Raw genomic sequence first — 114,644 nt, 5'->3', positions numbered from 1 at the left:
GGCGGCGGCACAGCGGGCGGGTGTGAAGCACCTGGTGAAGCTGTCGGTGGCGGCAGGCGGCGAAGAGGGGCACGAGCTGGTCGCGGCCTGGCACCGCCGGGACGAGGCGGCAGTCACGGACAGCGGCATCGACCACACGCTGCTGCGGCCGGGACGGTTCATGTCGAACACGTTGGGGTGGAAGCACATGCTCGGCCGGGGCGACACCGTGCACGTGGCGTTCGCCCACCGAGCGTCCACACCGATCGCGCCGGAGGACATCGCGGCGGTGGCCGTGGAGGCGTTCACCAACCCGGCGCTGCGCAACCGGAAGCTGGAACTGTCGGGACCGGAAGTACTTACGCCGGAACAGGAACTCGCCATCGTCGGGGAGGTCCTCGGTCGCCGGCTGACCCTCGTGGAACCGACGACGGCGCAGGCGATCGACGGCATGGTGCGCGGCGGCATGGCCCGCGACCTGGCCGAGAAGATGATCGAGCACGTCCTCGCCGGCGACTACGGCGCGGACGTCTCCCCCGTCGTCGAGCAGGTTCTGGGCCGGCCGGCGACGACCTTCCGCCGCTGGGCGGCCACACACTTCAAGGAGGAATCGTGAACACGGTCGAGGAACTCGAGAACCGCTGGGCCAAGGCCGAGGTCGACGCCGATGTGGCCACTTTGGACGAACTGTCCACCGCCGACTTCACCCTGGTCGGGCCGTTCGGCTTCGTGCTGGACAAGCAGCAGTGGCTGGACCGCTACCGCACCGGCGACCTCGTGACGTCCGAACTGGACTGGCGCGACCGGCTGGTCCGCGAGCTCGGCGACACCGCACTGGTGATCGGCGTGCACGCGCAGCAGGCCGCGTACAAGGGAACGCCCGCGGACGGCCAGTTCCGCGCCACGCACATCTCGGTCCGCACGGACCACGGCTGGCGGTTCGCGGGCATGCACCTCAGCCCGATCGGCCTGCCCGCCTAAGCTCACCGCCATGGGCCGTCCACACCAGCCACCCGTCGGGCTCGCGGTCGCCCGCGCGGCGCGCACCCTCACCCGGGCGTTCGAGGACGCGCTCGCGGCGGCCGGCGGCTCCCAGTCGTCCTGGCTCGTGCTGCTCCAGCTGAAGATCAACCCGGGCGCCACGCAGAAGGACCTGGCCGAGGCGCTGGAGCTGCGCGAGGCGACGATGACCCACCACCTGTCCGGCATGGAGCGGGACGGTCTGATCACCCGCCGGCGCGACCCGGCCAACCGGCGCGTCCACCAGATCGAGCTGACCGAGGCAGGCGAGGCCGCCTTCCACCGGCTGCGCACGGCGGCGACCGAGTTCGACGAGCGGCTACGGGCCGGCGTCGACCCGCAACGCATCGCCGAACTGGGTGACACGCTGGCGACGCTGGTGGCGAACGTGCAGCACGCGGAAAACCACTAGACAACTAACCTTCACCGACGGGTCTGGCGAACCCCCCAGCTCGGGGCCGTACCCTCGGCACATGACGACCCTGGCCGAAGCCTCGGACACCCGTCGGATGACCACATTGATGGACGGACAGCGCGGCATGCCCGCGCAGGTCGCCGTGTACATCTTCGCGATCGTGCCGGCCATCGCGCTGGTCGCCGCGATCCCCGTGCTGTGGGGCTGGGGAGTCGGCTGGGCCGACCTGATCTCGGCGGCGTTCTTCTACACGGTCAGCTGCCTCGGCGTGACCGTCGGTTTCCACCGCTACTTCACCCACGGCTCGTTCAAGGCGGGCCGGGCAATGCGGGTCGCGCTGGCGGTCGCCGGCAGCCTCTCCGTGCAGGGACCCGTGCTGCACTGGGTCGCCGACCACCGCCGCCACCACGCGTTCTCCGACCGTGAGGGCGACCCGCACTCGCCGTGGAACTTCGGCACGTCGCCGGCCGCGCTGGTGCGCGGCTTCTGGCACGCCCACATGGGGTGGATCTTCGACCGGGACCTGACCAACCGCAAGCGGTTCGCGCCGGACATGGAGGCCGACAGGGACATGCGGCTGGTGCACCGCCTGTTCGGCCCGCTGACCGCCGTCACGCTGCTCGCGCCGGCGCTGATCGGCGGCCTGGTCACCTGGTCCTGGTGGGGCGCGGTGACCGGCTTCTTCTGGGCGGGCGTGGTCCGGGTCGCCGTGCTGCACCACGTGACCTGGTCGGTGAACTCGATCTGCCACATGATCGGCGACCGGCCGTTCACCGCGCGGGACCGGTCGGCGAACTTCTGGCCGCTGGCCATCCTGAGCATGGGCGAGGCGTGGCACAACCTGCACCACGCCGACCCGACCTCGGCGCGCCACGGCGTGCTGCGGGGTCAGGTCGACGTGTCGGCGCGGCTGATCTGGATCTTCGAGAAGCTGGGCTGGGTGCACGACGTGCGCTGGCCCAGCACGCGCCGGCTGGCCCGGCTCAGGGCTTGACCAGTCTCAGGGCTTGATCAGCACCTTCAGCGCCTGCCGGTCGTTCATCGCCCGGTAGGCGTCGGGGATCTCGGCCAGCGGCAACGTCCGGTCGAAGACCCGGCCCGGCTGCACGGCGCCGGAGAGCACGTCCGGCAGCAGCTCCTCGATGTAGGCGCGGGCCGGGGCGACGCCGCCGGTGAGGGTGACGTTCCGGCCGAACAGGACGCGGCCGACCGGCCCGTCGGTGTACTGCGGCACGCCGACGCGGCTGATCGCGCCGCCGGGGCGGACCAGGCCCAGCGCCGTCTCGTACGCCCCGAGCGTGCCGACGCACTCCAGCACGTGGAACGCGCCGTCGCCGTTGGTCAGCTCCTTGGCCCTGGCGACGGCTTCCTCGCCGCGCTCCGGCACCACGTCGGTGGCGCCGAACTCGCGGCCCAGGTCCGTGCGGACCTGGTGGCGGCCCAGCAGCACGATCTGCTCGGCGCCCAGCCGCTTCGCCGCCAGCACCGCCGACAGGCCCACCGCGCCGTCACCGATCACGATGACCGTGGAGCCCTTCTCCACCCGTGCGGTGCGGGCCGCGTGGTGGCCGGTGCTGAAGACGTCCGACAGCGTCAGCAGCGACGGCATCAGCTCGTCGTCCTCGCCGACCGGCAGCTTCACCAGCGTGCCGTCGGCCTGCGGCACCCGGACGTACTCGCCCTGGCCGCCGTCGACGCCGTTGAAGCCCCAGCCGCCGCCGTTGCGGCAGGAGCTGTTCAGGCCGGCCTGGCAGTAGTCGCACGTGTTGTCGCACCAGAGGAACGGCGCCACCACGACGTCGCCCTTGGCCAGCGTCGAGACGTCCCCGCCGGCCTCCTCGACCACGCCGATGAACTCGTGCCCGATCCGCCGGCCGCCGTCGATCTCCGGCGCGCTCTGGTACGGCCACAGGTCGCTGCCGCAGACGCAGGATCGGGTCACCCGCACCAGGACGTCGGTCGGCTGCTGGATCGTCGGGTCGGGCACCTCCTCGACCCGGATGTCGCCCTTTCCGTAGAGCAAGGTCGCTCGCATCGGTCACCCCTGTCGTGGAATCCGGATACCCGCCGAATCTACCCGCCGACAACCGCCGATGCCGAATCGCCCGCGACCCTGGAGTTGGTCCAACACCAGGGGTTTCGAGCATTCATCCACAGTGGACACCCCCGCGAGTCGCGCTCTGGGACACACCGAATGTCGGTTTCGTGCAGAAACAAGACCGGGGGCTCAGTTCTGCCGCACAGCGGGTTTCGGTGTGACGCTCGGCGGGACTCGCGGGGTTCTGCCTGAGGCTTACATTCAGTGTGTCTGAGAGCGCGACTCGCGGGGGTTCAGGCCAGCAGGGACTGGTAGGTGAGGGTGCGGAGTTGGGGGCGGAGGGGGTAGGTGCTGGAGGGGAGGAGTTGGGTGAAGAACATCGCCGTCACCTCGTTGACCGGGTCCACCCAGAAGGCGGTGCTGGCGGCGCCGCCCCAGGCGTACTCCCCCGCCGGCCCCAACGTCTTGGCCGCCACCGGATCCACCGTCACGGAGAAGCCCAGCCCGAAACCGACGCCCACATAGGACGTCTCGGCGAACAGGGGCCGGCCGAACGACTCCAGGTCGCCGGGAAGGTGGTTGCGGGTCATCAGATCCACGGCCCGCGGCGACAGCAGCCGCACACCGTCGAGTTCACCGCGCCGCAACAACATCTGCGTGAACCGGTGGTAGTCGTACGCCGTCGACACCAGCCCACCGCCGCCGGACAGGCAGACCGGCCTCGACGTGAACGCCGCGCCCATGGCGTCGTTGCGCAGCAGCCGCCCGGTGCCGGGCGCCGGCGAGTACAGCGCCGCCAACTGGTCGCTGTCGGTCCAGAATCCGGTGTCGGCCATGCCCAACGGCCGGAAGACGTGCTCGGCGAGGAAGGCGTCCAGCGTCTGCCCGGAGACGACCTCGACCAGCCGACCGAGCACATCGGTGGCCACCGAGTAGTTCCACTCCGCCCCGGGCTGGTGCACCAGGGGCATCGACGCGTACGCCTCGCAGGCGCCGGCGAGGTCGACACCGGGAGGCACGCCCCACTCGTACCCGTTGCGGCGGTAGATCCCGTCGACGGCATGCGCGTGGTGGAAGCCGTACGTGAGACCGGCGGTGTGTGTCAACAGGTGCCAGATCCGGATCGGTTCCGTGGCCGGCACGGTGCCGGGCGCGGCCGAGGATCCCTTGGCGTACACCCGCGCCGCCGCGAACTCGGGCAGCCACCGGGAGATCGGGTCGGTCAGCTCGAACTCGCCGCGCTCGAACAACATCATCGCCGCCACGGAGGTGACGGGCTTGGTCATGGAGTAGATGCGCCACCGCGTGTCCGCCCCGACCGGCAGCGCGGCCTCCACGTCCCGCAGCCCGCCCTGGGCCAGGTGCACGACCTCGCCGTGCCGGGTGACCACGGCGAGGTAGCCGGGCAGCCGGCCGTCCTCGACGTAGCGGGCGAAGTGGCGGTCGATGCGCGCGAGCCGCTCGGCGTCGAAGCCGTGCTCGGCGGCATCGGCGGTGATCTTGATGGACACGTCCTGACCTCCCGGATGCTGAGATCATCGAGCCTAGCTCGCGGTACCGCCGACCAGGCGAAACAGGCCCATCCGCGCAACAATTGAGATGCAAGTTGCTGTGGTGTGCAACACGGGTAGTGCGGATAACCCCGTGTTCACATTATCGTCACAAGACCCCGGCCTACCCCCCGGGGACCGCTTCGACCTGCCTCAAGAGGGCAATCGGTCAGCGCACAGCGTCGTGCGTACCAATTTACCCGCCCGTTCCCGGGCCATTTCGAGCACCCCCGCGTCAGACGCACGCCCCCGCGACAGGGCGTCCCACCACGGGAGGGCCGTACAGCCGTGATCCACCACCACCCCCGAATCGGGGGCTTGTACGACGAGCAGTTCGAGCACGACGCGTGCGGCGTGGCCTTCGTGGCCGATCTCGCCGGCAACCGCAGCCACGACATCGTGCGCAAGGCCCTGACCGCGCTGCGCAACCTGGAACACCGGGGCGCCCGCGGCGCCGAGCCGGAGACCGGCGACGGCGCCGGCGTCCTGATCCAGGTGCCGGACGCGTTCTTCCGCGAAGTGACCGGCCTGCCGCTGCCGGCGGAAGGCGGTTACCTGGTCGGCACGGCGTTCCTGCCGGCCGACACCGCCGAACGCGCCGCCGCGGTGGCGACCGTCGAGCGGATCGCCGCCGAGGAGGGCACGAGAGTGCTGGGGTGGCGGGACGTGCCCGTCGACACCGAGCACGTCGGCCCGACGGCGGCGACCACCATGCCGCACTTCGCCCAACTGTTCCTCGCCCCGGTGGACGACGCGGTCCGCGGCCTGCCGCTGGAGCGGATCGCCCTGCGCGTCCGCAAGCGCGCCGAGCACGACGCCGACGTGTACTTCCCGAGCCTGTCCGGGCGCACCCTCGTCTACAAGGGCATGCTCACCGAGCCGCAGCTGGCCCGGTTCTTCCCCGACCTGGTGGACGAGCGGGTCGCCAGCGCCATCGGCCTGGTGCACAGCCGGTTCTCCACGAACACCTTCCCGTCCTGGCCGCTGGCCCACCCGTACCGCTACATCGCGCACAACGGTGAGATCAACACCTTGCGCGGCAACCGGAACTGGATGGACGCGCGGGAGGCGCTGCTCGAGTCCGAGCTGATCCCGGGCGAGCTGGCCGACCTGTTCCCGGTGATCACCCGGGGCGCCAGCGACTCGGCCTCCTTCGACGAGGTGCTGGAGCTGCTTCACCTCGGCGGGCGGTCGCTGCCGCACGCGGTGCTGATGATGATCCCGGAGGCGTGGGAGAACCACACCGAGATGGATCCGGCGCGGCGCGCGTTCTACGAGTTCCACTCGGCCCTGATGGAGCCGTGGGACGGCCCGGCGCTGGTGTCGTTCACCGACGGCAGCCTGATCGGCGCGGTGCTGGACCGCAACGGCCTGCGCCCGGCCCGCTACTGGGTCACCGACGACGGCCTGGTGGTGCTCGGCAGCGAGGCCGGCGTGTTGGAGATCGACCCGGCCAGGGTCGTCCGCAAGGGACGCCTGGAGCCGGGCCGGATGTTCCTGGTCGACACCGCGGCCGGCCGGATCGTGGACGACGAGGAGATCAAGTCCGCGCTGGCCGCCGAGCACCCGTACCAGGACTGGGTGGACGCCGGCATGGTGCGGCTGGCCGAGCTGCCGGCCCGCGAGCGCGAGATCCCCAAGCATGCCGCGCTGGTCACCCGCCAGCAGGTCTTCGGCTACTCCGAGGAGGAGCTCCAGATCCTGCTGCGGCCGATGGCGATCACCGGCGCCGAGCCGATCGGCTCGATGGGCAACGACGCCCCGTTCGCCGTGCTGTCGGACCGCTCGCGCAGCCTGTTCGACTACTTCACTCAGCTGTTCGCGCAGGTGACGAACCCGCCGCTGGACGCGATCCGGGAGGAGCTGGTCACCTCCCTGACCTCCGCGCTGGGCCCGGAGACCAACCTGCTGGCCGCCACGCCCGCGTCCTGCCGCCGGATCTCGCTCGAGTTCCCGGTGCTGGACAACGACGAGCTGGCCAAGCTGGTGCACATCAACGACGACGGCGACATGCCGGGCTATCAGGCGGTCACCGTGCTCGGCCGGTACCGGGTGGACGGCGGCGGCGAGGCGCTGCGGGCCCGGCTGGACGAGATCCGCACCGAGGTGTCGGAGGCGATCGACGACGGCGCGCGCCTGATCGTGCTGTCCGACCGCGGCGCCGACGCCCGCTACGCGCCGATCCCGTCGCTGCTGCTGACCGGCGCGGTGCACCACCACCTCGTACGGGAGAAGACCCGCACCAAGGTCGGCCTCATCGTGGAGGCCGGCGACGCCCGCGAGGTGCACCACATCGCGCTGCTCATCGGCTACGGCGCGGCCGCGGTCAACCCGTACCTGGCGATGGCCACGGTCGAGGAGCTGCCGGACGTCGACGCGCACAAGGCCACCAGCAACCTGATCAAGGCGCTGGGCAAGGGCGTCCGCAAGACGATGTCGAAGATGGGCGTCTCCACGGTGGCCTCCTACACCGGCGCGCAGATCTTCGAGGCGATCGGCGTGGGCGCCGAGGTGATCGACGAGTGCTTCACCGGCACCACCTCGCGGCTGGGCGGCGTCGGCTTCGACGAGATCGCCGAGGAGGTCGCCAAGCGGCACCGCAAGGCGTTCCCGGCCGACGGCGTGCACGCCAGCCACCGCGAGCTGGAGGTCGGCGGCGAGTACCAGTGGCGCCGCGAGGGCGAGGCGCACCTGTTCAACCCGACCACGGTGTTCAAGCTCCAGCACTCCACCCGCAGCCGTCGCTACGACGTCTTCAAGGAGTACACGCGGGCGGTCGACGACCAGGCCGAGCGGCTGATGACGCTGCGCGGGCTGTTCAAGTTCCGTGACGGGGTGCGGTCGCCGGTGCCGATCGAGGAGGTCGAACCGGTCTCCGAGATCGTCAAGCGGTTCGCCACCGGCGCGATCTCCTACGGTTCGATCTCCAAGGAGATGCACGAGGTCCTCGCGATCGCCATGAACCGGCTGGGCGCCAAGTCCAACACCGGCGAGGGCGGCGAGGACGCGGACCGGCTGGACGACCCGGAGCGCTGCTCGGCGATCAAGCAGGTGGCCAGCGGCCGCTTCGGCGTCACGAGCGAGTACCTGGTCTCCGCGCAGGACATCCAGATCAAGATGGCGCAGGGCGCGAAGCCCGGCGAGGGCGGGCAGCTGCCCGGCAACAAGGTGTACCCGTGGATCGCCAAGACCCGGCACTCCACGCCCGGCGTCGGGCTCATCTCCCCGCCGCCGCACCACGACATCTACTCGATCGAGGACCTCGCCCAGCTCATCCACGACCTGAAGAACGCCAACCCGCCGGCGCGGATCGCCGTCAAGCTGGTGTCCGAGGTCGGCGTCGGCACGGTCGCGGCGGGCGTGTCCAAGGCGCACGCGGACGTGGTGCTGATCTCCGGCCACGACGGCGGCACCGGCGCGTCGCCGCTGTCGTCGATCAAGCACGCCGGCGCGCCGTGGGAGCTGGGCCTGGCCGAGACCCAGCAGACGCTGCTGGCCAACCGGTTGCGGGACCGGATCGTCGTGCAGACCGACGGCCAGCTCAAGACCGGCCGGGACGTGATCGTCGCCGCGCTGCTGGGCGCCGAGGAGTTCGGCTTCGCCACCGCGCCGCTGGTGGTGTCCGGCTGCGTGATGATGCGGGTGTGCCACCTGGACACCTGCCCGGTCGGCGTGGCCACGCAGAACCCGGTGCTGCGCGAGAAGTTCAGCGGCAAGGCCGAGTACGTGGTGAACTTCTTCGAGTTCGTCGCCCAGGAGGTCCGGGAGCTGTTGGCGCAGCTGGGTTTCCGGTCGCTGGAGGAAGCGGTCGGGCACGCCGAGCTGCTGGACACCGCCGACGCGGTCGAGCACTGGAAGGCGGCCGGTCTCGACCTGACGCCGATCTTCCACGTGCCCGAGCTGCCGCCGCGCGCCGCCCGGCACCGCACCACCTCGCAGGACCACGGCCTGGACAAGGCGTTGGACAACACGCTGATCCAGCTGGCCGAGGGCGCGCTGGGCTCGGGCGACCGGGTGCGGCTGGAACTGCCCGTGCGCAACGTGAACCGGACCGTGGGCACCATGCTCGGCTCGGAGCTGACGAAGCGCTGGGGCGGCGAGGGCCTGCCGGACGACACGATCGACGTGACGTTCACCGGCACCGCCGGCCAGTCGTTCGGCGCGTTCCTGCCCAGCGGCATCACGCTGCGGCTGGTCGGCGACGCCAACGACTACCTCGGCAAGGGCCTGTCCGGCGGCCGGGTGACCGTGCGGCCGGATCCGTCCGCGCCGTTCACCGCGGAGCAGAACATCATCGCCGGCAACGTGATCGCCTACGGCGCGACCGGCGGCGAGCTGTTCCTGCGCGGCAAGGTCGGCGAGCGGTTCTGCGTGCGCAACTCCGGCGCGCTGGCCGTCGTCGAGGGCGTCGGCGACCACGGCTGCGAGTACATGACCGGCGGCCGTGCCGTGGTGCTCGGCCCGACCGGCCGCAACTTCGCGGCCGGCATGTCGGGCGGCGTCGCCTACGTGCTGGACCTGTCTCCGGTGCGGGTCAACCAGGAGATGGTGGACCTGGACGAGCTGACCGACGAGGACCAGGCCTACCTGCACGAGGTGATCGACCGGCACCGGCGGGAGACGGAGTCGGCGGTGGCGGACCTGCTGCTGGCCGACTGGGAGCTGGCCGTCGGCCGGTTCACCAAGGTGATGCCCAAGGACTACAAGCGGGTGCTGGCCGCGCGGGCCAGCGCGGAGGCCGACGGCAGGGACGTGGACACCGCGATCATGGAGGCCGCTCATGGCTGACCCCAAGGGCTTTCTGACCACGCCGCGGGAGAACGCCAGCCACCGTCCGGTGGACATCCGGATCACCGACTGGCGCGAGGTGTACGAGGAGTTCGGCCACCAGCGGCTGGAGAAGCAGGCCGGCCGGTGCATGGACTGCGGGATCCCGTTCTGCCACCAGGGCTGTCCGCTGGGCAACCTCATCCCGGAGTGGAACACGCTGGTGTGGCGCCAGGACTGGCGTGACGCCATCGAGCGGCTGCACGCCACCAACAACTTCCCGGAGTTCACCGGGACGTTGTGCCCGGCGCCGTGCGAGGCGGCGTGCGTGCTCGGCATCAACTCCGACCCGGTCTCGATCAAGCGGGTCGAGGTGGAGATCATCGACCGGGCCTGGGACGAGGGCTGGGTGACGCCGCAGCCGCCGACGTCGTTGACGGGCAAGAAGGTCGCGGTGATCGGCTCCGGGCCGGCCGGGCTGGCGGCGGCGCAGCAGCTGACCCGGGTCGGGCACTCGGTGGTCGTGTACGAGCGGGCCGACGCGATCGGCGGCCTGCTGCGGTACGGGATTCCCGAGTTCAAGATGGAGAAGCGGCGGCTGGACCGCCGGCTCGACCAGATGCGGGCCGAGGGCACCGAGTTCCGCACCGGCGTGAACGTCGGCGAGGACGTCACGGTGGAGGAACTGCGCGGTTCTTATGACGCGGTGGTTCTCGCCGGCGGCGCCACCGCGTGGCGGGACCTGCCCGTGCCCGGGCGCGAGTTCACCGGCGTGTACCAGGCGATGGAGTACCTGCCGCCGGCGAACCGGGCGTACGCGCAGTCGCCGATCAACGCCGCCGGCAAGCACGTCGTCGTGATCGGCGGCGGCGACACCGGCGCCGACTGCCTCGGCACCGCGCACCGTCAGGGCGCGGCTTCCGTCACGCAGCTGGAGATCATGCCGCAGCCGCCGGAGACGCGGGCCGCGCAGCACCCGTGGCCGACCTATCCCATGCTGTACCGGGTGACGTCGGCGCACGAGGAGGGCGGCGAGCGGCTGTACTCCGTGTCCACGGTGGAGTTCCTCGGCGACGACGACGGTCAGCTGCGGGGCCTCAAGCTCGTCGAGGTCCGGATGGAGGACGGGAAGTTCGTGTCCGTCGAGGGGACGGAGCGGGAGCTGCCGGCCCAGCTGGTGTTGCTGGCCATGGGTTTCGTCGGCCCGCAGCGTGAGGGCTTGGTGACGGAGCTCGGCGTCGACCTGGACCCCCGCGGCAACGTCGCCCGGGACCGGTCCTTCGCCACCAGCGTCGACGGCGTCTTCGTCGCCGGCGACATGGGCCGCGGCCAGTCCCTCATCGTCTGGGCCATCGCCGAGGGCCGTTCCGCCGCAGCCGCGGTGGACACGTACCTCACCGGCCGCGACGTCCTCCCCGCCCCCATCCGCCCCACCGACCGCGCCATCGCCTGACCCCCGCGAGTCGCGCTCTCAAGCACACCGAATGTAGGTCTCGGGCACATGCCCGAAACCTACATTCGGTGTGTCCCACAGCGCGACTCGCGGAAGTTGGGCCGTTTGGCTCGTTCCGGCTCGTCGGTCGCGGGGTATTCCAGGGGTCCTGGGGCCGACAAGGAGGAGCGCTGCCATGGTTGCCGTGATCGCGGCGGTACTGTTCGCCATTGCGTTGATCATCGACCTCGCCGGTATCTCGCTCGGAGCCGTGTTGACGCCGACCAACCTGCTCACCGCCGGTCTGCTGTGCATCGCCCTGCACCTGGCCGGCATCGGCACGAACCGCCCCGCGTGGCGGCGTCCGGCCTGGCGGGCTCGCCGCCGTTGACACCGTGACCGGTTGATACGTTGACCGGGTGCCAGACCTGAACACCAGGGGTGCCGCTTTCGCCGAGTTCTGGCGGGAGCGGCACCTCTGCACTCTCACCACCGTCCGCCCGGACGGCACCCCGCACGTCGTGCCCGTCGGCGTCACTCTCGACCTCGACGCCGGCATCGCCCGCGTGATCACCGACGGCAACTCGGCCAAGGCCCGCCAGGTCCGCGCGGCCGGCACGGTGAACGCCGCGGTGTGCCAGGTGGACGGTCGCCACTGGTCCACTTTGGAGGGTGTCGCCACCCTCAACGACGACCCGCAGGCGATTGCCGACGCCGTGAGGCGTTACGCGGAGCGGTATCGGACCCCGCGCGTCAACCCGAACCGTGTGGTGCTGGAGATCGCCGTCACGAACGTCCTGGGCAACGTCAGCTGAAGTCGCGGGCGTTGGCCAGCACCGGCACCTTGCCGCGCGCCTCCGCCACCTCGGCCGTGTCGACGTCCACGACCAGCAGCTCCGGCCGGTCCTGGGCCTGCGCGCGGATCTCCCCCATCGGCGACACGACCGCGCTGTAGCCGATGCCGGTCGGCACACCGGGCTTGGTCGTCACGCCGACGCTCGACGGGTCGGCCTGCCCGCAGGCGGCGATCCACGTCGTCGAGTCCAACGCCCGCGCCCGCACCAACAGCTCCCACTGGTCCCGCTTGCCCGGTCCCGAACCCCACGACGCCGGCACGAGGATCACCGACGCCCCGGACCGCGCCAGCTTCTGGAACAGCTGCGGGAAGCGGAGGTCGTAGCACGTGGCCACGCCGATGCCGACGCCGTCGACCTCGAGCGTCACGCTGCGGTCGCCGGGCGCGACGGTCTCCGACTCGGCGAAGCCGAAGGCGTCGAACAGGTGGATCTTGTCGTAGTGCTCGTCCACACCGAGACCCGTGACGAGCAGCGTGTTGCGCACGCGGCCGTCGTCGGACGGCGTGAACATGCCGGCGACGACGAGCACGTCGTGCCGCTTGGCGATGTCCCGGACGCCGCTCGCCCACGGACCGTCCAGCGGCTGCGCGAGCCCGCCGAGCGGGATGCCGAAACGCGCCATGGTGGCCTCGGGGAACACCACGATCCGCGCGCCGCGGCGGGCGGCCTCGGCGGTCTGCTCGCCTACGGTCGCCAGGTTGGCCTCGGGGTCGGTGTCGGACACGAACTGGCTCAGCGCGATACGCACGCGGTTCAGTGTATACCGCCCGTATACTGATCGGCATGTCTGTCTCCGGCCGGGACCGCGCCTACGACTACCTGCGCAACACCGTGCTCGCCGATCCGGCCGCACAGGGCACGTTCCTGAGCGAGCAGGACATCGCCGACCGCATCGGCGTCTCCCGCACGCCCATCCGCGAGGCGCTGCTGATGCTGTCCGCGGAGGAGCTGGTGCGCCTGGTGCCCAAGCGCGGCGCGTACATCCCCGAGTTGACGGCGGGCGAGCTGCGCGAGCTGATCGAGCTGCGGGGCGTGCTGGAGCGGTTCGCCGCCGACCGCGTGCTGGCGGCCGGCACGGCGCCGATCGACGAGCTGCGGGCCGCGCTGGCCGACCAGACAGGCAAGGATGACAAGACTTTCATCGAAGCGGACACCCGCTTCCACACGATTCTGGTGCGGGCGGCCGGAAACGAGATGCTCGCCCGCACCTACGAGTCGCTGCGCGCGCGGCACGTCGTCTCGGGACTGGTGGCGCTCCAGGGCGGTCCGGGCCGCCGCGAGGCCGTGCTCGCCGAGCACGAGGCGATCGTGACGGCCCTGGCGGCCGGCGACCCGGGCCCCGCCCGCGAGGCCATCACCGCGCACCTGGACGCGACCTTGCGGGCCCAGTTGGCGATCCGCTGAGCAACGCGAGGATCCGTCGGCGACAGTCGCAAGTGAACCTCGCGCGGCCGTCCGGCGTGGACGGCGACCGGATCGGACCAAGGGCCCGGATGCTGATCGGCGCAGCAACCTGACAGCTCGGCGCATTGATCGTCACATTCGACCGACGTGATCGAGCCGCCCGCTGCGCCAAAAGCCCTGGATACCTAGGTTGCGCCCGCCGACGGACGGGCGTTTTGCCCGTTGTGACCGGTGCCGCGCCCTCGTAACCCCTCGGCGTAGCCTCGCCGTCGGCGCGTGGGCCGTCCGCGCCACCTGTAAACTGTGGTGAATACCTAGGTACGACGGCTTCATCCGTGCTGAGGGAGGTGGACGGTGCCGGCGCCCGAGCCCGAGCCGACGTCACTCGCCGCGAAGATCGACAAGCTGTTCCAGGTGGTCCGCAAGCCCAGCCGCGAGCAGTACAGCCACGACGAGGTGGCCAAGGCCTGCCGCGAGGCCACCGGGGAGAGCTTCTCGACCACCTACCTGTGGCAGCTGCGCACCGGCCGCCGGGACAACCCGACCAAGCGGCACCTGGAGGCGCTGGCCCAGTTCTTCCAGGTCTCCCCCGCCTACTTCTTCGACGACGAGCAGAGCGCCAAGATCGCCGAGGAGTTGGAGCTGCTCGGGGCCCTTCGGGACGCCGGAGTACGAAACGTTGCGCTGAGAGCAGTAACGCTTTCACCCGCCGGACTCGACACCATCAGTGACATGATCGATGCGATCGCCCGCAGGGAGGCGATCCGCGACGGGGACTCCCGCTGATCAGGAGTGATGGTGCGGCAGGACAAGCAGCTGTGGCGACGCTGCCGGGAGCTGGCCGACTCGGTGCCGGTGCCCACCCCGTTCCACACGGACACGTTCGTGGCCGCCGTCGCCGAGCACCGCGGTAGGCCGATCGAGCTCATGCCCGTGCCGGCGACCGTCGGAGCGCCGTGCGGCCTGCTGATGACCACCGACCGTGCGGACTACATCCTGTATCCGGTCAACACCACCGAGCTGCACCAGCAGCACATCCTCATGCACGAGGTGGCGCACCTGCTGTGCGGCCACACCGGCACCGCGGAGATCGACGCCGCCGCGACCCGGGCGCTGATGCCGAACCTGTCGCCGGACCTGGTGCGCCGCGTCCTCGGCCGCACCGTCTACGCGGAGCACGAGGAGCGCGAGGCCGAGCTGCTGGCGTCGCTGATCGCCCAGCGGGTGGCCCGGCTGCCGCAGCAGCCGCCCGCCGGCGCCCCGGACGAGGTGGTCCGGCTGGACCGGCTCTTCGGCTCGCGGCCGCGCCGATGATCGCGGTCGCCGCGTATCTCGGCTGCCTGGTCGCGCTGCTGGCGGTCACCTACAAGGTGCGGGTGGCGAGCACCGCCCCGGGCGGGCGGCACCTCGCCGGCTTCGCGGTGTGCATCGCCGGCGCGATCGGCCTGGACGCGGGGACGACGCTGGACCTCGTCGGTCCGCTGCCGGCGGTCGTCGAGTTGCTCAGCGACGAGCTGAAGGTCGCCGCGCTGTGCTTCCTGGTGCTGTTCGCCAACGCCGTCCGCCCGGAGGCGGTCCGCGGCCGCAAGTACGTGCTGGTCACGGCGCTGACGATGATCGTGGCGGCGATCCTGTTCCTCGCGGCCGGCGCCGCCCAGGACGCCGACGTCATCACGTTCGCGCCCGGCGAGGTCGGCGTCTTCGTCGCCTACGACGTGGTGCTGATGTGCTACGAGGTGTGGGGCCTGCTGACGTTCGCCGTGCTCATCGGCCGCTACGCGCGGCTCGTCGAGCCGGGGCTGCTGCGCACCGGCCTGCGGCTCATCATCGCCGGCGCGCTGATCGCCGTGCTGTGGTCGGCGTGGCAGCTCGACGACATCCGGCTCGCGCTGACGACGTACCGGAACAACACCAGCGAGGACGACGTCTCCGCGGTGCTGGGCGCCGCCTGCGTGGTGGTGTCGGCGGCCGGGTCGACGCTGACCGCCTGGGGGCCGTACCTGAGCCGACCGGTGCGCTGGCTGGCCGCGCAGCGTCGGTACGCCCAGCTGCGCCCGCTCTGGGCGGCGATGCACGCCGCGATGCCGGCCATCGCGCTGAGTTCCGTTGCCCGCCAACAGGGTGGCGTCGAGTTCGCGCTCTACCGGCACGTGATCGAGATCCGGGACGCGCAGTTGGCGCTGCGCGGCCACATCCACCCGTCGGTGCCGGAGTGGGCGGCCGACGCGGTGCGCCGCGTCGGCACCCCTGCGTCCCAGCGCGCGGCGACCATCGAGGCGGCGACCATCGCCGCCGCGGTGCTCGCCCACGACGCCGGCGTCGGCTACCGCGCCGGCGACCTGGTGCCGCACCGCGTGGATCCCAGTCTGGCGGCGGAAACCGCGTGGCTCGCGCACGTGTCACGGGCCTTCGCGCGCTCCTCGGCGGTGGCCCAGGTGCGCACGCGGATGGCCGCCGAGCTCAGCGGGATTCCGTCCACGCGCTCGCGATGACCGCCCGACTGTCCACACCGGACGGCAGGGTGCCCAGCGCGATGCCCCAGTCCTCGCCGAGGCGGGACGCGCAGAACGCGTCGGCCACCGCCGGGTCGCCGTGTCGGACCAGCAGGGATCCCTGGAGCACCAACGCCATCGACTCGACGACGCGGCGCGCCCGGAACTCGATGTCGTTGAGGTCGGCGAGTTCCTTGCGCAGCAGCTCGATCGACCGGTCCAGCCGGACGTCCGCGCCGGCGGCCAGCTCCAGCTCGGCGAAGAACGCCGCCACCGACTCGGGCTGGCGGGACATCGCGCGCAGCGCGTCCAGCGCCGCGACGTTGCCGGAGCCCTCCCAGATCGACGGCAGCGGCGCGTCCCGGTACAGCAGCGGCAGGCCCGAGTCCTCGACGTAACCGTTGCCGCCCAGGCATTCCAGCGCCTCGGCGGCGTGCATCGGGGCCCGCTTGCACACCCAGTACTTGGTCACGGCCAGCGCGAGCCGGCGGAACGCGTCCTCGCCGCGATCGCTCGCGCCGGCCAGCCGCAGCGCCACCACCAGCGCGGCCTCCGCCTCCACCACCAGGTCGGCGAGCACGTTGGACATCAGCGGCTGGTCGATCAGCAGCTTGCCGAACGCGCTGCGGTGACTCGCGTGGTGCACGGCCTGTGCCACGCCGAGGCGCATGCCGCTGGCGCTGCCGACCACGCAGTCCAGCCGGGTGTTGTTGACCATCTCGATGATGGTCGGCACGCCCCGGCCCTCCTCGCCGACCAGCCAGCCCAGCGCGTCGTCGTACTCCAGCTCGGCCGAGGCGTTGGACTTGTTGCCCAGCTTGTCCTTCAGCCGCTGGAGGTGCATGCGGTTGCGGGCGCCGTCGGGGAGGATCCGCGGCAGCAGGAAGCAGGACAGGCCGCCGGGCGCCTGCGCGAGCGTGAGGAACACGTCCGACATCGGCGCGGACGTGAACCACTTGTGGCCGCGGATGGTGTACGAGCCGTCGGCGTTCGGCGTGGCGGTGGTCGTGTTGGCGCGGACGTCCGAGCCGCCCTGCTTCTCCGTCATGGACATGCCGGCGATCAGGCCGCGCTTGGTGCTCGGCTCGCGCAGGCCGAAGTCGTAGATCTTGGACGCCAGCAGCGACTCGTAGCGGTCGGCGAGCTCCTTGTTGTGCCTGAGGGCCGGGATCGCGGCGTAGGTCATCGCGAGCGGGCAGGTGTGCCCGGCTTCGACCTGGCTCCACACGAACAACTTGGCGGCGCGGGCCACATGCGCGCCCGACCGCTCGTCCCGCCACGGCGCGGCCTGGAGGCCGTGCTCGACGCCGACCGTCATCAGCTCGTGCCAGTACGGGTGGAACTCCACCTCGTCGATGCGGTTGCCGTAGCGGTCGTGGGTGCGCAGTACCGGCGGGTTGGTGTTGGCGACGCGGCCCCACTCCTGCGCCGTGGCGCTGCCCGCGAACCGGCCGAGCTCGTGCAGCTCCGGCTCGGCCCAGGCCGCGCCCTCTCGTCGCAGGCCCGCGAGCAGCGAGGGATGCGCGGCGACGTCGTGGCCGAGCAGCGGCGGGACCTGGTTGGTGACCTCATGGGTGGGCGGCATCGTCAGCTCCCAGAGCGCGAAGGGTGAAACGGACGAGATTCGGCACCGTGTCGGCGCTGGCCACGCCGGCGGACAGCGGCCCCACCAGCACCTCCGCGACCGCGCCGACCAGGGCCGCGGCCGTGATCTGCGCGTCCTGCGGCGGCAGCACGCCCGCCTTGACGGCCTCGGTGACGTGCGCGGCGAAGGCCCGCTGGAACACGCGGCGGAACTCCAGGCGCTCCGCCTCCACCGGCGCGTCCACCGGCTCCGCCAGCAGCGCGTACGCCTGCCGCGGCGACTTCAGCGCGCGGTTCGCGAACGTCTCGACGATCGCGACGACCCGGTCGATCAGGTCACCCGGGCCGGCCGCCGCGCGTTCCACCGCGTCGACCTCGCGGCTGACCAGGCCGCGGAAGACCTCCACGATCAGGTCCGCCTTGGCCGGGAAGTAGCGGTACACGCTGCCCGTCGAGACGCCGGCCCGGGCCGCGACCGCCGCGACCGAGCAGTCCGCGTACCCCCGCTCGGCCAGCAGCGCGGCCGCGGCCGCGATCAGGGCCTCGCGCTGGGCGTCGAGCCGGGCCTGCACCTGTTCGGTACGTCGGTAGGGCACGCCAAGCAGTGAACCACGATTCAGTGCTTTCTGCCACGCGTGCCGTGTTTGTGGCGCCGCCTTCGGCGTCGCGGCTCGGCCCCTTCGGGGGCCGACGCCTCGCCCTTGCTGGATTTCGACCGGCCGCATCGGCAGCCTGGTGGGTTCGTCGGGTGGCGGCCGATCGAAATCCAGCAACCGGGTGAAGCGTCGGCGGGGCCTCGCACTCTCCTGCGCCGGCGACGCCTCAGGCCAGCGGGAGGGCGTCCGAGTCGAGGATGCCTGTTCTGTAGGCGATGGAAACCGCTTCCGCGCGGCCGTTCGCCTCCAGCTTGCGGATGATGTTCTTGCAGTGCGAGCGGACCGTTTCCACGGAGACCACTAGTCGTTCCGCGATCGACTTGCTGCTCATGCCGTCCGCGATGAGCGCGAGGATTTCCGTTTCGCGCTGCGAGAGCGCGTGGGACCGTTTCTGCTCCGGCGATGTTTCACGCTTCGACTGTGTCGGAACACCGAGGTAAACGCCGGCGAGCACCTGGTGCAGATAGGTCGCCGAGGCCGTCGCCAGCGCCACGGCGTGCGCCCCCTGCCCGAACGCGAACCGCGCGTCCTCGTCCGCGTGACCGGACGGGGTCAGCAGCACGACCACCGGACACGGGGCATAACCGCTGCTCAGAGCCCTGACGAGGGTGAAGCCGGGGTCTTCCGCCTGATCCACGACGGCCAGCCCGGTCGGATTGCGCGCCGCGAACCTGACCGCCGCCGCCGGCGAGGCCGCCGCGCTGATCGGACCGACCTCGGGGAGCCGCGCGACGACCCGTGCCAATCCGATTCGGGTCAGCGGGGAAAACCCCACGATCAACACTGGGCGGCGGTGGTGCATGCGCCGGATACTCTCACGCGCTGCGCCAATTGCGATACCTGGCGTGACCCAATAGGCAGTGGCGGTCACGGACCGTGAACCGGAAATTCGCGCTCATCACCGGATCAGATCATCGGGTGGTTTCTTTTCTACTCTATGTGTGCATTCCCTGCCCGAGCGGCGACGAAGTTGCCGGTCCGTCCCCCTGCCCTTTGGGGTGGTATCGGCCGTACGCAGCAGTGACTCCTGTCCCGGTAAGTGACCATGACGGCGTAGAACGGCTCGGCTTCTGGGGGTACACCATGTCCGACACCGGGCGCTTGACCTTGCTCGACGGCTTCGCGCTGACCGTCGGCGGGCGGGAGCTGGTGGTCCCGAAGGCCCAGCAACGGCTGCTGGCGCTGGTGGCGCTGCGCCGGGACACGAACCGGAACACGGCGGTGGGGCTGCTGTGGCCGGAGGGCGCGGAGGCGCGGGCGATGGCGAGCCTGCGGACGGCGTTGTGGCGGTTGCAGCAGCTGCACGTCCCGACGGTGCGGGTGGCCGGGGACGCGATGAGCCTGGACCCGGGGCTGCGCCTGGACGTCAGCGAGCTCACGGGGATGGCGGCGCTGGCCCGGCAGGGCAGCGCGGAGCTGCCGCCGAGTCTGCTGCTCGGCCCGCACGAGTTGCTGCCGGGCTGGTACGACGACTGGGTGCTGGTGGAACGGGAACGCCTGCGCCAGCTGTATCTGCACACGGTCGAGGGGTTCGCGGCGTCGTGCCTGCGGGCGGGTCGGCACGGCGACGCGTTGGAGGCGGCGCACGCGGCGGTGCGGGCGGATCCGTTGCGGGAGAGCCCGTATCGGCTGGTGATCGAGGTGCACCTGGCGGAGGGCAACGTCGCCGAGGCGCTGTCGACGTACCAGAACTACCGGGCGCTGCTGGCCCGGGAGCTCGGCGTCGCGCCCTCCCCCATGATCCGCGGCCTGATCCACGACACCGTCCGCGCCGCCGCCGTGTGACCGCTATTCGAACGCCGACATGACGTGCTTGATCCGGGTGTAGTCCTCCAGGCCGTACATCGACAGGTCCTTGCCGTGCCCGGAGTGCTTGAACCCGCCGTGCGGCATCTCGGCCACGATCGGGATGTGCGTGTTGATCCACACGCAGCCGAAGTCGAGGCGCCTGGCCATCCGCATGGCCCGCCCGTGGTCGCGGGTCCAGACGCTGGACGCCAGCCCGTACTTGACGCCGTTGGCCATCGCCACCGCGGACGCCTCGTCGGCGAAGGTCTGCACGGTGATCACCGGCCCGAACACCTCGTTCTGGATGATCTCGTCGTCCTGCCGGAGCCCGGAAACCACGGTGGGCGCGTAGAAGTAGCCGCGGTCGCCGACCGCCGAGCCGCCGGCCAGCACCGAGGCGTGCGACGGCAGCCCGGTGATGAAGCCGGAGACCCGCTCCAGCTGGTTGGCGTTGTTCAACGGCCCGTACGTCACGTCCTCGGTCGGCGCGCCGGTCGACGCCGATGACGCCTCGCCCGCCAGCAACGCCGCGAACTCCTCGTACACGGACGCCGCCACGAGCACGCGGGTCGCCGCGGTGCAGTCCTGCCCCGCGTTGAAGTACCCGGCGCCGGCGATGCCGGCAGCGGCGGCCTGGAGGTCGGCGTCCTCGAACACCACGACCGGCGCCTTGCCGCCGAGTTCCAGGTGCGTGCGCTTGAGGTCCAGCGCCGCCGCGGACGCCACCTCCATGCCCGCCCGCACCGAGCCGGTGATCGACACCATGTCCGGACGGGGATGCGACACCAGCGAGCGGCCGCTCTCCCGGTCGCCGCAGATCACGTTGAGCACGCCCGGCGGGAGGAACTCCTGGCACACCTCGGCGAGCAGCGTGGTGGACGCCGGCGTGGTGTCGGACGGCTTGAGCACCACCGTGTTGCCGGCCGCCAGCGCGGGCGCGATCTTCCAGACGGCCATCATCAGCGGGTAGTTCCACGGCGTCACCTGCGCGCACACGCCGACCGGCTCGCGCCGCACGTACGAGGTGTGGCCGGCCAGGTACTCGCCGGCCGACCGCCCCTCCAGCACCCGCGCCGCGCCGGCGAAGAACCGCAACTGGTCGACGCAGGGCGGGATCTCCTCGGCCGCCGTGACGGCGAGCGGCTTGCCGGTGTCGGCCGACTCGACGGCGACGAAATCCGCGGCCCGCGCCTCGATGGCGTCGGCGATCTTGAGCAGGGCCAGCTGGCGTTGCGCGGGCGTGGTGTCGCGCCACGCCTCGAAGGCGGTGCTGGCGGCGGCGACGGCGGCGTCCACGTCGGCCGGCCCGGACAGCGGTGAGGTGGCGTACACCTCGCCGGTCACCGGGTCGACGACGTCCAGCGTGCGGCCGTCGGCCGCGCCGACCCGCTCGCCGTTGACGAGGTTGGTGAAGACGGTCTTGTCGGCCACCGGACCAGTCCTTCCAGACACGGATTTAGTTGCGGACCATGCTCTCGCGCGACGGTATCGATTGCAACCAGTCGATTAAGTTGCTGTATCAGTCGCCCAAAGCATTGACTTCGAACGCGCGAACGCCTTCACTGTGCCGCACGGGTGTGGCCCCCGTCACCCGCCGACTCGTGTGGAGGCCCCGATGTCAGAGGAGCGTGCGTTACGAGCCAACGTGCTCGGCGCGGCCGACACCGCCATGATGGCCGTCGCGGGCAGCGCGCCCGCGTACTCCATCGGCGCCAGCACCGCCGCGCTGGTCGCGGTCGCCGGGCTGGGTAGTCCCGCGGCGCTGCTCTGGTGCGGCATCCCGATGCTGGGCATCGCCTGGGCGTTCAGCCACCTCGGCAGGACCGAGGTCAACGCCGGCGCCAGCTATGCGTGGGTAGGTCGCGCCCTGCACCCCGCGCTCGGCTACCTGTCCGGCTGGGCGCTGATCGTCTCCGCCACCCTGTTCATGGTGGCCGGCGCGATCCCGGCCGGCTCGCTGACGCTTTCCCTGTTCGACCCCGGCCTGGCGTCCAACACCGCCCTGGTGACGGTCGTCGGCGCGGTCTGGTTCGGGATCATGGCGCTGGTCGTCTACCTCGGGGTGACCGTCACGGCCCGGGCGCAGTGGATCATGTCCGGCATCGAGGTGGCCATCCTGGTGATCTTCCTGGTGGTCGGCCTGGTCCGCGCGCCGGGCATCGCCGTCGAGCACTTCTCCTGGTCCTGGCTGGGTTTCTCGCACTTCGACGGCATGGGCGGGTTCGCCGGCGCCGCGCTGGTCGCCGCGTTCTACTACTGGGGCTGGGACGTGTCCGCGAACCTCAACGAGGAGACCAGGTCGGCCCGCCGGGCCGCCGGCCTGGGCGGCATCGTCGGCGTGGTCATCGTGTTCGGGCTGTTCCTGTGCTTCACCGTGCTGGTGAACCTGCTGCTGTCCGCGGACACCATCGGCAACTCCAGCGGCAACCTGCTCGACCTGCTCGGCCAGGCGATCTGGCCCGGCCCCGGCGGCAAGATCCTGTCCATCGCGGTGGTGCTGTCCACCATCGCCACGCTGGAGACGACGCTGATCCAGGTCACCCGCACCATGTTCGCGATGGGCCGCGACGGCACGCTGCCGCGCGCCTTCGGCCGCACCCACCTGCGCCGACGCACCCCAGCGCTGGCCACCATCGTCGTCGCCATCGTGTCGGTGATCCTGTTCGTGGCGGCCAACTTCCTCGGCTCCGTCGGCCAGATCCTGGCCGACGCCATCAGCGCCATCGGCCTCCAGATCGCCTTCTACTACGGCCTGGCCGGCGTCGCCGTCGTGGTGTCGCACCGGGCCGAGCTGTTCAAGAGCGTCCGCAACTTCGTGCTGATCGGGCTGTGGCCGGGGCTGGGCGCGGCGTTCCTGCTGTGGATGTTCGTCGAGGCCATCGGCAGCAACTCGGCGGTGGTCAACGGGATCGGCCTGGGCCTGCTGGCGGTGGGCATCGTGCCGATGGCGATCGCCTGGCGGAAGGGCTCGGCGTACTTCGGTCGGGCCACGGTCCCGGCGGACACGGTCGCGGCTGCCGTGCCGACCGGCGGGGAGCTGGGATGATGCGCCGGTGCGCAGGAACACCGAGCCTCTCGACGAGGCGTCGAAACTGATCATCGAGCAGCTGCAGGAGGACGGCAGGCGGCCGTACGCGGCCATCGGCAAGGCCGTGGGCCTGTCCGAGGCCGCGGTCCGGCAGCGGGTCGCCAAGCTGGTGCAGAGCGGCGTCATGCAGATCGTCGCCGTCACCGATCCCATGCAGGTGGGGCTGTTCCGGCAGGCCATGCTCGGGCTGAAGGTGAGCGGCCCGATCGAGCCGGTCGCGGACGCGCTGGCGGCCATGCCGGAGATCGACTACGTGGTGGTCTGCGCCGGCCGCTTCGACATCCTGTGCGAGGCGGTCTGCGAGGACGACGCCGACCTGCTGGACCTGATGTCCAACCGGATCCGCACCGTCGAGGGCGTGCGGGACGTGGAAACCATGCCCTACCTGCGGCTGCACAAGCAGTCCTACCAGTGGGGCACCCGCTAGACGACGGAATCCCTTGTCTTGACCTCACCGATGTGCGATAAACGTAGTATAGACGCACCCGGACGACGAAATCGGTGAGGATCATGACTGCCACCGCCCACCCCGGGACCGCCGGCCCGGCCGCGCTCCCGACATCGGCCCGCGACCACCTGTGGCTGCACTTCGCCCGCCACTCCGCGTTCGCCGAGGCCGACATCCCGGTGATCGAGCGCGGCGAGGGCGTGTACGTCTACGACACCAACGGCAAGCGCTACCTCGACGGCCTGGCCGGCCTGTTCGCCGTGCAGGTCGGGCACGGCCGCGAGGAGCTCGCGCAGGCCGCCGCCGAGCAGACCCGCAAGCTGGCCTACTTCCCGCTCTGGTCGCACGCCCACCCGGCCGCGGTCGAGCTGGCCGAGCGGCTGGCGGCGGACGCACCCGGCGACCTGAACCGCGTCTTCTTCACGGTCAGCGGCGGCGAGTCCGTCGAGACCGCCTGGAAGCTGGCCAAGCAGTACTTCAAGCTGACCGGCAAGCCCACCAAGCACAAGGTGATCAGCCGCTCGATGGCGTACCACGGCACGTCCCAGGGCGCGCTGTCGATCACCGGCATCCCCGGCGCCAAGGCCGACTTCGAGCCGCTGGTGCCGAGCGCGATCAAGGTGCCCAACACCAACTTCTACCGGGCCCGCGAGCACGCGGACGACCTGGTCGCGTTCGGGCTTTGGGCCGCCGACCAGATCGAGCAGGCGATCCTCATGGAGGGCCCGGAGACCGTCGCCGCGGTGTTCCTGGAGCCGCTCCAGAACACCGGCGGCTGCTTCCCGCCCCCGCCCGGATACTGGCAGCGCGTGCGCGAGATCTGCGACGCCTACGACGTCTTACTCGTGTCGGACGAGGTCATCTGCGCGTTCGGCCGGCTGGGCCACGACTTCGGGGCCAAGCGCTACGGCTACCAGCCCGACATGATCACCGTCGCCAAGGGCCTGACCTCCGGCTACGCCCCGCTGGGCGCGGTGCTGGCCAGTGACCGGCTGATGGAGCCGTTCCTCCACGGCCACAACATCTTCATGCACGGCTCGACCTACGGCGGCCACCCGGTGTCCTGCGCGGTCGCGCTGGCCAACCTGGACCTGATCGAGGGCGAGGGAATCTACGACCACGTGCTGGCCAACGAGGCCGCCTTCCGGGCCACCTTGGACAAGCTGCGGGACCTGCCGATCGTCGGCGACGTGCGCGGCGCGGGCTTCTTCTACGGCATCGAACTGGTCAAGGACAAGGACACCAAGCTGAGCTTCACCGCCGAGGAGTCGGAGCGGGTGCTGCGCGGCTACCTGTCCAGCGCGCTGTTCGAGAACGGCCTGTACTGCCGGGCCGACGACCGCGCCGAGCCGGTGGTGCAGTTGTCGCCGCCGCTGATCTGCGACCAGTCGCACTTCGACGAGATGGAGCAGATCCTGCGGGTGTCCCTCGAGAAGGCCTGGCAGCTGCTCTGATGGTCGACCGCCTCAGGGCCAACTCCGTGGGTGTCGTCGGGGTGGTGTTCATGGCGATCGCCACCGCCGCCCCGATCACCGCGATGACCGGCAACGTGCCGGTGGCAGTGGGTTTCGGCAACGGGACCGGCGCCCCGGCGGGCTATCTGTTCGCCACCGTGGTGCTGACGGTGTTCTCCGTCGGCTACGTGGCGATGACCAGGCACATCACCGCCACCGGCGCGTTCTACGGCTTCGTGTCGCAGGGCCTGGGCCGGGTCGTGGGCCTGGCCAGCGGGTTGCTCGCGGTGATGGCGTACATCGTGTTCGAGGCGTCGATCGTCGGCATCTTCGCGTACTTCGCGCAGAGCACCGTGCTGGCCCAGTTCGGCGTGCACCTGCCGTGGCAGCTGTTCGCCGCGATCATGCTCGCGGCCACCGCCGCACTGTCCTATTTCGACATTCACCTGACCTCGCGGATCCTCGGCGTGATGCTGGTGGCCGAGGTCGGCATGCTGTTCCTGATGGCCGTCGCGGTCCTCGTGCGTGGGGGCGGACCCGACGGGATCCCCCTGTCTCCCGTCGATCCGCTCAAGGCATTCGGCGGTCCGGCGGCGGGGCTGGGGCTGTTCTTCGCTTTCTGGTCCTGGGTCGGCTTCGAGTCCACCGCCATGTACGGCGAGGAGTCGCGGGAGCCGAAGAAGACCATTCCGCGGGCCACCCTGATCTCCGTGGTCGGCGTGGGGATCTTCTACATCTTCGTGTCCTGGATGGCCATCGCCGGCAACGGGTTGGCCCGCTCGGTCCAGGTGGCGGCGTCCGATCCGCTGGGTTTCTTCTTCGGCCCCACCGAGACGTTCGTCGGGCACTGGGCGGTGCTGCTGTTCCAGTGGCTGCTGATCACCGGCTCGTTCGCCTGCGGCATGGCGTTCCACCAGTGCGCCGCGCGGTACATGTACGCGATCGGGCGCGAGGGCCTGATCTGGCGCCGGCTGGGCCGCACGCATGCTCGTCATGGCTCGCCGTTCGTGGCGTCGTTCACGCAGACCGTGATCGCGGTGATCATCGTCGCCGCGTTCAGCCTGGCCGGCCAGGACCCGTACCTGAGCCTGTACACGCTGATGGCGATCCTCGGCACCATGGCGATCCTGATCGTGCAGACGCTGTGCTCATTCGCGGTGATCGGCTACTTCTGGCGTAACCACAAGGAGTCCCGGCACTGGTTCACGACCTTCACCGCTCCCCTGCTCGGCGGCATCGGCATGATCGCCGTGGTGTGGCTGCTGGTCGACAACCTCGACGCCGCCGCCGGCTCGGCCGCGTCGACACCGTTCTTCCATGCCATACCGTGGATCGTGGCGGCGCTGTTCGTGATCGGCATCGTGGGTGCATTGCTGCTGCGGCGATTCCGCCCCGAGACGTACGCGGTGCTCGGACGGATCGTGCTCGACGACGCCAAGGAACGGGAGTCCGCCACGGTCTAGAGCCGGCTTTCGACGCGGGCAGCGTCGGTGAGGCGGTGCTGGGCGCGGTAGTGCTCGAGCACCTGCGCCCAGGTGTCCCTGGCGCGGGCGTGGTCGCCCAGGTCGGCGTAGAGGTCGCCGATGTGTTCGAGCACGTCGGCCTCCAGCGCCACCGCGCCGACCTTGCGCCAGCGGGCCAGGGCCCGACGGTAGTAGACGAGGGCCTGTTCGTGGTCGCCGCTGCGATGGCAGATGAACCCCATGCTGTCCAGCGTGTCAGCCTCGACCTGCGGGTCCGGATGCTCGGCCACCATCGCCAGCGCCGCCTCGCAATGGCTCAGTGCCATGGCGAAGTCGCCGGTCTGCGCCGCGTACCAGCCGATCTGGTTGTGGGCGTTGGCAACCAGCACCGGGTTGTCCAGCTTTTCGTAGTACCGCAGGGATTGCACGGCGTGTTCCAGCGCTTCGTGGTTCTCGCCGCGCACGCCCCACTCGAACGACAGCGACCGGTGGCAGTGCGCCTGATCGGCGTCGAGCTTGGCCATGGCCAGCGCGCGCTGCAGGTGGTCCAGCGCCTCGTCGTGCCGGCCCAGCCGCGAGCAGGCGTTGCCCAGACGCCGCAACGTCAGGATGGGCTCGATGTCGCCCAGGGCGGCCGTCCAGGCGTCCAGGGCGTCCCGCAGCCGGCCGCGGTGGTGGAGGTAGCTGTCCGTTGCCCAGGCCAGCTGCCACCTCTCCCGTTCCTCGGCCAGGTGCAGAGTCGCCATCAGGCAAGGATGTTCGGCGTCGAACCAGGCCAGCGCGGCGGCGACGTCCCTCAACTGCTGCGGGCGGCTGCCGGGTGTCTCCGGGCCGAGCTCGATCGGCGCGCGGGAGGGGTACAGCAGCCGGTCGCCCGCGTAGGCGGTGCGGATGTAGTGGTCGGTGAGCCTTTTCAGCGCGGCTTCCCGGTCTGCCGGCTGCTCGCGGGCGTACAGGCGGACCAGGTCGTGCATCCGGTACCGACCCGGCTTGTCCTGCTGCACAAGGGAAACCCGCTCCAGCGCCCGCAGGACGGCGGACGCCGTCGCCGGCGGCAGGTCGGCGAGCGCGGCCACCGCCGGCAGTCCGATGTCCGGCCCCGGGGCGAGGCCCAGCAGCGCGAACAGCTCCGCCTGCTCGGGTTTCAACGCGTTGTACGACCAGGAGAGCGCCGCCGGCAGGCTGGCCATCGCGTCGTCGTCGAGGGCATCGAGCCGGGTCGCGGCGTCACGGAGCTCGGCCGCCAGCTCTCCCAGCCCGAAGTCCGGGTATGCGGCGGCTCGCGCGCCGACGATGCCCAGCGCCAGCGGCGATCCTCCGCAGTAGGCGACGATCTCTGTTGCGGCGTCCGGCTCAGCGGCGATCCGCTGTGCCCCCAGACGCGCCGTCAGCAGGCTCTTCGCGTCCACATCGGACAGTATCGTCACCGGAACCTGCCGTGCGCCGGCCGAGTTGGCCAGGCCGCTCAGCCGGTCCCGGCTGGTGACCAGCACCGCGCAGGTGGGGCTGCCCGGCAGCAGCGGCGCCACCTGGGCCGAGTCGACGGCATTGTCCAGCAGGATCAGCATTCGCCGGCCCGCGACCAGGCTCCGGTAGAGGCCGATCTGGGCGTCGAGGTCGACCGGCCGGGCGCCCGGCGGCACGCCCAGGCCGTCCAGCAGGCCGCCGAGCGCGGCCGCCGGCGGGACCGATTCGCCGCCGGGCGCGAAGCCGTGCAGGTTCACGAACAGCTGGCCGTCGGGGAAGCGGTCGAGCCGCCGGTGGGACCAGTGCAGTGCGAGCGCCGTCTTGCCGATGCCCGCCGTGCCGGCGATCACCGCGACCGGAACCGCCCCGTCCGTCGGGACGAAGTCCAGCGCTTCGAGCTCGCCCTGGCGGCCCGTGAACCACGGCGGCGGGGCCGGCAGCTGTCTCGGCACGGGCGCCGACGCGCGCCCGTCAGTGGCGAGGATCTGCTGGTAGACGGCCTGGAGCGGCGGCGACGGGTCCGTGCCGAGCTCCTCAGCCAGCCGCCTGCGCGTGACGTCGTAGTGCCGCAGCGCGTCCGCCTGCCGTCCGCTTCGGTACAGCGCCAGCATCAGCTGGCCGGCGAGCCGCTCGTCCTCCGGCCGGCGGGCGGCCTCCGTCTTGATGTCCGCCAGCACGTCCGCGTGCCGGCCGGCCCGGAGCTCCCCGTCCACGTGGTCGAGCCAGGCCGCGAACCGCTCGTGCGCCAACTGCTCCCGCACGTCGTCCAGCCAGGGCGTGGAGATGCCCGTCAGCGCCTCCCCCGGCCACAGCTCCAGCGCTTGCCGGTACAGGCCGTGGTCGCCGCTCCGGGCCTCCGCCACCAGCCGCCGGAACCGGTGGAGGTCCACCGCCTCCGGATCGATGTCGAGTCGGTAGCCGCCGTTGGCGTGGTTGATCGGCGTGCCCAGGGCCCCGCGCAACCGGGAGAGGTAGCTGTACAGCGTGTCACGGGCCCGCTGCGGCGGCTGGTCGCCCCACACCCGGTCCACCAGCTCGTCCGCCGACACCGGCCGGCCCGCTTCGACCAGCAGGACCGCCAGGACACAGCGCTGCCGCCGGGGCCCCAGGTCCACGTCCCGCCCGTCGACCTCGGCTCGCAGCTCGCCCAGCACGCGGAACTCCGCCCCCACGCCGTCGCTCCCGCCCTCCATGCCCCCTTATGTTCTCAATACCCCTTTTGACCAGGTAAATCAAACCGGCTGAGACGCCTTTCAGCCGTCGTCCGGCATCGTCGTGCCCATGTGGGGGCGTTGGGCGCCGTGGGCGACCGCGGTGTGGGGCGTGTCGTACGCATGCGTTCAGGTCGGCTGGCTGTCGACCGGCGCCCGCCTGCCTCTCGGCCCGCACTACGTGTTCCCGGTATGGGTGCAGGTCGTTCTGGCTGTCGCTGCGATCGTGGCGGCTTTGGGCGCGCTTCGCGGCCACCTTCCGTCACTCTTAGTGACCACTGTCGTGTTCGGTATCGGCACCTTCGGCTCGCCCATGGAGTTCGTGGCCTTGGCGTCCGGTTCCGGCGACAGCGTCGGCGGCATCGCCCTCGCCACCATGGCCTTCGACGTGGTGGGGCTGGCTCCCCTGCTGGCGACGCTGGTGTAGACCTGGCGTCAGTCCCGTGGCCGTTGCCCCCGCTGCGGCGGCGATCACGTCCCTGGCCGGCCCGTTCGCCCCGCCCCCTCGGCGGCTGAGTGGCGTGTCCGCCTCACCGTCTACCTTGCGGGCACGCGAGATGGGCGCAGGCCGGGAATGCGCGACGCGCTAGCAGACGAAGCCGGCGAGCAGAAGCCAGAACCACCCCTACGCGAGCCTGCCCAACAACCACTCGTGGAACCCTCCGATGTGGTGCTCGCTGGGCACGAGCACCCCACCCTTGGCATACGCCCGCGAGCTCATCGCGGGCTGGCACCGTTCACACGCCTCGAAGTCCTGCTCGTTGACGCGGTGGAACAGCTCCACCGACCGCGACACGTCCTTGCCGGACTCGACCACCGACGGCAGATACAACCAGTCGCACTCGACCACGGTCCGGTCCGCCGCCAGCGGAAACATCCGGTGCAGGATCACGTGATCGGGCACCAGGTTGATGAACACCTGAGGCTTCACGGTGATCGCGTAGTACCGCCGGTCCTGGTCCTCGCTGACCCCCGGAATCCGGTCCAGCCCCGCGCTGCCGTCCACCGTGAAGCCCTGGATCTCCGAACCGAACTCGGCCCCGTGCCCGACGTAGTACTGCGCGGCCAACCCCTCGGTGAACTCGGGCAGCACCTCGGTCAGCTCGGGGTGGATCGTCGCGCAGTGGTAGCACTCCATGAAGTTCTCGACGATCAGCTTCCAGTTGGCGGCGACGTCGTACACGATCCGCCGCCCCACCGAGAGTCCGGCCACGTCGTAGTGTCCGATGGCCTCGGCATCACCCAACCGTTCCGTGCAGGCGCCGACCACGTCGTCCTCAAAGGACGGTGGCTTGTCCGCCAAGCACAGCCACACGTAACCGAGCCACTCCCGGACGTGCACGTTGACCAGCCCGTACTCCACCCGGTCGACATCCGGCATCTTGGTCAGATTCGGCGCGGCGACCAGCTTGCCGTCCAATCCATACGTCCAAGCGTGGTAAGGACATTGGAACGCCCGCTTGACCTCGCCTGCCGCCTCCAGGCACAGCCGAGCCCCGCGATGCCGGCAGATGTTGAGGAACGCCTTGACCGCACCGTCCCGCGCCCGCGAGACCAGCACGCTCTCCCGCCCGATCTGGACGGTCCGGAACGTGCCGGGCGTCGGAATGTCCGACGCCCGGACGACGCAGAACCACATCGCCTCGAAGATGCGCTCCTGCTCCTGCCGGAAGATCTCCGGATCGGTGTAGTACGCGCCGGGGAGCGTGGGGATGAGGCTGGCGGTCACGGAGAATTCCCCTCTCACCGGCGGATTCTGGCCATCTCGGGGTCGAACAGCGGCTCGGCCCGCACCGTGGCCGGGATCTTCTCCCCGAAGTACTCGATCGTCACGGCGGTGCCGGGCTCGGCGACGGCGGCGGGCAGCCACGCGTAGGCGACGGTCCTGCCGACGCTGTAGCCGAAGGACGCGCTCGTCACGTAGCCGACGGCGGATCCGTTGCACCACACGGGTTCCTTGCCCAGCACGACAGAACCGGGATCGTCGACGGTGAGACACGTGAGTTTCCGCGCCACCGCACGCCGCTCCAGCGCCGCACGCCCGACGAACTCGCCCTTGTCCATGCGCACGGCGAAGTCCAGCCCGGCCTCGGACGGCGAGTGCTCGGCGGTCATGTCGGTGCCCCACGACCGGTAGCCCTTCTCCAGCCGCAGGCTGTTGAACGCGCTGCGCCCGGCGGCGATGATGCCGTGCTCCTGCCCCGCCGCCCACAGCGCGTCCCAGAGCTTCAGACCCACGTCGGCCGTGGTGTAGAGCTCCCAGCCGAGCTCGCCCACATAGGACAGCCGCATCGCGGTCACCGGGACATTGCCGAGAAACGCCCGCTTGGCCCGGAAGTAGCCGAATCCCTTGTGCGAGAAGTCTTGGTCCACCAAGGGTTGCACCAGATCCCGGGCCGCCGGTCCCCACACACCGAGGCAACAGGTGCCGGCGGTGATGTCACGCACCGAAACACCATCGGGAGCCCGCCGCAGCATCCAGTCCAGGTCGAGGTTCCCGTTCGCGCCGACCTGGAAGCGATCAACACCCAACCTGGCAACGGTGAGGTCGCTGCGAATTCCGCCGGTCTCGTCCAGCATCAGGGTGTACGTCACGGACCCGACCGACTTGGCCAGATTGTTGGTGGTCAGCCCCTGCAAGAACTCCAACGCCCCGGCGCCGCTGACCTCCAGGCGCTTCAGCGGGGTCATGTCGTACAGCGCGAGGCGTTCACGCGTGATCCGCGCCTCGGCGGCGGCGATCGGCGACCAGTACCGCGCGGACCAGTCGTCCCGCTCGGGCACGTCGATCCGCTCGATCAGCGACTCGTTGGCCTCGAACCAGTGCGGCCGCTCCCAGCCCGCGGCCTCCAGGAACATCGCGCCCAGATCCCGATGCCGCTCGTAGAACGGCGAGGTCCGAAGTGGACGCGGCGACTCCATCGGCTGCAACGGGTGCAGGATGTCGTACACCTCGACGAAGTTCTGCTGACCCCGCTCCAGGACGTAGGCCGGCGCGAGCTGGTGCTCCTCGAACCGGTTGAGGTCGCACTCGTGCACGTCGACCGCGGGCTGCCCGTCCACCAGCCACTCGGCCATGGCTCGGCCGACGCCGGCGGAGTGCGTCACCCACACCGCCTCCGCCACCCAAAACCCTTGCAGCGAGGGCGATTCGCCCATCAGCGGCGCGCCGTCCTGGGTGAAGGAGAAGATGCCGTTGAAGCCCTCGCCGACGGCCGACCGCCCCAGCGTCGGCAGCAGATCGACGGAAGCCGACCAGGCGTCCTCGAAGTCCTCCGGGGTGAACGTCAGCATGGACGGCATGGGATCCGTTGGCAGGTCGGCGATGTCGACCGGTATCGGTCGGTGGCCGTAGTAGCCGATGCCGAGCCGGTCGCCATGCTCACGGTAGTAGAGGTCACGGTCCTGATGCCGCAGGATCGGCATCCGACCGGTGAGCCCACCGACCGGCGTGGTCTTGGCGTACTGGTGCGCCAGTGGCGTCAGCGGCACGGTCAGGCCGACGAGCTCGCCGACCGCCGGGCCCCAGAATCCGGCGCACGAGACGACGATGTCCGCCGGGAACGTGTCGCTCTCGGTCCGCACGCCGGTTACTCGGCCATGGGCCTGTTCGACGGTGACGACCTTCTGCCGGCCGACGAACAGGGCCCCGCGGTCGATGGCCCGCCGTGCCTGCTTCTCGCACGCCAGCACGGCGTTGGCCAGGCCGTCGGTCGGCGTGTGCAGGCCGCCGAGAACGCTGTTGCCCAGCAGGGGAACCAGCGTGCGGCACTCGTCCGGGCCGATCAGCGAGGACGGGATGCCCCACGACGTGGCCCAGCCGTGCCGGCGGGCCAGGTCGGCATGCCGCTCAGGAGTGGTCGCGACCTCCAGGCCGCCGACCTGGTTGAACGCGCCCAGGTCGACGAGCTTGCGCACGGTGTACGAGGCGAACTCGGCCATCGTCTTCGACGGGTTCGTCTGGAACACCAGGCCGGGCGCGTGCGAGCTGGAGCCGCCGGTGGCGAACAGCGGCCCCTGGTCCAGCACGGTGACCTCGGTCCATCCGCGCGCGGTCAGCTCGTCGGCGAGGGAGCAGCCGACCACGCCGGCGCCGATGATCACGACCTTCGGCATCAGACTGCCTCCTCCGCAACCACCGCGGGCACCTCGGCGGCGTGGTCGGCGAGCACGCCGCTCTTGTGCCGCAACACGAACCAGTAGTAGGCGAAGCCGACCGCCGCCACCAGACCCACGAACAGCACCGCACCCCACTGGAGGAACCAGTGGAACGGCGGGGTCGGGTTGTAGACCTCGCTACGCGGCCAGCCGAGGTTGATCGCCATGCCCGCGCCCCACAGCACGGCCAGGATGTTCACCGGCAATCCCCAGCGCCCCAACGAGAAGCCCTTGGCCGGCGCGTCCTTGCCCGGCCAGGTGCCGCGCAGCCGCGCGATCAGCATCGGCAGCGTCACCAGCAGATAGGCCACGTAGATCAGCACCACGCCGATGCTGGTGACCAGCTGGAAGATCTGCGGCTGGCCGATGTTGACCACCAGCAGCACGATCGCGATGAGGCCGATGAGCACCGCCGGCCGGACCGGGGTGCGCTGCTTGCCGTGCACCTTGGCCAGCCACGAACCGGCCGGCAGGTTGTTGTCCCGGGCCATCGCGAACGTCATGCGGATGGCGGCGGTGTGCACGGCGAGGATGCAGACGGTGATCGCGATGGCGACCGCGACCAGGAACACCTTGCCCAACCCCGATCCCAGCACATCGATCACGATGTACTGGAGGCCGATGGTGCTCAGCTCCGGCGCGTTGATGTTGCGCACGGCCATCAGCGCCAGCAGCAGGATCAGGCCGCCGATGACGAACGAGGCGATGAGCGCGCGCAGGATGGCCCGCGGCGCGTTCTTGCGCGGGTCAACGGTTTCCTCGCCCAGGGAGCTGGCGGTGTCGAAGCCGTACATGACGTACGCGGACGCCAGCGAGCCGACCAGGAAGGCACCGAAGTAGCCCAGTGTCACGCCGTCGCCCTTGTGGGCGGTGTCCAGCACGATCTGCGGCCCGCGCACGATCTCGAACGCGAACAGCACCACCAGCAGCACCGCGGCGATCAGCTCGATGAACACGCCGGCGCTGTTGATCCGCGCCATCAGCTTGGTGCTCCACGCGTTCACCACCGTGCTGAACACGATCAGCACCGAGCCCAGGATGACCGCGTTCACCGCGCTGTCCGGCGCGATCTGGAAGAAGTCGGCGATCTGCGGCAGCGTGATCTGGTAGGCCAGCGCCACCGACGCCACCGTGACGATCGAGGCCACCAGCATCATCCACCCGGCCAGCCAGGCCACGTGCGGGTTGCCGAGCTTCTTGGACCAGTTGTAGATCGAGCCCGCGACAGGGTAACGGGCCGACAGCTCGGCGAAGCACAGCGCCACCATCAGCTGGCCGGCGAAGACCATCGGCCACGACCACCAGTTGGCCGGGCCGCCGACGGAGAAGCCGAAGTAGAACATCTGGAACGTGCCGGTGAGGATGGAGATGTAGCTGATACCGGCCGCGAAGGTGTGGAAGTTGCCCAGGGTTCTCTCGAACTCCTGCTTGTACCCTAACTCCGTTACCCCATGGCCGTCGTCGTTGGAGGAATTGCCGACACTCATGACTGCTCCCGGTGGCGGTAGAACTCCACCTCGACCGGCGGCAGGGGCTGCCGGCCGAGGATCAGGTCCGCGGACTTCTCCGCGATCATCATGGTCGGCGCGTAGATGTTGCCGTTGGTGACGTAGCGCATCACCGACGCGTCGACGACCCGCAGCCCGTCGACCCCGTGCACCCGAAGGGATTCGGGGTCCACGACGGACTGCTCGTCCACCCCCATCCGGCACGTGCACGAGGGGTGCAGCGCCGTCTCGCCGTCCTTGGCCACCCAGGCCAGGATCTCCTCGTCGGTCTGGACCGACGGCCCGGGTGAGATCTCGCCGCCGCTGTAGGAGTCGAAGGCGTGCTGGGTGAGGATGTTCCGCGCGACGCGGACGGCCTCGACCCACTCGCGGCGGTCCTGCTCGGTGGTCAGGTAGTTGAACCGCAGCGCCGGCTTGACCCGCGGGTCCTTCGACGTGATCTTCACGGAGCCGCGGGCGTCGGAGTACATCGGGCCCACGTGCACCTGGTAGCCGTGGTCGCCGGCCGGCAGCGAGCCGTCGTAGCGCACGGCGATGGGCAGGAAGTGGAACATCAGGTTCGGGTAGGCGACATCGTCGTTGCTGCGCACGAAGCCGCCGCCCTCGAAGTGGTTCGTGGCGCCGGGTCCCTTGCGGAACAACCACTTCAGGCCGACCAGCGGCTTGTTGTACCACTTCATGTACGGCGCGACCGAGACCGGCTTGGTGCAGGCGTACTGGATGTAGACCTCGAGGTGGTCCTGGAGGTTCTCCCCCACGCCGGGCAGGTCGTGCACCACGTCGACGCCCAGCTCCTGAAGCTCCGCGGCGTTGCCCACACCGGAGAGCTGGAGCAGCTGGGGCGAGTTGATCGCGCCGCCGCAGAGGATCACCTCGTTGGCCCGCACCTGCTGCGTCCGTCCGCCTTGGACGTACTCGACGCCGACGGCCTTGGTGCCCTCGAACAGGATCCGGGTGGTGAAGGCCCGGGTCTTGACCGTCAGGTTGGGACGGTTGCGCACCGGGTGCAGGTACGCGCGGGCGGCGCTGAGCCGGCGGCCGCGGTGCAGGTTGCGGTCGAACGGGGCGAAGCCCTCCTGCTGGTACCCGTTGACGTCCTTGGTCAGCGGGTAGCCGGCCTCCTGCACGGCCTGGAAGAACGCCTTGAACAGCGGGCTGTCGGCCGGCCCGCGCTCCAGCACCAGCGGCCCGTCGCCGCCGCGCCACTCGTCGGCGCCGGCCAGGCAGTTCTCCATCTTCTTGAAGTACGGCAGGCAGTGCGCGTAGTCCCAGGACTTCATGCCCTCGTCCGCGCCCCACCGCTCATAGTCCAGCGGGTTGCCGCGCTGGAAGATCATGCCGTTGATGCTGGACGAGCCGCCCAGCACCTTGCCGCGCGCGTGGTAGATGCGCCGGCCGCCCATCGCCGGCTCCGGCTCGGACTCGTACTTCCAGTCGTAGAAGCGGTTTCCGATGGGCATGGTGAGCGCCGCCGGCATGTGCACCAGCACGTCCCAGATGTAGTCGGGGCGGCCGGCCTCCAGCACCAGCACCTTCACGCTCGCGTCGGCGGACAGTCGGTTGGCCAGGCAGCTGCCGGCGGATCCGCCGCCGACGACCACGAAGTCGTACATCCTCATCACCCCGGGAACAGGCCGAGTGGTTTCGGATCGGTGTTGGTGTAGACGTGTTTCGCCTCGCGGTACTCGTCGAGACCGGTGGGTCCGAGCTCGCGGCCGATGCCGGATCGCTTGAAGCCGCCCCATTCCGCCTGCGGCAGGTAGGGGTGGTAGTCGTTGATCCAGACGGTGCCGTGCCGCAGGGCGCCGGCCACGCGCGCGGCTCGGCCGGCGTCCCGCGTCCACACCGCGCCGGCCAGGCCGTAGTCGGTGTCGTTGCCGAGTTCGATCGCCTCCTCCTCGGTGGCGAAGCGCTCGGCGGTGAGGATGGGCCCGAACGTCTCCTCGCGCACGACGGTCATGTCGCGGCGGCAGTCCGCGAACACCGTGGGGCGGTAGAAGAAGCCCTGCTGGAGCTCGGGTTCCTCGGGCCGACGTCCGCCGGCGAGCAGCTTGGCGCCCTCGGCGATCGCCGACTCCACGTAGCGTTCGATCTTGGCCCGGTGTTCGGCCGAGACCAGCGGGCCACTCTGGCTTGTCTCGTCGAGCCCGTTGCCGATGCGGATCCGGTCGGCACGGGCGGCGATCTCGGCGACGAACTCGTCGTAGACGCTGTCCTGCACCAGAAGCCGCGCCCCGGCCGAGCAGACCTGGCCGGCGTGCAGGAAGACGGCGTTGAGCGCCTGGTCCTTGGCGGTGGTCAGGTCGGCGTCGGCGAACACGATGTTGGGGTTCTTGCCGCCCAGTTCCAGCGCGACCTTCTTGATGTTGCCGGCGGCCACGATCATGATCCGCTGGCCGGTGGCCAGGCCGCCGGTGAACGACACCAGGTCCACGTCGTGGCTCTCGGCCAGCGCCGCGCCGACGGTGGCGCCGGCGCCCAGCACCAGGTTGACCACGCCGGCCGGGACGCCGGCCTCCTCGATCAGCCGGACCAGCGCGACGGTGGTCAGCGGCGTCACCTCGCTCGGCTTGACCACCACGGTGTTGCCGGCGGCCAGCGCGGGCGCGATCTTCCAGGACGCCTGGAGCAGCGGGTAGTTCCACGGCGTGATCAGCGCGCAGACGCCGACCGGCTCGTACACGATCCGGCTCTGCGCGGTGGCGATGCCGGTGTCGACGACCCGGCCGGGGTGCTTGTCGGCGAGGTCGGCGTAGTAGCGGAAGACGCGGACCACGTCGTCCACGTCGGCCACGCTCTCGCCGAGCGTCTTGCCGGTGTCGAGGGTCTCCGTACGGGCGATTTCGTCCCGGTCCCGCAGCAGCAGGTCGGCGACGGCGTTCAGCAGCGCGCCGCGCTCGGCGGCGGAGGTCTTGGGCCACGGGCCCGCGTCGAAGGCGGATCTCGCCGCGGCGACCGCCGCCAGGGCGTCGTTCGTGTCGGCCTCGGCGACGGTCGTGAGCACGCTGCCGTCGAACGGGTTGAGCACCGGGCGGGTCTCGCGCCCGGTGGTCCAGTGCCCGCCGATGAACAGTTCCGCCACGGGGACCCCCGATCAGGGTTGTTGCTGATTACGCAACGGCACGCTGAGTTCGCAACAGCATCGACGGTGGCGGGGCCTCCGTCAAGGGGCCACCACCGGCTTGGCCAGCTGCCGTCGCCAGCGGGCGAACAGCTTCGGCTGGTTCATCGCCAGCACCCCGACCAGCAGGCCATCACGTTCGTAGCCGGCGAGGAAGCTCCGCCGGTCGGTGTCGCCCTCGATCACCCGGACGGTGTCGCCCTCGGACCGGACGCCGGCGAACTGGATGCGCACGCCGTACTGGTCGGACCAGAAATACGGCACGGAGAGGTGAGGTCGCGGATCGCCGAGCAGCGTCGCCGCCGCCGTCACAGGCTGTTCCAGGGCGTTGGTCCAGTGCTCCGACCGGTGCCGCCCGTGGGCGTGCACGCTGTACGACGCCGCGACGTCGCCGACCGCCACCACCTCCGGCAGACCGGTCGCGCACGCGGCGTCCGTGACGACGCCGTTCTCCAACTGGAGGCCGGATCCGGCGAGCCACTCGATGTTCGGCACCGCCCCGATGCCGACCACCACGACCTCCGCCGGAATCTGGCGGCCGTCGTCCAGTTCCACGCTTCGCACGCGGGCCGCGCCGAGGATGCGCTTCACCGAGACGCCGGTGATCAGGTGGACGCCGTGATCGGCGTGCAGGCCGGCGCAGACCATGCCCAGTTCCTTGCCGAACTGGCGGCTCAGCGGCAGCGGCTCCGCCTCGATCACCGTGACGTCCGCGCCCAGGTAGCGGGCGGTCGACGCCACTTCGGCGCCGATGAAGCCGGCCCCTACCACCACCAGCCGCACGCCTGGCACGAGCTCGCTGCGCAGCCGGATCGCGTCGTCCAACGTGCGCAGCACATGCACGCCGGTGACGCCTTCCGTGCCCGGCAGCCATCTCGCGCGGGCGCCGGTCGCGATCACCACGCCGTCGCAGCGCAGCGTCTGACCGTTGGACAGTTGCAGCGACCGGTCGCGGGGGTTGAGGCTCAGCGCCCGCGTGCCGAGCCGCCAGTCGAAGTCCAGGGCCTCGTCGTCCGGGGTGCGCAGGCCGATGTCCGCCGCCTTGCCGGCCAGGAACTCCTTGGACAGCGGGGGCCGGTCGTACGGCCGGTGCGGCTCGTCGCCGACGATCACCAGCCGGCCGTCGAAGCCCTGCTGGCGCAGGGCGCGGGCCGTGGACAGGCCGGCCAGCGACGCGCCGACCACCGCCGCCGTGCGCATCAGCAGGCCACCTCGCCGTAGGCCACCCGGATCACGCCGTCCTCGACGACCACCGGGTAGGTGCGGATGGGTGTGGTCGCCGGCGGGCCGCTGGGCCGGCCGGTGCGCAGGTCGAAGCAGGACGCGTGCAGCGGGCACTCCACCGTGCAGCCCTCCAGCCAGCCGTCGGCGAGCGAGGCGTCCTGGTGCGTGCAGGTGTCGTCGACGGCATAGAACTCGCCGTCCTCCGTGTGGAAGACGGCGATGGGCGGGTCGACGGCGGCGACTCTGACCGCCTCACCAGGCGGCAGCTGATCCACTCTGCACACAGTGATCATTGCCGCGCGTGGCTCGGCCGCCTCAAGCCGTGCATCGTCACTCGATTTCGCAGACTCCGCAGGCTCCGGCTCCGAAATCGCGCGCCGATGCACGGCGCGGCCTCGCGTCATGGTCGGTTCAGACACGCACTCGGTCATCGGGCCTCCAGTTGCGTATAGCACAACTCGTCGTGCTGCACGCAACAGAGTGAGCACCGGGTGATGCGCCGTCAAGGCTCCATCCGCTCGACTACAGTGCGTGCATGGCTTCAAGCGAGGGATCGGCCGCACTGGTGCAGTCGGTCGACCGCGCGGTGTCCGTGCTGGAGTTCCTGGCGCTGCACGGCGAGATGGGCATCACCGAACTGGCCGCCGAGCTGGGGGTGCACAAGTCCACCGCGTTCCGGCTGGTGTCGGTGCTGGACAGCCGGGGGCTGGTCGAGCAGACCGGCGACCGCGGCAAGTACCGGCTCGGCTTCGGCATCGTGCGGCTGGCCGGGGCCACCGCCGCACAGATGGATCTGTCCCGGGAGAGCCGGCCGGTGTGCGAGCGGCTGGCCGCGCAGGTCGGCGAGACCGTCAACGTCGCGATCCTCGACGAGGGCTACGCCATCAACGTCAGCCAGGTCCGGGGCAGCGCCACCGTGGCGACCATCAACTGGGTCGGCCAGCGCACACCGCTGCACGCCACCTCAAGCGGCAAGGTGCTGCTGGCCAACCAGCCGGCGCCGCTGCGCGAGGAGCTGATGGCCCGGCCGCTGACCATGTACACACCGCGCACCATCACCGACCCCGGGCTGCTGCGCGCCGAGCTCGACGCCGCCCTGGTCGCCGGCTGGGCCAGCACCGGCGACGAGCTGGAGATCGGCCTCAACGCCGTGGCCGTGCCGATCCGCGGCATGGACGGCAACGTGGTGGCGGCACTGAGCGTGTCAGGCCCTTCGTACCGGCTGACGACCGACCGGTTCGCCGAGGTCGCCCGGCTGGCGGCCGACGGGGCCAAGGAGATCAGCCACCGCATCGGCCACACCGGCTAGGTCCTCTTTATGCAGGGAAGGACGCCTTACCCGCGGTGAACGCAGGTAAGGCGTCCTTCCCTGCATAAGCCGGGTGTTGTGGAAGACGCAACAGTGCGCTTAATCTGCAACAGCGCAGGCTACCCGGAGGTGGTCATGTCCGAGCATCCCGACCGGCTGTGGCGGAATCCCGAGCCTCGGGCCGGCTACGACGTGGTGATCGTCGGCGGCGGCGGGCACGGCCTGGCCACCGCGTACTACCTGGCCGCCAACCACGGCATCCGCAACGTCGCCGTCCTCGAGAAGGGCTGGCTGGCCGGCGGCAACATGGCCCGCAACACGACGATCATCCGCTCCAACTACCTGTGGGACGAGTCCGCGGCGATCTACGAACACGCCCTGAAGCTGTGGGAGGGCCTGTCGGCGGAGCTGGACTACGACATCCTGTTCAGCCAGCGGGGCGTGCTGAACCTGGCGCACACGCTCCAGGACGTCCGCGAGGGATCCCGCCGCGTGAACGCGAACCGCCTCAACGGGGTGGACGCGGAGTGGCTGGACCCGGACGAGGTCCGCAAGTTCTGCCCGATCGTCAACACGTCGCCGGACGTGCGCTATCCGGTGCTCGGCGCGACGCTCCAGCCGCGCGCGGGCATCGCCAAGCATGATCACGTCGCGTGGGCGTTCGCGCGGCGGGCCGACGAGCTGGGCGTGGACCTGATCCAGGGCTGCGAGGTCACGGGTTTTCGCAAGCACGGCAACAAGGTCATCGGTGTGGAGACGAACCTGGGGCCGATCATGGCCGGCCGGGTCGGGCTGGCGGCGGCCGGGCACAGCAGCGTGCTGGCGAGCCTGGCGGGCGTCCGGCTGCCGGTGCAGAGCCATCCGTTGCAGGCATTGGTCTCCGAACTGCTGGAACCGGTGCATCCCTGCGTGGTGATGTCGAACCACGTGCACGTCTACGTCAGCCAGGCGCACAAGGGCGAGCTCGTCATGGGCGCGGGCATCGACCCGTACAACTCCTACGCGCAGCGCGGTTCGGTGCACGTGATCGAGCAGCAGATGGCCGCCGCGCTGGAGCTGTTCCCGATCTTCGCCCGGGCGCACGTGCTGCGCACCTGGGGCGGCATCGTGGACGTCACGCCGGACGCGTCGCCGGTGATCGGCCCGACCCCCGTGGACAACCTGTTCGTCAACTGCGGCTGGGGGACCGGCGGTTTCAAGGCGACGCCGGCGTCCGGCTGGACGTACGCGCACACCCTGGCCACCGGCAAGGCCCACCCGCTGAACGAGCCGTTCGCGTTGGAGCGCTTCACTTCCGGCGCGCTGATCGACGAGCACGGCGCCGCGGCCGTCGCCCACTAGAGGAGGTAGGAGATGCTGCTGATCCCGTGCCCCTGGTGCGGCGACCGCGACGAGACGGAGTTCCACTACGGCGGCCAGGCCGGCGTGCCGTACCCGGAGCGGCCGGCGGAGTTGACCGACGAGCAGTGGGGCGAATACCTGTTCGTACGGGACAATCCCAAGGGTGAGTTCGCGGAGCGCTGGTCGCACTCGGCCGGATGTCGCCGGTGGTTCAACCTTGTCCGTAACACCGCTACCCACGAGATCGTGCGATGAGACTCCCCGAGGGCGGTCGCATCGACCGCACGAAGCCGTTGCGCTTCACGGTGGACGGCATCGAGCACACGGGCTGCGCCGGCGACACACTGGCGTCGGCGATGATCGCGAACGGCCTGCTCACGGTCGCGCCGAGCACCTACCTCGGGCGGCCGCGCGGGATCTTCGCGGCGGGCGTGGACGAGCCGAACGCGTTGGTGCAGCTGGACGATCCGATGCAGCTGGCCACCACCGTCGAGCTGGTCGACGGCCTGGCGGCGACCACCCTGCGCGGCAAGGGAAGGCTCACCGACGAGCCGGATGCCGCCCGCTACGACAAGCGAAACGCGCACTGTGACGTGCTGGTGGTCGGCGGTGGCCCGGCGGGGGTGGCGGCGGCGTTGGCGGCCGGCCGGACCGGGGCGCGCACGATCCTCGCCGACGAGCAGCGCGAGCTCGGCGGCTCGCTGCTGACCGAGAACCGGCTGCTGGACTGGCTCGCCGACGCGGTCGAGGAACTGGACGCCCTCCCCGAGACCAGGGTCCTCACCGGTACCACGGCGTTCGGCTACTACGACCAGAACTTCGTTGCGTGCGCGTCGAAAACCCGTCTCTGGCACGTCCGCGCCAAGCATGTGGTGCTGGCGACCGGCGCACACGAGCGGCCGCTGGTGTTCGTGGACAACGACCTGCCCGGCATCATGCTCGCCTCGGCTGTCCGCCAGTACGTCAACCGCTACGCGGCCCTGCCGGGCGAGAACATCGTGGTGGCCACGACGAACGACGGCGCGTACGGGACGGCGTTCGACCTCGCCGGCCGCGTGTCGACCATTGTGGACAGTCGATCCGAACCGCCGGCGGAGCTCGTGAACCGCGCCCGGGAGCTGGGTATCGAGGTGCTCGCGGGCTCAACGGTACGGCAGGCCCTTGGCACGCAACGGATCGGCGGCGTGCGGGTCGGCGACCGGGAGATCGCCTGCGATGTGCTGGCGGTGTCCGGCGGCTGGAACCCGGCCGTGCACCTGTTCTCCCAGTCGCAGGGCAAGACCCGTTACGACGAGCGAAAAGCCGCCTTCGTGCCGGACAAGTCCGTACAGGCACAGCACATCGTGGGCGCCGCGAATGCCGTGTACGACCTGACGGGTTGCCTCGACGAAGGCTTCAGCGCGGGCATCGAAGCGGCGAAGATGACCGGCTTCGACGGCGAGAAGCCAGCAGCCCCTTACACCGCAAGGGAAGTCATAACCGACCCGCACCCGGTGTGGTTCGTCGACGGCCCGGAGGGTCGGCAGTTCGTCGACCTGCAACGGGACGTGACCGTCGCGGACGTGCGGCGCGCCACCGGGGCGGGCATGCGGTCGGTGGAGCACGTGAAGCGCTACACGACCATCGGCACCGCGCACGACCAGGGCAAGACCTCCGGCTTCGCGGCGATCGGCGTGATCGCGCAGCTGCTCGGCGCCGAGTCGCCGCAGGGCACGACCACCTACCGCCCGCCCTACACGCCGGTGTCGTTCGCGTTGCTGGCGGGCAGGGATCGCGGCGAACTCCACGACCCCGTGCGGAAAACGCCGATGCACGACTGGCATGTACGCAACGGGGCGGTGTTCGAGAACGTCGGCCAGTGGAAGCGCCCCTGGTACTACCCGCAGCCCGGCGAGGACATGAAGGCCGCCGTGCTGAGGGAGTGCCGGGCGGCGCGGACCGACGTGGCGGTGATGGACGCGTCCACGCTGGGGAAGATCGACATCCAGGGCCCGGACGCCGGCGAGTTCCTGAACCGGGTGTACACCAACGCGTTCGCCAAGCTGAAGGTCGGGCACTGCCGGTACGGCCTGCTGTGCAAGGCCGACGGCATGGTGTTCGACGACGGCGTCGTGATGCGCGTGGCCGAGGACCGTTTCCTCGCGACGACGACCACCGGCAACGCGGCGGCGGTGCTGGACTGGTTCGAGGAGTGGGCGCAGACCGAGTGGCCGGACCTCGAGGTCTGGTTCACGTCCGTCACCGAGCAGTGGGCGACGATCGCGGTCGTCGGCCCGCAGGCCCGCGTGGTGCTGGCGATCGTCGCGCCGGACGTGGACTGCTCCCAGGACGCCTTCGACTTCATGACGTTCAAGGACGCATTTCTGGCTGACGGCACGCCGGCCCGCATCGCCCGCGTCTCCTTCTCCGGCGAGCTGGCGTTCGAGATCAACGTGGACGGCCGCGCCGGCGCGCGGGTCTGGGACGCCGTGATGGCAACGGGACTGCCGACCCCGTATGGCACCGAGACCATGCACGTGCTGCGGGCCGAGAAGGGGTACGTGATCGTCGGCCAGGACACCGACGGCACGGTGACCCCGCAGGACCTCGGCATGGAGTGGATCGTCTCGCCACGCAAGGACTTCGTCGGCAAGCGCTCCTATCAGCGCCCCGACGCCACCAGGCCGGACCGCAAGCAGCTGGTCGGCCTGCTGCCGACCGACCCGGACGAGCTGCTGCCCGAGGGCGCGCAGCTGATCGCCCCGGACACGCCGCTCACACCCCCGGTGCCGATGCTCGGCCACGTGACGTCCAGCTACCACAGCGCCGCCCTCGAGCGGACCTTCGCGCTGGCGCTGGTCAAGGGCGGCCGACAGCTGATCGGGCGGACCGTGCTCGCGCCGCTGCGGGACCGGACGATCGCCGCGACCATCACCGAGCCGATCTTCTACGACCCGGAGGGGGCGCGCCGTGACGGTTGACCTGCGCGAAATCGCGCTGCCGCGGCAGGTCGACCTGCGCGTCGACCCGATCGCCCCGGCCGCGACCCGGATCGGGGAGCTGCTCGGCACGCCGCTGCCGGTGGTGCCCAACACCGGATCCGAGGCCGTGCTGTGGCTCGGCCCGGACGAGTGGCTGGTGTTCGGCGCGTCCGAGGACCAGCTGCGGACCGCGCTCGGCGACACCCCCGGCTCGGTCGTGGACGTGTCGGCGAATCGCGTCGTCTACGAGCTGTCCGGGCCGGACGCGCGGGACGTGCTGGAGCAGGGCTGCGCCATCGACCTGCACCCGCGCGCGTTCGGACCGGGCCGCTGCGCCCAGACCATGCTGGCCCGGGCGAACGTGATCCTGCACCAGGTCGACGCCGCGCCGACGTACCGGCTGCTGGTGCGACCGTCGTTCGCGGGCTACCTCACATCGTGGCTTCGGGATGCGATGTCGGCTGCGGGCTGAGGTCGTCGGGCAGCTGGGACATCGCCAGCAGCGGCTGGTGGAAGCTCTCCTTGCGGATGCGCATGTCGTGGTAGAGCAGGGTGGTCACGCCGTTGATGAACGGCTGGCCGACCGCGGCGACCAGCGCCGTCACGAAGACGTAGACGATCATCGTGGCCGGGCTCAGCGCCGACCGGATCAGCTCGGCCGCGTTGGCCTCACCGGCCGGATTGATCGTGTACGCGCTGGAGATGGCCGACGTGAACTGGAGCGGCGTCTGCGCCACGTAGCTCACCACCGACACCATCAGCGAGGCGAGCAGCGTGATGCCGAAGATCCGCCACCAGTTGTCGCGGACCAGCCAGCGGGACCGCCGCAACGCGGTCAGTACCGGTTGCGGCTCCATGATCAGCGCGGCCTGCGCGAGCGCGAACGTGGTGTAGAAGTAGGCGCCGGCGCACAGGCCGATCAGCCCCACCAGGAAGGCCAGCAGGATGAGGCCGGCGGACCGGGCGACCGCGGCCAGCACCAGCACGACGGTGAACGGCAGCACCGAACAGGCCGCGACGATCAGCCAGATCAGCGCGGCCAGGCCGAACAGCGGCAGCATCCGGGGCGCACCGACGCGCAGCGCCTGGCCGATCGTGGTGTGCCGGCCGAGCACCGCCCGGCTGACCGTGACGGTGGCGATCACCTGCGTCACCAGCCAGGCGAGCAGGCCGAGCACCAACGAGACGACCACCATGACCAGGATGTCGCGCAGGAACGGCCAGACGCCGTCGAAGGTCACCGGCGGCCGCGTGACGTCGGGGAAGTCGGCGAAGGCGGACGCCAGCAGGGGGACCTCGACGCCGCCCACGACCAGGTTGGCGACGAAGGGCACCAGGATCATCGGCTTCCACTCGCGGAACATGACCTTGAACGAGCCGCCGAACAGGGCCCCCAGGTCGAGTGGCCGCAGCGGGATCACGCCGGGCTGCGGCGGAGCCCACGGCTGCTGGTACTGGAACTGGAACTGCGGCTCCGGATTGTCCGTCATGTCTCCCCCTGAGATGCTGCCGCCATGGTGTCACGGCGGTGCCGCCCGAGCGCCGAGGAGGCCTGTTGATCAGGCCGTTCGGCGGCGCGGGTTAGCCCGATCGAGGCACGCCGCGCGGGGACCGCGGTGCCGCACAGTACCGGGCCCACACCACCTGACCTGCGAAAACTCCCCTATCGGGCGAGAAACGCGAACTCATCCGCGCCGCGGCCTCCGCGAACGGCCCGGATGATGGCATGATGTGCGCTGAGACCGGGGCTTTTCGTTGTGATGGCCTGGCTCGGCTTACAGGGAGTTAGTGGTATGGCGCAGGGCAGTGTTAAGTGGTTTAACAGCGAAAAGGGCTTCGGGTTCATCGCGCAGGACGGCGGCGGTCCCGATGTCTTCGTGCACTACTCGGAGATCCAGGGCAACGGCTTCAAGACCCTGGACGAGGGGCAGCGCGTGGAGTTCGAGATCGGCCAGGGCCAGAAGGGCCCGCAGGCCCAGCAGGTCCGCGCCATCTGAGCAGGCGTACGCGCCATCTGAGCAGGCGTAGAGGAAGGGCCCCGCTCCGTCACCGGTGCGGGGCCCTTTTGTATCTTTGGCACTCGCTTCGCTCGTGCGGCTCGGCCCCTTCTAAGCCGACGCCTCGCCCTTGCTGGCTTTCGACCGGCCGCGTCGGCTTCCTGGGTGGACGCGTCGGGTGGCGGCCGGTCGAAAGCCAGCAACCGTGCGAAGCGTCGGCGGGGCCTCGCGACTGGTCGCCGGCGGGACCCGGGGCTACTCGTCGACAGGGCCTCGCGGCTGCTTGTCGGCGGGACCTGGCGATTCGGCCGGCGCGGGGCGCGGAGGTGGTCGCTACTTCTTGGCGTCGTAGGCGGCCTGGTTGGCGGTGACCTCCAGCATGCGGTCCTCGACGAACTCGATGAGGTCGAACAGCCGGGTCGCGGTCGCCTCCCCGAGCGGGGTCAGGCTGTAGTCCACCCGCGGCGGGATCGTGGCCTGCGCGTCGCGGCGCACGAAACCGTCCCGCTCCAGCGCCTGGAGGGTCTGGGCGAGCATCTTCTCGCTGACCCCGTCCACCCGCCGCCGCAGCGCGTTGAACCGCAGCGTGCCGTCGCGCAGCGCCGCCAGCGCCAGGATCCCCCACCGGCCCGTGACGTGCTCCAGCGTCGCCCGCGACGTGCAGTTGCGGGCGAACACGTCGAACTCGAGGCTGCCTTGCTCCTCCACGGCGGGCTCGCTCATGTCAACCATGGTAGCTCACACACAGCACACACCTAGGGTTTGCACTTTCTAAAAGTTAGTGCAATCCTCGTGACGGTACAGCCCTGGATCGAAGGAGCAAGTCAGATGATCGTCGTGACCGGCGCCACCGGCGCCCTGGGCCGTCTCGTCCTGTCCGGCCTCCCGGCCGCCGACACCGTGGGCCTGGTCCGCGACCCGGCCAAGGCCGCCGACCTCGGCGTGGCCACGCGGGTCGGCAGCTACGACGACCCGGCCAGCCTGGCCGGCGCGTTCGACGGCGCGGACAAGGTGCTGTTCATCTCGGGCAGCGAGGTCGGCAAGCGCGTCGACCAGCACCGGGCCGTGGTCGACGCGGCCAAGGCGGCCGGCGTCCCGCACCTCGTGTACACCAGCGTGCTGCACGCCGACACCAGCCCGCTGAGCCTGGCCGCCGAGCACAAGGCGACCGAGCAGATGATCCGCGAGTCCGGCATCCCGTTCACGTTCCTGCGCAACAGCTGGTACACGGAGATGTACGACCCGACCTTCCAGCAGGCCGCCGCGACCGGGTCCTTCGCCCGCAGCGGCGGGCAGGGCACGCTGGCCACCGCCGCCCGCGCCGACTACGCCGAGGCCGCGGTCGCCGTGCTGACGAGCGCCGGCCACGAGAACAAGGTGTACGAGCTCGCCGGCGACGTGGCGTGGAGCTACTTCGACCTGGCCGCCGCGCTGACCGACGTCGTCGGCAAGCCGATCGCGTACCAGGACCTGACGCCCGCCGGGCACCGGCAGGCCCTGACCGACGCCGGACTGCCGCCGCACGTCGTCGACCTGCTGGTGGAGATCGACCAGAGCCTGGCGCAGGGCGCGCTGATCGACAACTCGGGTGACCTGTCGAGGCTGATCGGGCACCCGACCACGTCGCTGGCGTCCTCGATCGCGGCGGCGCTGCGCTGATCTCCGGCAGACTCGCCGGTATGGAATCACTGACGATCACGCTCGGCGAGCACGTGTTCGACGCGCTCGCCGCCGGTCCGGCGGACGGCGAGTTCGTGCTGCTGCTGCACGGCTACCCCGAGTTCGCCGACTGCTGGACCGAGGAGCTGGTCGCGCTCGGCGAGGCCGGCTACCGGGCGGTGGCCGTCGACCAGCGCGGCTACTCCCCCGGCGCCCGGCCCACCGAGATCGCCGACTACGTCGTGGACAACCTGGTGGCCGACGCCCTGGGCTTCGCCGATTCCCAGGACGCGCACCGCTTCCACCTCGTCTGCCACGACTGGGGCGGCATCGTCGGCTGGGCGCTGGCCGGTGCGCACTCCGACCGGCTCAGGTCGTTCACCGTGCTGGCCACGCCGCATCCGCAGGCGCTGCACGCCGCGATCGCGTCCGACCAGGAGCAGTACGACAAGCTCGATTACGTGCGGTTCTTCCGCAGCCAGGTCGGCGGGGCCGAGCAGGCCATCCTCGGCGACAACGGCGACCGGCTGCGGGCGGCCTACGGCGGCGCGGTGTCGTCGGAACTGGTGGAGCGCAACGTGAAGCGGCTCTCCGAGCCGGGGGCGCTGACCGCCGCGCTGAGCTGGTACCGGGCCGTGGCCACCGATGACCTGGACATCCCGGCCGGGCGGGTGTCCGCGCCGACGCTGTACCTCTGGGGCAGCGAGGACCGGGCGCTGGGGCGGACCGCCGCGGAGGCGACCGCCGCCTGGGTCGACGGTCCGTACGAGTTCGTGGAGTTCACCGGGGCCAGCCACTGGCTGCCGGAGGAGGCCGCGGACCGGGTGATCCCGCTGCTGCTGGCCCACCTGGCGGCGAACAAGAGCTGACTCGGCGCTCCCGGGATGCAGGGAAGGACGCCTTACCCGCGTTGATCGAGGGTAAGGCGTCCTTCCCTGCATCGGGGGTGTCAGCGGCGGCGGGGTTTGCCCTTGCCGCGAGGTTGGGCGGCCGGCTTCTTCCTGGCCAACGGTCGCTTGGCGGCCGGCTTTTCGGGCTTGGCCGGTTCGGCTTGCGCGCCACGGGAGCTGTTCACCGTCCGCCCGCGGACGATGCCGATGAACTGCTCCATCAGATCCGAGGTCTCCTCGGCCAGCCAGGACAGCGCGACCTGCGAGGCCGGAGCGGTGAGCAGCGGCCGGTACGTGAGGTCCTTGCGGTGGTGCAGGCGGGCCAGCGACTGCGGCAGCACCACCAGCCCCACCCCGGCCGACACCAGCTCGACGGCGTCCTCGGTGCTCGCCGGGCGTTCCAGCGCCGGCTTGCCCGGCAGCGACTCCCACGCCAGCACGTCGTCCAGCGGGTGCAGGACGATCTCGTCGGCGAGCTCCTCTTCGGACAGTTCGTCGGCGGCGGCCAGGAAGTGGTCCTTGGGGACGACCACCACGGTCGTCTCCGTGTACAGCGGGATCGCGTGCAGGTCAGTGCGGTCAACGGGCAGCCGCAGCAGCGCCGCGTCGGCGTCCCGACCGCGCACCGCGTCCTGTGCCTCTGTCGCCGTCACCCGAACGAGCGTCAGCGGCACCTCGGGCAGCCGCTCCCGCCAGGTCCGGACCCACTTGGCGGGCGTCACACCCGGCACGTAGGCGAGCCGGAACGATGCGGGCGCTGTCACCAGGTCAGCCTACCGGCCGTAGTCTGTGGCCATGACGTCGCAGAAGACGCCCCAGACGATGAAGCCGGCGACCGCGGCGAAGAAGCTGGGCGTGTACCTCGGAGCCACCCCGCCGGAGTTCCAGGACGGCGTGGTCTCGCGCGACGAGCTCAACGCGCTGCAGGCCGAGCCGCCGGAGTGGCTGCGGGAGCTGCGCCGCAACGGCCCGCACCCGCGCCAGGTGGTGGCGGCCAAGCTGGGCATCTCCATCGGCGGCCTGACCCGGGCCGGCTTCACCGACCCGCTGACCACGGCCGAGATCGACGAGCTGAAGGCCGGCAACCCGGACTGGCTGGTGCGGGAGCGGGAGACGCAGGCCGAGTTCCGGCAGGAGACCCAGCGGCTCAAGGAGAAGGCCGCCGAGCCGCCGAAGCCCGCGCCCGCCCCGGCGAAGACCAAGCGACGGGGTCCCCGGTCCGGGCCGAAGGGCCGCTAGCTAGTCCTGGTACGGCGGGATGACGCCGGCCTCGACCAGCTGGTCGTAGACCGCCCGCTGCCCCGGATCCAGGTTCGAGAACAGCAGGCGGTACGCCTCCATCTCGCCGCGCAGCAGCTCCGCCGGGTCCCAGTCGGGGCCCACCGCCTTGATCACCTCGGCCCGGCGGCGGAGCTCCTCCGCCTCGAGGTCGATGAAGAAGTCCATGTCGCAGGGTGTGCGCCGGCGACGTGTGATCGCAACGAGGCCTGAGTCACGGTGTCTTTGCCGCGCGTTCCGCGCGGGGCTCGGTCGCTGAAGGTCCGGTCTCTTCCCTCGGCTCAGCCCGCAGTCCTTCAGACCGGCGCGACCTCGCGATGCCACCCGACCAGATCACTCCGTTTGCACGACACCGAAAAGTGGATCAACGCGGTAGCTCACGGGCTCGGTGAGCGACACGGCGGTGGTGCTGCGCAGCACGCCGGGGCAGGCGAGCACGGCGGCGACGACCTGTTGCAGGTGGCGGTTGCTGCGGGCGACGACCCGGACCAGCAGGTCGCCGGCGCCGGCGATGCCGTGCGCCTCCAGGACATAAGGCACGGCCTTGAGCCCGGTGACGGCCTCGTTGAGCCGGCCCTGGGCGACCTCCAGCGTGACGAACGCGGTGACCTCCAGCCCGAGCGCGGCCATGTCGACCTCGCGGCCGCGTGCGCCGATGACGCCCTCGCGCTCCAGGCGCTGGACGCGGGCGTGCGCGGTGTTGCGGGCGACGCCGAGCATGGTGGCCAGCTCGGTGATGCCGGCGCGGGGCCGTCGCACCAGCTCACGGAGTATCCGCAGGTCCAGTGTGTCGAGAGTCACCGTTCTGCTCACCCCGTCGTCGGCTCGGCCACCTTCGCTGAGCATATCGCTCAATCGGACGACCCTCATCTTGCGTCTGGGCCCGCGGCGACGTGGAATCGTGGTCAACCTGCGCAGGGAGGTGTCGGGGTTGTCCGAACGGCAGTTGCTCAACGGTGTGCACGCGCTCGCCCGGCTGCTCGTCGAGCAGAGCGAGGCCGACCGCGCCCGCGGCTGGCGCACGGCCGGGCTGGTCTCGGGCTACCGGGGCTCGCCGCTGGCCGGCCTCGACCAGCTCCTGCTCCAGCGGTCCGACGAGCTGGCCCGCCACGACATCAAGTTCGTGCCCGGCGTCAACGAGGAGCTCGCGGCGACCGTGGTCTACGGCTCGCAGCTGAGCACCCAGCTCCCCGACCCGAGCTTCGAGGGCGTCTTCGGCCTCTGGTACGGCAAGGCCCCGGGCGTGGACCGCTCGTCGGACGCCTTCAAGCACGGCAACTGGATGGGCACGACGCCGCGGGGCGGCGTGCTGGTGGTGGCCGGCGACGACCCGGCGTCCAAGTCGTCGACGCTGCCGTCGAACTCGGCGCTGGCGCTGGCCGAGTCGCTGATGCCGGTGCTGGCGCCGGCGTCGGTGGCGGACGTGCTGAGGCTGGGCCGGCTGGGCATCGAGATGTCCCGGTACAGCGGCGCCTGGGTCGGCATGACGGTGCTGACCAGCATCGCCGACGCCACCGAGGTGGTGGACGTCGCCGCGCCGCTGGAGATCCACGAGCCGGAGTTCAGCTGGCTGGGCCGCCCGTGGGCGCCGACCCGGCGGCCGGGCGTGGACATCCCGTCGGCGGTCGCGATGGAGCGCGAGGTGCTGGACGGCCGGCTGGCCGCCGCCACGGCGTTCGCGCGGGCCAACGGCATCAACCGGATCGAGGGCGCCACCGACGGGGCGAAGATCGGCTTCGTCGGCGTCGGCCGGTCCTATGTGGAGCTTCGCGAGGCGCTGCACCGGCTCGGCATCGACGAGCAGATCCATCGCGTCCGGTTGCTGCGCCTGGGAATGGTGCACCCGCTGGACCGGGAGACGGTGCGCGAGTTCGCCGACGGCCTGGACGAGATCGTGGTCGTCGAGGACAAGCGGGCGCTGGTGGAGCCGCTGGTCCGGGACGCCCTGTACGACCTGCCGACCCGGCCGCGGGTGCGCGGCAAGGACCTGATCCCGGTGCACGGCGAGCTCGACGCCGACCGGCTCGCCCTGTCGCTGACGAAGTTCCTGACCGAGCGGTTCGGCGCGGACGCGGTGCATCCGTTGCCGCGCAAGCGTCCTCCGCAGCTGACGCTGACGCCGGTGAGCCGCACGCCGTTCTTCTGCTCCGGCTGCCCGCACAACCGGTCCACGGTCGTGCCGGAGGGATCCCTGGCCGGCGCGGGCATCGGCTGCCACGCGATGACGACGTTCATGGACCGCAGCCTCGGCATGACGCAGATGGGCGGCGAGGGCGCGACCTGGGTCGGCGCGGCCCCGTTCAGCGGCGCCGGGCACATGTTCCAGAACCTGGGCGACGGCACCTTCTTCCACTCCGGCAGCCTCGCGATCCGGCAGGCGATCTCGGCCGGCACCAACATCACGTTCAAGCTGCTCTACAACAGCGCGGTGGCGATGACCGGCGGCCAGGACGCGGAGGGCGCGATCGACCCGGTCGGCGTGACGCACCTGCTGCACGCCGAAGGCGTGGCGAAAACCGTTGTGGTGACGGATGATCCGGGCAAGTACCCGCGCGGCACGGCATGGGCGCGGGGCGTGACCGTACGGCACCGTGACGATCTCGATGCCGTACAACGCGAGCTGCGGGCCGTCTCCGGGACCACGGTTCTGTTGTACGACCAGGCCTGCGCCGCCGAGACGCGCCGCAAGCGCAAGCGCGGCAAGGCCCCCGAGCCGCCACAGCGGGTATTCATCAACGAGGCGGTGTGCGAGGGCTGCGGCGACTGCGGCGCGAAGTCCAACTGCCTCAGCGTGGAGCCGGTGGAGACGGAGTTCGGCCGCAAGACGCGGATCGACCAGACGTCCTGCAACAAGGACTTCTCCTGCCTGCTGGGCGACTGTCCGTCGTTCATGACGGTGATTCCCGGCCCCGCCAAGGCGAAGGTCCGCGCGCCGGAGCTGACGGGCGACCTGCCGGAGCCGGCGCAGCGGCCGGGGCAGGCCAACCTGGTGCTGGTCGGCGTCGGCGGAACCGGCGTGGTGACGGCGAATCAGGTGCTGGCCGGGGCGGCGCTGCTGGACGGCATGGACGCCCGCGCGATGGACCAGACGGGCCTGAGCCAGAAGGCCGGCGCGGTGGTGTCACACCTGCGGATCGGCCCGGAGCACCGGGAGCGTCCCGGCCTGGTCGGGCTCGGCGCGGCCGACGCGTACCTGGCGTTCGACGCGCTCGCCGCCACGGCGCCGTCCAATCTGGACCGCTGCGCCCCGGACCGGACGGTCGCGGTGGTCTCCACCAGCCAGACGCCGACCGGCGCGACCGTGACCGACCCGTCGGCGGTTCTGCCGGCCAGCGCAACGCTTCTCGGCTCGATCGCGGAGCGCACGATCGGCGGCCGGATGGTCACCGTGGACGCGCTCCGGGTGGCGGCCGAGCTGTTCGGCAACACCACCGCGGCCAACTTCCTGGTGATCGGCGCGGCCTACCAGGCCGGTCTGCTGCCGATGAGCGCCGCCTCCATCGAGAAGGCCATCGAGCAGAACGGCGTCGGCGTCGCCACCACCGTCCAGGCCTTCCGGGCCGGCCGCAAGCTGGTGCTCGAACCGGGGTGGCCGGCCCGCGAGACCGCCGACGACGGACTGCTTCGCGCGGAGCCTTTCCTCGCCCAGGCAAGGGAAATCCTCGCCGGTGTCGACTCGCCGGCCGCGCTCGACCGGACCGCCGACCTGATCGGCTACCAGGACGCGCGCTACGCCCGCCGGTACGTCGACGTTCTCACCCGCGTGGAGAACGACGCCGTGCGGGAGGTCGTGGCGCGTCAGCTCTACAAGCTGATGGCGTACAAGGACGAGTACGAGGTGGCGCGCCTGCACCTCGATCCGGCGGTGCGCCAGCAGTTCGGGCCGGACGCGAAGGTCCGGTTCATGTTGCACCCGCCGCTGCTGCGGGCCCTGGGCATGCGCCGCAAGCTGGCGCTGGGCCGCACGGCCGGGCCGGCCTTCCGCGTGCTGCGGTCGATGCGCCGCGTCCGCGGCAGCTGGCTGGACGTGTTCGGGCGCACCGCATTGCGCCGGCTGGAGCGGGAGCTGATCGACGAGTACGTGACCGTCGTCGGCCGGCTGGGCGGCGCGCCGGAGGAGCTGGCGCTGGAGATCGCCGCGCTGCCGGACCTGGTGCGCGGCTATGAGGAGATCAAGGTCGAGTCGGTGCACCGGTACCGGGCGCGGCTCGGCGAGCTGACCGCCAAACTGGGCAAGGTCGAGGTCGTCAGGTAAGAGGCTGCCCCGGCTCCAGAAGGGTGGAGGAGCCGGGGCAGCAGGAGCGCGACCCCGTTACGGGGGGTGAAACAGGGGCGCGACAACCATGACGTTACGTGACGGCCGGCCGGCGCGTGACGTCAAAAAAGCCGTCACCGCCCGGCCGAAGACCCGCTAGCCGCCGGTGGACACCACGTAGCCCAGCGGCCCCTGGTTGGTGACCTTGGGGTTCTCGCAGTTCGCCACCACCGAGTCCAGGTGCATGCCGGCGGACTCGCACCGGTACAGCGGGTGCGTGACGACGCCGGACGGCTTGGTCTCGTAGACGTAGCCGAGCAGGCCGAGCGTGGTCTGCCCCTCGCACTTGCCGGTCGGGTCCAGCGAGCTGAAGTGGTCGTCGGTGGCCTTCGTCTTGCACGCGTAGAGCTTCACCGTGCCGGGCTCCGGCGTCGCCACCAGCGAGCCGAGCGCCCCCTCCATCCTGAACCCGGTCGGCACCGCGACCTTGGGCGTGCCGCTGAAGTGGAAGCCCTTCGGGTTGGTGTAGCGGGTCAGCAGCAGCAACGCCAACGGCTTGCTGGACGTCGTGGTGGTGGTCTTCGTCGTGGTGTGCGTCGTCGTGGTGGTCGTGGCGGCGACGGTCGCCGGCGTGACCGTCGTGGTCGTGGCGGAGGTGATCGCCGCAGCCGAGGCGACACCGTCCTGTTCGCCCGAATTGGACAGCAGCACCGCCGACGTCGCCGTCACCGCGACCACCGCGGCGGTCGCGCCACCGATGAGAAAAGCCTTGCGCCGCCCCGGTTTCGGCTCCTCCTGCCACGGGTCCACCGGCCGCGTCGGCGTCAGCGGCGGCCCGCCGGACAGCACCTGCCGGACGTTGGCGGGCGACCACCGCTGGTACGGATCGGCGGTCAGCAGCCCCATGATCACGTCGGCCAGCGGGCCCTGGCACAGCCGCAGGTGCGGCTCCTCGTACATGATCGCGTGCAGGGTGGCCGCGGTCGTCTCGCGGTGGAACGGCCCGAAGCCCTCCACGGCGTGGAACAGGGTCGCGCCGAGCGCCCACAAGTCCGAGGCGGGGCCGGGAAGGCCGCCGTTGAACAGCTCCGGCGCCATGTATCCGGGCGAGCCGAGCACCCCGCTGGCGGTGTGACCGGGATCGTCCATCGCGCGGGCGATACCGAAGTCCGCCAGCTTCACGCGGTCGCCCGGCAGCAGCATCACGTTGCTGGGCTTGACATCCCGGTGCACGACGCCGGCCGCGTGCGCGACCTCCAGCGCGGACAGCAGCGCCAGCCCGATGGCGGCCACCCGGTTCGGGTCCAGCGGACCCTGCGCGGCCATGATGTCGGCCAGTGTCGGGGCCTCCACCAACTCCATCACCACGAACGTGGAGCCGCGGTCGGTCAGCACGTCGTACACCGTGACCACGCCCGGATCGTTCAGGCGGCCGGCGGTGCGCGCCTCCCGCAGCACCCGGTCCATGCCGCCCGGCGGGACCTGGATCTCCTTGAGCGCGACCTGCCGCCCGATCACCCGGTCGTCGGCGCGCCACACCACGCCCATGCCGCCCCGGCCCAGCTCGCCGACGATCACGTACCGATCGGCCACCACCCGGTTCACGCTGCCGAACCCCCTCCACGAGACCTTCACATCTTCCGCCATCGCTCTCCACGGCCCGCGTCTAGGGTCGGCTCCATGGGAGAGGGACAGCAGCGGCGCGTGCTGGTCGTCGACGACGAGCCGACGATCGCCCAGTCGGTGGCCGCGCGGCTGCGGGCGGAGGGCTTCGACGTGGACATCGCCGCGGACGGGCCGTCCGCGGTGGCCATGGCGGCGGCCCGGCAGCCGGACCTGGTGGTGCTGGACGTGATGCTGCCCGGTTTCGACGGGCTGGAGGTGTGCCGGCGGATCCAGGCCGAGCGGCCGGTGCCGGTGCTGATGCTGACCGCCCGTGACGAGGAGACCGACCTGCTGGTCGGGCTGGCGGTGGGGGCCGACGACTACCTGACCAAGCCGTTCTCCATCCGGGAGCTGGCGGCCCGGGTGCACGCCCTGCTGCGCCGGGCCGGCCGGGCCGCGCAGCTGGACGGCCGCAAGATCGTGCTCGCCGACCTGGTGATCGACGTGGTCGAGCGGCGGGTGCACCGGGCCGGCGACGAGGTGCACCTGACGCCGACGGAGTTCCAGCTGCTGGTGCACCTGGCCGGGCGGCCGCGGGCGGTGCTCCCCCGCGAACGCCTGCTGGCCGAGGTCTGGGGCTGGGGCGAGGCCGCCGGCACGCGCACCGTGGACAGCCACGTCAAGGCATTGCGACGCAAGCTCGGGGCGGACCTGATCCGGACCGTGCACGGCGTCGGCTACGCCCTGGAGGTCCCGCGGTGAAGGTGATCAACCGCGTGGTGGCGCTGCTGCGGATGCTGCCCCGGCCGCTGGACCCGGCGCGGTCGATCAAGCTCAAGCTGGGCATCGTGGTGGTCGTCTCCGGCGCCGCCGCGCTGGCCTTCTTCTGGTGGCGGATCGGCTGGCTGCCGCCGGCCACGTCCATCATGGCCATCGCGCTGGCGCTGCTCACCTCGCAGCTGCTGGCGCACGGCATGACCCTGCCGCTGCGCGAGATGACGGCGTCGGCGAAGGCCATCGCCCGCGGCGACTACGAGGTCCGGGTCCGGGCCACCGCCCGCGACGAGGTCGGCGAACTCGCTGCCGCCTTCAACCAGATGGCCGCCGACCTGGGCGCGGCCGACCAGCAGCGCCGGGACCTCATCGCCAACGTGTCGCACGAGCTGCGCACGCCCATCACGGCGCTGCGGGCCGTGCTGGAGAACATCGTCGACGGCGTGACCCCGGCCGACCCGTCGACCATGAGCACCGCGCTGGCCCAGACCCAGCGGCTCGGGCGGCTCGTCGAGGAGCTGCTCGACCTGTCCCGGTTGGACGCCGGCGTGCTGACGCTGGCCCGGGAGCGGCTGCCGCTGGCGCCGCTGCTGGCCGACATGGTCGCCGAGGCCGAGGTCGCCGGCCGCGGCACCCGGTTCGAGGTGAAGGTCGAGCCGGCCGACGCCCACGCGTACGCCGACCGCGGCCGGCTGCACCAGGTCGTCGCCAACCTGCTGGACAACGCCTCGCGGCACGGTCCCCGCAACGGTCTCGTGCGGGTGCTGGCCACGGAACACGGCGACCACACGGTCATCGAGGTGATCGACGAGGGGCCCGGCATCGCGGCCGCCGACCGGCACCGCGTGTTCGAGCGCTTCACCCGCGGCGAGCGCTCCGGCGACGGCGGCACCGGCCTGGGGCTGGCCATCGCCCAGTGGGTGGTGGACCTGCACGGCGGCACCATCGCCGTGGTCGACCCCGGCCGCAGCGGCTGCCGCATCCGCGTGACGCTGCCGGACGCCTGACGGTCTTTTCCTGATCTTTCCTCCTAGTTCCCGTCCACCGCTGCGGTGCGACGGCGATGACGCCTGCCTTGGAGTCACCATGAACCCGAGCCCGAAACCGTGGCCCGTCCTGCTGGCGGGCGTGCTCACGGCGGCGCTGGTGCCGCTGGACAGACCCGGCATCGGCTGGCTGATCGCGGCGCTGCTGCTGATCGTGGTGGTGTGCACGCAGATCCGGCGGCCGAAGCTGATCAGCGTCGGCTGGGCGGCGGCGACCGTGCTGCTGGTCGGCGTCGGCACGCTGCGGGCGGCCGAGTGGCTGTTCGTGCTGTGCCTGCTGGCGGCGCTGGTCACGGCCTCGCTCGCGGTCAGCGGCGGCCGCTCCGTGACGGCGCTGGTGTCCGGCGCGGCGACGTCGTTTCCCTCCATAGGCAAGGGATTCCGCCGGTTCCGCGGCGGCGGTCGGATGACGGTGTCGGTCTCGATCGGCGTCGGCATGGTGGTGGTCTTCGGGGCGCTGTTCGGCGCGGCCGACCCGGATTTCGCGGCGCTGCTGAGCGACAGTGTGCCCACGGTGGACGCGGCCTCCACGGTTCGGACGCTTTTCCTGTTCTGCGGCGGCGGTCTGATCGCCGCTGGGGCGCTGAGGCCGTTCGTCCGCACCAAACAGATCAAGCCTCTGCCGACGGTGGTGCGGCGGCTGGAGTGGACGGTCCCGGTCGGCATGCTGGTGACGCTGTTCGCGGTTTTCGTTGGCGTGCAGGTGGTTTCCTGGTTCGGCGGCAGCGCCTACGTGCTGCGGACCGCCGACCTGACCTACGCCCAGTACGCCCGCACCGGCTTCTGGCAGCTGAGCGCCGTCACGGTGCTGACGCTCGCGGTCATCGGCGTCACCGCACGGATCGCCCCGCGCGAGTCGGCGGCGGATCGGTTGTGGCTGCGGGGAATCCTCGGCGCGTTGTCGGTGCTGACGCTGGTCGTGGTGGCGTCGGCGTTGAGTCGCATGTGGGCGTACCAGGAGGCGTACGGCTTCACGGTGCTGCGCCTGCTGGTTGAGGTGTGCGAGGTGTGGCTGGGCCTGGTGTACCTGCTGGTGATCGCCGCCGGCGTGCGGCTGAGCGGCCGCTGGGTGCCGAAGGCGATGCTCGGCACGGCGGTCGCCTCGCTGCTGGTGCTGGCGGCGCTCAACCCGGAGTACCTGGTGGCGCGACAGGACGTGCAGCGCTGGCAGCAGACGCAGCGGCTGGACACGCTGTACCTGTCGGAGCTGTCGGTGGACATCCTGCCGGCGCTGGACGGGCTGCCCGACCGGCTAAAGGCGTGTGCGACGCCCTGGCAGCCGCTGTCGGCGGACGACTGGCGCGAGTGGAACGCCAGCCGGTCCGTCGCCCGCCAACTCCCCCAGCGTGCTTTCCCCGGCTGCCCGTAACGGCAAACCCCCTGACCTGCCGTGACCGACTCGGCAATACTGACTCGGCGGCGCGCGGCTGACGAGCAGGCGAGCCACCGTCGGATCTGGAGGCGAGCCTCCAGATGGCACTGAGGGGAGCTCGTCGTGTCCGCGCGCACCAGGGAGATCGATCTGGCCACCGGCCTGGCCGCGGTGCTGGTGCTCGGCGCGGTCGCGCTGGCCGTGATCTACGGCTGGCGCACGCCGCCGGGCGTCGTGCCGACCTTCCGCTGGGAAGGCGTGCAGCTGGCCATCGAAACCGTGTGTTTCTCGATGGCTGCGGTGGCGCTGGTCACGCGGCGGGCCGGGCGGGTGATCGCATGGGTGCTGCTGCTCCGCGGCGTCGGCGTGCTGGTGTTCCTCGCGATGTTGGCGCTGATGGCCTGGCACGGCGGCACCGTCGAGCTGGGGCTGCTGGCGCTCGGGCTGTCGGCCAGCAACTGGGTGAGCATCACGTTGGCGGTGTGGCTGCCGGACGGGCGGCTCCCCGGCCGGGGCTGGCGGTGGTACGTCGGCGGGGTGGCGGCGTTCGCCCTGGTGGACGTGTTCCTGTCGTCCTCGACGGCGTCGACTGTCTACGGTGTGCCGAATCCCGTCGTCGGCTGGCTGCCCCTCGCCGCCGGGTACCCGTACGTGACACCGTACGTGGTCATCGCGTTTGTGCTGGTCAGCGGCCTGTCGGTGGCGTTCCGGCGGATGAACCCGGTGCAGCGCCGGCAGGCCGGGCTGCTGATCCCGATGTACGTGCTGTGGGAGGGGGAGTGCGTGCTGTGGACGTTCAACGTGCTTCCCGCCGGACCGAGGTTCGCGCTGGCGTACGTGATGACGGTGCTGTGGCCGGTGGTGCTCGTGACGGTCATCGCCCGCGACCGGGTGTCCAGGCTGGACCTCGCCGCGCGTCGCGCGACGGTGGTCGCCGTGCTGGCGGTGCCGATCGGCGCTGCGGTGGCGTTCCTGCCGCCGGAGGCGACCGTCGTCGCGGTGCTGGCGACGCTGGCCGGGACCCTGCTGGTGCCGCTCTCACGATGGGTGGGCGCCGGAGTAGACCGGCTGATCTACGGCCGGCGGGCGACCCCGTACGCGGCCGCCCGGTCGTTGACCGGCCGGCTGCGGGACAGCCTCGCGCCGGCCGAGGTGCCCGCGGTGATCTGCGACCTGGTCGTGGACACGCTCCGGTTCCCGTTCGCGTCGATGCACGCCGGCGACCGCCTACTGGCTCAGGCCGGCACGCCGGCGGGCGTCGAGCCGCTGGTGTTCGAGCTGCGGCACCAGGGGCGGCTGGTCGGCCGGCTGCTGGTCGAGCCGCGCCAGGAGTGGGGCGGCGTGGACGACGCCGACCTGGGCATCCTCCAGTCGCTGGCGGACCAGGCGGCGCTGGCCGTGCAGCTGTCCGAGCGGGCGGCGGAGCTGGCGGCGTCGCGGGCACGGATCGTGCAGGCCCAGGACACCGCGCGGCGGCGCATCGAACGCAGCCTGCACGACGGCATCCAGCAGGAGCTGGTGGCGCTGGTGGCCCGGCTGCGGCTGGTCCGCAACCAGGCCCGGCGCGGCATGGGGATCGACACCGAGCTGACCGGCATCCAGGACGACGCGTACCGGATCATCGACGGGCTGCGGGAGCTGGCGCACGGCATCCACCCGCCGGTGCTGACCGACCGCGGACTGCTCGCCGCCGTCGAGTCGACGGCCCGCCGGCTGCCCATCCCGATCGCCATCGACGCCCCCGAACTGGGCCGCTTCCCCACGGACATCGAGGAGTCGGCGTTCTTCCTGGTGTCGGAGGCGCTGACCAACGTGCTCAAGCACGCCGACGCCCGGCAGGTGACGATCCGGCTGGCCGGCGGCGGCGACCGGCTGGAGATCGAGGTCGGCGACGACGGCGTCGGCTGCGCGGACGGCTATCGCGGCGGATCGGGGCTGACCGAGATGCGTGACCGGGTCGACACCGTCGGTGGGCACCTGGTGATCGAGCCGCGGCCCGGTGGCGGCACCATGGTGCGGGCTGTGCTGCCACACCGTCGGCGGGAGACGACCAATGCGTGAACCGACGAGCGTCGTGCTCGCCGACGACCACTACCTCGTTCGGGAGGGCACCCGGCGGCTGCTCGCCGACAGCGGCGAGATCACCGTGCTCGACGCCGTCGGCAACGCCGTCGAGCTGCTGCACGCCGTTCAGCGGCACCAGCCGGACGCCGTCATCGCGGACATCAGGATGCCGCCGACGCACCGGACCGAGGGCATCGTCGCCGCGCACCGGATCCGGGCCGCGTTCCCGCACATCGGCGTCGTGATCCTCTCGCAGCACGCCGACGAGCAGTACGTGTTCGATCTGTTCCAGCACGGCACCAACGGCCTGGCGTACCTGCTCAAGGAGCGCGTCGGCGAGCTGGACGAGCTGGTGCGGGCCGTGCGCGAGGTGGTCGCCGGACGGTCCGTTGTGGACCCCAGCATCGTCGAGGTGCTGCTCGGCGCCCACCGCCGCGCCGTCGGCTCACCCTTGCGCGATTTGACCGCACGCGAGCTGGAAGTGTTGCGGCATATGGCCGAAGGGCGCACGAACAAGGCCATCGCGGAGGCGCTGACGCTGTCCGAGTCGACCGTGGAGAAGCACGTCAACGCCACCTTCGCCAAGCTGGGCCTCACCGCCGAGACCCAGCTGCACCGGAGGGTCGCCGCGGTGCTGACCTATCTGCGGGCTCAGTAGGCGAAGCGCACGAACACGATCCCGCCCAGCACGAAGAACACCAGCACCAGCAGCGTCGACGAGTAGTCGTTGGCGGAACTGGTCACGGCCTGGTCGACGACGCCGGTGAGCACCACACCGCAGTCCGCGGTGATGGTGTGCCGCCCCGGCTCGATCTTCGTGAACTCGACCGGCGCGTGGAAGGCGCCCCCGCTGTCGGCACGCCCGGTGCCGACTCGCTCGCCGTCCGAAGTCAGCGTGACGTCGTGCCCCGGCTCGCAACCGGTACCGGAGGCCGAAAGCGGGTCGCCGGGCTGGACGCTGCTGTGGTCCAGCGTCAGGCCGCCGTTGGTCTTCGGCTCGTCGGTCACCGACGGCGGCGCGGAACTCGTTGGCGTGTCGGCGGTTGTGGTGGTCGTCGTGGTCGTGCTGGCGGGTGGCGTCGTCGTGGTGGGGCGGGTCGGGATGGTGGCCGGCGGCGGCGTGGTCGTCGGAACCGGTTGCGTGGGCACGGTTGTCGTCGTCGGCGGCGGAGTCGTGGTTGTGGTTGTTGTCACCGTAACGGTGAAGCGCGACCCACCCGATTCCTTGGCTCCGTTCGGGTTGGTACAGGTGCCCGCGATCGCGTACGTACCGGGTTTGGCATCGGCCGGCGCGGTCGCCACCACGCTGCCGCTGCCGGTGACGCCGGCGGGCGACGTGCCGGTCACAAAGGGGGCTCCCGCCCAGGTGAAAGCCACCGAACCGCATCCGGCGAAACCGCCCCAGCGAATGGTGAAGTCGCTGCCGGCCGGACCGCTGGCCGGGGCCACGGTCACCGACGGCGGCGCGACCGCCGCGAAGGCCGTCGCCGGCGCGGCGACGCCCACGCAGAGCGCCGCCATCGTCACTGTGCGAACAAGAATCCGCATCGTCCCCATCCACTGTGGTGCGTTCGGCCCAAACGCGGCCTGCCGGCGGTAGCATCTCCCGCCAGTCAAGCCCGGCTCAACTGGGAGTCCTCGATGAGACGTCGTACCGGTGTCGCGGTTGCCTTCGCGGCCGGCCTGATCCTCGCGGGAGCCGGACCGGCCGCCGCCCAGGCGTCGGATGATCCGCTGACGCTGACGGCCACGATCGACGGTCAGGACATCAACGGGCACACCATGGTGATCGTCCCGGACCGGCCGGTGCAGCTGTCGGTCACCGTGGTCAACAACGGCGGCGCGGCGGTGCACGTGCGCAGCGTGCGGCTGGCCGGCACGGCGCTGGCGCTCACCTTCTTCGCGTACGACACGACTCTGCCGTTCGACGTCGCCCCGCACGGCCGGGTCACCCGCACCTTCGGGCTCGACCTCGCCGACCTCGACGGGCAGGCGATCGGGCTGCTGCCCGCATCGGTTCAGCTGTTCGATGTGGACCGCAACGCGCTGGTCGCGGTGGACACCGTCACCGACGTGCGGGGCTCGATCCTTTCCGTGTACGGGGTTTTCGGCATCGCGGTGCTGCTGCTGACCATCGCCGCGTGGGCGGCCTGCCTGCTCGCGCTGGCCCGGCACAAGCTGCCGGCGAACCGGCTGCGGCGCGCGCTGCGCTTCCTGCCGGCCGGCTTCGGCACCGGCCTGGTGGCCGTGGTGTCGCTGTCGGTGCTGCGGATAATCCCGCCGGAACCCAGTGTGGAGATACCGATCGTGGTCGGAACCACGCTGATCGGCATGGTGCTCGGCTACCTGACCCCGCATCCGCTGCCGCCGGTCGCCGAGGACGCGACCACCAGCGTCACGCTGACCCGTGAGGTGACCGGGTGACCGCGCCCGCCAACGTCGTCCATGCCTTGCCGCAGTACCAGGTCGGATCGGTGATCGGCGCCGGCGGCATGGGCGTCGTGTACGCCGGCGTGCACCGGTCGCTGGGCCGTCACGTGGCGATCAAGCAGCTGCCGGCGGAGCTGCTGGACAAGCCGGGCATGGGCAGCCGGTTCGACCGCGAGGCGAAAGTCCTTGCCAGCCTTGACCATCCACACATCGTGCCGGTGTACGACTACGTGCAGACCGGCCGGGACAGCCTGCTGGTGATGGAGAAGCTCGACGGCGGCACGGTGTTCGACCGCTTCCACGGCGGCGGCGTCACGCCCGACGCCGCCTGCGCGATCGTACTGGCCACGCTGGCCGGCCTGCACGCGGCGCACCGGGCGGGCGTGCTGCACCTGGACGTCAAGCCTAAGAACCTGTTGTTCACCCGGCAGGGTGTGCTGAAGGTGGCCGACTTCGGTATCGCGCAGGTGATCAGCGAGGGCGCGACGCTGGTGACGCACGGCGGCGAGGTGCTGGGCACGCCCGCGTACATCTCGCCGGAGCAGGCGTCCGGCAACCCGCTGACGCCGGCCGCGGACGTGTACTCCGCCGGCACCGTGCTGTACGAGCTGCTGTCCGGCACGCTGCCGTTCGCCACGGACCGCGGCGCGCTGAGCATGATGCGCCAGCACATCTTCGGCGACCCGCGCCCGATCAGCAACGTGCCCGCGCCCCTGGCCCGGGTCGTGATGCGGTCCCTGGCAAGGGAAACCGACCAGCGCTACCGGGACGCCGAGGCGTTCGCGGCGGATCTCGCGGCCGCCGCCGACGCCACGTTCGGCCACGGATGGTTGCAGCGGACGGGAATTCCCGTGCACCTCACGCCCCGCGTGACCGGCAGCGCCGGGCGGGTCCGCCCGACCGCCGCGCCGGAACCTACGCTGACCGCGACCCACATCGAGGAGCCGACGCCGGAGCGCAAGTCGGCGCTGCTGCCCGCGCTGGTCGCCGCGCTGTCATTGCTGGCCATGGTCGCGGTGGCGTTCCTGTCACCGAACCCGGGCCCGCGCAGCGCCGTCACCCAGCTGTCCGTCACCGGCGTCGGCCCGGGGCAACTGTCCAGTGTGGACCTGAGCCTGCCGATACCGATCACCGGCGGGCCGGCGACGATGTCGCTGTCCTTCGCCGGCTTCCCGATCGCCAGCGCCAGCGGCCAGGACTCGGTGCAGTTCCCGGCCCTGACCCGGTGGCTGGTCGGCGGCACGGTCACCGGCAAGCTGACCACGGTCACCGGCAGCCAGGAGTTCCCGGCCCAGGCGCAGCAGTTCCCGCTGGCCAGTGCGATGGGCGCGGGCAGCCTCCTGGCCTGCCTGTTCGCCTTGGCGTACCTGGAATCCATGCTGCGGACCGTCCGACGGGGACGCGGCGGCGTCGGCACGTTCGTCGGCGCGGTGCCGCTGGGCGCGCTGCTCGGGAGCGGCGTGTGGCTGCTGGTCGCCGTGCTCACCGAGCACGAACCCTCGCTGCCGTACGGGATCGGCTGCGCGGTCACCGGCGTGATCGCCGCCATGGCGGCGGTGTGGACTACATCCGTCCGAACAGGAGCTTCCAGGGCGTGATCGCGGACTCCAACTGCACCGCCAGCGTCATCTTCGACGCGCCCTCGGCCCGCTCCTCGAACACGATCGGCACCTCGAGGATGCGCAGGCCCTTCTTGACCGTGCGGTAGTTCATCTCGACCTGGAACGAGTAGCCGTTGCTGCGGATCGTGGGCAGGTCGATGGCCCGGAGCGTGCTGGCCCGCCAGGCCTTGAAGCCGGCGGTGGCGTCCTTGACCTTGAGCCGCAGGATCGCGTTGACGTAGAAGTTCGCCCACGCCGACAGCGCCTTGCGGTGCCACGGCCACTCCGCCGCGGTCCGACCGCCCTCCACGTAGCGCGAGCCCAGCACCACGCCGGCGTCGGTGGTCAGCAGCTTGTCCACCATGGCCGGGATGCGGTCGGTCGGGTGCGACAGGTCGGCGTCCATCTGGATCACCACGTCCGCGCCCTCGTCCAGCGCGCGGCCGATGCCGGCGATGTAGGCGCGGCCCAGACCGTCCTTCTCCGTCCGGTGCAGCACGCCGAGGTCGCCCTCCGTCGGTCCCTCTGCCGCGAGGCCGTCGGCGACGTCGCCGGTGCCGTCCGGCGAGTTGTCGTCCACCACGAGGACGTGCAGGTTCGCCACGCCGAGCTCGCGCAGCCGGCCGACCAGCACGGGCAGGTTGTCCCGCTCGTTGTACGTCGGCACGACAACGGTGATCTTCGGGGCCATGCGTGGTCCTCACAGGGGAAGCTGGGCGGCAAGTGGCGGCAGCTTACCGGCCCGGTAGGACCGTTCGGGTGATCTTGATCGGGTGTGTCGCGCGTCTCAGCGGGCGATCTCCAGGCGGGTGTCCGGGGCCAGCGTGTCGACCAGCTCGCCGCGCGCCCGGAACACCCGGGACCGGATCGTGCCGACCGGGCAGTCGCAGACCTCGGCCGCCTCGACGTAGGACAGGCCGACCACCCTGGTCAGCACGAACGCCTCGCGCCGCTCCGGGTCCAGCGCGTCGATCGCCGCACGCAGCGCCACCAGCCCCTCCGGGCCGGCGACCTCGGTGTCCAGCCACGCGTCGGCGCTGGTCGTGCGGGGTGACCGCTGCGCCGCGCGGATGTGGTCGGCGGCGACGCGGCGGGCGATGGCCAGCAGCCACATCCGGGCCGGCGAGCGGCCCTCGTAGCGGGGCAGCGCCGCGAACGCCCGCAGGTACGTCTCCTGCGCGAGGTCGTCGGCCTGGCCCGGGTCGCCCAGGTAGGCCATCAGCCGGCGCAGCTGCCGCTGCGTCGACCGCACGAACTCGGCGGCGGCCGCCCGGTCGCCGCGCTGCGCGGCGAGGGCGTGCTGGGTGATCTCGGCGTCGTCGAAGCCCACGGTCACACATACGCCAGGGGTTACTGACGGGTTCACGGGAACTTTCCGGCCGTTCCCGACGACCTGGCTCACCGTGGACTGTCGCATCGCGCGCGAGGCGCTCTCGGCGGCCATGGACGGGGAAGCCCTCCCCGGCGTGGCCATGACGGACGTGGACGGGCACGTACGGGGCTGCGGCCCGTGCGCGCGCTGGCAGGACCGGGCGGCCCGGGTGAACCGGCTGACCGTGTTGTCGCCCGCGGGCGAGGAGCGCGACCTGGTGGACGCGGTGCTCGACCGGGTCGAGCTGCCGGCGCAGGAGCCGGATCTGGCCCGCGCCGCCCTGCGGCTGCCGCCGACCGGCGACGACCAGGCCTCTCTCTCCCACTCCCCCCGCCGGGGCCTGCTCTCCTACGCGCTGGTCCGCATCGGGCTCGTGCTCGCCGCCCTCGCCCAGGCCGTCGTCGCCGTGGTCGAGCTGCTCGGCCAGGACGACCCGATGATGATGGGCGGGCACATGGACCACGAGACGTCCGCCTTCAACTTCGCGATCGGCGTGGTGCTGGCGTTCGTGGCCGCCGACCCGCGCCGGGCCCGCGCGCAGCTGCCGCTGCTGGGCAGCGTGGTGGGCGTGCTGGTACTGGTGTCCACCTTCGACCTCGGCGCGCACGCGGTCGGGTGGAGCCGCCTGGTGACGCACATCCCACTGGCGGTCGGTCTGATTCTGGTGGCACTGCTGGGAACCAATCGCGACTCCGGAGCGACCGGTAGGGCGACGGCTCGTTCGACATGGAGGTTCCCGATGAGGACAGCGAAGCGGCTCGGCGTGCTCGGCTCGGTCGTGCTGGGCGGGCTGCTCGCCGTGACCGGCAGCGCCTACGCGCACGTCACGGCGCAGCCGAGCACCGCTACGCAGGGCAGCTACACCAAGATCGCCTTCCGGGTGCCGAACGAGGAGGACAAGGCCTCCACCACTCAGCTGGAGGTGACCTTCCCGGCCGACCACCCGATCGCCTCCGTGGAGACGAAGGCGGTGCCGGGCTGGACCGCCCAGATCGACAAGACCAAGCTGGCCACGCCGATCAAGTCCGACGACGGGGACATCACCGAGGCGGTCTCCAAGATCACCTGGACCGGGGGCAAGATCGGCCCGGACAACTTCGAGGAGTTCGAGGTCTCGCTCGGGCCGCTGCCCACCGACACGGACAAGCTGGTGTTCAAGGCCGTGCAGACCTACGACAACGGCGACGTGGTGCGGTGGATCGACACCTCCGGCGCGGGCGGCGCGGAGCCGGAGCACCCGGCCCCGACCGTGCAGCTGACGCCGAAGGGCGCCACCACGGCCGCCGCGGCGGTCACCCCGACGGCGTCCACGACGTCCGCTTCGGACAGCTCGCTGCCCCTGGTGTTCGGCATTCTCGGCACGGTCATCGGACTCGTGGCCGGCGCGCTCGCGGTGCTGGCCCTGCGGCGGCGGGCGCCGCAGGCATGAGAGCTCTGCTCCTGGTGCTGGCCGGTGTGTTCGCGGCGATGGTCGCGACCGCCGGCCAGGCGTCTGCGCACGCCGTGCTGGAATCGACCACGCCGACCAACGGCACGGTCGTGGACTCCGCGCCGTCCCGCGTCACGCTGACGTTCGGCGAGGCCGTGCAGGTGGAGCCGGACGGCGTGCACGTGATCGCCCCGGACGGCTCCTCCGCCGACAACGGCAAGGCCGATCACATCGACGGCCGCGGCGACACCGTCGGTGTGCCGCTGACCTCCAAGGCGCAGGGCACGTTCACCGTGTCCTGGCACGTGGTCTCCGCCGACTCGCACCCGATCTCCGGCGCGTTCACGTTCTCCATCGGCCACACCTCGGCCGCGGCACCCGTTGCCGCGCCGTCCTCCGGCAGCCTGACGGTGTCCATTGTGTACTGGACGTTCCGCGGCCTGGAGTACGCGTCGTTCGCGCTGCTGGTCGGTGCGGTGGCGTTCGTGTTCTGGTGCTGGCCGGCCGGTTCCGTGCACCGGGGCGTCCGGCGGCTGATCGGCGGCTCCTGGCTGGCGCTGCTGTTCGCCACCGTCGGCGCGGCGCTGTTGCAAGGCCCGTACGGCGCTGGGGCCGGGCTGGACCGCCTGTTCGACGGAAACCTGTTCTCGTCCACTTTGGACATCGCGCTGGGCACCGGCGTGATCGTGCGAATCGTGCTGCTGGCGCTGGCCGCGCCGTACCTCGGCGAGATGCTGGCCACCGTCGAGTGGACCCCGAACCGGCGGGCCGTGTTCGGCGGCGTCGGCGTGCTGCTGCTCAACGCGCTGGCCTGGACGTGGTCGATGTCCGGGCACGCCGCCGCCGGGTTGCAGGCCGACCTCGCGCTGCCGGTGGACGTGCTGCACCTGGACGCGATGGGCGTGTGGGTCGGCGGGCTCGTGGTGCTGTGGCGGGCCAAGCCGCCACAGGAGGCCGCGCAGCGGTTCTCGCAGGTGGCGTTCCTGTGCGTGGCGGCGCTGGTGGCGACCGGGACGTACCAGAGCTGGCGGCAGCTGGGCAGCTGGGCCGGCTTCTTCGACACCGACTACGGCCGGCTGCTGCTGGTGAAGATCGCCGCCGTGCTGGTGGTGCTGAGCGCCGCCTACTTCTCGCGGAAGTGGGTCCGCTCGCACGTCGGCAAGCTGCGGCGGCCGATCCTGGTGGAGACGGCCGGCGCGGTGATCGTGCTCGGCCTCACCGCCGCCCTGGTCAACGCCGAGCCGGCGCGCACCGCCGAGGCGGCGACCACGCCGGTCGTGCAGGCCACGCCGGACGGCCAGACCCTGCCGTTCGACACCGGCGGGCCCGGTGGCAAGGGCAGCCTCAAGGTCTACATCACCCCCGCGCGCACCGGCCCCAACCTGCTGGACGTCACCGTGGAGGACCCGACCGGCAAGCCCGAGAACGTCGCCGAGCTGACCGTCGCCCTGACGCTGAAGGAGCGCGACGTCGGCCCGCTGAAGATCGAAATGCAGCGCGTCGGCCAGGGCCGCTACCGCGCCGCCGAGGCCCAGATCCCGCTGCCCGGCGCCTGGCAGGTCGCGATCACCGTGCGGACCTCGGACGTGGACGAGACCACCGCCGCCGGCACCTGGTCGGTGTCGTGACCGGATCGTTCCGCATGACGCCCTGACCGTGCCTGTCCCGGCGCTCCCGAGGCGGGCACGATCTCCTGCGTGACCAAGGCATTGATCGTGATCGACGTGCAGGAGTCGTTCCGGCAGCGGGAGAGCTGGCGGCGAGTGTCCACTCCGGACGTCGCCGCCCGCGCCGGCGAGCTGGTCTCGTTGGCCCGCAAGGTCGGCGACCTCGTGGTGTGGGTGCTGCACGCCGAGCCCGGCACCGGCGACGTGTTCGACCCGGCGCAGGGGTTCGTGCGGCTGATGGACGGACTGGAGCCGGTGCCGCGCGAGCCGGTGCTGGTCAAGACGTCCCGCAACGCGTTCACCACCACCAACCTCCAGCAGACCCTGACCGAGAAGGGCATCCGCGAGCTGGTGATCTGCGGCATCCAGACCGAGCAGTGCTGCGAGACCACCGCCCGCGTCGCCGCCGACCTGGGCTTCGGCGTCACCTTCGTCACCGAGGCGACGGCGACCTTCCCGATCCCGCACCGCAGCGGCGTCGGCGAGCTCGGCGTGGACGAGATCATCGAACGGACCGAGTACGCGCTGAGCGGCCGGTTCGCCACCATCTCCACCATCGCGGAGCTAGGGGGTGTCCCGTGAGTCACGACCGCGACAGCCGCGCCGACGCGGCCCCTGACGGCACCGCGACAGCGTCCAAATACGCTCGGTATGAGGCCGTTTTCGCAGCGCCGCCAGGAACCACCTCGATCCCGACTCTCATCGACCACGATCCACGCGACACCCCCTAGGCTGACCAGATCATGCCCACCGTCGCCTTCCTGCTCGCCCCGAACCTGCACCTGCTCGACCTGTCCGGGCCGGCGCACGTGTTCTCCGCCGCGGCCAAGTTCGGGCTCGACTACGAGCTGGTCTACCTGGCCGACACCGACGTGGTGCCGACCGCGCAGGGGCTGACCGTGCAGGCGTCGACGGCGATTCCGGACCTCGGCCCCGACGACCTGGTCGTCGTGCCGGGGTGTGCCGGTGACCGGCTGAGCCGGACGTCCCGGCTCGGGCCGGCGCTGATGACGGTGCTGCGGGAGTTCCCCGGCACCGTCGCCAGCGTCTGCTCCGGCGCCGAGCAGTTGGGCCGGGCCGGCCTGCTGGACGGCCGGCGGTGCACCACCCACCATGAACTCCAGGACGAGCTGGCCACGCGGTACCCGACGGCCACGGTCGTGCGGGACGTGCTGTACGTGATCGACGGCCGGATCGTCACCTCCGCCGGCATCGCCTCCGGCATCGACCTGGCGCTGCACCTCGTGGCGGCGGCGCACGGGCCGGCGATGGCCGCCCGCATCGCGCGGGAGATGGTGATCTACGCGCGCCGCAACGGAGATGCGCGGCAGGCCAGCGCGATGCTGCGGCACCGGTCGCACCTCAGCGACACCGTGCACCGGTTGCAGGACCACATCGACGCCAACTTCGTCGACCGGTTGCCGCTGGCCGAGCTGGCGCGGGCGGTCGGGTGCAGCGAGCGGACGGTGACCCGACTGTTCAGCCAGGCCACTGGTTTGACGCCGCTGCGCTACCAGCAGCTGCTGCGGATCGAACGGGCCGAGCACCTGCTCGGGCAGGGCTCGACCATGGAGGCGGCCGCGCGCGACGTCGGGTTCGAGGACGCCCGGATGTTGCGGCGGCTGCGGTCCCGGGAACCGGCGCGTCCGTAGCGTGCGGCGTACGCCCGACCAACTAGGCCGGTATCCGGTGTATCAACCACTTGAACCACCGATGACCTGGTCAAGTGCGACACGATCACATGGTCTGACCAACCACTAGGGGGTGTCTGATCACCCGTCGATCCGCTGCCCGTTCGACCCGAAAGCCGAGCAAGACTTGGCCCGTGTCTTGGTAAAAGTCCTTACCGATGTCAGCGTTGTCGTATCTGGCACCGCCACCGGCCGCTCCTGCACACCAAGACCGTGGGCGCACCCAGCACGACGGGAGTTTGACGTTGCACGTGATGCCGGTACCGGCGGAGCGGGGCCTGCCCCTCGACACCGCACTCGCACGTGGTCTGGCGGCGGTCGGCGAGCTCGGCCTCACTGCGGACTTCAGTCCGCTGCTGGACGCCGATCCCGGCAGCTGGCGGTGCTCGCTGCGGCACTGTGGCGTCGGCATGGAGGCAGCCGACGGCATCGGCCGCGGCGACCGTGAGACGGCCCGGGTTGGCGCGCTGTTCGAGGCGCTGGAGCACTACCTGAGCGGCCTGGACGGGCTGCGCAACCGCCAGGTCCGGCTACGCGACGCGCACGAGGTGGCCAACGGCCCGCTGGCGGCGGATCCGCTGGTCCGGCGGCTGGGCGAGGGCCCGGCGCGCGAGCTGGGCTGCGTCCGCTACCAGGCGCTGGACGGCAGCCCCGACGTCGACGTGCCGGTGTTCCTGACCATCCCCGAGTACCGCGGGCGGCAGGGCGAGGCGACTCGGCTCAAGGCGGACGACTTCTACGACTACACCGCCGCCGACCGGTGCCTGGAGACCAGCGGCTGGGCCGCCGGGTCGTACGCGGCGGAGGCCCTGGTGCACGCCGTCAACGAGGCGATCGAGCGGGACGCGCTGGCGCAGCTGGTCGCCGAGCAGTTCATCGGCCAGCACACGCCGCCGCTGTGCGCCGTCGATCCGGCGACGCTGCCCGACGACCTCGCCGACCTGCTGATCACCGCCGCCGACCGGTCCGGACGCTCGGTGCACCTCATCGACATGACCTCGGACGTCGGCGTGCCCGCGTACTTCGCCTTCCAGGCACCGGAATCCGGCGGCTCGCCGACGGCGGTCGGCAGCGCTGCCGGGCTGTGCGGCCACGTCGCGGCCGCTCGGGCGCTGACCGAGCTGATCCAGTGCCAGACCACGCCGACCGTCCGCCGGTTACCCGACTTCACCGGCAAGCTGCCGGACGCGACGTCGGTCGAGTTCGTCGGCGCCGACGGGCCCACCACGCCGCGCCAGCACCTGGACGTGCTGGTGGAGCTGTTGCAGAGCAAGGGATTCACCCCGTACGCGCGGGAGCAGTACTCGACGCGCAACGTGGCCGTGGTCAACGTGTTCGTGCCGGGGCTGAACCGCTCGACCGACTGCCGCAGCCTGCGGGTCAGTCGTCGGTGTGCTCAAGCGCCCACTGGGTGAGCATCGGCCGTGTGGTGAGCCGCAACTTCTTGTAGCTGTTGTGCAGGTGCGTCTCCACGGTCCGTTCGCTGAGGAACAGCCGCTCGGCGATCTGGCCGTTGGTCAGGCCCTCCCCCACCAGCCGCACGACTTCGCGTTCGCGCTTGCTCAGCGCCTGCACGCCGGAAAGCGCCTGCACGCGGGCGATCCACGGCTTCAGGCCGGCCAGTGCGTTGGCACAGCGGGAGATCGCGTCCGGGTCGGGGTTGTCGTCGAGCTCCAGGGCCTCGACCTCGGCCTGCGCGGCCAGCAGCGGCGCGCCCATGCCGTACAGGCTCGTGGCGGCGCGCCGGAGCAGGTCCCGGGCCGTCGCGTGATCACCGGTCAACGCCAGCGTCAGACCCTCCTGGCGGTTCGCGAGCGCGTCCAGGAACAGCGCGGTCTTGCCGGCGATCCGCAGGTGATCCACCGCCCGACGGGCGGCGGCAAGATCCTTGCGTGCCACCGCGAGGTAACCGACGTAGGCGACACGCAGCCAGTCCACCAGCATGTCGCCGAGCGGACGCGGCGGCAGGTACACTGTGTCGGCGACGGCCGTCTCGACGCGCAGGGCGTAGGCGGTCCCGGCGAGGTCGGTCGCCATCACGATGTCGTCGTGCGCGGGGTCGAAAAGTGCCCGCGCAGCCTCCAGATCCGTGGCCGCACGGTCGAGCTCTCCCTGCTCCGCCAACAGAAACGCGCGGGCGGCCAGCGCCCGGACGACGATCCAGTCCTCGCCGACGTGCTTGGCGAGCTCCAGGCTGGCGTCCGCGACCGCGAGCGCGCCGGGCAGATCGCCGGCGACGAACGTGACGATCGTCCTGACGTAGGCCACGTAGTGCGTCGCTCCGGGCAGGTAGAACTGAACCTCCGCGGCACCGGGGTTCTCGACGGTCCGCACCGCGCCCGGGATGTCGCCGCGCAGGATCGACAGCACCGGCATCTGAAGCGCCGGCGCGTACCGGTACTGCTCGCGCTCCTCGGTTCTGAGGCGCCCGGCGGCCTCCAGCGACAGCAGGTTCTGCGCGTACGCGCCGGCGTAGTCGCCGCGCAGGCGCGCGGCGACGCTCGCGCCGAAGTGCGCGACCGACCGTGCCTCGTCGCTGTCCTGGGACCGGAGCAGGTCGAGCATCTTGTCCAGCACCTGCCACAGCATCGCCATGTCGGCCGACCGGATCGCGACGAGCCAGTGCACCATCAGCCCGATCGGCGGATCCTCCTTGTCGTCGAACGCCACCGGCCCCGGCAACGCCTGGAGATTGCCGCGCTCCGCCTCGAGCATCGACCGGTAGTAGCCCAGCAGGCGCTGCCGGAACGTGTCGCCGGCGTGCTGCGCGATGGAATCCGCCAGGTGCCAGAGGGAAGCGGCGTCGTCGAGGTGGCCGGTGGCTTGCAGCGCACGGGCCAGATCCGTCATCAGCTCCGGCATCAGGTCGTCCCGGCCGGCGGCGCGGGCGTGATTCAGCGCCACGCTCAGGTAGTCCACGGCCTCCTGCGCGTCGTGCACGCCGAGCGCGCGTTTCCCCGCCGCGTAAAGGACTTCGCACGCCCGCTCGGGATCGACGAGATCGCCGGCGTCGCGGTAGTGCGGCGCCGCCGCGAAGACGTCGGTCTTGTCCAGCGCGGCGGCGATGCTCGCGTGCAGCGAACGCCGTTGTCCCACAGTCAGTTCCGCGTAGGCAACCTCGGCGTAGAGCGGGTGCGAAACGCGAACGGTCAGCACCGGGCCGTCGACCAGCTCCTCGATCAGGCCCTGGTCGAACAGTTGCCGCAACACCGAGTCGAAGCCGTCCTCCGACCACACCGCCCGCAGCAGCCGTGGCGTGCCGGCGGAGACGGCGATCAGCTCCAGCAACCGGCGCGCCCGATCGTCCAAGCGCTGCAACCGATCCAGCACGACATCGCGGACGATCACCGGCACGTCGGTGACCGAGCCGCCGCCGACCAATGCCGTGACGAACAGCGGCACGCCCTGGGCGCGTGCGGTCACCTCGCGCAGGAACTCGGCCTTCGGCTCGGCACCCAGCAGGTCGCCGACGAGTTCGCCGACCGCGTTGTCGGACAACGGTTCCAGCGCCAGATCGACGCCGGACTCGTCGCGCCTGATGGTCATCGCCAGCGCCGCGAGCGGGCCACCCGGCTCCGCGCTGCGGTAGCCGCACAGCATCAGCAGGCGACGCCGCCGACTCCCCCGGCCCAGGTGGTGCAGCAGCTCGATCGTGCCGCGGTCGGCCCAGTGCAGGTCGTCGACCACGAACAGCGCCGGCCGGTCGGCCGTGATCCGCTCCATCAGGCGCAGCACGGCCTCGAACATCCTGGTGCGTTCCAGGTCCGGATCGCCGGAGCGGGGCGCCTGCGGCAGCCGCGGATCCGGGATCAGGCCGGCGATGTCGTGCAGGCCGTCCAACAGCGCCGACTCGGGCCGGGTGGCCAGGTAGCGGCGCAGCGCCTCCACGATCGGCGCGTACGCGAGGCCGGCCTGCAACGGACTCGACGAGCCCGTCAGCACCGCGAAGCCGTGCTCCTTGGCCCGCTGCAACGCGCTGAGCGCCAGCCGCGACTTGCCGATGCCGGCCTGCCCGGACACCAGCAGCACGCGGCCCTCGCCGGCCCGGACCGCGCCGATCGCCTCGTCGATGATCCCCAGTTCGCGATCACGGCCAACCAGCCTCGGCTCCACTCGGCACAGTATGCACCAATCGGGCTAGGGTTTGAGCCCGGTCAGCACGGTCAGCGCCGGCTGCCGGCCCACGTCCACGCGCGTCGCCGCGACCAGCCCGGCGTCCACGAGCCAGCGCTGGTAGTCGGCCGGCGCGTGGATGGTGCCGCCGCGGGTGCGCAGCAGCAGGGACAGCTCGTGCGTGGCGGCGCCCTGCGAGCCGGCGAGGGTGTCGATCACCGTCAGCGCGCCGCCTCTGCGGACCGCCGGCGTGTAGCGGCGGATCAGCTCGGCGGCGCAGTCCGCGTCCAGCAGGTGGCAGACGCCCGACAGCACAACCAGGTCGTACTCGTCGGCCGCGGGCTGGGCGTCGAACAGTCCGCCGGGGAGGAAGTCGAACCGGGGCCCGGCGGCGGCCCGGCGGTTGGCCGGCACGTCCAGCACGCTGACCCGGCACCGCGGATCCCGCGCGGCCAGCGCCACCCCGCACGGCGCCCCGTCCACGCTGACGTCCAGCACCCTGGTCGCGGCCGGCAGCTCGGTCACCACGTCGGCACGCATCCCGTGCAGCAGCACGGTGATCACGTCCCTTTCGGCCTCCCTTGCGGGCAGACCCGTGCGGACCGAGTCCGTCACCTGGTCCCGCCACGGCAGCAGCGGGTGCACTCCGGCGAGCCCGGCCGTCACCGGCTCGTAGCGGCCGTCGGGGCGGCGGGTGACCAGCCCGCTGTCGACCAGCGCCGCCAGCACCACCCGTACGCCGCGAACGCTTGCGCCGCAGGACATCGCCAGATCGTCGACGGTCGCCGGCGTGCGGTCGATGTAGTCGATCAGGCCGAGCTGCACCGCCGCCGAGTACGCCGAGAGCGTCGCGGCGGCGCGGTGCAGCCCCAGGAGCGCCCCGGTCATCGCGCCAGCATCCGGCGCATGATCGTGACGCTCTCCAGCGCGGCCGCGTCGGCACGGGCGTGCTCGTGCTGTGCCGACAGCAGCTGCGCCAGGTTGATCAGCGCCCACGACAGCCGCTGGTCGTGGGCGGCGTTGCCGGGGTCCTCCTCGGCTCGCCGCTTGAGCTCCGCCACCGCCTGCTCCGTGAGCGCCACCGCGTCCTCGGACCGGTGGTGCTCGCTCTGCGGGATGCCCCAGCACATCTCCGCACGGCTGATCACGTCCTGCTTCGTCCCCATGCGACCAATGCTCGCGTCGCCGCGGGACGAGCGGGGTACGTAATCGGGGGCGGCGGGCGAAGTTACGTACCCGCCGTCCAGGCCGTGGCCTGCCGGCCGACGAGCTCGCTCAGGTCGCCGTCGGTGAGGTTGAAGTCCAGCGCGTGCAGGCCGTAGAAGTTGGCCTGCGGCGGACCGACGAGGTCGTCGCCGCCGGTGATATCCAGCCAGGAGACGGTGCTCGTGCCGTCCAGCGTCTGCTTGCACTGGCCGGTCAGCGTGCCGTGGTAGCGGGCGAAGCCGGTCGGGTAGTTCGGGACCGTGAGCGACTGCCCCAGCGAGCTGATTCGCCCGTACGGGTTAAGGTCGTTGCCGCCCACGAGCTTGCGTGTGTACAGCACGGTGTCCAGCGGCGTGGGGCCGCTCGTGCCGGCCAGCAGCCCGGCCGGGTTCACGCACAGCACCTGGTGGTTGGGGTCGTTGACCACGCGCACCAGGTCGGCGTCCGGCGTCGGCACCTGCCCGCCCGGCTTGTAGCTCGAATAGGCGACGACACAGCCCGTCTCGGTGGCGAGCTGGCAGGCCGGCACGTGCTGGAAGGTCGCCTTCGCGTCGCCGTCGCCCTCGATCTTGCCCGTCGGGACCACGATGTGGCCGCCGAGCAGGATCGCCGACACCAGCTGGCGCTGCATGTCCGGGTGGCCGTCGAACTTGTCCTGGACCAGCGTCGTCAGCGCCGCCGCGCCCTGGGAGTGCCCCAGCAGCACGACGCCGCGGCGCTTGCCCGTGGCGGGGTCGGTGTTGTCGTGGTCCCAGTAGTACTGGAAGGCCTGCTCCACGTCGCCGATGGCCGTCGAGTAGTCCGGTGGGATCTTGGTGATCAGCGACAGCGCCAGCTCCGGCAGCGTGCGCTGGCGGTAGGTCGGGATGAAGATCCGGCAGCGCGGGTTCAGCATGCCCACCTGCGCGATCGCCTGCGCGAACTCCTCGTCCGACGTCGCCGGCACGATGTTCGGCAGCGTGTCGACGGTCGGGTAGACGTAGAAGCAGTCAACCTTCGGCGAGTCGGTGGCCTGCGGGCCGCCGGTGACGTCGGTGGTGTCGAGGGGTACTTGGTCGTGGCTGATCGGGTACGTAGCGGTGGTCGGTCCGCAGGAGGCGTGGCACATCCACACCGGCGCCGGCAGCGCGTCGGCGGGCGCCGCGATGGCGGGCGCGGCGAGGCCGGCCGTCAGCGCGACGGCGGCGGCAAGGGATCCCCAGGTCATGAGGGGAAGTCAACCAGCCCTTGGGCCGACCGCACCTCACCCGATAGGGGTACGCGGTGCTCGGGTGGGGGCATTCCTGGCGTTGAACGCCCCCACCCGAACGTCAGAGAGGGTTTCTCCCATGCAGGGAAGGACGCCTTCCCCTCGTTGAACGCAGGGAAGGCGTCCTTCCCTGCATCACGATGTGTCTGAGAGCGGAATTCGGTGTGACTGTGAGCGGGACTCGCGGGGGGTTTGCCCGGGTGCGGCGGCCGCCACCACCGCACCCGGCCCTCTGGACTACGCGCCGCCGCGTACCCAGAAGTTCGACCCCTCAGCCGATGTGCCGCTCGGCCCCGCCGGTGCTTCGCACGGTTGCTGGATTTCGGCCGCCGCCACCCGACGCGCCCACCGCGGAGGCCGATGCGGAGGTCGAAATTCAGCAAGGGCGAGGCACCGGCTAAAGGGGGGCCGAGCCCCGCGCGGAACGCGCGGCATTAATTGTGTCGCGGTACCACAGGGCACTGGCCTTGGGCACGCGCTGCTGGGTCTCGTAATCGACCCGGACGATGCCGAACCGCTTGGCATAGCCGTAGGACCATTCGAAGTTGTCCATCAGCGACCACGCGAAGTATCCGCGCACGTCGGCCCCGGCCTGCCGCGCGGCGGCGACGGCGCCGATGTGCGACTGGAAGTAGGCGACGCGGTCGTCGTCCTGCACGTAGTCGTCGGCGTCGGCCTCGTCGGCGAAGGCGGAGCCGTTCTCGGTGATGACCATCGGCAGCCCCGGGTACTCCCGGCCGAGGCGCACCAGCAGGTCGGTGAAGCCGGCGGGCACGATCTCCCAGCCCATGTCGGTCACCGGCAGCCCGGCCAGCACGGCGCGGGTGACGGGGACGCCGTCGGCGTCGCGGCTGTTGCCGTCCTCGTCCACACCGGAGTACCGGTGGCTGGAGTAGTAGTTGACGCCGAGCACGTCGATGGGCGCGGAGATGGTCTCCAGGTCGCCGTCCTTGATCGGGATCTCGACCCCGCGCTGGAGCAGGTCGGCGACGACGTCCTTGGGGTACCGCCCGTAGCGCAGCGGGTCGAGGTAGATCCGGGCGCCGAGGCCGTCGGCGCGGCGGGCGGCCTCGCGGTCGGCGGCGCTGTCGGTCGCCGGGTAGGACGACCCCATGTTCAGGGTGATTCCCAGCTCGACGGGCGTACGGGCGGCCTCGCGCATCCGCTGCGTGGCCAGGCCGTGCCCGAGCAGCAGGTGGTGCACGGCGGCGATGGCGTCGCCGAAGTTCCGCCGGCCCGGCGCCTGCCGCCCCTCGTAGTACCCGAGCATCGCCGTGCACCACGGCTCGTTGAGCGTGGTCCAGATCTTGACCCGATCGCTCAGCTTGTCGAACACCATCATGGCGTAGTCGGCGAACCGGTACGCGGTGTCCCGCACCGGCCAGCCGCCGGCGTCCTCCAACTCCTGCGGCAGGTCCCAGTGGTACAGCGTCACCCACGGGTCGATGCCCTTGGCCAGCAGTTCGTCGACCAGCCGGTCGTAGAACGCGAGGCCGGCCTCGTTGACGGGACCCGTGCCGCGCGGCTGGACCCGCGGCCACGCCACCGAGAACCGGTAGGTGTCGACGCCGAGCTCCTTGATCAGCGCGACGTCCTCGGGCATCCGGTGGTAGTGGTCGCAGGCGATGTCGCCGTTCTCGCCGTTGTGCACCATCCCGGGCACCCGGCAGTAGGTGTCCCAGATGGACGGTGTGCGGCCGTCCTCGTCGACCGCCCCCTCGATCTGGTACGCGGAAGTGGCCACGCCCCAACGGAAGTTCGCCGGCAGACTGGCAATCAGATCGGCTTCGACGGCCGCCGTGGTCGTGGTTTCCATGGACTTCACTCCTCCAGTGTCGGTACGCGGGTCAGCGGACGGGGTGCAGCCAGCAGGCCACCGTCCGGTCCGACCCGCCGGGCGCGTCGGGAACGCCGAGCACGGGGATCTCCTGCGCGCACGGCTCGAAGGACTTGGGGCACCGCGGGTGGAACGCGCACCCGGTCGGCATCGCCCGCAGGTCCGGCGGCGAGCCCGGGATGCCCGTCAGCTCCCGCTTGGGACCGCGCAGCGCGGGGAAGGAGCCGAGCAGGCCGGCACTGTAGGGGTGGAGCGAGTCCGTGTAGATCTGCTTGGCCGGCGCCTGCTCCACGATCCGGCCGCCGTACATGATGGCGATCCGGTCGGAGAACTCGACCAGCAGCGACAGGTCGTGGGTGATGAACAGCACCGAGAAGCCCAGCCGCTCGCGCAGCTGCACCAGCTCCCCCAGGATCTGCCGCTGCATCACCACGTCCAGCGCGGTGGTCGGCTCGTCCATGATGACGACCTTGGGCTCCAGCGCCAGCGCCATGCCGATCATGACGCGCTGCCGCATGCCGCCGGAGAGCTGGTGCGGGTAGCTCTCCATCCGGTCGCCGGGAATGCCGACCAGGTTCAGCAGCTCCCGGGCCCTGGCCTCCCGGGCCTGCCGGCTGCCACGGGGGTCGTGCGCCTTGATCGCGTCGGTGAGCTGGCTGCCGATGCGGTGCACCGGGTTGAGCGAGTTCATCGCGCCCTGGAACACGATCGACGTCTCGGCCCAGCGGAACTCGCGCAGCTCGCTGTTGGTCAGCGACAGCACGTCGTACGGGCCGCGCTCCGGGTCGTGGTAGATCACCTCGCCGCCGGCGACCACGCCGGGCGGCGGCAGCAGCCGGGTCATGCCGTACGCCAGCGTCGACTTGCCGGAGCCGCTCTCGCCGGCCAGGCCCAGCACCTCGCCGCGGTGCAGCGTGAGGGTCACGTCCCGGACCGCGTGCACGGCCTCGTCGCCGAGACCGTAGTCGACGTTCAGGCTCTTGATCTCGATGAGCGGTTCGATCATCACCGGTTGTCCTTCCCGAGCACCGGCGTGAAGCCGATCCGCATGCGCACCGTCTTGCCCTTGATCCGGCCCGCGCTGCGCAGCCGGGGGTTGACGATCTCGTCGATGCCGAAGTTGAGCAGCGACAGCGCCGTGCCCAGGATCGCGATCGCCAGACCCGCCGGCACGAACCACCACCACGCGCCCTGGGCCAGGGCCTGCTGGCTCTGCGCCCAGAACAGGATGGTGCCCCAGTTCCAGTCGGTCGGGTCGGAGACGCCGATGAACGCCAGCGTGATCTCCGAGAGCACCGCGAAGATCACCGTGCCGACGAAGCCGGAGGCGATGACCGCGGTCAGGTTGGGCAGCAGCTCGAAGAAGATGATCCGCCACGTGGACTCGCCGGTCGCCTTGGCCGCGTCCACGTAGTCCCGGCCGCGCAGGGACAGCGTCTGCGCGCGCAGCACCCGGGCGCCCCAGGCCCACGAGGTGAGGCCGATGACCAGGCCGATCACCGTGTTGCTGACCGAGGGCAGGATGGAGGCCACGATGATGATCAGCGGCAGCGCCGGGATCACCAGGAACACGTTGGACAACGCCGACAGCGCCTCGCCGCCGCTGTTGGCCAGGTAGCCCGAGCTGACTCCGATGATCACGGCCAGCACGGTCGCCACGACGCCGGCCAGCAGGCCGACGTAGACCACGCCGCGGGCGCCGGACAACACCTGGCTGAAAATGTCCTGGCCCAGGTGCGTGGTGCCGAACCAGTGCGCGGACGTCGGCGGCGAGATCAGGTCGCTGCCGCGCGCGTCCGGGTCGTACGGCGACAGGATCGGGCCGAATATCGCCAGCAGCACGTAGAAGCCGAGGATGATCAGGCCGGCCAGCGTCTTGCCGTTGCTGATGAACCGGAACTTCTGCCGCTTGGCCGGCCGCGGGCTGGGCGCGGCCTCGCCGGCGGCGGCCTGCAGGTCGACGGTCGAGATGGCCACGGCTCAGCCCTCCTTGCGGGTGCGCGGGTCGAGCACCAGGTAGGCCAGGTCGGCGATGAAGTTGGCGGCTAGCACGGACAGCGTGATGATCAGGAAGATGCCCTGCATCAGCGGGTAGTCCTTGGCGCCGACCGCCTGGAACAGCTGGAAGCCCACGCCCGGGTAGGAGAACACGATCTCCACCAGCAGCGTGCCGCCGACGATCAGGCCCAGCGACAGCGCGAAACCGGAGACGTTCGGCAGCAGCGCGTTGCGCGCGGCGTAGCCGAGCATCACGCGCCGGTCGGACAGGCCCTTGGCGTGCGCGACGGTGATGTAGTCCTCGGAGGACACCGTCACCATCATGTTGCGCATGGACAGGATCCAGCCGCTCATCGACGAGATCAGGATGGTCAGCGCCGGCAGCAGGCTGTGCTGCACCGCGCTGCCGATGAAGTCGATGTCCCAGCCGGGCGTCACGCCCGGGTCGTAGCCGCCCGAGGACGGGAAGATGCTGTCCGGGCCGGCCAGCAGCTCGATCATGATCAGGCCGAACCAGAAGTACGGCACCGAGGACAGGAAGGTGGTCACCGGCAGCACCAGGTCGACCCAGCTGCCGCGGCGCCAGCCGGCGAGCACGCCGAGGCCGGTGCCGAGCAGGAAGCTGCACACGGTGGTGATGCCGACCAGCGCGAGCGTCCACGGCAGGCTGGAGCTGATCACCTCGGACACCGGGGACGGGAAGAACGTGAACGACAGCCCGAGGTCGCCGTGCAGCAGCTGGCCCCAGTAGTCGAGGTACTGCTGCCACAGGGGCTGCTGCTTGTCCAGTCCGAACAGGACGTACAGCGAGTGGACGGCGTCGGCGTTGAGCTGGCCGCGCTCCTTGGAGATCAGCGCCTGCACCGGGTCGCCCGGGATCAGCCGCGGCACGAAGAAGTTGATGGTGATCGCGGCCCACGCGGTGAAGATGTAGAACGCGATGCGCTTGAGGAGGTAGCTCATCCGGCCGCCTCCCCGGTCGCCACCGGCGCCGGCTTCGCGACGCCCTCGGCGTAGAGCCAGCAGGCGGCCCAGTGGCCGGGCGTGTCGCCGATCTCCAGCCGCGGCGGCAGATCCGTCTTGCACCGCTCCATCACGTGCGGGCAGCGCGGGTTGAACCGGCAGCCGGCCGGCGGCCGGATCAGGCTGGGCGGCTCGCCCCCGACCTCGTCGGCCCGGGCGGGCCGGTCGGGGTCGGGAGCGGAGTCGATCAGCAGCTGGGTGTAGGGGTGGGCCGGGTTCTGGGTGACGGTCTCGCTGTCGCCGCCCTCCACCACCCGGCCCGCGTACATGACCAGCGTCTCGTCGGCGAAGTAGCGCGCCGACGCGATGTCGTGCGTGATGTACAGGATCGCCAGGTTCAGGCGTTCCTTCAGGTCTCGCAACAGGTTCAGCACGCCGAGCCGGATGGAGACGTCCAACATGGACACCGGCTCGTCGGCGAGCAGCGCCTCGGGGTTGGCCCCGAGCGCGCGGGCGATGGCCACGCGCTGGCGCTGCCCGCCGGACAGCTCGTGCGGGAACTTGTCGATGTAGCGCTCCGGCGGCGTGAGCTGCACCCGGGTCAGCAGCTCACGCAGCGCCTCCTCGAGATTCCCGCCTGTGTTGCCGTGGATGCGCAGCGACCTCGAGAGGTGGTAACGCACCGTGTGCACGGGGTTCAAGGAGCCGAAGGGGTCCTGGAAGATCATCTGCACCTGCCGGACGTAGCTCCGGAACCGGCGCCCGCCTCTGGTGTCGACCGGCTTGCCGTGCAGCCGGATCTCGCCCGAGGTGGGCTTGTGCAGCTGGGCCAGCAGCCTGGCGACGGTGGACTTGCCCGAACCGGACTCGCCCACCATCGCCGTCACCCGGCCGCGGCGCAGCGTGAGGCTGACGTCGTCGACCGCGTGCACGCTGCGTGCCTTGCGGGTCAGTAGCTCCCGGCCTTTCCTTCGCACCGGGAAGTGCTTGCTGAGACCGTCTACTTCCAGGACGACCTCACCGGTCTTGTCAGTCATCTCAGGAGGCCGGCCTCAGGTGCAGAACGATGTCTTCGGCGTTGATCAGGGTGGGCTGCCCGGGAGCGTACTCGTCGCTGGTGGACGGCCAGCCGACCCAGTTCTTGGTGCTGTACTCGCCGCCCACGTTGGCCGCCGAGGTCGGGATCATCGGCTGCTGCTCGACCATGATCTTCTGGATCTGGTTGAGCGCGGTGGCGCGCGTCGCGTCGTCCGTCGCGTTGACGTAGGTGTTGAGCGCGTCGGTGGCCTGCTGGTTCTGGAAGCGGCCGTAGTTGCCGTTCACGCCCGGCGTGCCGACCGGCTTGTACAGCGCGCCGTCCATGATGCTGGCGAACATCTGGTACGGGGTGGCGCCGGAGTCGGTCCAGTGCATCGCGGAGTCGAACGTGCCGGTGTCGATGTCCTTGGTCCAGGTGTCCTGGTTGGCCTTGTCCACCGTGGCGGTGATGCCGATCTTGGACACGTTGTCCTTGATGATCTCCAGGTCGGTCTGGTAGTCGGACCAGCCGGCCGGGTCGCTCAGGTTCAGCGTGACCGGCTTGCCGGTCTTGTCCTTGAGCGTGTTGCCGTCGTAGGTGTAGCCGGCCGCGGTGAGCTTGGCCTTGGCCCCGGCCACGTCGACCTTCACGGTCTGGCCCTTGTAGTCCGGCGCGATGAAGGACTCGCCGGCCGGCGTCGGGATGCCGGTGGGGCTGGTGACCGCCGGGTAGAAGTAGCCGGCCTCGCCCTGGTTGAAGATGTCGTCCCGGTTGATCACCATGCTGATCGCCTGGCGCAGCGTCGGGTCGTCGTAGGGCGCCTTGGTGGTGTTGAACCACAGGCCGTGCACGCCCAGGCTCGGCGGGAAGTAGATCTGGTAGTGCGCCGGGTCCTTGCTGGTGTAGACGGCCTTGTAGTTCGGGATGAACACGAAGCTCCACTCGCAGGCGCCGGTGGCCAGCGCGGTGGTCTGCGCGTTGTTGTCGGTGTAGGAGGTGTACTGGATCTCCTTCACCTTCGGCAGGTCCTGCCAGTAGGAGTCGCGCACGTCCAGCGTCACCGTCTGCGGCGTGAAGGACTTCAGCGTGTACGGGCCGGTGCCGACCGGCTGCTTCACCGGGTCGGTCGCCGGGTCGGAGATCGAGGACCACTGGTGCTTGGCCACGATCGGGATGTCCGACAGGATCTTGACCTGGTTGACGAACTGCGGCGTCGGGAAGGTCACGGTCAGCTTGTTCGTGCCCGAGGCCGTGATGTCGCCGAACTTGATGCCGTTGTTGTTCAGCGCCGGCGTGGACTTCAGCAGGTTGAACGTGTAGGCCACGTCGTCGGCGGAGAACGCCTGGCCGTCCGACCACTTCACGTTGTCGCGCGTGGTCAGGTTCAGCGTCTTGTAGTCGGCCGACCAGGACCAGTCGGTGGCCAGCCACGGCTTGGCCTTGTCGGCCGGCTTGGCCGAGTTCCACATGGTCAGCGGCTCGAAGATCATCCGCCGGTATCCCAGCGACGCGCCCGCCGACGAGGACAGGAACGGGTTGTTGTTGTCGGTCTGGGGACCGTTGGGCATGCCGACCTTGAGCACGCCGTCCGCGTTGCCCTTCGCGGTCGAGCCGCCACCGCACGCGGTGAGGGCGGAGGCCGCCATGATGCTGCCGGCTACGGCGAAGACCACTCTGCGACTGACGCGCATGGGTCCTCCTTGTCGTCTGCGAGGAGGTGGGACCGGGCGCCGCCGACGCGGCGCGTGTTGCGGCAGAGTCAACCTGCGTGTCACAGCTCACGTCAATAACGGCGCGGTCACAAAATTAACCCTAAATTTAAGCCTTGAACAAAAACCCAGGCTGGGGCGGCCGCTCGCCCGTCCCGGTTGACGACATCCGGCAGCCTAGTCGCACCGAGCGCTACGATGTCAGTACCGTGCGTGTCGACTTCGATGGCCGTTCGGTCACCGCGACGGGTGGCGGGTGGCGACGAACCGCCAGTCACACGGGCTCAAACGTCCGCAGATGTGAACTCGTGGGCTAGCCTCGCTGCCGAGACACCACACGGACGTGCGCGCCGACCGGAACCCCGCCAGGTTCACCCGACCAGGGTTAGTTGCGATGTTAAATTATGGCGCTAACTTAGTCGGTCCGGCATCCTGTCACGCAGACGTCCCCACCGTCGATGGGCACCCCATGGAACCAAAGCGCACCACGGTTCGCGATCTTCGCCGCCACAACAGGTCCACGCTGCTGTCGAAGCTGTTCTTCGACGGGCCGCTGAGCCGGCACGAGCTGAGCCAGCTCACCGGGCTGTCGGCCGCCACCGTCAGCAACGTGACCGCCGAGCTGGTCGAGGATCGGCTGATCGTGGAGGCGGGCCTGGTGGAGTCCGACGGCGGGCGGCCCCGGGTGCTGCTGCGGGTCGACCCCAAGTACGCCCACGTGGTCGGCATCGACGTCGGCGAGACCGGCGTCAAGGTGGAGCTGTTCGACCTGGCGATGACCCGGCTGGCCGCCGTGGACCACCAGCTGAACTCGGTGGAGCCCGACCCGGCCGAGGTGGTCGCGCGCACCGCCGACGGCCTGCGCGAGGTGATCGAGGCCGCCGGCGTCACCGAGAGCAGCGTGCTGGGCGTGGGCATCGGCGTGCCGGGGACCGTGGAGAAGGGCACCCGCACGCTGGTGCACGCCCAGACCATCGGCTGGGACGCCGTGCCGCTGCCGACGATGCTGCGCGACCAGGGCATCCGGCTGCCGCTGTTCCTGGACAACGGAGCCAAGACGCAGGGCCAGGCCGAGATGTGGTTCGGCGCCGGCCGGGGCGCGCGCCACGCGGTGATCGTGCTCGTCGGCTCCGGCGTCGGCGCGGCCGTGATCACCGACGGCCAGACCTACGCCGGCTACAGCAGCAGCGCCGGCGAATGGGGGCACACCACCATCGTGTACGGCGGGCGGCAGTGCCGCTGCGGGGCGCGGGGCTGCCTGGAGGCGTACGCCGGCGCGGAGGGCATCCTCGACCGCTACCGCAAGGCCCGCGGCGGGCGGGGCGTCGTCGACACCGACGAGCAGGCCGCGCTGGCCGCGCTGATCGCCGCCGCCGACACGTCCAAGACCGCCGCCAGGGTGCTCGACGAGACCGCCGGCTACGTCGGCGCCGGCATCGCCAACCTGATCAACCTGTTCAACCCGGAGCGCATCGTGATGGGCGGCTGGGCCGGGCTGGCCCTGGGCGAGCAGTGGCTGGAAGCGGTCAAGCGCTCCACCGCCGACCACGCCCTGCGCCACCCGTATGAGCAAACCTCGATAGAGATGTGCAAACTCGGCCCCGACGCCGTAGCCGTCGGCGCCGCCACCTTGCCGGTCGCCGCCCTCCTGGACGCCGGCGGCGACCCCCGCGAATCCCCCCGCAGCGTCGCCTGACCCCACCCCGGCCAACCCCCGCGAGTCGCGCTCACAGACACACCGAATGTAGGTTTCAGGCGGATCTGAGCCTGGCGGCTCAATTCTGCCCCAGGCTTACATTCGGTGTGTCCCAGAGCGCGACTCGCGGGGATTCGTCATGACTTGCATCTAGCCGTGAAGTATGTCCGTTCGCTAGGGTGGCTGAACCCTGCACGACTTGTCGTGGGCCACTCACCCTCGGTGGGCGGCCGCCGCCTCCTACGACAGTCGGTGAGTTCGACCTGGAGGCGACAATGACGTCACTTGCCCGATCCCGCCGGGTAACGGCCGCCGTCGCGGCCGCCGCCCTGGCGGTTCTCACCTGCGCCACGGCGACCACGTCCAGCGACGCCGCGCCGACGGCCGCGTCCTTCACCGAGGACTTCAACGGCGCCGCCGGCAGTGCCGCCAACGGCAGCCGGTGGAACTACGAGACCGGCGACAATGTCAACAACCACGAACGCGAGTGGTACACGTCCGGCGCGGCCAACGGCGCGCTGGACGGCCAGGGCCACCTGGTGATCACCGCCAAGAAGGAGGGCGGCCACAACTGCTGGTACGGCCCGTGCCAGTACACCTCGGCCCGCCTGACGACCCAGAACAAGTTCAGCGGCCAGTACGGCCACGTCGAGGCCCGCATGCAGATCCCCAAGGGCCAGGGCATGTGGCCGGCGTTCTGGATGCTCGGCACCAACATCGGCAGCGTCGGCTGGCCCAGCTGCGGCGAGATCGACATCATGGAGAACATCGGCAAGGAGCCGAACACCGTGCACGGCACCATCCACGGGCCGGGCTACTCGGGTTCCAACGGCATCGGCGCCGCCTACAACGGGCCGGTGTTCGGCGACGGCTTCCACACCTACGCGGTGGACTGGTCGCCGAACAAGATCACGTGGTCGGTGGACGGACATGCCTACGAGACCAGGACTCCCGCGGACGTGCACGGCAGCCAGTGGGCGTTCAACCACCCGTTCTACATCATCCTGAACCTGGCGGTCGGCGGCTACTGGCCGGGCGACCCGAACGGCAGCACGCCGTTCCCGGCCAAGCTCGTCGTGGACTATGTACACGTCACCACTGGCTGACATATAAGGGTTTTCCGGTCCCGCCCGGCGTGATCCGCGCCGGGCGGGCCGCCGCGCGCCCTAGTTGATCTTGACGTCGCGGGACTTGTTCCTAGTCTTGAACAAACTCCCCGCCAGGCCATTGCCAAATCCGGCGCATCCCTCCGATACTCGATGCGCCACCGGATCGATCCCCTGTGCCCGTTGGCTTTCCACCCCTGCCGAAACCGAATTCCCCACCCTGCAGGCAAAACCGCCGCACCAACAGCCGGGATCCGCCGCCCGGCCGGTGCCTCCTGCGGTGCGAACCCCCCCCGTACCCCCGAGAGGCGAGACCTCAATCATGCGCAGAAAACGCAACCTCGTGCTCGCCGCCGTCCTGGCGGCCAGCACCATCGTCCCGTTCGGACTGACGGCGTCGGCGGCGCCCGCCGCGCCGCTGGCCACCACCTTCAGCGACGACTTCGACGGCCCGGCCGGCAGTCCCGCCGATGGCGGCAAGTGGAGCTACGAGACCGGCGACAACGTCAACAACCACGAACTCGAGTGGTACACGGCCGGCTCGAACAACGCCGCGCTGGACGGCCAGGGCCACCTGGTGATCACCGCCAAGCGGGAGAACCCCGGCAACAACAACTGCTGGTACGGATACTGCCAGTACACCTCCGCCCGGCTGAACACCGCGCAGCGCTTCACCCAGGCCTACGGCCACTTCGAGACGCGCATGCAGCTGCCGCGCGGCCAGGGCATGTGGCCGGCGTTCTGGATGCTGGGCGACAACATCGGCGACCCGAACGTGGGCTGGCCGAACAGCGGCGAGATCGACGTGATGGAGAACGTCGGTTTCGAGCCGGGCTCGGTGCACGGCACCATCCACGGCCCCGGCTACTCGGGCGCGAACGGCGTCGGCGCCGGCTACACGCTGCCGAACGGCCAGGCCTTCGCCGACGGATTCCACACCTTCGCCGTCGACTGGTCGCCCAACAGGATCACCTGGTCCGTGGACGGAAACGCCTACGAGACAAGGACTCCGGCCGACATCAACGGCAACCGCTGGGTGTTCGACCACCCGTTCTTCATCATCATGAACCTGGCCGTCGGCGGCTACTGGCCCGGCAACCCGGACGGCAACACGCAGTTCCCGGCCAAGCTCGTCGTCGACTACGTGCACGTGACCACCAGCGACAACGGTCCCCCGCCGGGCGGCGGCGGCACGATCACCGGCCTCGGCGGCAAGTGCGTGGACGTGGCCGGCGCCAACAACGCCAACGGCACCGCCGTGCAGCTCTACGACTGCAACGGCACCAGCGCCCAGCAGTGGTCGCATCCTGGTGACGGCACCATCCGCGCCCTGGGCAAGTGCCTGGACGTCTCCGGCGGCGCCACCACGAACGGCACCGTCGTCCAGCTCTACGACTGCAACGGGTCCGGCGCGCAGAACTGGGCCGTGTCCGCGGCCAACGACATCGTCAACGTCCAGGCCAACAAGTGCCTCGACGCCAGTGGGAACAGCTCGGCCAACGGCACCCGGCTGCAGATCTGGGACTGCTCCGGCGGCGCCAACCAGAAGTGGACGGTGAACAGCTGATGAGAAGACGACTCCTGACCGTTCTCGCCGGCTTCCTGTTGGCGCTGACCAGTTTCGCCGGCGCCCCGCAGGCGTTGGCCGCCGACCCGGGCGGCCCGTCCGCGAGCCAGCTGCTCGCGAAGGTCACCAACTGCCAGCAGATCTCCAACGGCAAGTACGCCACCGACGAGGGCCAGGCGGCCACGATCCCGGTGTGCCAGGCCAATGGCGCCGTCTTCTTCAAGGCGGACATGGACGTCGACTGCGACGGCCAGCGCACCGCGCAGTGCAACGAGCAGACCGACTGCTGCTTCTACCCGGACACCGCTTTCCACACGTCCACGGACCAGCCGCTGGACGCCGCGAAGCTGCCCTACATCGTGCTGCCGAGCCCGTCGCCCACCTGGGACTACCGCACGGCCGGCATCGACGGCGGCGCGGTGGTCGCGGTGATCTACAACAACCAGGTGACCTACGCGGTCGTCGGCGACACCGGTCCGACCGGCATCATCGGAGAATCCTCCTACGCCACCGCGCAGTCGCTGGGCATCAACCCCGACCCGCGCAACGGCGGCACCGACAGCGGCGTCACCTACATCGTGTTCCCGCACTCCCAGGTGAACCCGATCGAGAGCCATGCCAGCGCCGTCTCGCTGGGCCAGCAGCTCGCCAATCAGTTCGTCGGTGGCGGCAACCCGCCCCCGCCGCCTCCGGGTGGCACGATCACCGGCCTCGGCGGCAAGTGCGTGGACGTCGCGGGCGCCAACAACACCAACGGCACCGCCGTGCAGCTCTACGACTGCAACGGCACCACCGCCCAGCAGTGGACCGCCGGCTCCGACGGCACGATCAAGGCCCTCGGCAAGTGCCTCGACGTCGCCGGCGCGAATCCCGCCAACGGCACCAAGATCCAGCTCTGGGACTGCAACGGCAGCGCCGCGCAGAACTGGTCGCGCCCCGGCGACGGCACCGTCCGTGCCCTGGGCAAGTGCCTGGACGCCACCAACAACAGCTCCGCCAACGGAACCCGGCTCCAGATCTGGGACTGCGCCGGCTCCGCGAACCAGAAGTGGACGGTCGCATGATCAGGAAGTCCGTGGCGCTGCTGACCGGCGCGCTGGGCGTGGCCGCGATGGCGGTCCTGCCGGGCGTCGCCTCGGCGGCCACCGGCGCGATCACCGGCCTCGGCGGCAAGTGCGTCGACGTCGCCGGCGCCAACAACACCAACGGCACCGCCGTGCAGCTCTACGACTGCAACGGCACCACCGCCCAGCAGTGGACCGTCGGCGGCGACGGCAGCATCCAGGCGCTGGGCAAGTGCCTGGACGTGGCCGGCGCGAACCCGGCCGACGGCACCAGGGTGCAGCTGTGGGACTGCAACGGCACCGCGGCGCAGCAGTGGACGGTCGGCTCCGACGGCTCGATCCGCGCCCTGGGCAAGTGCCTGGACGCCACCAACAACAGCTCCGCCAACGGGACTCCGCTCCAGATCTGGACCTGCGCCGGCTCGCCCAACCAGACCTGGTCGACGTCGGGCGGCACCACTCCCCCGCCGCCGCCTCCGCCGCCGAACGGGGCGATGGCCGTCGCGCCGTACTACTTCAACGGCTGGGGCAACCCGCCGGACCCGCGCACGGTCATGAGCGCCACCGGCGTCAAGTGGTTCACGATGGCCTTCGTGCTCAACAACGGGTACTGCAACCCGATGTGGGACGGCGGCCGGCCGCTGACCGGCGGCGTGGACCAGAACACCATCAACACCATCCGGTCGGCCGGCGGCGACGTGGTGCCGTCGTTCGGCGGCGCCGAGGGCAACAAGCTCGAGGCGTCCTGCAACAACGCGGGCGACCTGGCCGGCGCGTACCAGAAGGTGATCAACACCTACGGCCTGAAGGCGATCGACCTCGACTTCGAGGGCGACATCTACGGCAACACCACCATCCAGCAGCGGCTGGTGGACGCGCTGAAGATCGTCAAGGCGAACAACCCGGGCATCGTCGAGTACATCACCCTCGGCAGCGGCCAGAACGGCCCGGGCAACGACCTGATCACCCGCGCGGCCAACTCCGGGCTGACCGTGGACGTGTGGACGATCATGCCGTTCGACTTCGGCGGCGCCGGCCAGGACATGGGACGACTGACCGCGCAGGCCACCGACGGCCTGGAGCGGGCGGTGCGCGACGCGTACCACTACAGCGACGACGTCGCCTACCGGCACAGCGGGCTGTCCTCGATGAACGGCATCACCGACAACAGCGAGATCGTGTCGGTGGCCAACGCACAGGCCATGCTGGCCTACGCCAACCAGCACCACCTGGGCCGGTTCACCTACTGGGCGACCAACCGGGACCGGCCGTGCCCCGGCGCCTACCCGAACGACGACACATGTTCGGGGGTGTCGCAGAACGCCTGGGACTTCACCAGGACATTTGCGCAATACCAGGGGTGAAGTGACCTGACAGGACGGCGCGGGGGAACCCGCGCCGTCCGTATGCTCCTTCCGGTGCAGCGTATGGAGCACTGGCAGAGCAGGCTCGACGAACTGGCCCGGCGGCACGGCGTGCCGGGCGCGGTACTGGGGATCTCCTCCCCGTCCTGGACCGGGGTCGCCGCGACCGGCGTGCTCAACTGCCGGACCGGCGCGCCGGTCAGACCGGATTCCGTGTTCCACCTGGGGTCCATCACGAAGGTCTTCGTCACCACCGCGGTCATGCGGCTGGTTCAGGATGGCCGGCTGGACCTCGACAAGCCCGTGTCGGCGGTGCTGCCGGAACTCGCCCTGGGCGACCGGGACGTGACCGATCGGGTGAGCCTTCGTCACCTACTCACCCACACGAGTGGCATCGACGGCGACGTGTTCGTCGACACCGGCCGCGGCGACGACTGCATCGCCCGCTACGTCGACCAGCTCGCCGACGTGGCCCAGAACTCCCCGCTCGGCGCCACCTGGTCGTACTGCAACTCGGGATTCAGCCTGGCCGGGCGGGCGATCGAGCAGGTGACCGGGCAGGTGTGGGACGCCGCCATGCGCGAGCTGGTGTTCGATCCGCTGGGGCTGGCCGACACCCTCACCCTGCCGGAGGACGCGCTGCTGCGCTCCACCGCGGTGGGGCACATGGTTGAGGATGGTAGGACGATTCCCGTGCGGCAGTGGCAGCTTCCGCGTTCCATCGGCCCCGCGGGACTCATCGCGTCCACCGTCTCGGACCTGATGACGTTCGCTCGACTGCACCTCGACGGCGGCGGGGGACTCCTGACAACGTCGTCACTGGAACAGATGCAGGCCGAACAGGTTCAAGTGGACGCCAAGTACTCGCTCGCCGAGACGTGGGGCCTGGGCTGGGCGCGGCTGGTGTGGGACGGGCAGTGCCTGATCGGACACGACGGCTCGACCATCGGCCAGCAGGCGCACCTCGTGCTGCTGCCGTCGCAGGGGTTGGCGGTGGCGCTGCTCACCAACCGGCGGACCCCTCACTTGTACGAGGACCTCTTCCGGGAGATCTTCGCGGAGGTCGGCGTCGACATGGCCCGGCAGCCGGTGCCGCCGGCGGAGCCGCTGGGGCTGCTGCCCACCGACTACGTCGGCGTGTACGAGCGGGCCGGGCAGCGGATCGAGGTGCTGATCGGGGACGGCGGGCCGATCCTGCGGGTGACCACCCTGGGCAAGCTCGCGGAGTACGTGTCGGATCCGGTGGAGGACCTGCCGATGGTCGCCCTGGAGCCGGATGTGTACCTGGTGCCGCTGACCGGCAGCGACCACTGGCTGCCGGTGTCCTTCTACCAGCTGGCCGACGGCTCGCCGTACCTCCACTTCTGCGGCAGGGCAAGCGCTCTTCGTGTCTGTCCGCCAAGATAGGTATCGGCAGATGGCAAGGCCCGCGAGGTCGCGCCGGTCTCTGGACCGCGGCGTTGCGTCGATCGAGTCTTTCCATCGATCGACACAACGCAAGGGAAGAGACCGGCCTTGGAGCGACCTCGCCCCGCGCGGAACGCGCGGCAGGATTACGTAATCACTGCCAAGACACTGCGTCTCATCGTGCTGCTCGGCATCGCCGGCGGCTTCCTCGACGCGTTCACGTTCGTCGCCCACGGCGGCGTGTTCGCGAACGCCCAGACCGGCAACGTGGTGCTGCTGGGCGTCGCCGCCGCGCACGGGGACGCCGCCGGCGCGCTGCGGCACGTGCCGCCGCTGATCGCCTTCGTGCTGGGCGTGGCCGCCGCCGAGACGCTCACCCACCCCCGCGTGGCGCCCCTGATGCGCCGCCCGATCCGGGTCGCGCTGGTGATCGAGATCGCCGTTCTCCTGGTGGTGGGCGCGATCCCCACCTGGTTCGCCGGCTCGGCCGTGGTGCTGGCGGTGGCCTTCGTCGCCGCCTTGCAGAACGCAACATTCGGCACGGTCCGCGAGTGGTCGGTGAACACCACGATGACCACCGGCAACCTCCGGACCGCCGCCCGCGCCACGTACCGCGCCGTCTTCCGGCGCGACGCCGAGGCCGCCACGCAGGCCCGCGCCTTCGGTCTGGTCGTGTTGTCGTTCCTCGTCGGCGCGGGCGTCGGCGCGCTGGTCGCGGAGCTGGTCGGCAACATGGCGGCCTGGGGCGCGGCGCTGCTGATCGTGACTGGTTTGGGCCTTTTCTTCCTTGACGAGCGGCCGCCGGGTTAGGGTGCCGGCGGCACCGAGCAGGGGGGAACTACATGAAAAAGTACCTGGTCACGGCCATGGCCGGCTTACTGCTGCTGGCCCCGACCGCCTACGCCGCCACGCCGTCCACAGTGATCTCCGCGCCCAGCCCGTACCCGGCGGGCTGCGACCACAAGGACCCGGTCGGCACCAACTACCCGAACGCCGAGGTGCAGCCGGACATCGCGGTCGACCCGCGCAACCCGGCGCACATGGTGAGCGCCTGGCAGACCGACCGGTGGTCGGGCGTCGGCGGCCACGGCCTGGTCACCGCCGCCACCTTCGACGGCGGCCGCACCTGGACGCGGGCCACACCGGCGGTGTCCACCTGCGCCGGCGGCGGCTTCGACCGCGCCACCGACACCCAGGTGACCATCGCCCCGAACGGCATGGTCTTCCTGGTCTCGCTGAGCATGAACACCGTCACGCCGCAGGGTGATCACGCGCTGCTGGTGGTGAAGTCCGGCGACGGCGGCCGCAGCTGGGGCGCGCCGACGACGATCATCCGCGAGGGCACCGGCGACACCTCGAACATCTGGAACGACCTGCCGGCGATCTACGCCACCGGCCGCGACGTCTACGTGGCGTGGGACCGGATCAACCTGAACGACGGCACCGCGCCGATCTACCTGGCGCACAGCGCCGACGGCGGCGCGACGTGGGGCGAGCCGCGCAAGGTCGTGGACTTCGGCGCCGGCAACGGCGTCTCCGGCGTCCGGCTGGCCACCGCCCAAGGCAATTCAACCCTAGACAGTTCAACCCAAGGCAGTTCAACCCATGGCAGTTCAACACAGGGCAACCTGGTCGCGTTCTTCTCGTACTACCAACTCAAGCCGGACGGCAGCTACGACCAGTCCTGGCAGTCGATCCGCTCCGCCGACCACGGCGAGACGTGGTCCGCGCCGACGGTCGTCGGGCCGGTCAAGTCCGTCGGCACCACCGAGCCGGGCGGCAAGGGCGTCCGCGACGGGCACGACATCTTCGGGCAGCTGGCCGCCGGCCCGCACGGTGAACTCCGTGCGGTGTGGCAGGGTTCGCAGTTCGCCGGCGATCACGACGGCGCCGTGCTGGCCACCTCCACCGACGGCGGCGCCACCTGGTCCGCGCCGGTTCCGGTCGGATCCTCGCCGGCGCAGCAGTTCATGCCGGCGGTGGCGGTCAATTCCGACGGCGTCGTCGGCGTCACCTACTACCAGCTCGACAGCACCGGCACGAGCTACTGGCTGGCCACCTCCGCCAACGGAACCTCCTGGCGCACAAGCAAGTTGGCCGGCCCGTTCGACATCACGGCGGCGCCGGTCGTCAACGCCGGCCAATACTACGTCGGCGACTTCCACGGCATGGCCGCCGCCGGGCCGTGCTTCGTGTCGGTGTTCGCGAAGACCAACAGCGGGCAGCCCGACAACCGCACCGACATCGTCTTCACCGTCGGATAGCGCCCTTGGCCCGAACGGCAGCCGCCCGCGGGGTCCCGCGGTCCACCCGGAAGGTGTACTCCGCGGGCGCTGACGTCGGGTTATGTTCGTCACGTGTGGGACAGCGACGATGCTGACGAGTTCATCCGCGGCGCGATGCGGTGGCACTTCGACCCGGCCACCGGATCGCCGTTCTGGCTCGCGCAGGCGTCGTCGCTGGGCTTCGATCCGCGGGTCGACGTGCGGTCGGTGGCCGACCTCCGGCTGTTCCCGAACGTCGTCGACGAGCTCCGGCACGTGCGGCCCGAGCAGCTGATCCCGCGCGGCTACGGGGATTCCGCCGAGATCGTCGGCGTGTACGACAGCGGCGGCACCACCGGGGCGCCCAAGCGGGTGGTGTTCCTGGACGACTGGCTGCAGCGGATGATCACGCACATGCTGGAGCCGCTGGACCGGCTCGGCGTGCCGCTCGGCCTGAACTGGCTGGGAATGCTGCCGACCGGCCCGCACGCCGTAGGGCACTTCATCGGGATGGCCGCCCGGGCGCGGCGGGGCCTGATGTTCAACATCGACCTGGATCCGCGCTGGGTGCGCCGGCTCATCGTCTCCGGGCAGCAGGCCCAGGCCGAGGCGTACATCGACCATCTTGTCGAGCAAGCCTCACAGGTGCTGCTGAGCCAAGAGATCGGCGTGCTGATGACCACGCCGCCGCTGCTGGAGCGGTTGGCGCGCCGGGACGACCTGCTCGCGGCGATCACCGAGAACGTGCGGCTGATCATGTGGGGTGGGGCGCACATGGACACCGACACCCACGACCTGTTCCGCAACGAGGTGTTCCCGGGCATTCCGCTGCACGGCGTGTACGGCAGCACCATGATCATGGGCGGCGCGAGCCAGCGGCTCGGCGACACCGAGCTGCCCACTTTCGACGGCTTCGGCCCGTACATCACGTTCTCGGTGGTGGACCCGGTCTCGCTGGAACCGGTGCCGTACGGGGTGCGCGGGCAGGTCGTGACCAGTCACGTCAGCAAGTCCATGCTGCTGCCCAACAATCTGGAGCGGGACACCGCCATCCGTGTGCCGGCGCTGCCCGGTCAGCCCGGCGATTCGCTCGCGGATCTGGCGCCGGTGCAGGTGTTCGGCGACGAGGCCGTGGTCGAGGGCGTGTACTGACGATGCTCACTGTGGACGCCCTCGGCCCGTCGGGTCCGTATCGGACGCGGAACCAGCTGGTGATCGCCGACGTCACCGGCGCCGAGGTCGCGACGGTGAGCCTGGTCCCGCGGCTGTTCGTCACTCGCACCATGGCGGTTTTGGGGCGGGCTTCTTCCCTGCCCTTGGCGGCCCGGTTGGAGGCCTTGGACGCCGCCGGTTCGCTGTTCGCCGCGGAGTCGTCGGAGTATGTGGCGCTGGTGAGCCGGGTTTCGGGGTTACCGATGGCCGACGTGGAGGCCGCCGCCGCCACGATCTCCGACGCCTGTCGCACCGCTTACGAGGCCGCCCAACGGGCCCGCCCCGCCGGCGCCGCCGAGTCCCTGTCCGCTGTGGACGTCGGTGGGCTGTGGACGCGCCGTGGCAACGTGTTCGCCGTGCATGCCGCCGGCAACCATCCCGCCGTGCATTCCCTGTGGCTGCAAGCGCTTGCGCTCGGCTACCGGGTCGCCGTGCGGCCTTCCCGCCGGGAGCCGTTCACCCCGTACCGGCTGATCTGCGCGCTGCGGGCCGCCGGCTTCGGCGACGACCACGTTGTGCTGCTGCCGTGTGCGCACGACGTCGCCGACGAGATCCTGCGGTGCGCCGACCTCGGCATGGTGTACGGCGGCGACTCGGTGATCGCCAAGTACGCCGGCGATCCCCGCGTGCTACCGCAGGGGCCGGGGCGCAGCAAGATCCTCGTCACCGCCGACTCCGACTGGGCGCCCGTGCTCGACATGATCGTGTCGTCCATCGCCCACCACGGCGGTGTCGGCTGCATCAACGCCACCGGCGTGCTGATCGAAGGCGACCCCGCGCCCCTCGCGTCCGCCCTCGCCACCCGGCTCGCCGCCCTCCCCGACTCCGTGCTGCCCCGCTACCCCCTCGACGCCGCCCTGGCCCTTCGCGACCACCTCGCCGTACGGGCCGCCGGCACCCGCCCGCTGCTCGGCGCCTCCCAGCTCGTCACCGACCTCGGCGACGGCTCCGCAGTGCTCCGCCCCACCCTGCACCTGCTCCCGTCCGCCTCCTGCCCCCAACTCGGCGCCGAGCTCCCCTTCCCGTGCGCCTGGGTCGCCCCTTGGCACCGCTCCTCCGACGGCCTGGCTCCCCTGCGCCACACCCTCGTCCTCACCGCCGTCACCCGCGACGACTCCCTCATCGCCTCCCTCGCCGCGGACCCCACCATCTCCAACCTCTACCTCGGCAACCGCCCCACCACCTACGTCCACCCCCATCTCCCCCACGACTCCTACCTCCCCGACTTCCTCATGCGCACCACCTCCTTCGTCTCACCCCCGCGAGTCGCGCTCTGGGGCACACCGAATGCACGTCTCAGGCGCAACTGAACTGAGACTCGGGCGTCGAATCTGCCCGAACCCGGCATTCGCCCTGACGCTGGGCGGGACTCGCGGGGGTGCGGGCATGACCAGGGAAATCCCCAGATCCGGCAGTCGGAGGATTGAGATCAACCGGAACGGGTAATCCCCGGCGTGATGAGGGGAGGACAGATGGACGAGCACCCCCGCAAGGACGGCATGGTGCGGCTGCTGGTGCGCACCGCGGTGGACCGGATGCAGGCGTCGGACCCGGACGGCGCGCTGGACGCGTTGACGGCGCTGTACCGGGGCGCCGACCACAGTCCCCGCGAGGCCGCGGACGTGCTGGCCGACGCCTCGGCGGACATGTTGAAGTCCCTGTGCACGCAGGTCAGCGATGGTGCACCGATCAAGATGCAGCTCGGCGACACCGAGGGCAACGAGATCCCGATCGACGATATCGACCCGCCGCTGCGGGCCAGCTTCCGCGCGGTGATGGCCCTGGTCAACGCCGACGAGCAGGCCGCCGACATCCAACTGGACCTGGTGTTCGACCGGCACGATCCGGAGGAGGACACCGTCGCCCTGATGCACCTGCTGCTGTGGACCACCGATCTGCTGACGGCCTGTCGGGAGGGCGGCGCCCGGGCGCCGGACTGGCTGGTCGACTCGTCGGCCGGCTAGAACGAGAAGGAAGCGCCCCTGATGAACACCTTCGAGGAGACGGTCGAGCTCGCGGTGCCGCTGCGCACGGCCTTCGAGCAGTGGACCTGTTACAGCTCCTCGCCGCGCCCGGTGACCGCCCAGCGCGAGGGCGAGCTGGTCGCCTGGCCCGGCGGACGCGTCACGTTCCACTACGTCGACACGCACACCACCAGACTGGTGCTGCGCGCCGATCCGGACACCACGCCCGCCGGAATCCTGCTGCGCTTCAAGGAGTTCGCGGAGAACGAGCCGGTGGCCGCGCCGGCCGCCCGCCAGTACTGGCGCGTGGAAAGAGCCTGATCGGGTTACCCCCGTGGGGGTAGTTTCGCGCTCGGGGCCCCGCCGAGTTTGGTAGGCAGACATCAGCACGGGGAGGAGTCACGCTGATGTCGCCAGGCACTCCGATCTTCGACCAGCTGGCCGCGGCCAGCGGCCTGCACTGGGTGACGCTGCCGGACGGCCGGATCAGGGTCGCCCTGGGGGAACCCAGGAAGAAGGAGCAGCAGCCGGAGCCAGCCACGCCAGCGCACCGGTCACCAGTGCCGTGACGCCGCCGTCCAGGGTGGGCTGGACCAGCGGCGCGAACCGGGGAGAGTGGTTGGACGGGATGTCCCGGTCGAAGGTGCCACCGGTGTAGGCGGCCAGGAAGGTGTCCTGGTCGATGCCGCCGAACAGCCAGTAGCAGGTGGGCACGCCGGCGGCGGTGCCGAAGTGGCCGAAGTCCTCGCTGCCGGTGACCAGCCCGGGATCGACGATCACCGGGAACGCCTCGGCCAGCGCCGCCTTGGTGCGCTCCATCGCGGCCTCGTCGTTGACCAGCACCGGGGTGGCGTTGCTCAGGCTGATCTCCGGCTCGGGCGCGCCGGCGGTGGCCGCCTCGCCGCGCACGATCCGCTCGATCGCCGCCAACACCCGCGCGCGCACCTGCTCGTCGAAGGCGCGCACGTTCACGCCCAGGTCCACGTGCTCGGGGATGATGTTGTCCCGGGTGCCGCCGTGGATGGTGCCGACGGTGACCACCGCGTGGTCCTTGGCCGACACCTCGCGGGAGACGATGGTCTGGAGCCGCAGCACGGTGGACGCCGCCAGGACCACCGGGTCGACGGTGGTCTCCGGCCGCGAGCCGTGCCCGCCCTTGCCGTGCAGCCGCACCTCGACCGTGTCGGTGGCGGCGAAAGCCGGCCCGGGGTGGCAGCCGAGCCAGCCGGCCGGCAGCGGCGCGAGGTGCTGCCCGAGCGTGATGTCTGGCTTCCCGAACCGCTCGTACAGGCCGTCCTCGAGCATCGCCACGGCGCCCGAGACGACCTCCTCTGCCGGCTGGAAGACGCCGAGGATGGTGCCGGACCACTGGTCCCGGCCGCGGGCGAGCAGGTCCAGCGCGCCGATCAGGCAGGTGGTGTGCATGTCGTGCCCGCACGCGTGCATCACGCCGTCGACGGTCGACCGGTACGGCAGGTCGGTCTGCTCCTCGACCGGCAGCGCGTCCATGTCCGCGCGCAGCAACACGGTCGGCCCGGGTCCGTTGCGCAGCACGGCCACTACGCCGGTGCGGCCGACGCCCGTGGTGACCTCGTAGCCGGCGCCCTCGACGCGGCGCGCGACCTCGGCGGCGGTGCGATGCTCCTGGTACCCCAGCTCCGGGTGGGCGTGCAGGTCCCGGTACAGGTCTTCGAGACCGGACCGGACGTCGTCAAGGCCCTTCATCACGTTCTCGCGCGCCGAGGTCATGCTTCGCACACTACAGAGCGATTCTGCGTTCCCCTGAGGTGATCTTCAGGTCGTTGATGCTGGCGTAGCGCCGCGCCATGAGGCCATTCTCGTCGAATTCCCACTGCTCGTTGCCGTAGCTGCGCCACCACTGGCCCGACTCGTCACGCGACTCGTACTCGAAGCGCACCGAGATCCGGTTGCCGGTGAAGGCCCACAGTTCCTTGCGCAGCCGGTATTCCTGCTCCCTCGCCCATTTCTGCCGGAGGAACTCGCGGATCTCGTCGCGCCCCTTGAGGAACACGTCCCGGTTCCGCCATTCCGAGTCCTCGGTGTAGGCCATCGCCACCCGGTCGGGGTCGCGGGTGTTCCACGCGTCCTCGGCGGCCTGCACCTTCGCGCGGGCGGTCTCCTCGGTGAACGGCGGCAGCGGCGGTCGCTGGTCGGTCATGGTCGACTCCTTCAAGGTGGAGAACGGTCGTTCTCCGGGCTACCCTAGGAGAACGATGGTTCTCTACGCAAGGGTGGCGGCGGATGGTCGAGCGCGCGGACGTCCTCGAGAAGGCGGAGGCGCTGTTCTACGAGCGGGGCGTGCAGCAGGTGGGCATGGACGAGGTGCGCACGGCCGCCGGCGTCTCGCTCAAGCGCCTGTACCAGCTGTTCCCGTCCAAGGACCGGCTCGTCGAGGAGTACCTGCTCGCCCGCGACGCGCGCTGGATGAACGCCGTGACCGCGCACGCGATCAATGCCGACAACCCCGTGCTGGCCGTCTTCGACTGGCTGGCCGAGTGGTTCGCCGAGCCGGACTTCCGGGGCTGCGCCTTCGTCAACGCCTACGGTGAGCTGGGCACCGCGTCGCTGGCCGTCGCCACCATCGCCCGCCGGCACAAGGAGGCTTTTCGGGGCCTGTTCAGGGATCTGGCCGACGACCAGGAACTCGGCGACCAGCTCACGCTGCTCGCCGAGGGCGCGATCACCATGGCGGCGATCACCGGCACGGCCGAGCCCGCGCATCAGGCCCGCCGCGCCGCCGAAGGGTTGCTAGCCCTGTTTCACGGTTCGCATGAGAACCGCCGTCTCCAGTGACGTGATCGCCCGCAGCGGCGCGACGCGCTCGGTGAGGTACCGGTACAGGTCGCCGCTGTCCCGGCAGGCCACCACCGCGACCAGGTTGGTCGGCCCGGTCGTCGCCGCCACGAACGACGTCTCCTCGTGCCGGGCAAGGCGTTTGCCGACATCGACCAGCGCGTGCGGCGGCACCGTCAGGTACAGCCGGGCTTGCGTGCCGAAACCGAGCACCGCCGCCGGAATGTCCACTTGGTATGAAACGACGCCATTGTGCCGCAACAGATCCAGTCGTCGGCGCACGGTCGACTCGGACAGCCGCGCCTGTGCCGCCAGCTCCGCGCACGAGGCCCGGCCGTCGACGGCCAGCAACGCCAGCAGGGTCAGATCGGCGGCGTCGACCTCTGTTCGGGCAGGCCTTGGTTCTTCCGGTCGCAAGGAAGCCACCTGATCGTCGTCCAGGCACCGCAGCCTGGACCAGTCCGACGGCAGCGTGAAGGCGTTCAGCACCGAATGCGCGCTGACGTCGAGGACCCGGCTGGCCCGCGGCAGTTTCTCCAGCAGGATCGACTCCTCGCCGGGTGCCAGCTGCGCGTGGCAGGAGATCTCCGCGCCGCCGGACATCACGTGCACCCAGAAGATGTCCGGACGCTTCGCCAAGGCCTTGGCCAGCGGCATCGCGACATCCGGCGTGCAGCGCAGGCGCAGCGTCCAGGCGGTGCGGCCGAACAGCACGCCGTTGGCCACGCCGACCACCCGCAGCGCGGCGACGGCCCGCAGCCGCTTGTACCGGCGGGCGACGGTCGTCTCGGACACGCCGAGCACGTCGGCGACCCGGCTGAACGGCACGCGGCCGTCGAGCTGGAGCGCGTGCAGGAGTCCGCGGTCAATGCCGTCCAGAACGACAGATTCCGTCACATCAGGCAACTCTAGTGCCGGAATGCGAGCTCACGACCGGCGATTGCGCCGGCAACGATGCAGACTCGGCCCCATGCAGCTCGACTACGCCGACTACGAAACCCTCTACCAGGGCAAGACCATCAACGGGCCGATCCCCTTCGGCGGCATTCCGTGGGACATCGCCGCGCCGCAGCCGTCGATCACCGGCCTCGACTTCCGCGGCGACGTCCTCGACGTGGGCTGCGGCCTCGGCGACAACGCGGCGTTCGTCGCGGCCCAGGGCCTGCCGGTGACGGCGGTGGACAGCAGCCCGACCGGCATCGACCTTGCCCGCAAACGCTTTCCGGACAGCGGGATCCGGTTCTCCGTGACCGACGCGATCACCCTGCCCGGCCCGACCGAGGCCTTCGACACGGTGCTGAGCTGTGCTCTCCTGCACTGTTTGGCCCCGGCCGACCGGATTCCCCACCTCCACGCCGTGCACCGCGCCACCCGGCCCGGCGGCGTCATGCACCTCATCGTGTTCTCCGATCGGGTGATCGACGGCCTGGCCTCGCCGATGTCAATGTCCGAAAAGGACGTCCGAAACCCGTTGTCGGCCACCGGCTGGACGATCGAGGAGCTGGGCGAGTCGACCCTGGTCGCCGACGGCGCGACCATGGCCCCGCTGTTCGACCAGCAGGGGCTGCCGCACCGGGACCGGCCCGAGATGGCCTGCTGGGTCGTGCGCGCCACGCGAACGTGATCCAGAACACCGAAACTTTCCGAATGGGTCGACCGCGGGATGCGGGCTGGCATCGGCTTCCCGATAGCGTTTAGCTGAATCCGTCGACCCGTGAGGAGCCCCTGTGACCGACCTGAACATCCTCGGCATCTCCGGCAGCCTGCGCGCCGGCTCGTTCAACACGGCGCTGCTGCGCAACGCGCAGAAGCACGCGCCGTCGGGGACGAGCATCTCGCTGTACGAGGAGCTGGGTCAGCTGCCGCTCTACAACCAGGACCTGGACAACGACGAGAACCTGCCCGAGGTCGCCGCCCGGCTGCGGCTGGCCATCGCGGACGCCGACGGCCTGCTCATCGCCACCCCGGAGTACAACTACTCCATCCCCGGCGGTCTGAAGAACCTGCTGGACTGGGCGTCCCGGCCGGCGGCGAGCTCCGTGCTGCGGCACAAGCACATCGCCATCATGGGCGCCTCGCCCAGCCAGTTCGGCACCGTGCGGGCGCAGCTGGCGCTGCGCCAGGTCTTCCTGTGGACGCACTCGCACGTCGTGATCAAGCCCGAGCTGATGCTGTTCGGCGCGGCCCAGCGGTTCGACGAGGCCGGCAACATCACCGACGAGACCACCATCGACATGCTGCGCGGCCTGCTGACCGCGCTGCACGAACAGATCCGAGGCTGAGCCATGACGCGCGGTTTCGTGCACTCCCCCGCCCCCACCAGGGTCGTCTTCGGCGCCGGCACGGTCACCGCGGTCGCGGAGGAGGTGCGACGCCTGGGCGGGTCCCGGGTGCTGCTCGTCGCCCGCGCGCGGCACGCCGAACGGGTCGCGGCGGCGCTCGGGGACCTGGTGGTGGCACGGTTCGACGGGGCGCGCATGCACACCCCGGTCGAGGTGACCGCGCAGGCTCTGGACGTGCTGAAGGGTGCCGCCGCGGACTGCGTGGTCGCGGTCGGCGGCGGCTCCACCACCGGGCTGGCCAAGGCGCTCGCGGTGCGCACCGGCGTGCCGCAGGTCATCCTGCCCACCACCTACGCCGGCTCCGAGGTCACGCCGGTGCTCGGTGAGACCGAGAACGGCCGCAAGACCACCCGCCGGTCGCCGGACATCCTGCCGGAGACCGTGATCTACGACGTCGACCTGACGCTGGACCTGCCGGTGTCGATCACCGTGCCCAGCGCGGTCAACGCCCTGGCGCACGCCGTGGAGGCGCTGTACGCACCGGACGCCAACCCGGCGGTCGACGCCGTTGCGCTGCAAGCGATCCGGGGCATCGCCCGCGCGCTGCCGGCCGTCGCGGCGAATCCGTCCGATGTGGACGCTCGAGCCGAGCTGCTGGAGGCGGCGTGGCTGGCGGGCTCCTGCCTGGCGGCGGTCAGCATGGGCCTGCACCACAAGCTCTGCCACCAGCTCGGCGGCCAGTTCGACCTGCCGCACGCGGAGACCCACACGGTGATGTTGCCGCAGGTCATGGCGTACAAGCAGAACGAGGCGCCGGAGGCGCTGGCGCGCGTGGCCGAGGCGCTGGGCGTGCCGGACGCGGCCGCCGGCGTCTTCGACCTCGTGCGGTCGCTCGGCGGCCCGACCTCCTTGCGGGAGCTGGGTCTGACCGAGTCCTCTTTGGACGGTATCGAGCCGGCGTCGGTGCTGCGCGCCGCCTGGGCGGGCGTGCGGCCGGACGGCGTGCCGGACGTGAGCGCGCTGACCGCGCAGGTGATCGCCAGCTTCGACGACACCCCGGACCCGCGCCTCAAGCAGCTGATCACGGATCTGGTGCGGCACCTGCACCACTTCGCCGTGAGCAACGACCTGACCGAGCAGGAGTGGCTGTTCGCGATCGGTTTCCTCACCCGCACCGGGCAGATCAGCGACGACAAGCGCAAGGAGTTCGTGCTGCTGTCCGACACGCTCGGCGTGTCCAGCGTGGTCGACGCGCTGACCAACTCGCGCAGCCCGCTGACCACGCCGTCGGCGGTGCTCGGACCGTTCTATGTGGAGGGTCCGCCGGCCATGGACCGCGGCGCGGACATCTCCGGCGGCCTCGACGGCGAGCCGCTGTGGGTGAGCGCGGCGATCACCGACACGGACGGCAAACCGGTGCCGGGCGCGGTCGTGGATGTGTGGCAGTCCAACAAGGACGGCTTCTACGACGTGCAACTGCCCGACCTCGACGGCCCGGTGCTGCGGGCGCGGTTCGTCGCCGACGACGAGGGCAGGCTGGAGTTCTGGACCATCCTGCCGCACGAGTACCCGGTGCCCGAGGACGGTCCGGTGGGGCAGATGCTCGACGGCACCGACCGACACCCGTACCGCGCGCCGCACGTGCACTTCATGATCGGCGCGCCCGGTTTCCACACGCTGGTCACGCAGCTGTTCGTCAAGGGCGGCCTGTACCTCGACTCCGACACGGTGTTCGGCGTCAAGGAGGACCTGATCGTCGAGTTCGGGCACGGCGAGGGCGCGCCGCCCGCCGGGCGCGAGGTGGCGGACGGCTGGCGCCGGCTGGACTACACGTTCCGCATCGGCCGCTGATCCGCGAGTTCCTTGTCGTCACGGGGATTGAGCGCCGAGGCGAACACCACCGTCAGGGCGCACAGCACGATCGGCACCACGAACGCGATGTTCAGCGGGACGAGCCGGGTCAGGCCGCCGATGACGGCCGGCCCGGCCAGCAGGCCGACGTAGCCGAGGCCGACGACCCGCGCCATCAGGGCGCCGGCCGAGCGGTGGTCGAGGTTGCCGGCGGCGGTGAACAGCTGCGGCACGCCGCCGGCCAGCCCGAGCCCGAACAGGCCGTAACCCAGCAGTGCCACCGGAAGCGCCGGCGCGATCGTCACCAGGGTGATGCCGACGGTGGCGATCGCGCCGCCGTAGCGGACCACCCGGGTCGCGCCGACCAGCGCCGCCACCCGGTCAGTGGCGAACCGGCCGACGGTCATCGCCACCGCGAACGCGCCGTAGCCGAGCGCGGCGTCGCTGCTGGAGACGTTGAGAATGCCCTTGAGCTCCAACGCGGCCCAGTCGTTGGCGACGCCCTCGGAGAGCATGAACGCGAAGGCCAGCCCGCCCAGGATCCAGACCAGCGCGTTCGGGGCCGGCTTCGCCGGCGTGGCAACGGTTTCCTCGGGCGCGCGGTGGTGGTCGGCGTCGATGGTGAACCGGCCGCCGAGCAGCGCCGCCAGCACGCACACCAGGCCGGCCCCGGCCAGCGAGACGCCGGTCGGCACGTTCGCGTTCAGCACGGCCGCGCCGACGACGGCGGCGATCGCGCCGCCGATCGACCACATCGCGTGGAACGAAGCCATGATCGGCCGGCCGTAGCCGCGCTCCACGACCACCGCGTGGGCGTTCATCGCCACGTCCAGCGCGCCGTTGGCGAAGCCCATCACGACCAGCACCAGGCCCAGCGCCCACCACGAGGTCAGCCAGCCCGGCACGGCGAGCGTGACGCCGAACGCCGCCAGGAAGAACGGGGTCAGCCGGCGGGGGCCGAGCCGGTCCGCCAGCCGGCCGACGACCTGCATGCCGATCAGCGCCGAGCCGCCGAGCACGAGCAGCAGCAGGCCCAGCACGCTGTGCGGGACGCCGATCGCGCGCTCGATGTTCGGCAGCTGCACCAGCCACATGGCCACGCCGAAGCCGTTCATGCCGAAGATCAGGAAGGTGGCGAACCGGGCCAGCCGGAATCTCATGGGTTCTCGCATCAAGGCTCCATGGGGGAAACGTGCACCAGCACGCCGCGGTCGGCCAGCGCCGCGCGCTGGTCCTCGGGGGCGGTCGGGTCCGTGACGACGACGTCGGCTCGGTCGGCCGGGCAGACGTGGGCCAGCGCGGCGCGGTCCCACTTCGCGCCGTCGGCCAGCACGAAGCTGCGATGGGCGACCGCGAGCGCCTGCTGCTTGACCTCGGCGTCGGGCAGGTCGTAGGCCGTCACGCCGGCGTCCAGGCTGAACGCGCAGGGGCTGATCACCGCGACGTCGAAGCGCAGCTGCCGCAGCGACGCCAGCACGAGCGGGCCGACCAGGGCGAGTTCGCCCGGCCGCGGCTCGCCGCCCGGGATCAGCAGCCGAACCCTTGGCGCGTCGAGGAGTTCGGTGACGACGTGCAGCGACAGCGGCATCACCGTGACGGCGCGGTCGTGCAGCCGGCGGGCCACCTCCAGGGCGGTCGTGCCGCTGTCGAGCACGATCGTCTCGCCGTCGCGGATCAGCTCGACCGCGGCGCGGGCGATCGCCTGCTTCGCCGACGTCGACGACACCGCGCGGGCCGCGAACGGCGGCTCCACCCCGGCCGGCATCGCCGGCACCGCGCCGCCGTGCACGCGGCGCAGGACGCCGTGCGCGGCAAGGACGTCCAGGTCCCGCCGCACGGTCATCTCCGACGCGCCGGTCTCCGCCGCCAGCTCGGCCACGGTCACCTGCGCGGCGTCCCGCAGCCGTTCGACGATCAGCCGATGGCGCTCAGTTCCTCTCACCCCTGGGATGTTCGCACCTCCTGAGCGTTCGCACAAGTTCGTTGTTCGATCTGTCACGCCGCCTGTGCTTTTGCCGCTGCGGCATGATGGTCGAATGCGCGCCGTCGACACCGGGGGCTACCTGAAGGGCCGGATCCGCCGGGAGGACATCATCTCCGCGGCGGCCGTGGTCTACGGCGAGGTCGGCTACCACGGGGCGTCCCTGCGGGAGATCGCCAAACGGGTCGGCATGTCGCACGCGGGGTTGCTGTACTACTTCCCCACCAAGGAGGCGCTGCTCGCCGCCGTGCTGGAGCGGCGCGACGCCGAGGACGCCGAACGCGAGCAGCTGGACTCGCCGCCCGGGCTGGAGGTGCTGCGCCACTACCTCGCGCTGGCCTCGCACAACGTCCGCCACCCGGGCATCGTGGACCTCTACGCGCGGCTGGCCGCCGAGGCCGTCGCGCCGGACCACCCCGCGCACGAGTACTTCAAGCGTCACTACGACGAGGCGCGGGTCGGCGTCCGGGACTCGTTCCGGGTGCTGGCCGAGAGCGGCGAGCTGCGCGCCGGCGTCGACCCCGAGCAGGCCACCATCACGTTCATCGCGCTGATGGACGGCCTCCAGGTGCAGTGGCTGACCACCCCCGACGCCGTCGACCTGGTCGGCTCCCTCCGCTTCTACCTCCAGGCCCTGCTCACTGTCCCCCTCTGACGCAGGGAAGGACGCCTTACCCGCATTGAGCGCAGGTAAGGCGTCCTTCCCTGCATCGGACGGGGTCACAGGGTGGCGGCGTGCGGGTCCCAGCCGGCCGGCAGGGCCGGCGGGACGTCGATGGTGCTGGCGACCTCCACCGGGTGGCCGAGGGCGACGGACTCCTCGATGGCCAGCATGGCGTCGAGCACGTGGTACGCGAGCTCCCCCGACGCCCGTTCCGGGACGCCGGCCCGCACGGACCGGGCCAGTTCCAGCGCGCCGGTGCCCCGCTCGGCCGGATGCCCCTGCGCGGCAAGGGTTTCCACCCCGTCGTCGAGGTGCAGCACGGTGTCGCCGGTGAACTTGTTCGGGTCGGGCAGCACGGCCGTGCCGTCGGTGCCGGTGATCTCCAGGAAGCCCTGGCGGTCCAGCTTGGAGTCGAAGCTGAGCACCACCTGCGCCACGCCGCCGCGGTCGAACTCGACGAGCGCGCTGACGTTGGTCGGCACCTCCACCGCGAACTCCGTGCCGGCCTTGGGCCCGGTGGCGATCACCCGCCGGTCCCGGGCCCGGCCGCCGGCGGCGGTGACCCGGCGGATCGGCCCGAACAGCTGGACCAGTGCCGTCAGGTAGTACGGCCCGAGGTCCAGCACCGGCCCGGCGCCCAGCTGGAACAGGAATTCCGGCGACGGGTGCCAGCGCTCCGGCCCCGGCACCTGGAACAGCGCGATCCCCGACATCGGCGTGCCGATCCGACCGGCGTCGACGGCCCGGCGCGCGGTCTGCAAGCCGGCGCCGAGCACCGTGTCCGGAGCGCTGGCCACCCGCAGGCCCCGCTCACGGGCCCGGTCGAGCAGCTTGCGGCCGGTCTGCCGGTCCAGCGCCAGCGGCTTCTCCGCCCACACGTGCTTGCCCGACTCCAGCGCCGCCAGGCCCACGTCGACGTGCGCCGACGGCACCGTCAGGTTCACGACCAGCTCGATCGCGGGGTCGGCGAGCAGCTCTGCCACCGTGCCGGAATGCGGCACGCCGTACTTCGCCGCCCGCTCGGCGGCGCGGGCCGTGTCGAGGTCGGCGACGGACAGCACCCGCAGGTCGGGGAAGCTGGTGAGGTTGGTCAGGTACGTCTCGCTGATGACGCCGGCGCCGATCACGCCGACGCCCATCGGGCCCGTCACGGCTCCAGCCCCAGCACGAAGGCGCGGCTCGCGGCGATGCCTTCGTAGATGTCGCCGTCGTACGCGTCGAACTCGACCACCCGCAGCGCCTGCGGCGCGGCGGCGAGCACCTCCGCCACCGGCACCTGCCCCTGCCCGGCCGGCACCTGGCCGGTGGCGTCGGTGTTCAGGCCGCCGTCCTTCACGTGGATCGCGCGCACCCGCTCCCCCAGCCGCCGCAACAGATCCGGCGCGTTCTCACCGCCCGCCGTCGCCCAGTACGTGTCGACCTCCAGCACCAGGGCCGGGTCGAGCTGGTCGGCGAACACCTCGAAGGCGCTGCGGCCGTCGAGCCGGGACTGCAACTCCCACCAGTGGTTGTGGTAGCCGACGCGCACACCGTGCTCGGCGGCGAGCTTCGCCGCGCCGTTGAGGGCGTCCGCGGTCGCGCCGATGTCGCCGCGGTCCTGCCACCGCTCCGTGCCGACGAACGGGTCGATCACCACCTCGATGCCCAGCTCGGCCGCGGCGGCGAAGACCGCGTGCTGGTCCGCGCCGATCAGCTGGGCGTGCGCGGTGGGCGCGGTCAGGCCGTTGTCGGGCAGGCCGGTGCGCAGGGTCTCGACGTTCTGGAGCACGCCGTACGGCTCGACGTGCCGGAAGCCGATCTCCGCCAGCCGCCGCAGCACGGCGGCCGGGTCCTCGGCGAACTTGTCACGGACCGAGTACAGCTGCACGGAAAGCTCGCTCATCCCAGCTCCTCACTTGGTGACGCCCGTCACCTCAGATTTCTACCAGGTGGTAGAAATCTGCGCCAGAGCTTTCTGGAACCGCTTCCACGCTCGCCGGGAAATGCAGGGAAGGGGACTTTCCCCGCGTTGAACGCGGGGAAAGTCCCCTTCCCTGCATCGGGAGTGCCTGAGAGTCACATTCGGGGTGTCTGGGGGCGCGACTCGCGGGGGTGGAGGGCCATGGTGACGGCCTGGTCGATGGTGAGGCGGGCGCCGGCGGTGTGGGCCTGGAGGTAGCCGTGGTCGCCGAGGGCGGAGCGGGCGAGTTGCTCGCACTGCTCGTGGGGGGCGGCGAAGTTGCGGGACCCGAACAGGGGAACGCCGACACGGGGCCAGATGCCGGCGACGGCGCCGAGGAGCCGGGCGGCGCGTTCGGCCTCGCCGGACAACGCGGCCAGCAGCGCCAGCAGCTCCACGCTCAAGGCGATTCCCAGCAGGTCGTTGAAGGTCTGCTTGACGGCGAGGCACTTCTTGGCGTGGGCGACGGCCTGCCCCAGGGCGCCCTCGAGGCACGCGGCGAACGCCAGCACGTAGTGGGCGTAGGCCAGCGCCCACTGCTCCCCGTGCTGCTCGCTGACGGCATGAGCCTCCTGCGCCAGCGCCACCGCGGCCGGCAGGTCGCCGGCGAAGGCGACGGTGATCGCCAGCCCGACCTTGGTCATGACGACGTTGCTGTTCAACTCGCCGAGCCCGGTCAACGACTTGTTCGCCTCGGCCAGCAGTTCCGACCCGGTCGCCAGCTCGTCGTCGAAGACGGCGGCTGCGCCCCGCACGTACGTCGCGTACGCCAGGGCCACCACATCCACCGACTGCGACCGGCACTCGTCGAGCATCTTCAACGCGGCGGCGGTGTCTCCCTGTAAGGTCGCCACGTATCCGTTGACCCACAGCGCCTTGTTCCGCTCAATACCAAGGTAACCCTTACGCAGCAACGCATCCAGCCACCGGCGTCCCTCGGCGAACACCCCGCAGCCGACCCAGTAGTACCACAGCGTCCCCGCCAGCCGGAGGCCGGCGGGGACATCCGATTTCAGGCAGAACTCCAGCGCCGCACGGAAATTCGCGCGATCGCCGTGGATGCGGGAGAACACCAGCGCCTGGTTCGGCCCGAACCACTCCCGCTCGCCCCACGACGCCACCCGCTCGAACCACGCCAGATGCCTGCGCCGCAACCCGTCCAGCGCGCCGGCGGCGATCAGCTGGTCGGAACCGAACTGCCGCAACGTCTCCAGCAGCCGGTACCGCACGATCCCGCCGACCTGCTGCGTCGACAGCACCGACTTGTCCACCAGCCGGGCCACCAGTGACAGCACATCCTCGCCGCCGCAGACGTGCTCGGCGGCCTCCAGGTCGAAGCTGCCGGCGAACACCGACAACCGGCTCCACAACGCCCGTTCCGCTGGCGTGCACAGCTCGAAGCTCCACTCCACGGCGGCCCGCATCGTCTGGTGCCGGGCCATCACACCGCGCCGGGCCCCGCTCAGCAACGCGAAGCGATCGTCCAAACGGGACAGAATCTGCTCCGGCGACAACGTCCGCAACACCAGCGTGGCAAGCTCGATCGCCAGCGGGATCCCGTCCAGCCGCTGGCACAGATCCGCCACCGTGCGCACGTTCTCCGGCGTCACCTCGAAATCGGCGACGACGGCCCGCGCCCGCTCGGCGAACAGCCGCATCGCGGCGTGCTCGACCGGCATCGGCGGCACGATCAGCACCTGCTCCCCCTCGACGCCCAGCGGCTGCCGGCTCGTCACGAGCACCAGCAGCCGCGGGCAGCCCTTCAGCAGCACGCTGACGAAGTCGGCGCAGGCGTCCAACAGGTGCTCGCAGTTGTCCAGCACCACCAACATGTCCTGGTCCCGCAGCACGTCGACCAGAACGTCCACAGGGGACCGGCCGGACTGGTCCCGCACGCCCAGCGCCTCGGCGACGGCGTGCGGCACCAGCGCCCGGTCGTTGAGCCCGGCCAGCTCCACCAGCCGCACCCCGCCCTGCGTCGTCGCCGACAGCTGCCCCGCACACCGCAACGCGAGCCGGCTCTTGCCGACGCCTCCGGTGCCGGCCAGCGTCACCAGCCGTCCACCGGCGAACATCCCGCCGAGCTTGGCCAACTCCTCCTCACGGTCGACGAAACTGGTCAGCTCGGCCGGCAGCCCGGTGGCGACGGCGTGCAACGACACCGGCGGCTCGTCCACCGGCTCCTCGGCGAGGATGGCGGTTTCCAGCCGTCGTAACCGCGTCCCCGGCTCCACCCCCAGCTGCTCCACCAGCGTCGACCGGGCACGGCGAAAGGTCGCCAGCGCCTCGGCCTGCCGCCCGGACCGGTACAGCGCCAGCATCAGCAGTTCCCACAGGCGCTCCCGAAACGGATGCGTGGCGACCAGCCCGGACAGCTCCCCCAGCACCTCGCCGTGCCGCCCCAGCGCCAACTCGGCGCCGATCAGGTCCTCCTGGGCGTCCAATCGGGCGTCCCCCAGCCGGGCGCACTCCTGCCGCACCCACTGCCCCTGCCGGCAGTCGTCGAGGGCGTCGCCACGCCACAGCGACAGCGCGGCGTGCAGTTGGTCGGCGGCGGCGCGGGGATCGCCGCTGGCCAGGGCCTGGTGCCCGCGCCGGGCCAGCGACTCGAAGCGCACGACGTCCACCGAGAACGGCGGGGTGCGCAGCAGATACCCGGGATCCCGGGTGACGATCATGTTCAACACGTTGGCGGAGCGCAGGTCGCGGCGCATGTGCGCGACATGGCTGCGCAGCGTCTTGGGCGCGGTCGGCGGCGCCTCGTCCCACAGCGCGTCGATCAACGCGGACGACGCGACGGGCTGGCCGGGGCGCACCGCCAGCCGCGCCAACAGGGTCCGGTGCCCCCTGCCCCGCAGTGCCACCGGCCCGAGCGGGCCGCTGATCTCGACGGGGCCGAGCACCCGCACTCTGATGTCTTCCAGCGTGGACACGAAGGCACGCATCGACGCCGGACGGCGGGTGCTCCATCGGCCAGCCGGGTGTATTCACCACACGGAACGGTGATTTAGCCCGGCCGGCCGACAGAAAACCTCACTCCTTGTCGATCCAGATGGCCGACGAGGGGCACACGTTGACCGCCTGGCGGACGTTGTCCTGCTCGCCCTCGGCCGGGTCGAAGGTCATCGGCGCGACGAGGCCGTCGTCGTCCTGGTCGAAGACGGCGGGCGCGGCCAGCACGCACTGGCCGGCGCCGACGCACCGATCCCTGTCCGCGGTGATGTGCATGGTGTGTTGCCTTCCCTCAGAAATTCACCGGCACCGAGTAGATACCGTAGATGCTGGCGTCGTCCTTGTACGGCAGGTCCGCCGCCGGCACGGCCAGGCGCAGGTTCGGCGCCTTCCGGAACAACGTCTCGAAGACGATCTCCAGTTCCATCCGGGCCAGGTTCTGGCCGAGGCACTGGTGGATGCCGTAGCCGAAGGCCACGTGGTGCCGCGCGCCGCGGTGGAAGTCCAGCTGGTCCGGGTTCTCGAAGACGCTGTCGTCCCAGTCGGCGGCCAGCCCGGAG

General features: G+C 70.9%; 102 protein-coding genes (2 of these 102 running past the window's edge). 58 read left to right on the top strand and 44 right to left on the bottom strand.

Annotation, left to right across the window (positions count from 1 at the left end):
• The 4 genes from BCF44_RS38540 to BCF44_RS38525 all read left to right on the top strand — a co-directional run.
• On the top strand, nt 1–595 hold the 3' portion of the coding sequence (locus BCF44_RS38540; protein ID WP_116179417.1) for an NAD(P)H-binding protein. The gene continues 251 nt to the left of window position 1, outside the view; only the last 595 of its 846 coding nucleotides appear in the window; its start codon lies off the left edge, out of view; the stop codon is at nt 593–595.
• Nucleotides 592–960, top strand: coding sequence for a nuclear transport factor 2 family protein (locus BCF44_RS38535; RefSeq protein WP_116179416.1), 369 nt, complete (start codon nt 592–594; stop codon nt 958–960). Before BCF44_RS38540 ends, BCF44_RS38535 begins: the two co-directional genes overlap by 4 nt.
• 10 nt (nt 961–970) lie before the next feature.
• The gene (locus BCF44_RS38530) at nt 971–1,411 is read left to right on the top strand and encodes a MarR family winged helix-turn-helix transcriptional regulator (protein ID WP_116179415.1); all 441 of its coding nucleotides are present in this window, start codon (nt 971–973) and stop codon (nt 1,409–1,411) included.
• A 109-nt stretch (nt 1,412–1,520) separates the two neighbouring features.
• The gene (locus tag BCF44_RS38525) at nt 1,521–2,408 is read left to right on the top strand and encodes an acyl-CoA desaturase (RefSeq protein ID WP_379799020.1); all 888 of its coding nucleotides are present in this window, start codon (nt 1,521–1,523) and stop codon (nt 2,406–2,408) included.
• A gap of 6 nt (nt 2,409–2,414) precedes the next feature.
• On the opposite strand, the gene BCF44_RS38520 is transcribed toward BCF44_RS38525, so the two are convergent.
• Nucleotides 2,415–3,449, bottom strand: coding sequence for a zinc-dependent alcohol dehydrogenase family protein (locus tag BCF44_RS38520; protein ID WP_116179413.1), 1,035 nt, complete (start codon nt 3,447–3,449; stop codon nt 2,415–2,417).
• Nucleotides 3,450–3,745: 296 nt separating this feature from the next.
• A complete protein-coding gene (locus BCF44_RS38515; RefSeq protein ID WP_116179412.1) occupies nt 3,746–4,963 on the bottom strand; it encodes a serine hydrolase domain-containing protein in 1,218 nt (405 codons plus the stop codon).
• Nucleotides 4,964–5,290: 327 nt separating this feature from the next.
• On the opposite strand from BCF44_RS38515, the gene gltB reads away from it, so the two are divergent.
• The 4 genes from gltB (at nt 5,291) to BCF44_RS38495 (ending at nt 12,016) form a co-directional block, all read left to right on the top strand.
• Nucleotides 5,291–9,790, top strand: coding sequence for a glutamate synthase large subunit (gene gltB / locus BCF44_RS38510; RefSeq protein ID WP_116179411.1), 4,500 nt, complete (start codon nt 5,291–5,293; stop codon nt 9,788–9,790).
• Nucleotides 9,783–11,222, top strand: coding sequence for a glutamate synthase subunit beta (locus BCF44_RS38505; RefSeq protein WP_116179410.1), 1,440 nt, complete (start codon nt 9,783–9,785; stop codon nt 11,220–11,222). The genes gltB and BCF44_RS38505 overlap by 8 nt, the downstream gene beginning before the upstream one ends.
• A 175-nt stretch (nt 11,223–11,397) precedes the next feature.
• On the top strand, nt 11,398–11,592 hold the full coding sequence (locus BCF44_RS38500) for a hypothetical protein (RefSeq protein ID WP_116179409.1): 195 nt from the start codon (nt 11,398–11,400) through the stop codon (nt 11,590–11,592).
• A 28-nt stretch (nt 11,593–11,620) separates the two neighbouring features.
• Nucleotides 11,621–12,016, top strand: a complete 396-nt coding sequence (locus BCF44_RS38495; protein WP_116179408.1) for a pyridoxamine 5'-phosphate oxidase family protein — start codon at nt 11,621–11,623, stop codon at nt 12,014–12,016.
• Here BCF44_RS38495 and BCF44_RS38490 read toward each other — a convergent pair.
• Nucleotides 12,009–12,806 carry a carbon-nitrogen hydrolase family protein gene (locus tag BCF44_RS38490; RefSeq protein ID WP_116179407.1) on the bottom strand — a complete coding sequence of 266 codons (798 nt, stop codon included), beginning with the start codon at nt 12,804–12,806 and terminating at the stop codon, nt 12,009–12,011. The two genes, BCF44_RS38495 and BCF44_RS38490, sit on opposite strands and share 8 nt — an antisense overlap.
• A 35-nt stretch (nt 12,807–12,841) precedes the next feature.
• On the opposite strand from BCF44_RS38490, the gene BCF44_RS38485 reads away from it, so the two are divergent.
• The 4 genes from BCF44_RS38485 (at nt 12,842) to BCF44_RS38470 (ending at nt 15,954) form a co-directional block, all read left to right on the top strand.
• Nucleotides 12,842–13,462 carry a GntR family transcriptional regulator gene (locus BCF44_RS38485; RefSeq protein WP_116179450.1) on the top strand — a complete coding sequence of 207 codons (621 nt, stop codon included), beginning with the start codon at nt 12,842–12,844 and terminating at the stop codon, nt 13,460–13,462.
• 354 nt (nt 13,463–13,816) lie between these two features.
• Nucleotides 13,817–14,248: a helix-turn-helix domain-containing protein gene (locus tag BCF44_RS38480; RefSeq protein ID WP_116179406.1), complete on the top strand. Its 432-nt coding sequence runs from the start codon at nt 13,817–13,819 to the stop codon at nt 14,246–14,248.
• A 9-nt stretch (nt 14,249–14,257) separates the two neighbouring features.
• On the top strand, nt 14,258–14,776 hold the full coding sequence (locus BCF44_RS38475; protein ID WP_116179405.1) for an ImmA/IrrE family metallo-endopeptidase: 519 nt from the start codon (nt 14,258–14,260) through the stop codon (nt 14,774–14,776).
• A complete protein-coding gene (locus BCF44_RS38470; protein WP_116179404.1) occupies nt 14,773–15,954 on the top strand; it encodes an MAB_1171c family putative transporter in 1,182 nt (393 codons plus the stop codon). The genes BCF44_RS38475 and BCF44_RS38470 overlap by 4 nt, the downstream gene beginning before the upstream one ends.
• Here BCF44_RS38470 and BCF44_RS38465 read toward each other — a convergent pair.
• The 3 genes from BCF44_RS38465 to BCF44_RS38455 form a co-directional block, all read right to left on the bottom strand.
• A complete protein-coding gene (locus tag BCF44_RS38465) occupies nt 15,923–17,539 on the bottom strand; it encodes an acyl-CoA dehydrogenase family protein (RefSeq protein WP_116179403.1) in 1,617 nt (538 codons plus the stop codon). The genes BCF44_RS38470 and BCF44_RS38465 overlap by 32 nt on opposite strands.
• Complete coding sequence (locus BCF44_RS38460) at nt 17,523–18,134, bottom strand: TetR/AcrR family transcriptional regulator (protein WP_116179402.1); 612 nt, start codon at nt 18,132–18,134, stop codon at nt 17,523–17,525. Before BCF44_RS38460 ends, BCF44_RS38465 begins: the two co-directional genes overlap by 17 nt.
• A gap of 226 nt (nt 18,135–18,360) precedes the next feature.
• The gene (locus tag BCF44_RS38455; RefSeq protein WP_147328783.1) at nt 18,361–18,978 is read right to left on the bottom strand and encodes a response regulator transcription factor; all 618 of its coding nucleotides are present in this window, start codon (nt 18,976–18,978) and stop codon (nt 18,361–18,363) included.
• 299 nt (nt 18,979–19,277) lie between these two features.
• On the opposite strand from BCF44_RS38455, the gene BCF44_RS38450 reads away from it, so the two are divergent.
• Nucleotides 19,278–19,979 (top strand): AfsR/SARP family transcriptional regulator, encoded by a 702-nt coding sequence (locus tag BCF44_RS38450; RefSeq protein WP_116179400.1) that lies wholly within the window; start codon nt 19,278–19,280, stop codon nt 19,977–19,979.
• A gap of 3 nt (nt 19,980–19,982) precedes the next feature.
• Here the strand turns inward: BCF44_RS38450 and BCF44_RS38445 are convergent, their stop codons facing one another.
• The gene (locus BCF44_RS38445) at nt 19,983–21,413 is read right to left on the bottom strand and encodes a gamma-aminobutyraldehyde dehydrogenase (protein ID WP_116179399.1); all 1,431 of its coding nucleotides are present in this window, start codon (nt 21,411–21,413) and stop codon (nt 19,983–19,985) included.
• Nucleotides 21,414–21,597: 184 nt separating this feature from the next.
• Here BCF44_RS38445 and BCF44_RS38440 point away from each other — a divergent pair, with 184 nt between their 5' ends.
• The 4 genes from BCF44_RS38440 to BCF44_RS38425 all read left to right on the top strand — a co-directional run bounded on the left by BCF44_RS38440 (nt 21,598) and on the right by BCF44_RS38425 (nt 26,435).
• Nucleotides 21,598–23,028, top strand: a complete 1,431-nt coding sequence (locus BCF44_RS38440; RefSeq protein ID WP_116179398.1) for an APC family permease — start codon at nt 21,598–21,600, stop codon at nt 23,026–23,028.
• A gap of 7 nt (nt 23,029–23,035) precedes the next feature.
• Nucleotides 23,036–23,497: an Lrp/AsnC family transcriptional regulator gene (locus tag BCF44_RS38435; protein WP_116179397.1), complete on the top strand. Its 462-nt coding sequence runs from the start codon at nt 23,036–23,038 to the stop codon at nt 23,495–23,497.
• Nucleotides 23,498–23,580: 83 nt separating this feature from the next.
• The gene (locus BCF44_RS38430) at nt 23,581–24,972 is read left to right on the top strand and encodes an aspartate aminotransferase family protein (protein ID WP_116179396.1); all 1,392 of its coding nucleotides are present in this window, start codon (nt 23,581–23,583) and stop codon (nt 24,970–24,972) included.
• Entirely contained in the window at nt 24,972–26,435 is a 1,464-nt protein-coding gene (locus tag BCF44_RS38425) for an APC family permease (RefSeq protein WP_116179395.1), read from the top strand. Before BCF44_RS38430 ends, BCF44_RS38425 begins: the two co-directional genes overlap by 1 nt.
• On the opposite strand, the gene BCF44_RS38420 is transcribed toward BCF44_RS38425, so the two are convergent.
• Nucleotides 26,432–29,095, bottom strand: a complete 2,664-nt coding sequence (locus BCF44_RS38420; RefSeq protein WP_281283188.1) for an AfsR/SARP family transcriptional regulator — start codon at nt 29,093–29,095, stop codon at nt 26,432–26,434. The genes BCF44_RS38425 and BCF44_RS38420 overlap by 4 nt on opposite strands.
• Before the next feature lie 88 nt (nt 29,096–29,183).
• On the opposite strand from BCF44_RS38420, the gene BCF44_RS38415 reads away from it, so the two are divergent.
• A complete protein-coding gene (locus BCF44_RS38415) occupies nt 29,184–29,540 on the top strand; it encodes a hypothetical protein (protein ID WP_116179394.1) in 357 nt (118 codons plus the stop codon).
• 198 nt (nt 29,541–29,738) lie between these two features.
• Here the strand turns inward: BCF44_RS38415 and BCF44_RS38410 are convergent, their stop codons facing one another.
• The 7 genes from BCF44_RS38410 to BCF44_RS38380 all read right to left on the bottom strand — a co-directional run bounded on the left by BCF44_RS38410 (nt 29,739) and on the right by BCF44_RS38380 (nt 39,417).
• Nucleotides 29,739–30,842 (bottom strand): aromatic ring-hydroxylating oxygenase subunit alpha, encoded by a 1,104-nt coding sequence (locus BCF44_RS38410; RefSeq protein ID WP_116179393.1) that lies wholly within the window; start codon nt 30,840–30,842, stop codon nt 29,739–29,741.
• A gap of 14 nt (nt 30,843–30,856) precedes the next feature.
• Nucleotides 30,857–33,229, bottom strand: coding sequence for a GcvT family protein (locus tag BCF44_RS38405; protein ID WP_116179392.1), 2,373 nt, complete (start codon nt 33,227–33,229; stop codon nt 30,857–30,859).
• Nucleotides 33,229–34,758, bottom strand: a complete 1,530-nt coding sequence (locus tag BCF44_RS38400; RefSeq protein ID WP_116179391.1) for an APC family permease — start codon at nt 34,756–34,758, stop codon at nt 33,229–33,231. Before BCF44_RS38400 ends, BCF44_RS38405 begins: the two co-directional genes overlap by 1 nt.
• Nucleotides 34,755–36,398 (bottom strand): choline dehydrogenase, encoded by a 1,644-nt coding sequence (gene betA, locus BCF44_RS38395; protein WP_116179390.1) that lies wholly within the window; start codon nt 36,396–36,398, stop codon nt 34,755–34,757. The genes BCF44_RS38400 and betA overlap by 4 nt, the downstream gene beginning before the upstream one ends.
• Nucleotides 36,398–37,861, bottom strand: a complete 1,464-nt coding sequence (locus BCF44_RS38390; RefSeq protein ID WP_116179389.1) for an aldehyde dehydrogenase family protein — start codon at nt 37,859–37,861, stop codon at nt 36,398–36,400. The genes betA and BCF44_RS38390 overlap by 1 nt, the downstream gene beginning before the upstream one ends.
• Before the next feature lie 81 nt (nt 37,862–37,942).
• Complete coding sequence (locus BCF44_RS38385) at nt 37,943–39,100, bottom strand: NAD(P)/FAD-dependent oxidoreductase (RefSeq protein ID WP_116179388.1); 1,158 nt, start codon at nt 39,098–39,100, stop codon at nt 37,943–37,945.
• Entirely contained in the window at nt 39,100–39,417 is a 318-nt protein-coding gene (locus BCF44_RS38380) for a bifunctional 3-phenylpropionate/cinnamic acid dioxygenase ferredoxin subunit (protein ID WP_116179387.1), read from the bottom strand. Before BCF44_RS38380 ends, BCF44_RS38385 begins: the two co-directional genes overlap by 1 nt.
• Nucleotides 39,418–39,659: 242 nt before the next feature.
• Between BCF44_RS38380 and BCF44_RS38375 the strand changes: the two genes are divergently transcribed.
• From BCF44_RS38375 to BCF44_RS38355, 5 genes are all read left to right on the top strand, one after another.
• A complete protein-coding gene (locus tag BCF44_RS38375; protein ID WP_116179386.1) occupies nt 39,660–40,433 on the top strand; it encodes an IclR family transcriptional regulator in 774 nt (257 codons plus the stop codon).
• A 135-nt stretch (nt 40,434–40,568) separates the two neighbouring features.
• Nucleotides 40,569–41,774, top strand: a complete 1,206-nt coding sequence (locus BCF44_RS38370) for a sarcosine oxidase subunit beta family protein (protein ID WP_116179448.1) — start codon at nt 40,569–40,571, stop codon at nt 41,772–41,774.
• A 12-nt stretch (nt 41,775–41,786) separates the two neighbouring features.
• Nucleotides 41,787–42,029 carry a sarcosine oxidase subunit delta gene (locus tag BCF44_RS38365; protein ID WP_116179385.1) on the top strand — a complete coding sequence of 81 codons (243 nt, stop codon included), beginning with the start codon at nt 41,787–41,789 and terminating at the stop codon, nt 42,027–42,029.
• Nucleotides 42,026–44,734: a 2Fe-2S iron-sulfur cluster-binding protein gene (locus tag BCF44_RS38360; protein ID WP_116179384.1), complete on the top strand. Its 2,709-nt coding sequence runs from the start codon at nt 42,026–42,028 to the stop codon at nt 44,732–44,734. Before BCF44_RS38365 ends, BCF44_RS38360 begins: the two co-directional genes overlap by 4 nt.
• Nucleotides 44,724–45,206: a sarcosine oxidase subunit gamma gene (locus BCF44_RS38355; RefSeq protein ID WP_116179383.1), complete on the top strand. Its 483-nt coding sequence runs from the start codon at nt 44,724–44,726 to the stop codon at nt 45,204–45,206. The genes BCF44_RS38360 and BCF44_RS38355 overlap by 11 nt, the downstream gene beginning before the upstream one ends.
• On the opposite strand, the gene BCF44_RS38350 is transcribed toward BCF44_RS38355, so the two are convergent.
• Nucleotides 45,166–46,224 (bottom strand): hypothetical protein, encoded by a 1,059-nt coding sequence (locus BCF44_RS38350; RefSeq protein WP_116179382.1) that lies wholly within the window; start codon nt 46,222–46,224, stop codon nt 45,166–45,168. The two genes, BCF44_RS38355 and BCF44_RS38350, sit on opposite strands and share 41 nt — an antisense overlap.
• Nucleotides 46,225–46,527: 303 nt before the next feature.
• Between BCF44_RS38350 and BCF44_RS38345 the strand changes: the two genes are divergently transcribed.
• Nucleotides 46,528–46,731 carry a cold-shock protein gene (locus BCF44_RS38345; RefSeq protein WP_116179447.1) on the top strand — a complete coding sequence of 68 codons (204 nt, stop codon included), beginning with the start codon at nt 46,528–46,530 and terminating at the stop codon, nt 46,729–46,731.
• Between the two features lie 333 nt (nt 46,732–47,064).
• Here BCF44_RS38345 and BCF44_RS38340 read toward each other — a convergent pair whose 3' ends face one another.
• The gene (locus BCF44_RS38340) at nt 47,065–47,454 is read right to left on the bottom strand and encodes a winged helix-turn-helix transcriptional regulator (protein WP_211353406.1); all 390 of its coding nucleotides are present in this window, start codon (nt 47,452–47,454) and stop codon (nt 47,065–47,067) included.
• Nucleotides 47,455–47,559: 105 nt separating this feature from the next.
• Between BCF44_RS38340 and BCF44_RS38335 the strand changes: the two genes are divergently transcribed.
• Together BCF44_RS38335 and BCF44_RS38330 are read left to right on the top strand one after the other, a co-directional pair.
• Nucleotides 47,560–48,390 (top strand): SDR family oxidoreductase, encoded by an 831-nt coding sequence (locus tag BCF44_RS38335; protein ID WP_116179380.1) that lies wholly within the window; start codon nt 47,560–47,562, stop codon nt 48,388–48,390.
• 20 nt (nt 48,391–48,410) lie between these two features.
• The gene (locus BCF44_RS38330) at nt 48,411–49,259 is read left to right on the top strand and encodes an alpha/beta fold hydrolase (protein WP_116179379.1); all 849 of its coding nucleotides are present in this window, start codon (nt 48,411–48,413) and stop codon (nt 49,257–49,259) included.
• A gap of 80 nt (nt 49,260–49,339) precedes the next feature.
• Here the strand turns inward: BCF44_RS38330 and BCF44_RS38325 are convergent, their stop codons facing one another.
• Nucleotides 49,340–50,044 (bottom strand): LysR family transcriptional regulator substrate-binding protein, encoded by a 705-nt coding sequence (locus BCF44_RS38325; RefSeq protein WP_211353405.1) that lies wholly within the window; start codon nt 50,042–50,044, stop codon nt 49,340–49,342.
• Between the two features lie 31 nt (nt 50,045–50,075).
• On the opposite strand from BCF44_RS38325, the gene BCF44_RS38320 reads away from it, so the two are divergent.
• Entirely contained in the window at nt 50,076–50,519 is a 444-nt protein-coding gene (locus BCF44_RS38320) for a DUF5997 family protein (protein WP_116179377.1), read from the top strand.
• On the opposite strand, the gene BCF44_RS38315 is transcribed toward BCF44_RS38320, so the two are convergent.
• Both BCF44_RS38315 and BCF44_RS38310 read right to left on the bottom strand, forming a co-directional pair.
• Entirely contained in the window at nt 50,520–50,726 is a 207-nt protein-coding gene (locus tag BCF44_RS38315) for a DUF6400 family protein (RefSeq protein ID WP_116179376.1), read from the bottom strand. It abuts the gene before it with no gap.
• A gap of 165 nt (nt 50,727–50,891) precedes the next feature.
• Complete coding sequence (locus tag BCF44_RS38310) at nt 50,892–51,359, bottom strand: Lrp/AsnC family transcriptional regulator (RefSeq protein WP_116179446.1); 468 nt, start codon at nt 51,357–51,359, stop codon at nt 50,892–50,894.
• A 130-nt stretch (nt 51,360–51,489) separates the two neighbouring features.
• Here BCF44_RS38310 and BCF44_RS38305 point away from each other — a divergent pair, with 130 nt between their 5' ends.
• On the top strand, nt 51,490–54,813 hold the full coding sequence (locus BCF44_RS38305; RefSeq protein ID WP_246016045.1) for an indolepyruvate ferredoxin oxidoreductase family protein: 3,324 nt from the start codon (nt 51,490–51,492) through the stop codon (nt 54,811–54,813).
• A 156-nt stretch (nt 54,814–54,969) separates the two neighbouring features.
• Here the strand turns inward: BCF44_RS38305 and BCF44_RS38300 are convergent, their stop codons facing one another.
• Entirely contained in the window at nt 54,970–56,460 is a 1,491-nt protein-coding gene (locus tag BCF44_RS38300; protein ID WP_116179375.1) for a serine/threonine-protein kinase, read from the bottom strand.
• A gap of 33 nt (nt 56,461–56,493) precedes the next feature.
• Between BCF44_RS38300 and BCF44_RS38295 the strand changes: the two genes are divergently transcribed.
• The 5 genes from BCF44_RS38295 to BCF44_RS38275 all read left to right on the top strand — a co-directional run bounded on the left by BCF44_RS38295 (nt 56,494) and on the right by BCF44_RS38275 (nt 62,332).
• Complete coding sequence (locus BCF44_RS38295) at nt 56,494–57,180, top strand: response regulator transcription factor (RefSeq protein ID WP_116179374.1); 687 nt, start codon at nt 56,494–56,496, stop codon at nt 57,178–57,180.
• A 32-nt stretch (nt 57,181–57,212) separates the two neighbouring features.
• Nucleotides 57,213–58,199, top strand: coding sequence for a HAMP domain-containing sensor histidine kinase (locus BCF44_RS38290; RefSeq protein WP_116179444.1), 987 nt, complete (start codon nt 57,213–57,215; stop codon nt 58,197–58,199).
• 79 nt (nt 58,200–58,278) lie between these two features.
• Complete coding sequence (locus tag BCF44_RS38285; protein WP_116179373.1) at nt 58,279–59,607, top strand: DUF4153 domain-containing protein; 1,329 nt, start codon at nt 58,279–58,281, stop codon at nt 59,605–59,607.
• 126 nt (nt 59,608–59,733) lie between these two features.
• Complete coding sequence (locus BCF44_RS38280; protein WP_116179372.1) at nt 59,734–61,671, top strand: sensor histidine kinase; 1,938 nt, start codon at nt 59,734–59,736, stop codon at nt 61,669–61,671.
• Entirely contained in the window at nt 61,664–62,332 is a 669-nt protein-coding gene (locus tag BCF44_RS38275) for a response regulator transcription factor (RefSeq protein ID WP_116179371.1), read from the top strand. Before BCF44_RS38280 ends, BCF44_RS38275 begins: the two co-directional genes overlap by 8 nt.
• Here BCF44_RS38275 and BCF44_RS38270 read toward each other — a convergent pair.
• Nucleotides 62,326–62,682: a hypothetical protein gene (locus BCF44_RS38270; RefSeq protein WP_246016044.1), complete on the bottom strand. Its 357-nt coding sequence runs from the start codon at nt 62,680–62,682 to the stop codon at nt 62,326–62,328. The two genes, BCF44_RS38275 and BCF44_RS38270, sit on opposite strands and share 7 nt — an antisense overlap.
• Nucleotides 62,683–62,731: 49 nt before the next feature.
• Here BCF44_RS38270 and BCF44_RS55970 point away from each other — a divergent pair, with 49 nt between their 5' ends.
• From BCF44_RS55970 to BCF44_RS38260, 3 genes are read left to right on the top strand one after another with little or no spacing between them, the layout of a single operon-like run.
• Complete coding sequence (locus tag BCF44_RS55970) at nt 62,732–63,274, top strand: hypothetical protein (protein ID WP_170217964.1); 543 nt, start codon at nt 62,732–62,734, stop codon at nt 63,272–63,274.
• 41 nt (nt 63,275–63,315) lie between these two features.
• Nucleotides 63,316–64,098 carry a hypothetical protein gene (locus BCF44_RS38265; RefSeq protein WP_116179370.1) on the top strand — a complete coding sequence of 261 codons (783 nt, stop codon included), beginning with the start codon at nt 63,316–63,318 and terminating at the stop codon, nt 64,096–64,098.
• Nucleotides 64,095–65,702, top strand: a complete 1,608-nt coding sequence (locus BCF44_RS38260) for a serine/threonine-protein kinase (RefSeq protein WP_116179369.1) — start codon at nt 64,095–64,097, stop codon at nt 65,700–65,702. The genes BCF44_RS38265 and BCF44_RS38260 overlap by 4 nt, the downstream gene beginning before the upstream one ends.
• On the opposite strand, the gene BCF44_RS38255 is transcribed toward BCF44_RS38260, so the two are convergent.
• Nucleotides 65,668–66,396: a polyprenol monophosphomannose synthase gene (locus BCF44_RS38255; protein ID WP_116179368.1), complete on the bottom strand. Its 729-nt coding sequence runs from the start codon at nt 66,394–66,396 to the stop codon at nt 65,668–65,670. The genes BCF44_RS38260 and BCF44_RS38255 overlap by 35 nt on opposite strands.
• 96 nt (nt 66,397–66,492) lie before the next feature.
• Nucleotides 66,493–67,035 carry a sigma-70 family RNA polymerase sigma factor gene (locus tag BCF44_RS38250; RefSeq protein ID WP_379798967.1) on the bottom strand — a complete coding sequence of 181 codons (543 nt, stop codon included), beginning with the start codon at nt 67,033–67,035 and terminating at the stop codon, nt 66,493–66,495.
• Between the two features lie 73 nt (nt 67,036–67,108).
• Between BCF44_RS38250 and BCF44_RS38245 the strand changes: the two genes are divergently transcribed.
• The 5 genes from BCF44_RS38245 to BCF44_RS38225 all read left to right on the top strand — a co-directional run bounded on the left by BCF44_RS38245 (nt 67,109) and on the right by BCF44_RS38225 (nt 73,279).
• On the top strand, nt 67,109–68,506 hold the full coding sequence (locus BCF44_RS38245; RefSeq protein WP_116179367.1) for a DUF1775 domain-containing protein: 1,398 nt from the start codon (nt 67,109–67,111) through the stop codon (nt 68,504–68,506).
• Nucleotides 68,503–70,134 carry a copper resistance CopC/CopD family protein gene (locus BCF44_RS38240; protein ID WP_116179366.1) on the top strand — a complete coding sequence of 544 codons (1,632 nt, stop codon included), beginning with the start codon at nt 68,503–68,505 and terminating at the stop codon, nt 70,132–70,134. The genes BCF44_RS38245 and BCF44_RS38240 overlap by 4 nt, the downstream gene beginning before the upstream one ends.
• 69 nt (nt 70,135–70,203) lie before the next feature.
• A complete protein-coding gene (locus tag BCF44_RS38235; protein WP_246016042.1) occupies nt 70,204–70,755 on the top strand; it encodes an isochorismatase family protein in 552 nt (183 codons plus the stop codon).
• 161 nt (nt 70,756–70,916) lie between these two features.
• The gene (locus BCF44_RS38230; protein WP_116179365.1) at nt 70,917–71,825 is read left to right on the top strand and encodes a GlxA family transcriptional regulator; all 909 of its coding nucleotides are present in this window, start codon (nt 70,917–70,919) and stop codon (nt 71,823–71,825) included.
• Nucleotides 71,826–72,118: 293 nt separating this feature from the next.
• On the top strand, nt 72,119–73,279 hold the full coding sequence (locus tag BCF44_RS38225; RefSeq protein WP_147328781.1) for a YcaO-like family protein: 1,161 nt from the start codon (nt 72,119–72,121) through the stop codon (nt 73,277–73,279).
• Here BCF44_RS38225 and BCF44_RS38220 read toward each other — a convergent pair.
• The 10 genes from BCF44_RS38220 to BCF44_RS38175 all read right to left on the bottom strand — a co-directional run bounded on the left by BCF44_RS38220 (nt 73,245) and on the right by BCF44_RS38175 (nt 85,939).
• Nucleotides 73,245–75,977: a helix-turn-helix transcriptional regulator gene (locus BCF44_RS38220; protein WP_116179363.1), complete on the bottom strand. Its 2,733-nt coding sequence runs from the start codon at nt 75,975–75,977 to the stop codon at nt 73,245–73,247. The two genes, BCF44_RS38225 and BCF44_RS38220, sit on opposite strands and share 35 nt — an antisense overlap.
• Nucleotides 75,978–76,001: 24 nt before the next feature.
• Nucleotides 76,002–76,865: a methyltransferase family protein gene (locus BCF44_RS38215; protein WP_116179362.1), complete on the bottom strand. Its 864-nt coding sequence runs from the start codon at nt 76,863–76,865 to the stop codon at nt 76,002–76,004.
• Nucleotides 76,862–77,143, bottom strand: a complete 282-nt coding sequence (locus BCF44_RS38210) for a hypothetical protein (RefSeq protein ID WP_116179361.1) — start codon at nt 77,141–77,143, stop codon at nt 76,862–76,864. Before BCF44_RS38210 ends, BCF44_RS38215 begins: the two co-directional genes overlap by 4 nt.
• A 62-nt stretch (nt 77,144–77,205) precedes the next feature.
• A complete protein-coding gene (locus BCF44_RS38205; protein ID WP_116179360.1) occupies nt 77,206–78,390 on the bottom strand; it encodes a DUF3089 domain-containing protein in 1,185 nt (394 codons plus the stop codon).
• Between the two features lie 439 nt (nt 78,391–78,829).
• A complete protein-coding gene (locus BCF44_RS38200) occupies nt 78,830–80,248 on the bottom strand; it encodes a GH1 family beta-glucosidase (protein ID WP_116179359.1) in 1,419 nt (472 codons plus the stop codon).
• Nucleotides 80,249–80,279: 31 nt separating this feature from the next.
• Nucleotides 80,280–81,275 (bottom strand): ABC transporter ATP-binding protein, encoded by a 996-nt coding sequence (locus BCF44_RS38195; protein WP_246016041.1) that lies wholly within the window; start codon nt 81,273–81,275, stop codon nt 80,280–80,282.
• Entirely contained in the window at nt 81,275–82,246 is a 972-nt protein-coding gene (locus tag BCF44_RS38190; protein ID WP_116179358.1) for an ABC transporter permease, read from the bottom strand. The genes BCF44_RS38195 and BCF44_RS38190 overlap by 1 nt, the downstream gene beginning before the upstream one ends.
• 3 nt (nt 82,247–82,249) lie before the next feature.
• On the bottom strand, nt 82,250–83,230 hold the full coding sequence (locus BCF44_RS38185; RefSeq protein WP_116179357.1) for an ABC transporter permease: 981 nt from the start codon (nt 83,228–83,230) through the stop codon (nt 82,250–82,252).
• Nucleotides 83,227–84,267: an ABC transporter ATP-binding protein gene (locus tag BCF44_RS38180; RefSeq protein ID WP_116179356.1), complete on the bottom strand. Its 1,041-nt coding sequence runs from the start codon at nt 84,265–84,267 to the stop codon at nt 83,227–83,229. The genes BCF44_RS38185 and BCF44_RS38180 overlap by 4 nt, the downstream gene beginning before the upstream one ends.
• Before the next feature lies 1 nt (nt 84,268).
• Nucleotides 84,269–85,939 carry an ABC transporter substrate-binding protein gene (locus BCF44_RS38175; protein WP_116179355.1) on the bottom strand — a complete coding sequence of 557 codons (1,671 nt, stop codon included), beginning with the start codon at nt 85,937–85,939 and terminating at the stop codon, nt 84,269–84,271.
• Nucleotides 85,940–86,426: 487 nt separating this feature from the next.
• Between BCF44_RS38175 and BCF44_RS38170 the strand changes: the two genes are divergently transcribed.
• From BCF44_RS38170 to BCF44_RS38115, 12 genes are all read left to right on the top strand, one after another.
• The gene (locus BCF44_RS38170; protein WP_116179354.1) at nt 86,427–87,653 is read left to right on the top strand and encodes an ROK family protein; all 1,227 of its coding nucleotides are present in this window, start codon (nt 86,427–86,429) and stop codon (nt 87,651–87,653) included.
• 275 nt (nt 87,654–87,928) lie between these two features.
• A complete protein-coding gene (locus tag BCF44_RS38165) occupies nt 87,929–88,759 on the top strand; it encodes a glycoside hydrolase family 16 protein (RefSeq protein ID WP_116179353.1) in 831 nt (276 codons plus the stop codon).
• A gap of 322 nt (nt 88,760–89,081) precedes the next feature.
• Nucleotides 89,082–90,326 carry a glycoside hydrolase family 16 protein gene (locus tag BCF44_RS38160; protein WP_116179352.1) on the top strand — a complete coding sequence of 415 codons (1,245 nt, stop codon included), beginning with the start codon at nt 89,082–89,084 and terminating at the stop codon, nt 90,324–90,326.
• Nucleotides 90,326–91,390, top strand: coding sequence for a glycoside hydrolase family 75 protein (locus tag BCF44_RS58730; RefSeq protein ID WP_116179351.1), 1,065 nt, complete (start codon nt 90,326–90,328; stop codon nt 91,388–91,390). Before BCF44_RS38160 ends, BCF44_RS58730 begins: the two co-directional genes overlap by 1 nt.
• Nucleotides 91,387–92,754, top strand: coding sequence for a chitinase (locus BCF44_RS38150; RefSeq protein WP_116179350.1), 1,368 nt, complete (start codon nt 91,387–91,389; stop codon nt 92,752–92,754). Before BCF44_RS58730 ends, BCF44_RS38150 begins: the two co-directional genes overlap by 4 nt.
• Nucleotides 92,755–92,817: 63 nt before the next feature.
• On the top strand, nt 92,818–94,161 hold the full coding sequence (locus BCF44_RS38145) for a serine hydrolase domain-containing protein (protein WP_116179439.1): 1,344 nt from the start codon (nt 92,818–92,820) through the stop codon (nt 94,159–94,161).
• Between the two features lie 180 nt (nt 94,162–94,341).
• On the top strand, nt 94,342–94,971 hold the full coding sequence (locus tag BCF44_RS38140) for a YoaK family protein (RefSeq protein ID WP_170217963.1): 630 nt from the start codon (nt 94,342–94,344) through the stop codon (nt 94,969–94,971).
• A 32-nt stretch (nt 94,972–95,003) separates the two neighbouring features.
• Entirely contained in the window at nt 95,004–96,425 is a 1,422-nt protein-coding gene (locus BCF44_RS38135) for a sialidase family protein (protein ID WP_116179348.1), read from the top strand.
• A 93-nt stretch (nt 96,426–96,518) separates the two neighbouring features.
• A complete protein-coding gene (locus BCF44_RS38130; protein ID WP_246016040.1) occupies nt 96,519–97,577 on the top strand; it encodes an acyl-CoA synthetase family protein in 1,059 nt (352 codons plus the stop codon).
• A 2-nt stretch (nt 97,578–97,579) separates the two neighbouring features.
• Entirely contained in the window at nt 97,580–98,947 is a 1,368-nt protein-coding gene (locus tag BCF44_RS38125) for an aldehyde dehydrogenase family protein (RefSeq protein WP_116179347.1), read from the top strand.
• Nucleotides 98,948–99,109: 162 nt separating this feature from the next.
• A complete protein-coding gene (locus BCF44_RS38120; RefSeq protein WP_116179346.1) occupies nt 99,110–99,601 on the top strand; it encodes a hypothetical protein in 492 nt (163 codons plus the stop codon).
• A 21-nt stretch (nt 99,602–99,622) separates the two neighbouring features.
• Nucleotides 99,623–99,922, top strand: coding sequence for a hypothetical protein (locus BCF44_RS38115; RefSeq protein ID WP_116179345.1), 300 nt, complete (start codon nt 99,623–99,625; stop codon nt 99,920–99,922).
• A 165-nt stretch (nt 99,923–100,087) separates the two neighbouring features.
• On the opposite strand, the gene BCF44_RS38110 is transcribed toward BCF44_RS38115, so the two are convergent.
• Complete coding sequence (locus BCF44_RS38110) at nt 100,088–101,350, bottom strand: amidohydrolase (protein ID WP_211353402.1); 1,263 nt, start codon at nt 101,348–101,350, stop codon at nt 100,088–100,090.
• Nucleotides 101,351–101,360: 10 nt separating this feature from the next.
• Entirely contained in the window at nt 101,361–101,780 is a 420-nt protein-coding gene (locus BCF44_RS38105; protein ID WP_116179344.1) for a nuclear transport factor 2 family protein, read from the bottom strand.
• A gap of 83 nt (nt 101,781–101,863) precedes the next feature.
• Here BCF44_RS38105 and BCF44_RS38100 point away from each other — a divergent pair, with 83 nt between their 5' ends.
• Entirely contained in the window at nt 101,864–102,415 is a 552-nt protein-coding gene (locus BCF44_RS38100; protein WP_116179343.1) for a TetR/AcrR family transcriptional regulator, read from the top strand.
• Here the strand turns inward: BCF44_RS38100 and BCF44_RS38095 are convergent.
• Nucleotides 102,371–103,312, bottom strand: coding sequence for an Lrp/AsnC family transcriptional regulator (locus tag BCF44_RS38095; protein WP_246016039.1), 942 nt, complete (start codon nt 103,310–103,312; stop codon nt 102,371–102,373). The genes BCF44_RS38100 and BCF44_RS38095 overlap by 45 nt on opposite strands.
• A 73-nt stretch (nt 103,313–103,385) precedes the next feature.
• Here BCF44_RS38095 and BCF44_RS38090 point away from each other — a divergent pair, with 73 nt between their 5' ends.
• The 3 genes from BCF44_RS38090 (at nt 103,386) to BCF44_RS38080 (ending at nt 106,548) form a co-directional block, all read left to right on the top strand.
• Nucleotides 103,386–104,039, top strand: a complete 654-nt coding sequence (locus BCF44_RS38090; RefSeq protein ID WP_170217962.1) for a class I SAM-dependent methyltransferase — start codon at nt 103,386–103,388, stop codon at nt 104,037–104,039.
• 103 nt (nt 104,040–104,142) lie between these two features.
• Nucleotides 104,143–104,697, top strand: a complete 555-nt coding sequence (locus BCF44_RS38085) for an NADPH-dependent FMN reductase (protein WP_116179341.1) — start codon at nt 104,143–104,145, stop codon at nt 104,695–104,697.
• A gap of 3 nt (nt 104,698–104,700) precedes the next feature.
• On the top strand, nt 104,701–106,548 hold the full coding sequence (locus tag BCF44_RS38080; protein ID WP_116179340.1) for a maleylacetate reductase and hydroxyquinol 1,2-dioxygenase domain-containing protein: 1,848 nt from the start codon (nt 104,701–104,703) through the stop codon (nt 106,546–106,548).
• On the opposite strand, the gene BCF44_RS38075 is transcribed toward BCF44_RS38080, so the two are convergent.
• The gene (locus BCF44_RS38075) at nt 106,524–107,720 is read right to left on the bottom strand and encodes an MFS transporter (RefSeq protein ID WP_116179339.1); all 1,197 of its coding nucleotides are present in this window, start codon (nt 107,718–107,720) and stop codon (nt 106,524–106,526) included. The two genes, BCF44_RS38080 and BCF44_RS38075, sit on opposite strands and share 25 nt — an antisense overlap.
• Nucleotides 107,720–108,490 carry a DeoR/GlpR family DNA-binding transcription regulator gene (locus BCF44_RS38070; protein ID WP_246016038.1) on the bottom strand — a complete coding sequence of 257 codons (771 nt, stop codon included), beginning with the start codon at nt 108,488–108,490 and terminating at the stop codon, nt 107,720–107,722. Before BCF44_RS38070 ends, BCF44_RS38075 begins: the two co-directional genes overlap by 1 nt.
• Before the next feature lie 94 nt (nt 108,491–108,584).
• On the opposite strand from BCF44_RS38070, the gene BCF44_RS38065 reads away from it, so the two are divergent.
• Nucleotides 108,585–109,184, top strand: a complete 600-nt coding sequence (locus BCF44_RS38065) for a TetR/AcrR family transcriptional regulator (RefSeq protein ID WP_116179338.1) — start codon at nt 108,585–108,587, stop codon at nt 109,182–109,184.
• 65 nt (nt 109,185–109,249) lie between these two features.
• Here BCF44_RS38065 and BCF44_RS38060 read toward each other — a convergent pair whose 3' ends face one another.
• The 5 genes from BCF44_RS38060 to BCF44_RS38040 form a co-directional block, all read right to left on the bottom strand.
• Nucleotides 109,250–110,344, bottom strand: coding sequence for a Gfo/Idh/MocA family protein (locus BCF44_RS38060; protein ID WP_246016037.1), 1,095 nt, complete (start codon nt 110,342–110,344; stop codon nt 109,250–109,252).
• A complete protein-coding gene (locus tag BCF44_RS38055) occupies nt 110,341–111,075 on the bottom strand; it encodes a sugar phosphate isomerase/epimerase family protein (protein ID WP_116179336.1) in 735 nt (244 codons plus the stop codon). Before BCF44_RS38055 ends, BCF44_RS38060 begins: the two co-directional genes overlap by 4 nt.
• A 173-nt stretch (nt 111,076–111,248) precedes the next feature.
• Nucleotides 111,249–114,065, bottom strand: a complete 2,817-nt coding sequence (locus tag BCF44_RS38050) for an AfsR/SARP family transcriptional regulator (RefSeq protein ID WP_170217961.1) — start codon at nt 114,063–114,065, stop codon at nt 111,249–111,251.
• 100 nt (nt 114,066–114,165) lie between these two features.
• Nucleotides 114,166–114,360, bottom strand: coding sequence for a ferredoxin (locus tag BCF44_RS38045; protein ID WP_116179334.1), 195 nt, complete (start codon nt 114,358–114,360; stop codon nt 114,166–114,168).
• A 16-nt stretch (nt 114,361–114,376) separates the two neighbouring features.
• Nucleotides 114,377–114,644, bottom strand: partial view of a cytochrome P450 gene (locus BCF44_RS38040; RefSeq protein WP_116179333.1) — the 3' portion only. The gene runs 965 nt beyond the window's last position; 268 of the gene's 1,233 nt are visible here — the last part of the coding sequence; its start codon lies off the right edge, out of view; the stop codon is at nt 114,377–114,379.

It is taken from the genome of Kutzneria buriramensis, assembly GCF_003387475.1.
Taxonomy (GTDB): Bacteria; Actinomycetota; Actinomycetes; order Mycobacteriales; family Pseudonocardiaceae; genus Kutzneria; species Kutzneria buriramensis.
The sequence above is the reverse complement of the archived record's forward strand: the minus strand, read 5'-3'. Positions and strand labels throughout refer to the sequence as shown.

Coding starts and splice junctions, on each gene's coding strand:
- BCF44_RS38120 (WP_116179346.1), top strand. CDS start 99,110: ATGGACGAGCACCCCCGCAAGGACGGCATGGTGCGGCTGCTGGTGCGC.
- BCF44_RS38090 (WP_170217962.1), top strand. CDS start 103,386: ATGCAGCTCGACTACGCCGACTACGAAACCCTCTACCAGGGCAAGACC.
- BCF44_RS38530 (WP_116179415.1), top strand. CDS start 971: ATGGGCCGTCCACACCAGCCACCCGTCGGGCTCGCGGTCGCCCGCGCG.
- BCF44_RS38080 (WP_116179340.1), top strand. CDS start 104,701: ATGACGCGCGGTTTCGTGCACTCCCCCGCCCCCACCAGGGTCGTCTTC.
- BCF44_RS38175 (WP_116179355.1), bottom strand. CDS start 85,939: ATGCGCGTCAGTCGCAGAGTGGTCTTCGCCGTAGCCGGCAGCATCATG.
- BCF44_RS38340 (WP_211353406.1), bottom strand. CDS start 47,454: ATGAGCGAGCCCGCCGTGGAGGAGCAAGGCAGCCTCGAGTTCGACGTG.
- BCF44_RS38365 (WP_116179385.1), top strand. CDS start 41,787: ATGCTGCTGATCCCGTGCCCCTGGTGCGGCGACCGCGACGAGACGGAG.
- BCF44_RS38205 (WP_116179360.1), bottom strand. CDS start 78,390: ATGACCTGGGGATCCCTTGCCGCCGCCGTCGCGCTGACGGCCGGCCTC.
- BCF44_RS38145 (WP_116179439.1), top strand. CDS start 92,818: ATGGAGCACTGGCAGAGCAGGCTCGACGAACTGGCCCGGCGGCACGGC.
- BCF44_RS38285 (WP_116179373.1), top strand. CDS start 58,279: ATGAACCCGAGCCCGAAACCGTGGCCCGTCCTGCTGGCGGGCGTGCTC.
- BCF44_RS38345 (WP_116179447.1), top strand. CDS start 46,528: ATGGCGCAGGGCAGTGTTAAGTGGTTTAACAGCGAAAAGGGCTTCGGG.
- BCF44_RS38290 (WP_116179444.1), top strand. CDS start 57,213: ATGCTGCCCCGGCCGCTGGACCCGGCGCGGTCGATCAAGCTCAAGCTG.
- BCF44_RS38215 (WP_116179362.1), bottom strand. CDS start 76,865: ATGACCGGGGCGCTCCTGGGGCTGCACCGCGCCGCCGCGACGCTCTCG.
- BCF44_RS38505 (WP_116179410.1), top strand. CDS start 9,783: ATGGCTGACCCCAAGGGCTTTCTGACCACGCCGCGGGAGAACGCCAGC.
- BCF44_RS38300 (WP_116179375.1), bottom strand. CDS start 56,460: ATGGCGGAAGATGTGAAGGTCTCGTGGAGGGGGTTCGGCAGCGTGAAC.
- BCF44_RS38105 (WP_116179344.1), bottom strand. CDS start 101,780: ATGACCGACCAGCGACCGCCGCTGCCGCCGTTCACCGAGGAGACCGCC.
- BCF44_RS38265 (WP_116179370.1), top strand. CDS start 63,316: ATGAGACGTCGTACCGGTGTCGCGGTTGCCTTCGCGGCCGGCCTGATC.
- BCF44_RS38350 (WP_116179382.1), bottom strand. CDS start 46,224: ATGACGGACAATCCGGAGCCGCAGTTCCAGTTCCAGTACCAGCAGCCG.
- BCF44_RS38405 (WP_116179392.1), bottom strand. CDS start 33,229: ATGCCGAAGGTCGTGATCATCGGCGCCGGCGTGGTCGGCTGCTCCCTC.
- BCF44_RS38170 (WP_116179354.1), top strand. CDS start 86,427: ATGGAACCAAAGCGCACCACGGTTCGCGATCTTCGCCGCCACAACAGG.
- BCF44_RS38195 (WP_246016041.1), bottom strand. CDS start 81,275: ATGATCGAACCGCTCATCGAGATCAAGAGCCTGAACGTCGACTACGGT.
- BCF44_RS38075 (WP_116179339.1), bottom strand. CDS start 107,720: ATGCGAGAACCCATGAGATTCCGGCTGGCCCGGTTCGCCACCTTCCTG.
- BCF44_RS38450 (WP_116179400.1), top strand. CDS start 19,278: ATGTCCGACACCGGGCGCTTGACCTTGCTCGACGGCTTCGCGCTGACC.
- BCF44_RS38415 (WP_116179394.1), top strand. CDS start 29,184: ATGTGGGGGCGTTGGGCGCCGTGGGCGACCGCGGTGTGGGGCGTGTCG.
- BCF44_RS38255 (WP_116179368.1), bottom strand. CDS start 66,396: ATGGCCCCGAAGATCACCGTTGTCGTGCCGACGTACAACGAGCGGGAC.
- BCF44_RS38295 (WP_116179374.1), top strand. CDS start 56,494: ATGGGAGAGGGACAGCAGCGGCGCGTGCTGGTCGTCGACGACGAGCCG.
- BCF44_RS38500 (WP_116179409.1), top strand. CDS start 11,398: ATGGTTGCCGTGATCGCGGCGGTACTGTTCGCCATTGCGTTGATCATC.
- BCF44_RS38420 (WP_281283188.1), bottom strand. CDS start 29,095: ATGGAGGGCGGGAGCGACGGCGTGGGGGCGGAGTTCCGCGTGCTGGGC.
- BCF44_RS38055 (WP_116179336.1), bottom strand. CDS start 111,075: ATGAGCGAGCTTTCCGTGCAGCTGTACTCGGTCCGTGACAAGTTCGCC.
- BCF44_RS38485 (WP_116179450.1), top strand. CDS start 12,842: ATGTCTGTCTCCGGCCGGGACCGCGCCTACGACTACCTGCGCAACACC.
- BCF44_RS38440 (WP_116179398.1), top strand. CDS start 21,598: ATGTCAGAGGAGCGTGCGTTACGAGCCAACGTGCTCGGCGCGGCCGAC.
- BCF44_RS38135 (WP_116179348.1), top strand. CDS start 95,004: ATGAAAAAGTACCTGGTCACGGCCATGGCCGGCTTACTGCTGCTGGCC.
- BCF44_RS38475 (WP_116179405.1), top strand. CDS start 14,258: ATGGTGCGGCAGGACAAGCAGCTGTGGCGACGCTGCCGGGAGCTGGCC.
- BCF44_RS38275 (WP_116179371.1), top strand. CDS start 61,664: ATGCGTGAACCGACGAGCGTCGTGCTCGCCGACGACCACTACCTCGTT.
- BCF44_RS38185 (WP_116179357.1), bottom strand. CDS start 83,230: ATGAGCTACCTCCTCAAGCGCATCGCGTTCTACATCTTCACCGCGTGG.
- BCF44_RS38430 (WP_116179396.1), top strand. CDS start 23,581: ATGACTGCCACCGCCCACCCCGGGACCGCCGGCCCGGCCGCGCTCCCG.
- BCF44_RS38240 (WP_116179366.1), top strand. CDS start 68,503: ATGAGAGCTCTGCTCCTGGTGCTGGCCGGTGTGTTCGCGGCGATGGTC.
- BCF44_RS38335 (WP_116179380.1), top strand. CDS start 47,560: ATGATCGTCGTGACCGGCGCCACCGGCGCCCTGGGCCGTCTCGTCCTG.
- BCF44_RS38400 (WP_116179391.1), bottom strand. CDS start 34,758: ATGAGTGTCGGCAATTCCTCCAACGACGACGGCCATGGGGTAACGGAG.
- BCF44_RS38200 (WP_116179359.1), bottom strand. CDS start 80,248: ATGGAAACCACGACCACGGCGGCCGTCGAAGCCGATCTGATTGCCAGT.
- BCF44_RS38065 (WP_116179338.1), top strand. CDS start 108,585: ATGCGCGCCGTCGACACCGGGGGCTACCTGAAGGGCCGGATCCGCCGG.
- BCF44_RS38115 (WP_116179345.1), top strand. CDS start 99,623: ATGAACACCTTCGAGGAGACGGTCGAGCTCGCGGTGCCGCTGCGCACG.
- BCF44_RS38150 (WP_116179350.1), top strand. CDS start 91,387: ATGATCAGGAAGTCCGTGGCGCTGCTGACCGGCGCGCTGGGCGTGGCC.
- BCF44_RS38425 (WP_116179395.1), top strand. CDS start 24,972: ATGGTCGACCGCCTCAGGGCCAACTCCGTGGGTGTCGTCGGGGTGGTG.
- BCF44_RS38110 (WP_211353402.1), bottom strand. CDS start 101,350: ATGACCTCGGCGCGCGAGAACGTGATGAAGGGCCTTGACGACGTCCGG.
- BCF44_RS38465 (WP_116179403.1), bottom strand. CDS start 17,539: ATGCCGCCCACCCATGAGGTCACCAACCAGGTCCCGCCGCTGCTCGGC.
- BCF44_RS38045 (WP_116179334.1), bottom strand. CDS start 114,360: ATGCACATCACCGCGGACAGGGATCGGTGCGTCGGCGCCGGCCAGTGC.
- BCF44_RS38525 (WP_379799020.1), top strand. CDS start 1,521: ATGGACGGACAGCGCGGCATGCCCGCGCAGGTCGCCGTGTACATCTTC.
- BCF44_RS38320 (WP_116179377.1), top strand. CDS start 50,076: ATGACGTCGCAGAAGACGCCCCAGACGATGAAGCCGGCGACCGCGGCG.
- BCF44_RS38360 (WP_116179384.1), top strand. CDS start 42,026: ATGAGACTCCCCGAGGGCGGTCGCATCGACCGCACGAAGCCGTTGCGC.
- BCF44_RS38180 (WP_116179356.1), bottom strand. CDS start 84,267: ATGACTGACAAGACCGGTGAGGTCGTCCTGGAAGTAGACGGTCTCAGC.
- BCF44_RS58730 (WP_116179351.1), top strand. CDS start 90,326: ATGAGAAGACGACTCCTGACCGTTCTCGCCGGCTTCCTGTTGGCGCTG.
- BCF44_RS38210 (WP_116179361.1), bottom strand. CDS start 77,143: ATGGGGACGAAGCAGGACGTGATCAGCCGTGCGGAGATGTGCTGGGGC.
- BCF44_RS38375 (WP_116179386.1), top strand. CDS start 39,660: ATGGCTTCAAGCGAGGGATCGGCCGCACTGGTGCAGTCGGTCGACCGC.
- BCF44_RS38165 (WP_116179353.1), top strand. CDS start 87,929: ATGACGTCACTTGCCCGATCCCGCCGGGTAACGGCCGCCGTCGCGGCC.
- BCF44_RS38470 (WP_116179404.1), top strand. CDS start 14,773: ATGATCGCGGTCGCCGCGTATCTCGGCTGCCTGGTCGCGCTGCTGGCG.
- BCF44_RS38380 (WP_116179387.1), bottom strand. CDS start 39,417: ATGATCACTGTGTGCAGAGTGGATCAGCTGCCGCCTGGTGAGGCGGTC.
- BCF44_RS38125 (WP_116179347.1), top strand. CDS start 97,580: ATGCTCACTGTGGACGCCCTCGGCCCGTCGGGTCCGTATCGGACGCGG.
- BCF44_RS38160 (WP_116179352.1), top strand. CDS start 89,082: ATGCGCAGAAAACGCAACCTCGTGCTCGCCGCCGTCCTGGCGGCCAGC.
- BCF44_RS38100 (WP_116179343.1), top strand. CDS start 101,864: ATGGTCGAGCGCGCGGACGTCCTCGAGAAGGCGGAGGCGCTGTTCTAC.
- BCF44_RS38225 (WP_147328781.1), top strand. CDS start 72,119: ATGCCGGTACCGGCGGAGCGGGGCCTGCCCCTCGACACCGCACTCGCA.
- BCF44_RS38520 (WP_116179413.1), bottom strand. CDS start 3,449: ATGCGAGCGACCTTGCTCTACGGAAAGGGCGACATCCGGGTCGAGGAG.
- BCF44_RS38370 (WP_116179448.1), top strand. CDS start 40,569: ATGTCCGAGCATCCCGACCGGCTGTGGCGGAATCCCGAGCCTCGGGCC.
- betA (WP_116179390.1), bottom strand. CDS start 36,398: ATGAGGATGTACGACTTCGTGGTCGTCGGCGGCGGATCCGCCGGCAGC.
- BCF44_RS38315 (WP_116179376.1), bottom strand. CDS start 50,726: ATGGACTTCTTCATCGACCTCGAGGCGGAGGAGCTCCGCCGCCGGGCC.
- BCF44_RS38385 (WP_116179388.1), bottom strand. CDS start 39,100: ATGCGCACGGCGGCGGTGGTCGGCGCGTCGCTGGCCGGCCTGTCCACG.
- BCF44_RS38330 (WP_116179379.1), top strand. CDS start 48,411: ATGGAATCACTGACGATCACGCTCGGCGAGCACGTGTTCGACGCGCTC.
- BCF44_RS38230 (WP_116179365.1), top strand. CDS start 70,917: ATGCCCACCGTCGCCTTCCTGCTCGCCCCGAACCTGCACCTGCTCGAC.